Here is a 111,465-nt window from a genome sequence, read left to right on the forward strand (position 1 = left end):
GCGGTTCGCCATATCGATCAACCGCTCCCAGACCCGCTCTATCAGCGCCATCAGCTTTTCGTGCTCGGGCGGCAATTGCAGTTCGATCTTTCCGTCGGGCGACGCCTTGCCGTCTGGCGCAGCCTGTGCGCTCTTCTTCGAATCTTCCTTGGCCAGCGGCGCGTCGGTCTTCCCGGTGACCGTGTCGCGCTGCGCCAGTTGGTCGCGCAGCTTCTTGTTGTCGGCCTGAAGGCGGCCGATCTCGGTATCGAGCGCGGCACGCTCGTCCGGCACCAGCCGGCAGGTCCAGCCGCTCTTGTTGGTGCAAATCGACACCACACCGTTGCGGGTATCGAGCCGCAGGAATCCGTCTGTCACGGGCGACAGCGTGAACCGTCCGTTCTCGGTCTCGGGCGCGGCTTGGGCGCGCGCCTCGGGAGCAAGCATCACCGTCACCGCCAATGCCATTACGGCAAACCTGACATCTGGACGCATGGGCTCCCTCATCGCGACACACCCGCCGTCTGTCGTTTCGTCTCAGACGTCTGAAGTGTAGGCCTTGCGGCCAGATTTCAACGCATCGGCCAGCAATTCGATCCGGTCCTGGCCCCAGAAAACCTCGCCATCGAGCACCCAGCAGGGCGATCCAAACACGCCCGCCGCAATCGCATCCTGACGGTTCTGCTCATAGGCCGCACTGATCTCGTCGGAGGCCGCCTGCGCGACAAGCTTCTCGCCCGGCAACCCCGATTCATCGGCCAGCTTCGTCACGGTCGCGGGGTCCGCAAGATTGAGTTCCTGCTCCCAGAGGCCCGCGAAGGCGCGGCGCATAAACGGCTCGGGGTTTAGGCCGGCAACCGTGGCAGCCACAGCGACACCATCGGCCAGCCGCGGATCGCCCGGAAAAAACTGCGGCTTGAGGTTGAACTTGAGGCCGCGCTTGTCGCGCCAGCGCTGCAATTCCATCATGCGATAGCGCTGGCGCGCCGGATGACGCTTCGCCAGCGGCAAGCCTCCCGTTTCGGAAAACACGTTGATCAGCAGAACCGGCTTGTAGTCGACCTTCAACTGGTGCGCGGCCGCGAGGTCCTGAAACAGCGCATGCCCGATGTAAGCCCATGGCGACTGGATGGAAAAATAGTAGTCAATCTGGCGCGCCATCGGCCCTCCCGGCTGCATGATTTCGGCAAGCTCCGGTCATATCACAACAAGTAAAACCATGCCGACAAACACACGATTGCGCATTTCATTTATCGCAGTGCGGCGAGTGCGCGCAGCGATCTGATTTTTTCTCCGATTTCATAAGTTATTTCAAAGCGATACATGTCAATCAGGCAATCTTGACTTGACCGTATGCCGTCAGTATGGTCCGCGCGGTTTCCGTGGGTGGCGGGGCGTTTTTCTCTGAAATCGCGCGACGGGGCATGGGGTGTCGACAGCAATGGCGAACGGCACGCACAGCAACGGTCGCGGCGAAGGGGAACGAAACAAACCGCCTGCCGACGAAGCTGCGCTCTCCGCAAGGCTCGACCGTCTGAAACATCGGCTTTCCGAAGTCCGGAATAACCGCAAAAACCAGACAGATCAGTCAGGAAGTGGGGCAGCCTCCGCCAACGCGTCCGCGATGGCACGGGGTTTTCGCCTCTCCTCCGAATTGATTGCAGGCGTCCTTGTCGGAGCGGTCATCGGCTGGGGCATCGATCGTCTTTTTTCGACGTCCCCCTGGGGTCTGATCGTGTTTTTTCTGCTTGGCTTCACCGCCGGCGTGATCAACGTGATGCGGGCAGCCGGCGTCGCAAACAGCGATGCGTCGGATCGCTCCTGACAGGATCCACCGGGATCGCTCTTGGAATTTCAAGCCAGCTTGCTGGCGGGTATGACTGTCCGGCACGCCGGCAAAGATGAAAGACGAACGTGGATGGCCGATCCAATCCATCAATTTGAGATCCACAAGATCTTCACCCTGGGCCACATCGGTGGTCAGGAGATCGCTTTCACCAATTCGTCCGCCTACATGTTCGGCGCGGTCGCAGTCGTTTCGCTACTGATGATCGGCGGCAGCGCCGCGCGCGCCCTCGTTCCGGGCCGCTTCCAGTCCGTTGCCGAACTATCCTACGAATTCGTCGGCAACACTCTGAGAGAGAGTGTCGGCGACGAAGGCATGAAGTTCTTCCCGTTCGTGTTCTCGCTGTTCATGTTCATCCTGACTGCGAACATGATCGGCATCATTCCTTACACCTTCACCGTCACCAGCCATCTCATCGTGACCGTGGCGCTGGCGCTGATGGTGTTCCTGACCGTGCTGCTCTACGGGCTGTACAAGAACGGCTTGAAGTTCTTCAAGCTGTTCGTCCCGTCAGGCATTCCGCTTTATATCCTGCCGCTCATCATGGTGATCGAGGTGATCTCGTTCCTGTCGCGGCCGGTGTCCCACTCCGTGCGTCTGTTCGCGAACATGCTGGCAGGTCACATCACCCTCAAGGTGTTTGCGGGATTCGTAACGTCGCTGAGCGCGCTCGGCGCTGTGGGCATCTTCGGTTCGATATTGCCGCTGGCGATGACGACCGCGCTCACCGGCCTCGAAATTCTCGTGGCTTTCCTGCAGGCCTACGTCTTCACCATCCTGACCTGCATCTACCTCAACGACGCACTTCATCCCGGACACTGAATTCAGACACTGGCCGGATTTCACTTATCCACTGACACCAACATCCCAAGAAGGAGTTTCACTATGGATCCAGTTGCAGCAAAGTACATCGGCGCCGGCATCGCTTGTCTCGGCATGGGCGGCGCAGGCATCGGCGTCGGCATGATCTTCAGCCAGTTCCTGAACGGCGCGCTCCGCAACCCGTCGGCTTCGCAGGGCCAGTTCGCTAACCTGATCTTCGGCTTCGCCGTGACGGAAGCGCTCGGCATCTTCTCGCTGCTGATCGCGCTGCTGCTGCTGTTCGCCGTCTAAGTCAGACCGGATGATGCGTTTGCCGCGGACTCGCTCGAGCCGCGGCTGACGCCAACAGGAGACGCTCATGGCGACGGGTCAGGGCACTGCAAAGGGCACGACCGCCCACACCGAAGCAGACGGTCATGGCAAGGCGGGCTTTCCGCCTTTCCAGAAGGAGACGTTTGCCTCGCAGCTGGTGTCGTTCGCGATCGCCTTTGCGCTGCTTTACTTCATCGTGTCGAAGTTCGCGCTTCCGCGCGTCGGCGGCATCATCGCAAACCGCGAAGGCGTGATCGAAAACGATCTCGCCGAGGCGCAGAAGCTGAAAGACGAGTCCGATCAGGCTCTGAAGGCTTATGAAACCGAACTCGCCGACGCGCGGGCGCGGGCTCAGGCCATCGGATCCGAGACTCGCGACAAGCTGAACGCGCAAGCCGAAAGCGACCGCAAGGCGCTTGAAGCAGCCCTCGCGGCCAAGCTGGCCGATGCCGAAAAGACCATTGCCTCAACGCGCGCAACCGCGATGGGCAACGTCCGCTCGATCGCATCGGATGCGGCGACAGCCATTGTTCAGCGTCTCACCGGCGTTGCGCCCGACAGCAAGACTGTCGACAGCGCCGTCGATGCGTCCTTGAAGGGATAACGACGATGTTCCAAGCAGAATTCTGGGTCGCCGTCGCCTTCGTCATCCTGATGGGTGTGTTCGGCTATTTCGGCGTTCACCGCACTATCCTGCAGGCGCTCGATCGTCGCCGCGACCGTATCCAGAAAGAACTCGACGACGCCCGCCGCCTCAAGGAAGAGGCCGTGAAGCTGGTCGCCGAGTATCGTGCCCGCCGCGCCAGCGCCGAGCGTGAAGCGCAGGACATCGTCGCCAGCGCCAAGGCCGATGCCGAGCGCATCGCGGCCGAAGCCAAGGCGAAGATGGAAGATTTCGTCGCCCGCCGCACCAAGACTGCGGAAAACAAGATCGCCCAGGCCGAAAGCCAGGCCATCGCGGATGTCCGCGCAGCCGCTGCCGAAGCCGCCGTGTCCGCCGCATCCTCGATCATGACGCAGTCGGTCAAGGGTCAGGTCGCCGGCGACCTGATCGCCAAGGGCATCCAGGACGTTCGCAGCAAGCTGAACTGACGCTTCACATTCTCTGACAAAAAAGCCGGCCTCGTTGATGCGAGGCCGGTTTTTTTGATCGAAACCCGCGCGCGCTATTTCTTGCGTTTGCGCGCCGCAGGCTCTGGCTTCAGCGCAGCCGGATCAAAGCCGACATAGAAAATATACTTGTCGTTCGCAGCTTCCGTCGGCGCAGGATAGGTGACGTCCTCGGCGACAATGCTGAACTCGGTGTTGTCGCCCTCGAGCGCAACCGCGGTGCGGAACGCCTTGGTGACGATCACCTTCTCCGGTGCGCCCTCCTGCACGACGGCGACGCGCATCGGCACATCGACGGTCGGCGGCGCGCCCGCAGGACCGGTGATAATCCGGCCGATCACGCCGATCCGCGCGGTGACCTGCCCGCCCTGCAAATTACAGTCGCGCGCGGTGCGTGTGATCGTGCCCTGGTAGCGCAGATCGCTGCCCGAGGCTGGCTTGCCGGGCAGCCCGACCGAGAGCGTCGACGCTCCGAAGCGGATCGCGACGCTTGGACAGGTCAGTTCGCTGTTCTGGGTCGAATGCGTGGATGGGGTGGATGACGTGCTGGCTTCCTGCGTGTTGGACCCGAACAACTGGTTGAACCTGCTGCCGATCGACGAGCCGGTGGACGAACTGCCGGACGAGCCGCCGAACATGCTGCCGCCGCCGCAACCCGACAGCGCGGCCCCTGCCGCCACAGCCAGCGCAGCCACTGCCGCGCGCTTCAAACGCCTGCCATCAGCCATCATTGCTTCCAGTCGGCCCCAAGGATTGTAGGAAAAAGGAAAGGATCAGGCGGACTTATAGCAGGCCAAAGACGGCGAACCAAAGGCGCAACACCACGCTCAGGCAGGGCTGGTTAACCGCGGAAGTCCTCATCCAGCAGGCCATACAGGTAATGGTCCTGCCAGACGCCGTTGATGCACAGATAGCGCCGCGCCAGGCCCTCGCGGGCGAAGCCGCACTTCTCCAGCACCCGGATCGAGGACTGGTTGGTGGGGATGCAGGCGGCCTCGATGCGGTGCAGATTAAGCTCGCCGAACAGGGTCGGCAGCAACACCCGCAAAGCCGCGGTCATGTAACCCTTGCCGGCATACGGCTGGCCCACCCAGTAGCCAAGCGTGCCCGCCTGCACGATCCCGCGCCGCACATTGGCGAGGGTCACGCCGCCCACCAGCACGCCGTCGTGCTCGCGAAACACCAGGAACGGATAGGCCCTGTCCTCGGCAATATCTTCGGTATAGCGGCGCAGGCGGCGGCGGAATCCCGAACGCGTCAGGTCGTCGGACGGCCAGATCGGTTCCCACGGCGTCAGGAACAGCCGGCTCATTTCGCGCAATTCGCTCCACTGCACGTAATCCGGCATCTGCGGGGCGCGCAGCAGCAGCCCGTGTCCGCGCGGGGCGAGCGCCGGAGCCGTTGTCGTGGGCAAGCGAAACAGGGCCATCCCGAAACCCCTCCCGTAACCGGATGCACACACGCATCCACATACCTTTTCTAGCACAGTTTTCCGGCCCGTCCGCCCCGGTCGCGATCCTATGACGGCCTCGAAAACACATAGGCAAGGCCGGTCAGCATCAACCCCGAGACGGCGAGGGTGAGCGGCAGGCCGGGATTGGCGGCAAACCAGAACAGGGTGCAGCCCACGATCATTCCGGCAAGCGCCGCCATCTTCGCCTTGCGCGGAATGGCGCCGCGCGAACGCCACGCGCGCAAGGTTGGCCCGAAACGCTCGTGCTCCAGAAGCCAGGCCTCGAACCGGGGCGAGGACCGCGCGAAACATGCGGCTGCCACGATCAGGAAAGGCGTTGTCGGCAGCACCGGCAAAAAAGCGCCGATCACGCCAAGCGCAACGAAGACGAATCCAAGACCGAGGAAGAGAACGCGCACAAGACGAGTGAAGCGCGGAGCCCTTACAGGATCGCTGCTCACCTCGTCACATGCGGGATCTTGCGTCAGTGCAGCAGCGCCTTGGCCTTCGGCCGCGCCAGGCCCTCGGCCAGACTGACCGCAGTGTCGAGGCCGCGGCCCCCACCCAGCGCCACCACTGCCGGACGGCTGCGGCTCAGCAATCCGCGCGCGGCATCGCGGGTGGTTTCGACGGTGACCGCATCGATGCGCGCCACCAGTTCATCCACCGTCAGCGGCCGTCCATAGGCCAGCATATGCCGCGCCATCTGTTCGGCGCGGGCGCTGCAGCTTTCCATCCCCATCAAAAGGCCGGCCTTCATCTGCGCCTTGGAGCGCGCGATTTCCTTTTCGGTCAAGGTCTCGACCGCGTTGTTCATCTCATCAACGATGACTTCCACCATCTCGGGCGCATCGGCGGGATCGGTGCCGGTATAGAGCCCGAAAAATCCGGTGTCGGAATAGGCTGCGTGGAAAGTGTAGATCGAATAGCAAAGCCCGCGCTTCTCGCGAACTTCCTGGAACAGCCGCGACGACATGCCGCCGCCGAGAATATTGGTGAACACCTGCAAGCTGAACAGCGACAGATCCGACTGCGGCAGCCCTTCAAGCGCCAGCGTCAGATGCGCCTGCTCGAGATCGCGGTGAATGACGCGCGAGCCGCCCTTGCCGAACATCGCAGGCGACGGCTTCGGCGCCGGCGTAGCCTCGAAACTCGCGAAGCGCTGTTCGACTTCGGCGACGACGCTCTTGTGATCGACTGCTCCGGCGGCAGCGACCACCATGTCGGGACCGTGATAGTGCGTCGACAGATAGTTTTGCAGATTGTCGCGGCTGAAGCCGGCAAGGGTCTGCGGCGTGCCGAGCAGTGAGCGGCCCATGGGCTGATCCGGATAGCTCAACTCGCTGAGGTGCTCGAAGACCAAGTCGTCCGGCGTGTCCTGCGCGGCGCCGATTTCCTGTTCGATCACGCTCTTCTCGCGCTCCAGTTCCTCGGCATCGAACGACGGATTGGCAAGAATGTCCGACAGCACGTCGAGCGCCAGCGGCACATCGGCTTTCAGCACCCGCGCATAATACGCGGTCGTCTCGTTGCTGGTCGCGGCATTGAGATCGCCGCCGACCGCTTCGATTTCCTCGGCGATCTGCTGCGACGTCCGCCGCGTCGTGCCCTTGAAAGCCATATGCTCGAGCAGATGCGACATGCCGTGTTCGTCGGGCTTTTCGTCGCGGCCGCCGACACCGGTCCACACGCCGAGCGCCGCGGTTTCGAGATGCGCCATGGTGTCGGTGACCACGGTCAAACCCGAAGACAGCTTTGTGATGTTGACGCTCATCCAGCGACTCCCTGCTTGGCCGCGCGGCTCACCGAAAGAATGAACCGTTCGACCTCGGTCTGATCGTTCTTCATGACCTTGATGTGTTCGGACTTTGTCATCAGGCCGTCGAGCCATGCCGGAAGCGGCGGCCGCACTCCGCACGCCGCCTCGACAGCGTCGGGGAACTTGGCGGCATGCGCAGTGGAGAGCACGATGTTCGGCACGGTCGAGACCGGCTTGTCCTGATCGGCGACCGCAAGCGCCACGGCGGTGTGCGGATCGACCAGTTCGCCCGCTTCCTTCCAGGCAGCGCGAATCGCGGCGCTGGTTTCCGTTTCGTCGGCGCGGCCAGCATCGAAGTCTTCCCGGACCTGCTTCAACACCGCATCGCTCAGCACAAAGCGTCCCGACTGTGCCAGCGACCCCATCAATGCGCGGATCACCGCGCTGTCGCGGCCGGTGGCCTCGAACAGCAGCCGCTCGAAGTTGGATGAGATCTGAATGTCCATCGAAGGTGATGTGGTGGCGTGGACCTGCTTCACCTCGTAGATGCCGGTCTTGAGCGTGCGCGCCAGAATGTCGTTGACGTTGGCGGCAATGCGCAGACGGCGGACCGGAAGACCCATCCGCTTGGCGACATAGCCCGCGAAGATGTCGCCGAAATTTCCGGTCGGCACGGTGAAATCGACTTCGCGCGCAGGCGCGCCCAGCGCAACCGCCGACGTGAAGTAATAAACCACCTGCGCGACGATGCGCGCCCAGTTGATCGAATTCACGCCCGACAGCGAGACGGAATCGCGGAACTTGTGATGATTGAACAGGCCCTTCACGATGCCCTGACAGTCGTCGAAGGTGCCTTCGATCGCCAGCGCATGGACGTTCGCCGCGCCGCTTGTAGTCATCATGCGCCGCTGCACGTCGGAAATGCGCCCGTTCGGAAACAGCACAATGAGATCGGCATTGTCGCGGCCGGCAAAGGCATCGACCGCGGCGCCGCCGGTGTCGCCGGATGTCGCAACCACGATGGTCGTGCGCTGGCCGCGCTTCGCCAGCACGTGATCCATCAGCCGCGACAGCAACTGCATCGCCACGTCCTTGAAGGCGAGCGTCGGACCGTGAAACAGCTCAAGCACAAAGCGATCCGGCGCGATCTGATTGAGCGGCACCACCGCCGGGTGACGGAAGGTCGCGTAAGCTTCGATCGCCATGCGGCCGAGATCGGCTTCGGAGATTTCACCCGCAACGAAGGGGCGGATCACCTCGACCGCGACTTCCCAGTACGGGCGGCCGAAAAATCCGGCGATGGTCTCGGGGCTGAGCTGCGGCCAGACCTCCGGCACATAGAGGCCGCCGTCACGGGCAAGCCCGGTCAGCATCACATCGCAAAAGCCCAGCCGGGGAGCTTCGCCCCGTGTCGAAATATAGCTCGTCAAGCGACCCTCCAAAGGCTCAAGCCTGAAGCAAGCCTTTGATAAAGTTGGATTATTAACTTCGCCTCGGGCGAAATCGAAACGCACCATATCGGCTGCGATCCGGCTTCACAAGGAAAGCCACCTGCGATGATTTAGCTCCGGCGCTGGCCCACGACCCAGAATCCGAAGGCCGCGGCAACCACCAGCGCCAGGCCAAACCATGTGATGGCGTATTGCAGATGATCGTCCTTGAGATGGACGTGCAGCGGACCCGGTTTCGGGACGCCCGACGCCGGCGCTGGGGATTCCAGATCGATATAGAACGGCGCGACCTCGCCCCAGCCGAACGCTTTTGCCATGGTGCGATGGTCGCGCACGAACCACAGCCGCTTGGCCACATCATCCGCCGGTGTCAGCGTGCCGGCTGTTTCCGGAAAACGCAGATAGCCGGTCAATGTCACCGGCGCTCCGGTGACGAGCGGTTTCACCGCGCGATCCTGCTGTGCGCGGTCCTGCATCGTGTTCTGCACAAAGCCCGTATTGATGACGACGCTGCGGCCATCCGCCAGACGCGCGGGCACAAAGGCCCAGGTGCCCGGCCCGTTGATATCGTCACGTACGGCGGAGCCGGAACTGTAGACCATGACGTCCGGCTTGGACTCGAAGCTCGCGCTGAAACTGACGCGGCGGAATTCGTCACGCGCCGGTGTCAGCGCCGGCCACTCCACGACCGCCGGCAGCGCACCCGGCACACCGGCGAGCCGCTCGGTCAACGCCGAAATCAGCGCGCGCTTCTCGTCCTTGCGGCGAAGCTGCCAGACGCCTAGGCTCGCGAGCACCGACACCATGATGAGCGCGATCAAGGCGAGACCAAAAATGCCTCGCCGACGAGGCGCGGCTGTCTGTGTCTGGTTCATTTCAGCTCGCGTCCGATCAACTGACCTTCCGCGGCCTTGTGATGATACTGCAAGGCGATCAGCAACGCCTTCATCGACCGTAACGGCAGCAGGGTCGTCGCGAGAATCAGCGGCGCCCACAGCGCGGCATGCACCCAGAACGGCGGCTGATACTTCATCTCCACAACCAGCGCGGCACCGACCACAATGAAGCCCGCGATCATGATGATGAACACAGCCGGGCCGTCACCCGCATCGATGAAGGCGTAGTCGAGACCGCAGACATCGCAGGACGGGCGCAGCGTGAGAAACCCTGCATAGAGCCTGCCCTCGCCGCAGCGCGGACATTTGCAGGCGAGACCGCGGAGCGCGGCCTGTGACACACTGGCAGAAGCAGGACTATCGGTCATGGCGTGCTTTCATTCGCCTTCGCTACGCCCGCAACCGCTCGTCCGCAAGACATAACCGATCACGAAAAAGGGCGGCCCGAAGGCCGCCCCGAATGATGAACCGGTTGCGCAATCAGTGCGCGCCATGCGCCATGGTCGATGCACCGTGTCCCCAGACGTAGATGCAGATGAACAGGAACAGCCAGACCACGTCGACGAAGTGCCAGTACCAGGCCGCAAACTCGAAACCGAGATGCTGCTTCGGCGTGAAATGACCCGCGTACGCGCGGAACAAACACACCAGCAGGAAGATGGTGCCGACCAGCACGTGGAAGCCATGGAAACCCGTGGCCATGAAGAAGGTCGCGCCATAGACGTTGCCGGCGAAGCTGAACGCAGCGTGGCTGTATTCAAACGCCTGCACGCAGGTGAACAGCGCGCCGAGCAGCACGGTCAGAATCAGACCCCACTTCAGGCCCTTGCGGTCGCCTTCGAGCAGCGCGTGATGCGCCCAAGTGACGGTCGTGCCCGAGGTCAGCAGGATCAGGGTGTTGAGCAGCGGCAGATGCCACGGATCGAAGGTCTCGATGCCCTTCGGCGGCCAGACGCCCGGCACCTTGCAATCCGCCGGAGACACACCGGCGCCGCATCCGAAGAGGGCGTCGCGGACATAATGCACCGAGTCAGCCGGGAACAATGCGGCGTTGAAGTAGGCCCAGAACCACGCCACGAAGAACATGACTTCGGAGGCGATGAACAGGATCATGCCGTAGCGGTGATGCAACTGCACGACGCGGGTATGGTCGCCCTTGTTCTGGGCTTCACGGATCACGTCACCCCACCAGCTCGCCATGGTGTAGAGCACGCCGATGGTGCCGACACCGAACACGATCGGCGCGCCTGCGAACATCTTGTGCATCCATGCGACGGCGCCGACAGCCATGATGAAGGCCGAGATCGAGCCGACGACCGGCCACGGGCTCGGATCGACGAGATGATAGTCGTGGTGTTTGGCTTGGCCCGTTGCCATGTGGTCTCTCCGTGATGCCGGTCTTATCCGGCGCGTGTCGCGTTATAGCCGAAAACTCAAAGATTGCCCTTGCGCTTGTCCGTCTCCGTTGCCGCGAGCGGCTTCGGTGCCGGATCTTTCACAGGGTAGAACGTATAGGACAGCGTGATGGTGTTGAGATCGTCGTATTCGCGATCGGCGGCGAGCGCCGGATCGACATAGAACACAACCGCCATCTCGCGCTTCTCGCCGGGACCGAACGTCTGCTCGGTGAAGCAGAAGCAATTGATCTTCTGGAAGAACGCACCGACGGTCAGAGGCGCGACATTGTACGCGGCGACGCCTATGGTCGCGCGCGCGGCCTGATTCGTGACGGTGTAGTAGACGGTGACGACTTCACCGATCTTTACGGTGATTTCGTTCTGCTCCGGCTGGAATTTCCACGGCAGACCGCCGCTGACATTGGAGTCGAAGCGAACCGCGATGCGGCGCTCCAGCGATTTTTCCGGCGCAGAAGTCGCAACCTGCGTAGTGCCGTTGAAGCCGGTGGCGCGGCAGAACCAGTCGTAGAACGGTACCGCCGCGTAGGACGCGCCGACCATGAATGCAACGACGAAGCCGCAGATCGATGCGACCATGACGTCGCGGCTGATGCGAGGCTTCTTGCTGGTGGGTTGCTGCGTCATTTCGCCCGCATCCCCGTCAGATCGGCCGATGAAGGACGGCAGGGCCCTTCACCAGGGTGACCGCAAAAAACAGGATCACCAGAATGCCCAGCGCAACCGCAATGGCGATCGACCGCTCGCGCTGGCGCTTCTTCTGCTCCGGCGTGAGGACGATTCCCTGCTGCGGCTTCTTGTTGCTGTCCATGACGATGCCCGCGCTCATGACCAGATCATCCGCGCGGCTGCGGACACCAGAACTTCAGCCAGCAACACGGCGAACAATCCGAAGAGATACAGGATCGAAAACTTGAACAGCCCGCGCGTGGCGCGGAGCCCGGCGCTGCCGGTGCGATGACGGTACACGCTCACGGCATACCAGAGCATACCCGCGCCGAGCACCAGCGACGTCACGCCGTAAACCGCGCTGAAATAACCCAGCGGCCAGGGCGACGCTGCGACCGCAACCAGCAGGATGGTGTACAGCAGGATTTGCAGCCGCGTGGCATCGGGACCGGCGACATTCGGCAGCATCGGGATGTTGGCGCGCTGATAGTCGTCGGTGCGGAACAGCGCCAGCGCCCAGAAGTGCGGCGGCGTCCACAGGAAGATAATCAGGAACAGCAGGATCGGCTCAGGCGACAGCGAACCCGTCGCGGCGGCCCAGGCCACCACCGGCGGCAGCGCGCCAGCGGCGCCGCCGATCACGATGTTCTGTGCGGTCCAGCGCTTCAGCCACATCGTGTAGATGACGACGTAGAAGAAAATCGTGAAAGCCAGCAGCGCTCCGGCCAGCCAGTTCACCAGAATGCCGAGCGTCATCACCGAGAAGAAGGCCAGCGTCAGGCCGAACGCCAGCGCCTCACCCGGCAGGATGCGCCCGCGCGGAATTGGACGGTTGGCAGTGCGCGACATCAGGGCGTCGATGTCGTGTTCGTACCACATGTTCAGCGCACCCGCCGCACCACCGCCGACGGCGATGCAAAGGATCGACGTGATCGCCAGCACAGGATGGAAATGACCGGGCGCGATGACGAGGCCGACCAGCGCAGTGAACACCACCAGTGACATCACGCGCGGCTTCAGCAGCGCGATGTAATCAGCGACGCCTGCCTCGGAGATACGAGGCGACAGACCGATCGCGTGATGGTCGACAATCGACAAGATCTAACTCACTTCCTGATCGTTTCATCCGCCGTGACCACGCGGCCGCGGCGGATGTCTCTTTGCCGCGTTATTACTGAACGCGCGGCAGAACCTCGAACTGGTGGAACGGCGGCGGCGACGACAGCGTCCATTCCAGCGTCGTTGCACCTGCACCCCACGGATTGTCGGCAGCCTGCTCCTTGCGGACGAAGGCCTGGATCACGCCGTAGATGAAGATCAGCACGCCGAAGGCCGAGATGTACGAGCCGATCGACGACACCAGATTCCAGCCCGCGAACGCGTCTGGATAGTCAATGTAGCGGCGCGGCATGCCGGACAGTCCAAGGAAGTGCTGCGGGAAGAAGATCAGGTTCACGCCGATGAAGGTGACCCAGAAGTGCAGCTTGGCGATGGTCTCCGAGTACATGTAACCGAACATCTTCGGGAACCAGTAGTACCAGCCCGCGAAGATCGCGAACACGGCGCCCAGCGACAGAACGTAGTGGAAGTGCGCGACGACGTAGTACGTGTCCTGAAGGACGCGATCGACGCCGGCGTTAGCCAGCACCACGCCGGTCACGCCGCCCAGCGTGAACAGGAAGATGAAGCCCATCGCCCACAGCATCGGAGCGCGGAATTCGATCGAGCCGCCCCACATGGTGGCGATCCACGAGAAGATCTTCACGCCGGTCGGCACCGCGATGACCATGGTGGCCGCGACGAAATAGGCCTGCGTCGCCGACGACATGCCCACCGTGTACATGTGATGCGCCCAGACGACGAAGCCGATGCCGCCGATGGCGACCATCGCGTAGGCCATGCCGAGATAGCCGAACACAGGCTTGCGCGAGAAGGTCGAGACAATCTGCGAGATCATGCCGAAGCCCGGCAGAATCAGGATGTACACTTCGGGGTGGCCGAAGAACCAGAACAGATGCTGGAACAGCACCGGATCGCCGCCGCCCTCAGCCGAGAAGAAGGTGGTGCCGAAGTTGCGGTCGGTCAGCAGCATGGTGATGGCGCCGGCGAGAACCGGCAGCGACAGCAGCAGCAGGAACACGGTGACCAGGATCGACCACACGAACAGCGGCATCTTGTGCAGGGTCATGCCCGGCGCGCGCATGTTGAAGATCGTGGTGATGAAGTTGATGGCGCCGAGGATCGACGAGGCGCCTGCGATGTGGAGCGAGAGAATCGCGAAGTCCACCGCCGGGCCCGGATGACCCGAGGTCGAGAGCGGAGCGTACATCGTCCAGCCCGCACCGACGCCGTTGGCGCCCGGCTCGCCCTCGACGAAGGTCGAGATCAGGAGCAGCGCGAACGAGGCCGGCAGCAGCCAGAACGAGACGTTGTTCATGCGCGGGAAGGCCATGTCCGGCGCGCCGATCATCAGCGGCACGAACCAGTTGCCGAACCCGCCGATCATCGCCGGCATCACCATGAAGAAGATCATGATCAGGCCGTGCGAGGTGACGAACACGTTGTAGGTGTGGGCTTCGTGGAAAAGCTGGACGCCGGGATACATCAGTTCGATGCGGATCGCGACCGACATCGCGCCGCCGATGACGCCCGCCACGATCGCGAAGATAAGGTACATCGTGCCGATGTCCTTATGGTTCGTCGAATAGACGTAACGCCGCCACCCGGTCGGGTGATCGTGCGCATGGTCGTCATGAGCGTGATCATGTGTTGCAGCGGAGGTGGCCATTTTCAAATCCTTTAAGCCTTGCAGTCCCGTCAGCCTTGCGGTGTGAGCGCCGTGCGCCCGGCCCGCCCTTGTCCGTCAATGCGCTTACTGCGCAGCAGCCCCGATCGACGCGTACGAATTCGCGGGGTTGGCTGCGTACTTCTTCTTCGCCGCTTCGACCCAGGTGGTGAATTCCTGATCGTTCACGACCTTGATCGCGATCGGCATATAGGCGTGGTCCTTGCCGCAGAGTTCGGAGCACTGACCGTAATACATGCCTTCCTTGGTCGCCTTGAACCAGGTCTCGTTGAGACGGCCGGGGACTGCGTCGATCTTGATGCCGAACGCCGGGATGGCAAAGGAATGGATCACGTCGGCGCCCGTGGTCTGGACACGGATCACCTTGTTCACCGGCACGACAACCTCGTTGTCCACGGCCAGCAGACGCGGCGCCTTGTCGGCGACCATCAGCGAATCGAATTCGAACTTGCCGTTATCCGGGTAGGCGTAGGTCCAGTACCACTGCTTGCCGGTGGCCTTGATCGTCAGATCGGCCTTCGGAATGTCGAGCTGCTGGAACAGCAGGCGGAACGACGGCACGGCGATACCGACCAGAATCAGGACCGGCACAATGGTCCAGACCACTTCGATCAGCGTGTTGTGCGTGGTCTTGGAAGGAACGGGGTTGGCCCTGGCGTTGAACTTCACCGCCACGATGCCCAGCAGGATCGCGACGAAAATCGTGATCGCGGTGATAATCCAGAGCAGGAAATTGTGGAACCAGGTGATGTTGTCCATCACCGGCGAGGCGGATGGCTGGAGCGTATATTCCCACGGCGACGGCTGACCCAGTGTCCCGCCTGCTGCGAAAGCTGCCCCGGCCGCGGCAAGCACGGTGGCAGCCACCGCAAAACCCAGTACTCGGCGGCCATTTTGGCCCTTCGACATCTTCATGCCGCTCTCGCTCCTGCTCTCGTCACCCCAGCGATCCCACCGGGCGGCGAGATCTGCCTTAAGCCTGTTTATCAGCCGCGGTCATGATTTCGGCCGAAGGCCAAAGGTTAGAACGCGTCGAATTTCCCGCTTCTCAAACCATAATTCCATGACTACCGCAATGCACGTAATAAGGTGCGCGCACAGCCTGAATCCCATTGGCAAATGGGCCAAAACCGGCGGTCCGGCGGCTGGAGAATGCTTGACACTTGGATTGTCCGTTGTACCCACGGGCAGATATGCGGCGAAAGCCCGATTCGCGGCTGCGAGGTGGTGCATCCCGGCGATAGGCCTTGCCCTCAACAGGCTTGCCCTCAAGACGCCGTCATTGCGCTGTCAATCCAGCTATCAGGCGGGCCAAGCTGCGGGAAACCGCCGGAATCGTCGGGAATTGCCGAGATCATTGCCAAGGAATCGAGCCTGATGGGCGTGCGAAACCAACCTTTCTCAATCCGCAGCCGTGCGATGGCGCCGATCTGGCTTGCGATCGTCGCAGGGATGTCCGTTTTGGCCGCCCCAGCCGCCGCTCAGGCGCAGGGAGCCGTGAAATCGGTCCACGGCGACTGGCAAATCCGCTGCGACACCCCCGCCGGTGCGCAGGCCGAACAATGTGCCCTGATTCAAAGCGTTGTGGCCGAGGACCGCTCCAACGCGGGCCTCACGGTCATTATTCTCAAGACCGCCGACCAGAAGAGCAAGCTGATGCGGGTGGTCGCGCCGCTGGGCGTGCTGCTGCCGTCCGGCCTCGGCCTCAAGCTCGACGACAAGGACGTGGGACGGGCCGGCTTCGTGCGCTGCCTGCCCAACGGCTGCGTCGCCGAGGTCGTGATGGAAGATACGCTGCTCAACCAGCTCAAGACCGCCAAGACCGCGACCTTCATTATTTTCGAGACGCCGGAAGAAGGCATAGGCTTCCCGCTCAGCCTGAAGGGCCTCGGCGAGGGCTATGACAAGCTGCCATAGGCAGCCGCCCATAGTCCGGGCCCCTCGCCCTCCGGCATGATCGTCCCTATCTTGAAGGCCTGATCCTCGCTGCAATCCCGCGATCCCGGAGTTCCTTCATGAGCCATCCGTCCGACGCCGTACCCGTGACCACGTCCCTGATCGATCGCGCGGGGCTCGATCGCGATGCCGTCCGCAAGGAAATCGTGCGCGGCCTCGCGGGCGCCGATGACGGCGAGTTATTTCTTGAGTACCGCCAGTCCGAAGGGCTCGGTTTCGACAACGGCCGTCTGAAGCAGGCGACCTATGATACGGCCCAGGGTTTTGGCCTGCGCGCGGTCAAGGACGATGCTGTCGGCTACGCCCATTCCTCAGATGTCTCGCTGCCGGCGCTGATCCGCGCCGCCGACACCGTGAATGCCGTGCGAGGCGGATATTCGGGAACATTCGCCGCCGCGCCCGGCCATACCAACACGCGTCTTTATGGCGATGAAAATCCGCTCGACGGCCAGAGCTTCGAGACCAAGGTCAAGCTGCTCGCCGAGATTGACGCCTATGTCCGCGACAAGGACCCGCGCGTGCGGCAGGTTTCCGTGTCGCTCGGCGCGACCTGGCAGGTGGTTGAAATCGTGCGTCCCGATGGCGAGAGCTATCGCGACATCCGGCCGCTGGTGCGCGTGAACATTTCAGTGGTCGCAGGCAATGGCGATCGGCAGGAAAGCGGCAGCGCCGGGTATGGCGGCCGCGAAGGCTATGCGCGCTTCATCGAAACCAAGGCATGGCGCGCGGCCGCCGACGGCGCAATCCGCCAGGCGCTGGTCAATCTGGAATCAGTCCCCGCGCCTGCGGGCGAAATGGACGTGGTGCTCGGTCCCGGCTGGCCCGGCGTGATGCTGCATGAGGCTGTCGGCCACGGGCTCGAAGGCGATTTCAACCGCAAGCAGACCTCCGCATTCTCCGGATTGATGGGCCAGCAGGTCGCGGCCAAGGGCGTCACCGTGGTTGATGACGGCACCATTTCGTCGAAGCGCGGCTCGCTCTCCATTGACGATGAAGGCACGCCGACCAACCGCACCGTGCTGATCGAAGACGGCATTCTTGTCGGCTACATGCAGGACCGGCAGAACGCGCGGCTGATGAACATGAAGCCGACCGGCAACGGACGCCGTGAAAGTTACGCGCACGTGCCGATGCCGCGCATGACAAACACCTACATGCTCGCCGGCGGCCGCGATCCGGCGGAAATTCTCGCATCGGTGAAGAACGGAATCTTCGCCGCGAATTTCGGCGGCGGTCAGGTCGACATCGTCTCGGGCAAATACGTGTTCCAGTGCACCGAGGCTTACAAGATCGAGAACGGCAAGCTCGGCGCGCCGCTGAAGGGCGCCATGCTGATCGGCAATGGTCCAACGGATCTGCATCGCATCTCGATGGTCGGCAACGATCTCAAGCTCGATGACGGCATCGGCACCTGCGGCAAGCAGGGCCAGGGCGTGCCGGTCGGCGTCGGACAGCCGACGCTGCGTATGGACCGCATCACGGTCGGCGGCACAGGCTAGCGTGCGACCTCGAAAACCCTCGGCATACGGAGACGATCATGTCCGACCAGCAAGACACCACCGCGGCCGCGCAAAAGCCGTCCCGTTCGTGGATGCGCTCGCTGGCCGAGATCGTTGCAGCATTTCTGGTCGTGATGGCCGCCAAGGGCGCGCTGGCCGAGCCGTTCTATGTGCCGTCGGGCTCGATGGAGCCGACGCTGCTGATCGGCGACGCACTGCTCGCGTCGAAGTATCCCTACGGTTACAGCGCGGCATCGCTGCCGGTGAACGTGGCGCTGCCCGCGACGGGACGGGTGTTCGGCGCCCTGCCCGATCGCGGCGACGTTGTCGTGTTTCGCTGGCCCGGCGATACATCGCAGGTCTGGGTCAAGCGCGTGGTCGGATTGCCCGGCGATCGCGTGCAGATGCGCGACGGCCGGCTGTGGATCAACGGCGAGCCGGTCGCGATGCGGCCGGACGGCCGCGGTCAGGCTGAAGATGAAAACGGCCGGGTCACACCTGCCGCACGTTTTGCTGAAACATTGCCGGGCGGGCGCGAGCACACCCTGTTCAAGCTGAAAGAGCACGGCTTCCTCGACAACACCCGCGAGGTCACGGTGCCGCCGGACCACCTGTTTGTCATGGGTGACAACCGCGACAATTCTTCCGACAGCCGCGTGACTGTCGCCGATGGCGGCGTCGGATTGCTGCCGGTCGAAAATCTGGTCGGGCGCGTTGATGCCATTGTCGGCTCGTGGGACCTCGGCATGAAAAGCCAGCCGGTCTGGACCTGGCTATCCGGCTTTCGGCTCGCACGATCGTTCACGTCGGTGCATTGAACCGGCCCGTAGCGATGACGTTCGATGATGTCCGGGCCCTCGCTTTGACGTGGCCCGAGGTCACCGACGGAATATGATACGGCCTGCCTGCCCTTAAGGTGCGCGGCAAGCTCCTGTTGCGGCGATGGCGGACATTGGCGTCGAAAAAGGCGCTCAAGGCATTCGAGGGTTTGCCCGAACGCTGACCTTGTCAGCGCAGCTCGTAGGTCTTGCCGTCCATCGAGATTCGTTCGGCGCGCATTTCATTCATCTCGATTTTCGACGGATATCCGTAAGCCGACACCTTCTTCCCGACCGCGACAAGATCCGCCTTCACGCCGCGCTCGATCATTTGCGAGACAGGCGCCAGCGTCACCGTCCAGATCTTGTCAGCGCCCTTTACAGAAATCGTCGCCTGCGGATCCTCAAACGTGCTGACCAGGATCGGCCCCTCCACGGTGACCGGATGGCCGGCGTCATAACTCTCCCACCCGCGCTGCGCGAGCGCGGCTGCGCTCGTGAGCACGACGATCGAAAGAATGGCGGGTGCGGCGCGGACAGGCATCATCGGGACGCTCCTGGCGTGGTTCGGTCCCAGCCTTAACGCCCAAATCGGAGTATTGTTTGGCTGTGGAACCGGCTATCGCACCACACCGGAAATGAACCCCGGCTTGCGGCGCGGCGGTTTGACGTGGTCTTTCAGGAAACAGCGCGCTGATTTCCCGATATAGCCGGGCCGCGCATAGGTCCATGCGCGGCATTTCTGATCCTCATCGCACACCGTCTTGCAGGTCTCGCCTTTCGGATCGACGTCCACGTCGACACTGCGATAATCACCGCCGAGACGGTCGGTCTCGACCTCAAGCGCGCTGTTGCGCGGCTCCACAACGCCTGCGCCCCGCACGCCGGAGACACAACAATTGCTCGGCACCCGTGTCGGCACGGCATTCTTGAGCCAGCAGATCGCGCTTTCGTCACTCACCGTCGGATAGTTGAAGCTCCATGCGCGGCAGCGGCGATCACGCTCGCATTGAAGAGCGCACAGGGCTGGATCGCCCGACGGGATCGGTGTCCGCAAATAATCATTGCCGGGACGGTCGAAGCTTGCCTGCGCACGCGCTGGCTGAACATTGACAAGACACGACAGCGCCAGCGCGGCTACCAATGCAACGCAAAAGCTGATGCATGATCTGAAATTGCAGATTGGAAGCATGCCATCGCTTTCAGCGGAGAACAGGCGTGATGACTTTGGTGACGCCTATTCAATCGCCGCGCGGATGTATGGCAGATGAACGGCAGATAAATGCCGGAACAACATTCGCGTGATGACGGTAACTTGCTGAGTTAAAACGCGTATTCGCTATAGACCGGATCGACGGAATGCCGCCAGGCGCCGTTGAACTTCTCAAGCAGTTCCTCGGCCGGCGTATGCCCCGTATCCATGATGTGATCCAGCGGCTCCAGATACCGCGTCTCGTCGCGGCCGAGATGGTCGATCTTGCCGCGCCGCGCCAGACCCTTGTGAGCCAAGGCCATGCAATCCTTGGCGACCTCGAACAGATAGCGGTTGCCGATTTTCGCCTTGAAGCCGAGCCGCGGTACGTCGTCGCGCAGCGCCTGCCGCTCATGCGCATTCCAGCGCTTGGCGATGTCCCACGCCGCTTCGAGACTGTCGTTGTCGTAGAGCAGCCCGACCCAGAATGCCGGCAGTGACGGCAGTTGCTGCCATGGCACGCCGTCGGAGCCGCGCATTTCGAGATAACGCTTCAGGCGCACCTCGGGGAAAATCGTCGAGAGATGATTGGCCCAGTCCGACAGGGTCGGCTTCTCGCCCGGCATCATCTTGTTCTTGCCGTCGAAGAAATCGCGGAACGACGAACCGGACACGTCGATGTAGTCGTCGCCGCGCTTGACGAAGTACATCGGCACGTCGAGCGCATAATCGACCCAGCGCTCGAAACCCATACCGTCCTCGAACGCCCATGGAATCATGCCGGCGCGGGCGTTATCGGTGTCGCGCCAGATTTCGGAACGGAACGACAGAAAGCCGTTCGGCTTGCCCTCGGTGAACGGCGAGTTCGCGAACAGCGCGGTGGCGACGGGCTGCAACGCCACCGACACGCGCAGCTTCTTGACCATGTCAGCTTCGGAACAGAAATCGAGATTGGTCTGCACCGTGCAGGTCCGGTACATCATGTCGAGGCCGTACTGACCGACTTTCGGCATGTAGTTGGTCATGATCCGGTAGCGCCCCTTCGGCATCACCGGCATTTCCTTGCGCGACCATGACGGCGTCATGCCCAGCCCAAGAAATCCGATTCCGAGCGGAGTCGCGACTTCGCGGACCTGCGCCAGATGCGCCATCAGTTCGGAAGACGTCTGGTGCACGTTTTCGACCGGAGCACCGGAGAGTTCAAACTGTCCGCCGGGCTCCAGCGAGATCGCCCCGCCACCGGTGACGTCATGCAGCCCGATGATTTTCCCGTTCTCCGTGATCGGCTCCCAGCCGAGCAGGAGTTGCATTCCCTCCAGCAGAGCGCCAATGCCGCGCGTGCCTTCATAAGGCACGGGCCTGTGGCCCTCCAGCGTGAACGGCGTCTTCTCGTGTTCGGTGCCAATGCGGAATTCGGACTTCGGCTTTACGCCGGCTTCCAGCCAAGCGACCAGTTCATCCCGCGAATCCAGCGGTGTCATATCGATCTGATCACGCGCCATGGGACATCCAGGTAAGGGGCTTCGGTTTGACAGTCAGTGCACGATGCAGGCGGATGCCACGGACGCGGGCATCCGTAACCGCGAGAGGTAAAGAAAGGATCATCGCGCCGACGTGTTTTCTTTGGCTGATTCTTTGACGGCTTCTCTGGTGACAGTGACAGCCTGCGGCGCACCCGCACAACATCCGAGGCGATCGAGCAACCCGCTCAGCTTGACGGCATCGGCGTCGGAGAGTTTCGAGCCGATATGCCGCTCGATCGCGGCGGAATATGAATTCCACATCTTCTTCTGCAATTCGCGTCCGGCATCCGTGATCTCGACGAACAGGCCGCGCTTGTCCATCTTGCATTCGCGCCGCGCGGCAAGACCTTCCTCGACCAGACGATCGATCAGCCGCGACGTCGAATACTGCGGCAGCAGCATCTGCTTCTCAAGTTCGACCGGACGCAGTTCACCGCTTGGCGCGCGCGACAGCTCGAGCAGCGCGTCGTACCAGGCGAGCGGCGGAAAGCCGGCCTTCTTGAGATCCTGCTCGACCGCGCCGAGCACCTTGCCCTGAACCCGCATCAGACGGATCCAGACCTCTGTCGCTTCGGTGGATGGTTTGCGCTTCATGGTGTCGTCCGTGCCTTGGGGCTTTTCCGATCCTACCCCAATAAATGCAGTTGCATCAATCTTGACATACCTGCATTTAGGAGACGGTCATAGGCCTTGCCAATGCCCCAATGTTCAAATTTTAAAAAGGGATACCTCCCATGAAACTGTATTATTCGCCCGGCGCCTGCTCGCTGTCCCCTCATATCGCCCTGAAAGAGGCCGGTCTCCCGTTCGACCTGGTCAGGGTCGACTTGAAGGCGAAGAAACTCGAGGACGGTAGCGACTACACCCAGGTCAATCCCAAGGGCCAGGTCCCGGCGCTCGGGCTGGAAAGCGGCGATCTGCTGACGGAGGGCGCCGTGATCGTCCAGATGATCGCCGACAAGGCGCCGCACAAGAACCTCGCGCCCGCCCACGGCTCAAGCGAGCGTTACAAGCTGCAGGAATGGCTGAATTTCATCGCCAGCGAACTGCACAAGAACTTCAGCCCGCTGTTCCAGCCGGCCCTGTCCGACGACACCAAGGCGTTCTTCAAGGACCGCCTGATGGGCAAGTTCAAGTACATCGATCAGGCGCTGACGGGCCGGGATTACGTGATGGGCCAGCACTTCACCGTGCCGGACGCCTATCTCTTCACGATGCTCGCCTGGGCGGATCGCGTGGGCCTGGATATTTCGGGCCTGCCGAATCTGGTTGGCTACAAGGCGCGTGTTGCAGCGCGGCCGAAAGTGCAGGAAGCCCTCACCGCCGAGGGGCTGCTGAAAGCGTCGTAAGAGCGCTCGCAACTTTGAGAATGAAAAAGGCGGGATCGATGATCCCGCCTTTTGTTTTGCCATGCGCCCTCAGCGGCAAAGATGCTCTCCCTCTCCCCGCTTGCGGGGAGAGGGTTGGGGTGAGGGGCAAATCTTTCTGGAATTCGTGAGGAGCCCCTCACCCGCCCGCATATGCGGGCGACCTCTTCCCGTAAAGGGGGAGAGGTGAAGTCCATTACGCCGCGGCCTTCTTCGGTGCGAAGCGGCCGTAGAACGTATCGCCCTTGGCCGCCATGTCTTCCAGAAGCTTCGGCGGTGTGAAGCGCGAGCCGTACTTCTTCTCGAGCTTGTGGCACAGTTCGACGAAGTTCTTGGTGCCCATGAAGTCGATGTAGGACAGCGTGCCGCCGGTGAACGGCGCGAAGCCGAATCCGAGAATCGAGCCGACATCGGCCTCGCGCGGATCGGTGATGACGTGATCCTCGACGGTCCGCGCGGCCTCCACCGCCTGCACCACGAGGAAACGCTGCTTCAACTCCTCGACATCCAGCGTATCCGGATCGAGATGCTTGGATTGCAGCGAGGTCAATTCCGGCCACAGCTTCTTCTGACCCTTGCCCTTCTCGGGATAGTCATAGAAGCCCTTGCCGTTCTTGCGGCCGAAGCGTCCGCGCTTCTCCACCATCTCGACCAGAAGCGCCTTCTGCTCCGGATCGACGGCCTGCGGACCCATGTCGGCCTCGGTGGCCTTGAGGATCTTCAGCGACAGATCGATGGCAACCTCGTCGTTGAGCGAGAGCGGGCCGACCGGCATGCCGGCCATCTTGCCGACGTTCTCGATCATCGCAGGCGGCACGCCTTCCTTGAACATCTCGTAGCCTTCGGAGATGTAGCGCAGCACGCAACGGTTGGCGAAGAAGCCGCGCGAGTCATTGACCACGATCGGCGTCTTGTTGATCTGCCTCACGTAGTCCAGCGCGGTGGCCAGCGCCAGATCGCCTGTATTCTTGCCCACGATGATCTCCACCAGCATCATCTTCTCGACCGGCGAGAAGAAGTGGATGCCGATGAACTTCGACTGATCCTTCCATTCCTCGGCGAGCGAGTTGATCGGCAGTGTCGAGGTGTTGGACGCGAAGATCGCGCCGTCGCGCAGCAGCGGCTGGGCCTTGGCGTAGGTCTCGGCCTTGACCTTGCGGTCCTCGAACACGGCCTCGATCACGAGATCGCAGTCCTTGATCGCGTTATAGTCCGGCGTAGCGGTGATGCGGGCGAGGATGGCATCGGCCTTGTCCTGCTTCATGCGGCCCTTGGCGATCTGGCCGTCGAGCATGGTCTTGGCGTGACCCTTGCCCTTGTCGGCGCTTTCCTGATCGCGGTCGATCAGCACCACGTCGATGCCGGCCTGCGCCGACACGAAGCCGACGCTGGCGCCCATGAAGCCTGCGCCGATCACGGCGAGCTTCTTGACCTTGGTCGGCGGAACGTTGGCGGGACGGCGCGCGCCCTTGTTCAGTTCCTGCATCGAGACGAACAGCGAGCGGATCATCGCCGCCGCTTCCTTCGAACGCAGGATCTTGGAGAAGTAACGCGACTCGACGCGCAGCGCCGCATCCATCGGCAACTGCAAGCCTTCATAGACGCACTGCATGATCGCGCGCGCGGCAGGATAGTTGTCGTAGGTCTCGCGTCGCAGGATCGCATTTGCCGGCGGGAAGAACTGCATGCCGGCCTTGGAATAGACTGCACCGCCGGGCAGCTTGAAGCCCTTCTCGTCCCACGGCGCGACGGCCTTGCCGCCGGCCTTGATCCAGTCTTTCGCGGTCTTGATCAGATCCGCCGCAGGCACCACCGCGCCGACGATGCCGAGTGCCGTGGCCTTCTTCAGATCGATGGCGTCGCCCTTGAGCAACATCTGCACCGCTTCCATCGGCTGGATCATGCGCGGGAGCCGCTGCGTGCCGCCGCCGCCCGGAAACAGACCGACCTTGATCTCCGGCAGGCCGAGACGGGTCTTCGGATTGTCCGACGCAACGCGATAGTGACAGGCCAGCGCCAGTTCGAATGCGCCGCCGAAGGCGAGGCCGTTGATCGCTGCAACCCACGGCTTGCCCGAGGTCTCGATCTTGCGCAGGTTCTGCGAAAGCCTGGAGACTTCGTCGAACACGTACTTGTTGGCGGCTTCTTCACCCTTGGTCTTGAGCATCTCCGCGTGATTGCGGTTCATGCCTTCCAGCATGGTCAGGTCGGCGCCGCCGGAGAACGCTTCCTTGCCGGAGGTGATGACGACACCCTTGATCGCTGCGTCCTTGGTGGTCGCATCGACGATCGCGGCGAGCTCGGTGCCGGTGGTTTCGTCCAGCACGTTCATCGACTTGCCGGGAATATCCCACGTCACCAGCGCAATGCCGTCGGCGTCGGTCTCAACCTTGAAATTCTTGTAGGTCATGTGATTGATCCTCAAACGCGCTCGATGATGGTCGCGGTGCCCATGCCGCCGCCGATACACAGCGTGACAAGAGCGGTGGATTTGTTGGTGCGCTCAAGCTCGTCGAGCACGGTGCCGAGGATCATCGCGCCGGTCGCGCCGAGCGGATGGCCCATGGCGATCGCGCCGCCGTTGACATTGATCTTCTCATTGTCGATGTCGAAGGCCTGGATGTAGCGCAGCACCACCGAGGCGAACGCCTCGTTGAGTTCGAACAGATCGATGTCCGACAGCTTCATGCCGGAACGCTCCAGCACCTTCTTGGTGACATCGACCGGACCGGTCAGCATCATCGCAGGTTCGGAGCCGATATTGGCGAACGCACGAATCTTGGCGCGCGGCTTCAGGCCGCGCTTCTTGCCGGCTTCGGCGCTGCCGAGCAGCACAGCGGCGGCGCCATCAACAATGCCCGACGAATTGCCGGCGTGGTGCACGTAGTTCACGCCCTCGATTTCCGGATGCGACTGCACGGCGACGGCATCGAAGCCGCCCATGGTGCCCATTACGGCGAACGACGGCTGCAACTGTGCGAGCGACTGCATCGTCGTCCCCGGACGCATATGCTCGTCCTTGTCGAGAATGGTGATGCCGTTGATGTCCTTCACCGGAACCACGGAGTTCTTGAAGCGTCCTTCGCTCCACGCCTTCGCTGCGCGATCCTGGCTTTGCACGGCGTAGGCATCGACGTCATCGCGGGAGAAGCCGTACTTGGTGGCGATCAGATCCGCCGCCACGCCCTGCGGCATGAAGTAGCTCGGCACCGCCATGGAGGGATCCACCGGCCACGCCGTGCCCGACGACAGAATGCCGACGCGGCTCATGGATTCCGCGCCGCCGCCGATGGTGAGTTCGTGCTGCCCCGACATGACCTGTGCGGCAGCGAAGTTGACGGCGTCAAGACCGGAGGCACAGAAGCGGCTGATCTGGATCCCCGGAACCGCCTCGCCGAGACCGGCGCCCAGCGCTGCGAAGCGCGCGATGTCGCCGCCGGCCTCGCCGACCGGGTCGACCACACCGAGGATCACGTCATCGACCGTATCTTCCTGGAGATTGTTTCGTTCCTTGAGGGCCTTCAGCGGCGCGGTCGCCAGCGCCAGCGCTGTGACTTCGTGCAGCGAGCCGTCGGATTTGCCTTTGCCGCGCGGCGTGCGGACATGATCGTAGATAAATGCCTCAGGCATGACGCCCTCCCTGGAATCCCGGTGATTGATGAATTTGCATAGGACCTCGCGCCGGAGCCCGGCGCGAGGAAACTTGAAAGCTCAGAACGCCTCGGCAGACAATTCCATCATGGAGTCCGCGCCGCTCTTGATGCGCGAGAGACGCAGCGCGGTTTCAGGGAGCATCCGCTCCATGAAGAACCTGCCTGTCACCAGCTTGGACTTCAGGTAGGGCTGCTCGCCGGATTCCGCCAGCTTGTCCTGCGCGACTTTCGCCATGCGCGCCCACATGTAGCCGATCGCAACCAGACCGAAGAGATGCATGTAGTCGGTGGACGCCGCACCGGCATTGTCCGGCTTGGCCATCGCATTCTGCATCAGCCACATGGTCGCCTGCTGAAGATCCTTCACCGCCGCGCTGAGCGGCGCGATGTAGGGCTTCATCGCTTCATTGGCGGCGTTCTCCTTGGAGAAGGCCGCGACTTCGTTGAAGAACGTGGTGATCGCACGTCCGCCGGCGCGGCCGAGCTTGCGGCCGACCAGATCCAGCGCCTGGATGCCATTGGCGCCTTCGTACAGCATCGTGATGCGCGCATCGCGCACGAACTGTTCGACGCCGGTCTCGACGATGAAGCCGTGACCGCCGAACATCTGCTGGGCGGCAACCGCGTTGGCAAAGCCCTGATCGGTCAGCACGCCTTTGATGACCGGCGTCAGAAGGCCCATGTGGTCGTCGGCGGCCTCGCGCTCCTTCGGATCGTCGGAGCGATGCGCCACGTCGCCTTTCAGCGATGTCCACACCACAAGAGCGCGGGCGCCCTCGTTGAACGCGCGGATCGACATCAGCGTGCGCCGCACGTCGGGGTGAACGATGATCGGATCGGCAGGCTTGTCGGGAGCTTTCACGCCGCTGATGGAGCGGCCCTGCAGGCGGTCTTTCGCGTAGGCGGCTGCGTTCTGGTACGCGACTTCGGACTGCGACAGGCCCTGAACGCCGACGCCGAGGCGCGCCTCGTTCATCATCACGAACATCGCCTCCATGCCCTTGTTCTCAAGGCCAACCAGCGTTCCCACCGCGTTGTCGAAATTCAGCACGCAGGTCGAATTGCCGTGAATGCCCATCTTGTGTTCGATCGAGCCGCACGACACACCGTTCGGCTCGCCGCTGAGTGAGCCGTCGGCGTTGAGCTTCATTTTCGGAACGACGAACAGCGAGACGCCCTTGATGCCGGCCGGCGCGCCTTCGATACGCGCGAGGACGAGGTGAACGATGTTCTCCGTGAGATCCTGCTCACCACCGGAGATGAAAATCTTGGTGCCGGTGATCTTGTAGGTGCCGTCGGCCTGCTTGACCGCCTTGGTGCGCATCAGACCGAGGTCGGTGCCGCATTGCGGCTCGGTGAGGTTCATGGTGCCGGTCCATTTGCCGGTGACCATGTTCGGCACAAAGGTTTTCTTCTGCTCCGGCGTGCCGTGCACGAGAAGCGCCGCCATCGCGCCCTGGGTCAGGCCGCCGTACATGCCGAAGGCCATGTTGGCCGACGACATGAATTCGCTGACGGTTTCCGACAGCGACGCCGGCAGGCCCTGCCCGCCGTATTCCTGCGGAGCCGCCAGACCGATCCAGCCGCCATCGGCGAATTGCTTGAACGCTTCCTTGAATCCCTTGGGCGTCGTGACACGGCCATCGTCGTGGCGCGTGCAGCCTTCGAGGTCGCCGCTATGGTTCAGCGGATGAAGCACCTGCTCGGCGAACTTGGCGGCCTCGTCAAAAATCGCGGCGCGGACATCCGCCGTCGCGTCGCTGAAGCCTGGAAGGTTGTTGTATTTGTCGATCTGAAAGACGTCGTTGAGAAGGAAGGTCACGTCTTCGACGGGGGCTTTATAGATCGTCATGGAATGTCTCTCGGCTCACAATTGGACGTGGATGCGCGAATTGTTGGCGATGCGTCGCTTGAGCAAATGGACTGCCGTCGATGACCTCACCATGACATGGAAATGCGCGATACGCGCCGTCATCAGCAGGCGCGAGAGTATCGGGCACCATTCATACCGACGCCAGTTCCAGTGTCACATTTCTCCGTACACATCTGTACGGAGCCTAGCGTGGTGCGCCGTTTTGTGTCAATACACTTGTGCATGGTTGAAACTGCCGAATCTTCACTCTCGAAAGACCGCCTCACCCGCGAGCAATGGATTGCCCACGGGCTGCGGACTCTTGCCCGCCAAGGCGCCGCCGCCCTGAAGACCGGCATGCTGGCCGAGGGACTGCAGGTTTCAAGGGGCAGCTTCTACTGGCATTTCGAGAGCATTGCCGATTTTCGCACCCAGCTTCTGGCGACCTGGCAAGAACGCGCGACGGATGGCGTGGTCCGCGAGATCGATTCATCGATCACGGGACCTGCGCGGCTGACTTATTTGATGAAATTGGCCTTCAAGGAAGACAGAAGCCTCGATCGCGCCTTCCGCTCATGGGCTGCCACGGATGCCGATGCCGCCAAGGTTGTCTCAACTGTCGATGCCAAGCGTGTCGCCTATATCGCCAAACTTCTTCGCGAATCCGGCGTTGACGCCAAGGCGTCGATGCCCCGCGCGGAGTTCATTTACTGGGCCTATATCGGGCAGTCGTCGGTCATGAATTCCGCTCATGGAACGATCACCGAAGCGGATCTCGGCGATCTCAGCGGCCTGTTCACCCGGCCGTCCTCGAACTGACGCCTCCGGCCCACAAAGTCATAAGGCCGAATTAATAATCCGGCCGCAGCCGTTTCATTAACCCGGTATTTACCGTAACGCGAAAAAGTCGGGGCTGGAAACAGACGTCTCGCGTCGAAATTTGATTGTCTCTTCAATGGGACGCGGGGGTCTGAAGCGCACTGGCAGGAGCCAGCGCCAAGACCGGACCAAGGCATGACAGCGCGCGTATCGTGGAGTGTTGACGGAATCGAGCCATCGGTCCGCGAAAGGGCCGAAGCTTCCGCGCGCCGTGCCGGTATGTCCTTGGGCGATTGGCTGAATTCGGCAATTGGCACGCCCGCAGCCGCACCCCGCGAAGCCCAGGACGTCGCCGAAATTCACAAGCGGCTGGACTCCATCAGCCGCCAGGTCGAGCACATGTCGCGTGCTCCGGGTGCCCCGAAAAACGATCCTGCCGTGGCCCGGCAATTGAACGACGCCATTTCGCGGCTGGACGCGCGGCTGTCGCAGATCTCGGCCGGCACTCCGTCCTCTCATCCGCCCTATCAGGCTGCTCCGGCCGCCCGCACTGCCCCTGTCATGCCGCCCGCGATGTCGCCCAGTTTGTCTCCGATGGATTTCTCCATCGCGGAAATCGTTGCGCGGCAGGGCGAACTCGACGGTGCGCCTCGTGCCATGCCGCAATCGTCCACGCGGATGCCGCCGCCGTCGTTCGTGAACCATGCACCACCGATCCAGCCGCAGGCCGACTTCTCCGGCCTCGAACGGCAGTTGTCCCAGATCACCAGCCAGATCGAAATGCTGCGCCGGCCCGATGGCATCGAGCAGTCGATTGCCTCGTTCCGCAGCGAGCTGAGTGAGATCCGGCAGGCGATCACCGAGGCGATGCCGCGCCGCGCGATCGAATCCCTCGAAGGCGAAATCCGCTCGCTCGGACGGCGCATCGATGAGACGCGGTCCAGCGGCATCGACAGCACGGCGCTGTCCGGCATCGAACGCGCACTGTCCGACATCTACAGCGAACTGCGCGCACTCAAGCCCGCCGAACAGCTCGCCGGCTTTGACGACGCAATCCGCAATCTTGGCGACAAGATCGACACCATCGTGCGGTCCAGCCACGATCCGGCAACGGTTCGGCAGCTTGAAGACGCCATCGCCGCGCTCAAGGTAATCGTCTCGAATGTCGCATCGAATGACGCGCTGAACGAACTCGCCGGTCATGTCCAGACACTGTCGGTCAAGGTCGATCAGCTCGCACGAGCCGGCGGCAGCAACGACATTCTGTCGGCGCTCGAACAGCGTATCGCCGTGCTGACCACGGCGCTTGAGCAGCGCGACCGTCCGCCCGCGGGCGACACCGTCTATTTTGACAATGCCGTCCGCACGATTTCGGACCGGCTCGACAACCTTCAGGTCGGCAACGACAGCGCCGCTTCGCTCAGCCATGTCGAGCAGCGCGTCCATCATCTGCTCGAACGGCTTGAAGCCTCCGAGACCCGCGGCGGCAATCTCGCACGGGTCGAGGAAGGCCTGTCCGACATTCTCCGTCATCTTGAAAATCAGCGCACTAGCAGCGCAGCCGCAGATCCAGGCCTGCGCATGGCGCCTCCGATGGACAGCGAGCTTGTCGATGCCATCAAGCGCGAACTGACCGACATCCGTTTCAGCCAGTCGGAAACCAACCGGAATACGCAGGACTCGCTCGAAGCGGTTCACAATACGCTCGGCCACGTCGTCGATCGGCTGGCTCAGATCGAGGGCGACCTGCGCAATGCCCGAACGGCTTCCGCACCGCGCGAGATGCCGCGCGAACAGGCGATGCCCGAACCCCGCGCGCGCGAGGCTTATGCGCCGGAGCCGCCGCGTCCGACAACATCCTTCGCGCCGGTGCCGCGTCCCGAAATGCCAAATCCGGCTGCGGCGCAGGCTCCCATCGCACGTCCGCAAGTGGCGCAATCTGCCGCGCAGGCACTCGACATCGCGCCGCCTTCCCGCGTGGAAGCGCCTTCCGCCGCACCCGCATCGGTGCGCCCGCCGCCAAGCCCGCGCAGCCCGATCGATCCCAGCCTGCCGCCGGATCATCCGCTTGAGCCCGGAACCCGCGTGCAAGCATCGCGCGGCGGATCCAGTCCGTCGGAGCGCATTGCCGCGTCGGAAATCGTTCTGAACGAGATTTCCGCGAGCAAGCAAGAACCCGTCAGCTCGACCAATTTCATTCAGGCCGCACGCCGCGCCGCGCAGGCCGCCGCTGCTGCACCCCCCGCGGCAACGGGGCAGAAACCAAACCGCGTGACCGCGCTCAACGATGCTGCCCGCAACGCCGCCAAGGCTGCGGCGATCGGAGATTCCGGCATCTCCTCGAAGATCCGCGCGCTCCTGGTGGGCGCGAGCGTGGTCGTGATCGTGCTCGGCACCGTCAAGATGGGTATGAACCTGCTGAGCGGACACGACAGTTCGAACTCGTCGCTCCCCGCCGAATCCAGCGTGACGCCGCCGGCACCACCGCCTGCGCCGGAAGACGGACCGCGCTCCGATGCTTCGCCTGCGATCACGCCGTCGATGACGTCGCCGACGCTGCTCACGCGCCAGTCGCCGATGAGCGGCCCACAGATCATTTCCGTCCCCCAGATGCCGGCGATCCCCGCTGCGGCACCGGCTGAACCTGTCGCCATGCCTGCTGCCGCTCCTGCTGCGCCCGATGTCACCGGCTCGATCGCCACGCCGCGTGAACGGGTTTCCGTGACAGTCCCGCCCGCGCCGAAGACCAATCCAAAGATCAAGCTGACCCCGGTCGCGGACAAGTTGCCCGAGACGATCGGCAGCGCCGCGCTGCGTAACGCGGCCAACAGGGGCGAGCCGGGTGCAGCCTTTGAAATCGGCGTGCGCTACGCCGAAGGCCGCGGTGTTGCATCGGACTATGCCACGGCCGCGAAATGGTATGAGCGCGCCTCGGAGGGCGGCATCGTCCCGGCGACATTCCGTCTTGGCACGCTGTACGAGAAGGGTCTCGGTCTCAAGAAAGACGTCGAGACCGCGCGCAACCTCTACCTGCAGGCCGCCGAGAAGGGCAGCGCCAAGGCCATGCACAATCTCGCGGTGCTCGACGCTGACGGCGGCGGTGCGGGACCGAACTACAAGAGCGCGTCGCAATGGTTCCGCAAGGCGGCCGAACGCGGCGTCGCGGACAGCCAGTTCAATCTCGGAATTCTCTACGCCCGCGGCATCGGCGTGGAACAGAATCTCGCTGAATCCTTCAAGTGGTTCAGCCTGGCCGCGGCCCAAGGCGACGCGGATTCCGGCCGCAAGCGGGATGACATCGCCAAGCGCCTCGATGCCCAGTCGCTTGCCGCAGCGAAGCTCGCGACACAGACTTTCGTGCCCGAAGCACAGCCAGACGAGGCCACCGGCGTTGGCGCGCCTGCCGGCGGATGGGACGTTGCCGCGCCTGCAACCCCAGCGGCGAAGCCGGCCGCCAAGACGGCCGCTAAGAGCGCGAGCCGCGTCCCGTAAATCCCCGAAGCCGCGGCGCCGGGGCCCCGCGCTCGCGTTAACATTAACGCGGCGCAATCCCGAAACCACACTGCGCATTTTTCGGACCGCTTGCCGGATTCTTTAGCGCGCCCGCAAACGATTTCGGCTAAGCAGGGGCGCGGCGCACAACCCGCGTCGCGGCATATCCACTGCTGCGAGGGCCCGGCCCCGCGCCAAAATTCAAGCGAACGCGCGTGCAACTTTTCCTCCCCATCGCCGACATTCCGATCAATGTGTTTCTCATCCTGGCGATGGGTGCGGCGGTGGGATTCGTGTCCGGCATGTTCGGCATTGGCGGCGGGTTTCTGATGACCCCGCTGTTGATCTTTGTTGGAATCTCGCCCGCAGTCGCCGTTGCCTCGGTATCCAGCCACATGGCGGCGTCGTCTTTCTCCGGCGCATTATCCTACTGGCGCAAGCGCGCGATCGACCCGGCGCTGTCAATGGTTTTGCTCTGCGGCGGCGTCACTGGCACCGCGCTGGGCGTCTGGATTTTCGCGCTGCTGCGATCGGTCGGTCAGCTCGACCTCATCATCGCGCTGTCTTACGTGGTGCTGCTGACCGCCGTCGGCACCCTGATGTTCCTCGAAGGCCTGCGCGCCATCTTGCGTGCAAGGCGCGGCAACACGGCCATCACCCGGCGGGCCCGCGCCCAGGGATGGATACTCGGCCTGCCGCTGAAGATGCGCTTCAAGCGCTCCAAGATCTATCTCTCCGTGATCCCGGTGGTTGCCATCGGGCTGCTTGTCGGTTTTCTCGGCGCCATCATGGGCATCGGCGGCAGCTTCCTGCTGATTCCGATCATGATCTATGTCCTGCGGGTGCCCACCGCGACCGTGATCGGCACCTCGATGGCGCTGACACTGGTGACGATGGTGGTCGCAACCATCCTGCATGCCGTAACCAATCATCTGGTCGATGCGGTGCTGGCACTGGTGCTGATGGTGGGCGGCGTGATCGGCGCACAGTTCGGCGCGCGGGCCGGCCAGCGAATCCGCGGTGAACATCTGCGCCTCTTGCTTGGGCTTCTGATCCTGTCGGTCGGGGTCCGCTTTGCGGTTGAACTGGTGATCCGGCCGAATGAACTCTACTCCATTCGCGATCTGGGGATTGGCGGATGAGACATCGCGCACTCCCCTTCTTCGCAGCGCTATTGCTCGCCCTCGCCACGAGCATGACTGCGGGCGCAGAGAACCTGATTGTCTCGGTCTCCAACCACCGCATCACGGTGACGCCGAATTATTCCGGCGAAGAACTCGTGCTGTTCGGATCAATCGAACGCGACAGCAAATCCAAACCGCCCGGCACAGCCTACGACATCGTCGTGACGGTGAGCGGACCGCGCGCCGACATGGTCACGCGGCGCAAGGAACGCAAGCTCGGCATCTGGATCAATGTCGATTCACGCGAGTTCATTCAGGTCCCGGCCTATCTCGGGATCTTCGCCAACCGCCCGATCGACAACATCGCCGCGCCGGATGTGCAGCGCAGGCAGCAGATCGGCATGGCCAGTTTCCCGCTGCCGCAGCGCATGGGGCCGGATGTCGCCAACACGGTCGCGAGCGACCCGTTCCGAACCGCCTTCGTCCGGCTGCGTACCGACCACGGGCTTTACCGCGAACAGACCAATGCGGTGACATTCCTTACGCCGACGCTGTTTCGGACCGGAATTCCGCTGCCCGCGGAGGTGCCGACCGGAACCTACACGGTCGACATCAAGCTGTTCGCCGACGGCGCGGTTCTCGCCAAAACGGAAACCGCGTTTGAAATCGTCAAGGTCGGCTTCGAACAGTTCGTCGCCAATTCAGCCCGCTATCATGGGCTGCTCTATGGTCTCGCGACCGCGATGATGGCGATCATGACCGGATGGCTGGCGTCTGTGGTCTTCCGCAGGGACTAGAAGAAGAAACCTGCGATCATCGCGACTACGCAGACCGCCATTGCCGCCGTCGACAGCCACCCCAGCCAGAACAGCGGACCGGTGATCGCAAACTTGCTCATCACATCGCGGCGGCGCGCCATGACCATCAACAGAACCATGACGGGCACCGCGAGCACGCCGTTGATCACAGCGCTCCAGTACAATGCCGAGATCGGATTGATCGGCGTGAAATTAAGACCGATGCCGATACCGGCCGACAATGCCAGCACCGAATAAAACGCCCTCGCTTCACGCGGCTTGCGGGCAAGACCGACCGGCCATCTGCGGCCCTCGCCGATCGCGTAAGCTGCGGACCCCGCGAGCACCGGAACGGCCAGCAACCCGGTACCGATAATGCCGAGCGCGAAAATGAACTCGGCAAAAGCGCCGGCAATAGGTTTGAGTGCTTCCGCCGCCTGCGCGGATGTTTCGATGTCGGTTTTACCCGCCGCATTCAGTGTCGCCGCTGCCGTGATGATGATCGAGACCGCAATCAGATTCGAGAACGCCATTCCCACAATGGTGTCAGCGCGGATGCGATGAAACTCCTTCTCGGCGCCGTAATGTTTCTCTGCCAGCGGCTGCTTCTTCGCATCGATACGCTGATCCTCCGCTTCCTGAGAGGCTTGCCAGAAAAACAGATAGGGAGAGATGGTCGTGCCGAGGATGGCGACCAGCGTGGTCAGGAAGGCCGAAGTCCATTGCACATGCGGAATGGCGATTCCGCGCAAGGCATCGCCCCACGAGACTTTCGTCACCGCAAGCGCAGCGACGTAAGCGAACAGGCTGAGAGTCAGCCATTTCAACACGGAGCTGTAACGTTTGTAGTCGAGAAAAATCTGGGCAACCGTCGAGGCAACACCGAACACCAGCACGTAGAGAAAGCCCGGACCACCGATCAATAGCTTGAGCGCATCGCCCATGGCTGCCAGATCCGCCGCGATATTGATCGTGTTGGCGATGAAGAGCAGCGCCACGATGATGTTGAGCACCCAACCCGGATAATGCCGGCAGACATTGCCGGCGATGCCAAGGCCTGTGACGCGACCAACACGGGCAGAGATTTCCTGAATCGCCACCATCAGCGGGAATGTCAGCAGCATGGTCCAGCCGATGCCGTAACCGAGCTGCGCGCCCGCCTGGCTATAAGTCCCGATGCCGGACGGATCGTCATCCGAGGCACCGGTGACGAGCCCGGGGCCAAGGGTTTTCAGAAAGCCGCGCAGGCTGAACGGCTCAGGCTTGCTATCGTGCTGAGCCACCCTTCCCGGATGATCTGTCTTCCGATGATCGATCTTGTGGTTTGCCATGCCCATATCCAGCCGCGGCAGATAACGGCCGCCATGCGGCCGGGTTCCACGAGGTCTGTCGTGTCGGCGGCCCGAAGTCCAGGGGTTAGATCAAATCATGCCGTGGCTGATGGGACCACTGATCGGTTAACGAGGTAGATGCCAAGTGCGACCGGAACGATGCCGAGCAGGTCCCATGCCGCGACGTGTTCAGGGATCGAGCCAAGCAACACGAGACAGGCAAAAGCACCCAGCAGCAGCAGCCAGCAGCCAGCAGCCAGCAGCCAGCAGCTTAGATCTTAGTAACAGCGCGACGCCGCGATGCTGTGCACCTTCCGGTCACCCAGCACATGTGCGGTGAAAGCCAGCGTCTGAAAGATCGCCGCAAAGGCGACATCGCGAATGCTCAGGCCTCCGGTATAGGCGCCGAATGCCGGCATCACCGCACGTTCGCCGTCGCTGGCAAAACAGCGCCGTTCGACCGAGCGTCCACGCGTCGATACCCGCGCCTTGGGATGAAGATGGCCTGCGATCTCGCCAACCGCGCCGGTCGGCTCATGACGAAACATGATCGGGCCGATCGCGACTTCATCCGCGACCGTCCCGCCGAGATCGCGCGGCAAGGCCGGATCGTGATTTCCCGAAATCCAGATCCAGTCGCGCCGCACCTGCAAGGCGGACAGAGCATCGCGGTCGTCCAGTAACAGCCGCTCATGCGCGTCGCGGTCGTGGAAGCTGTCGCCGAGCGCGATCACCGTGCGCGGATCATGCCGCGCGATCACGGCGCCGAGCCGCGCCAGCGTCGCCGCCGTATCGAACGGCGGCAGCAGCACGCCGCGCTGCGCGAAGCTGGACCCTTTTTCCAGATGCAGATCGGAGACAACCAGAAGGCGCTCGTCTTCCCAGAACAGCGCGCCGGCGAGGTCAGCTAAAAAGGTAATGCCGGCGACGGTGACGGCCTGGATTCGATCTGTCGCCTGCGCCCCTTGCATCTCTTGTCAATCCTGATCGGGCGGCATCGCCTCTTTCACGAGTTCCTCGGCGGCCTCCGCCAGCAACTCGTCCGATGCTTCGCCATAAACCGCTTCGCGGCCGATTTCCAGCATCACCGGCACCGCCAGCGGCGAAACCCGATCGAGTTCCTTGTGCGTGATTCGGCCCTTAATGCGGATCAGCATATCGCTCAGGCGGCGAATATCCAAAAGGCCGGTTGCGGCATCAGACCGCGCGGCGCGCAGCAGCACGTGGTCGGGCTGGTGCTTGCGCAGGACGTCGTAGACCAGGTCGGTCGAGAACAGCACCTGCCGCCGCGATTTCTCCTCGCCGGTGAAGCGGCGCGCGATCAATCCTGAAATCACCGCGCAGGTGCGGAACGTGCGCTTCATCAGCGCGGATTCTGCGAGCCACGCCTCGAGATCGTCGCCGAGCATGTCGGCATCGAACAACGCGTCGAGTTTGAGACGGCCATTGCGGACCATCGCCGACATATCGCCGAGCGACCACACGGCGAGCGCATATTCGTTGGCGACAAAGCCAAGCGGCTTAGCACGCGCGCGTTCCAGCCGCCGCGTCAGCAGCATCCCGAGCGTCTGATGTGCAAGCCGCCCTTCGAATGGATAGCAGACAAGATAGTGCTTGTCGGCGCGCGGAAAGGTTTCGACGATCAGTTCGCGAGATCCCGGCACACGGGAAAATGCGGCCTGCAATGACAGCCATTCGCGCACCTGATCGGGCAGGCCCTTCCATGCGCGCTGATCGGCCAGCAGCAAACGCACGCGTTCGGCGAGATAGGTCGAGAGCGGAAACTTTCCGCCCATGTAGGACGGCACCTTGGGATTGGCGTCGTTGCTGCGCGAGACATAAACCTCGTCTTCCATCAGCGCTTCGTAACGCACGACCTCGCCCCCGAAGACGAAGGTGTCGCCCGGCACGAGTCCCTCGATGAAATATTCCTCGATCTGGCCCAGCATCCGCCCGCCGCGCGCGATGGCTCCGGTCGAGCCGCCCCCCTTGTTGCTGCCACGCACCAGCTTCACCTTCAGCATCGGCTCTTCGACAATGGTGCCGACATTGAGACGGTAGCTCTGGCGCACACGCGGATTGGTGACCCGCCACCTGCCGGCCTTGTCCTGCTTGATACGAGCAAAGCGCTCGTAGCTTTTCAGCGCGTAGCCGCCGGTGGCGACGAAATCGATCACATCGTCGAAATCCTTGCGCGGCAGATCCATATACGGCGCGGCACTCCGTACCTCGGCGTAAAGTTCATCGGCGAGAAACGGCTCGCCGCAGGCGCAGCCAAGCACATGCTGCGCCAGCACGTCGAGCGAACCGGTGCGCTGCGGCGGCGTGTCCTGCGCATTCTCCGCGACCGCATCGATGGCGGCGCGGCACTCCAGCACCTCGAACCGGTTCGCCGGGACCATGACGGCGCGCGACGGCTCATCGAGACGATGATTGGCGCGGCCGATCCGCTGCATCAGCCGCGACGCGCCTTTCGGCGCGCCGACATTGATGACGAGATCGATGTCGCCCCAGTCGATGCCGAGATCGAGCGACGAGGTACAGACCACGCCGCGCAGCTTGCCCGCCGCCATCGCGTCCTCGACCTTGCGGCGCTGTGCCACATCGAGCGAACCGTGATGGAGCGCAATCGCCAGACCGTCGTCGTTGATGCGCCAGAGATCCTGAAACAGCATTTCCGCCTGTGCGCGGGTGTTGACGAACATCAACGAGGTCTTGTTAGACTTGACCAGATCGTAAATCTCGCCGAGCGCATGACGCGCCATGTGGCCGGCCCACGGCAGCCGCTCCTTGGTATCGAGCATCTCGACGATCGGCGCAGCGCCAGCATCCGCGATGACAAGATCGGCCATGGTCTGCACGCCGCCGGTCTGCGGCACCAGATAGCGCCGCAGATCGTCAGGCTCCGCGACCGTCGCCGACAGGCCCACGGCCGTCGCCTGCGGCGCAAGCCGCCACAGCCGCGCGAGACCGAGCGACAGCAGATCGCCGCGCTTTGATGTCACCAGCGCGTGGAGTTCGTCGAGCACGATCCGCTTCAGCGATGAGAACAGATACGGCGCATCGTCGGACGACAGCAGCAGCGCGAGCTGCTCGGGCGTGGTCAGCAGAATATCCGGCGGATATTTACGCTGTCGCTGCCGCCGCGACACCGGCGTGTCGCCGGTGCGGGTTTCCACACGGACCGGCAGTTTCATATCGGCGATGGGACGTTCTAGATTGCGGGCGATGTCCACCGCCAGCGCTTTGAGCGGAGAAATATAGAGTGTGTGCAGACCACCGCTGCGCACCACGCTGCGGCCGGTCGATATCGTCTTCGCGGATTTCGGCTGAGGCGTGCCCAGTTCCACCAGCGTCGGCAGAAATCCTGCCAGCGTCTTGCCCGCACCCGTCGGTGCGATGAGCAGAGCTGACCGGTTGTCCCGCGCCTTTGCCAGGAGATCGAGCTGATGCACGCGCGGCGACCAGCCCCGCGCCGCGAACCAGCGCTGGAAAATCTCGGGCAGCAAATCAGGCGATGCCGGGGTTTTGGTTTTCACGCCCTAGAAGTAAGACGTCGCGCGGTCACGGTCGAGGGCAGCGGCGGAAATTCCACCCTGCCCTCGCACGTCTTAGGTTATTGGCTGACCGGCTTTGTATCCAGATCCCAGTCCTTGCCGTTGAAAGTTCCGATGAACAGCGTCTTGATCGGCGAATAATCATCCGGAGACGTTGAGTAGGTGATGCCGGGCAGGAAGATCGGTGCCTTGTAACCCGCCAGCGATGTGGCCTGCTTCAGAACATTGGCATGGGTGAGTTCGTCACCGCACTTTTCGAGAATGCGCGCCATGGTCACTGCTTGCGAATAACCCTGAAACGCGATCGTGTTGTCCTGATCGACGTTCGGCAGATATTTTGTCCGCAGTTCCTGAAATCCTTTCACATCGGGATCATCCGCCCATTTCGGGCTGCCGACTTCCTTGGTGTAACTCGCGGCAACGATGCCAATGGCATTATCCGCGCCGGCCGCATTCAAAATCGACCGGCCACTCGATGTGCTGACCAGAAGATGAAGCGGCTTCCAGCCAAGCTCGGCGACCTTGCGGATCGACTGCGACGTCGCCTTGCCGGTGGAGATATTATAGAAAACATCCGCTCCGGATTTCGACAGATTGATCATCTGTGAATCGATCGTCGGATCGGTGAGATCATAGGATGCCTCCGCGACGACCTTCACCTTGTCGCCGGCTTCCGCCAAAATCTCCTTGAACGAATTCATATAGTCGCGGCCGAACTCGTCGTTCTGGTAGAGGATGGCGACCTTGGCGTCCGGCTTCTTCTGCAAGAGGTAGCGCGCAAGGATTCGGCCCTCGGTCGGATAGAGCGGCAGGCCCGGCGTGGTCCATTTGAAATTCTTCGGATCGTTCCAGCGTCCGGCTCCGGTGTTGAGCAGGAGCTGTGGGATGTTCTTGCCGTTGAGATATTTCTGCACAGCCGTCTGTGGGCCGGTGCCAAGCGAGCCGAACAGCGCAAGGACTTCTTCCTGCTCGACCAGACGCCGCGTCGCCTCCACGGTCTTCGGCGCGCTGTACGAGTCATCCAGCGTCAGGAACGTGATCTTGCGCCCGTTGATGCCGCCCTTTTCGTTCAGCATCTGGAAATACGCCGCCTGGGTGCGGCCGATCACGCCATAGAGCGAGCCCGGTCCCGAATGCGGCACGGTCTGGCCGAGTTTGATTTCGGTGTCGCTCGCGCCCGGATCGTATTTCTTCTGGGCCTGCGCGCTGGACGCTCCCATCAGGACGGCAGCGGCGAGCGCCGCGCCGGCCGCGAACGATTTCATCGTCGTTTTCATTTTCGTGTTGTCTCCCTGAATTGACCCAGTAGCATTCTGCGATGCCTTTGATTTTTTTCCGGCGATTCATCCCGGGTCGGACGCAGATCCCGGCATCCTGCCGTGCTCAGGAGCCCTGTCTTGCGTTTTGACGTCACCCCGATCGTTTTGCACGCCGGCCGGGTCATTTTGCTTGCCCGCGCCGTAACCGCCTCTAGCTCCAGCAAAATTTCGTGAAGCCGCGCTGCGACAATTTGGCTCATGTGTGGCCGGGAAGGTACAGCGGAACGCCTCGCCGCCCGCTAAACAGCACCGGGCTTTGAATTGGAATAGCATGCAGAAGTTTTTGATCGCGGCCGCGCTTGTCGCAATGACGGTAAGCGCCCAAGCTGCGGACCTTCCTGCCAAACTTGTCTTCAGGAAAGCGCCTGTCGCATCGACGACCTATGACTGGACCGGTTTGTATGCCGGCGTGAATGCCGGCGTTGCTGTTGGCGGCGAAGGCCGCTCCGGCCTCAATGTGCTCGGCTTCGGCGGCTCGTTCGAAACCTTCAACCTCGCCTCGCTGGGCGTCGTTGGCGGCGGCCAGGCCGGATACAACTATCAGTTCGGCAACTGGGTGATCGGCGCGGAAGTCGACATTCAGGGCATCGGGACGGAAAATCACGCCAACTGCATCCTGACCTGCAGCGTGCCAAGCGCCGCCGCACTCAGGCAGGACATGACCTGGTTCGGCACCGTGCGCGGCCGCGTCGGCTATGCCTCCGGCCCGATCCTCAATTACTTCACCGGCGGGTTCGCTTATGGCGGCGTCAAGGTCAGCGACACTGAACGCCTCATCGGCATCAACGCGGGCACTTTCGCAGTTGAGCAGACGAGGGCCGGGTTTGCTCTGGGCAGCGGCATCGAGGCGGCGGTCGGCGGCAACTGGACCGCGAAGATCGAATATCTCTATGTCGATCTCGGATCGATCAACCAGGCCTTCGTGCTTGGTGGAACGCCCCATGTGATTGGCACCGAGGTGCGCGAGAGCATTTTCCGTGCGGGCGTGAATTACCGCATTGGCGGCAACGGCAGCCTGTTTGCGCAGACGCCTGCCGCGAACTGGACCGGCTTCTACGCCGGTGGCAACGGCGGTTCAGGCATCGCGCGCGATGCCACGACCCATACCGTCCTGTCCGGCGTCACAGCCAGCAACAATTTCGACCTTGCACCGCGCGGCTACAATGGCGGCCTGCAGGCCGGCTACAACTGGCAGCGCGGCAATGTCGTGTACGGTTTTGAGAGCGACATCCAGTATTCGACCCAGGAGACCGATCGAAGCTGCCTGTTCACCTGCACGGCAGCCACGTCAGCCGTCTATCGTCAAAAGCTTGACTGGTTCGGCACCGTTCGCGCGCGCATCGGCTACGGCGTCGGCCCGACGCTGTTCTACGCCACCGGCGGTCTCGCCTATGGCGAGGTCAAGACCCGCGTGACCGAAAACATCACCACGCTTGGAATCAACGGCACCGCAAGTTTCAAGGATGTGCGCGCCGGCTGGGCGCTGGGCGCCGGCGTCGAAACGCCGCTCGAACTGTTCGACTGGTTCAAGCCCGGTCAGTGGACCGTGAAGACCGAGTATCTCTACATCGATCTCGGCAGCGCATCGAACAGCTATAATCTCAACGGCGTTCAGCACAACCTGACGACAGAAGAGACCAATCACATCTTCCGCACCGGCGTGAATTACCACTTCGATGCGCCGGTGACCGCGAAGTACTGATCGCAGCGGTCAGGCCTTGCTTGCGGTGACGACCAGTCCCGGTACGGGCTCGTTCGCTTCGATGCGGGTGGATACCGCGGTGATCTCGCAGAGCGTCAATCCGGCATCGGCAATTGCCTTGCGCAGATAGGCCTCGCCGTGGGCGTAGCGCAGCCCGGGACCGAGAATTACACCTTTGCCAACGTGCGTCTCCACCGTGAACGCCAGCAAACCCTGCGGCGTCAGAACACGCGCCGTCTCGACCAGCAACGCATCCAGTTCCGGTACGTAAACGAAGGCGTCCGCCGCGATGACCAGGTTTGCGCTCGCGTCACTCTCGGCCTGCAAGCCTTGCAGCATGTCCATGACATCCAGACGTGCATAGAGGCCCGTGTCACGCGCGCGCTCGATCATGCCGGACGACAGATCGACGCCGATAAATTCATCGGCGAGTGAGCCGAACTCGCGCGCGACAAGGCCGGTCCCGCAGCCAAGATCAATCGCGCGCTTGAAATGCGCCGGCAGCTTTGCCGCATGACGCGCCGCCAGCACCGCCTTCAGCAACACCGCCGGCCCGCGGTAATCCAGATCGTTCACCAGCGTCTTGTCGAACCGCGGCGCATACTGATCGAACAGCGCACGCACATAACCCGGCGGCATGGCGGAGAGATCTTCGACGCCAAGACGCATCAGCCGCAGCTTCGCGCCGTGGCGATCATCCGGGTCGGCATCCCGGGCACGGAGATAGGCGTTCACCGCGTCGTCGCGCTGGCCCATCTGCTCGCGCAGATCGCCGAGCGCGAACCACGCCGAAGCAAAGCCGGGTTCGAGTTCCGCTGCCTGCATCATCAGATCGGCTGCGGCGGCAAGATCGCCGCGCAATTGCAGGTCGCGTCCGAAATCATAGCGCCGGTCGGCGATCAGGTTTCCTGACGAGAGGAACAAGGACGCAGGCATGGACTTGATCTGAACCCCAAAACAGAAGCCGCTCACCACTTACCAGACTCCAATGCAGCTTCCGAGCGACTATATAACCTAGTGGAGTGGATTTGACATTCGCTCCCTGCTCCCGCGAGTCCGCAAGCGAATGTCAAATCCAAAACTCCACTAGAAACCTATATTTGCTAGTGGTCCCTTGATTCTAACATTCGCAAGGGTGCCTGCCGAGACGCGATGCGAATGTTAGAATCGGACCACTACACATGCGCCCGCAAGACATCCTGATGCCCGTCGCCGCCGGCCTTTGCTGCAAGCCCGGCGGCTTTCATATCGACCCGGTACGGCCGGTGGAGCGGGCGCTGATTACCCATGGCCACTCCGATCATGCCCGCCCTGGCCATGGTGCAGTGCTGGCGACGCAGGAAACCCTCGACATCATGAGGCTCCGTTACGGCGACAATTTCGCCGGTAGCACGCAGGCGATTTCCTACAATGAGACCATCAAACTGGGCGGGGTCAGCGTCACATTCCATCCCGCCGGGCATGTGCTGGGCTCGGCGCAGATCGCCGTCAGCAGCGGCAAGACCAAAATCGTCGCCTCGGGCGACTACAAGGACACACCCGATCCGACCTGCGCACCGTTCGAGGTGGTGCCGTGCGACGTCTTCATCACCGAGTCCACCTTCGGACTGCCGGTTTTCCGCCACGCCAACGTCGAAGGCGAGATTGCCAAACTGTTGGCCTCGGTGGCGCTGTTTCCGGAGCGCGCCCATCTGGTCGGCGCGTATTCACTCGGCAAGGCACAGCGCGTCATCGCGATGATCCGCGCGGCAGGCTACACCGCACCGATCTACATGCACGGGGCGATGGAGAAAATCACGCGCTACTATGAGGGCCGCGGCATCGATCTCGGCGAGTTGCGGCTGGCGAAAGGCGTGAAGAAGGCTGACCTTGCCGGGACCATTACACTCGCGCCGCCCTCCGCCATTACCGACATCTGGACGCGGCGGTTTCCCGATCCGGTCGCGGCGTTTGCATCGGGCTGGATGCGGGTGCGCGCCCGCGCGCGGCAAAAGGGCATCGAACTGCCGCTGGTGATTTCCGATCACGCCGACTGGGACGGACTATGTGCGACCATCGACGCGACCGGCGCAGGCGAAGTCTGGGTGACGCATGGCCAGGAAGACGCACTGGTTCACTGGTGTCAGTCGAAGGGCCTCAAAGCGCGGCCGCTCGATCTGGTCGGCTACGGTGACGAGGACGAAGGCGCTGCGCCGGAAGAGGCGACGTCATGAACCGGTTTGCGCATCTGCTCGACCGCCTTGCCTATGAGCCCGGCCGCAACAACAAGCTGCGGCTGATCACAAACTACTTTCGCGAGGTGCCGGACCCAGATCGCGGCTGGGCGCTGGCGGCGCTGACCGGCGCGCTGTCGTTTCGTCACGCCAAGGCAGGATTGATCCGCGACCTGATTGCCGCGCGCACCGATCCGACACTGTTTGCGCTGTCGTATGACTATGTCGGCGACCTGTCTGAGACAGTTGCGCTGATGTGGCCCGCCGACAAGCGCGCTACCAACTCTCCGCCGCCTCCGACGCTGACGGAAGTCGTCACCACCTTTAACACCCTCGGCAAGACCGAAATCCCTGCACAGCTTGTCCGCTGGCTCGACGAATTGGATGAGACCGGCCGCTGGGCGCTGCTGAAACTCGTCACCGGCGGCCTGCGCATCGGCGTCTCCGCACGGTTGGCAAAAACCGCCGCCGCGGCGCTGGGCGACAAGGACGCCCACGATGTCGAACTGATCTGGCCAGGACTTGTGCCGCCCTATCTCGATCTGTTCGCGTGGCTGGAAGGCCGCGCCGACAAGCCGGTCAACCGCGATCCCGCGCCGTTCCGTCCGGTGATGCTGGCACATGCCATCGAGGATTCGGATTTCGCCAATCTCGCACCGGACGACTTCACCGCTGAATGGAAGTGGGACGGCATCCGCGTGCAGGCCGTGAGCGGGAAGGACGAGCGCGGCAACATCCTCACGCGCCTCTATTCACGCACCGGCGAAGACATCACCAAGAGCTTTCCCGATCTGGTGCCATCTCTGAGATTTCCCGGCGCGCTCGACGGAGAACTGCTGGTGCTGCGCGACGGACGCGTACAGACCTTCAATGTCTTGCAGCAGCGCCTGAACCGGAAATCCGTGACGCCGAAGCTGACGAAGGACTATCCGATTCATCTGCGCGCCTACGATCTGCTGAGTGACGGCGACAACGACCTGCGCATGCTGACCTTCACTGAGCGGCGCTCGAAACTCGAAGCCTTTGTGGCGCAACTCAATGATCCGCGTATCGATCTCTCGCCTCAAGTGTCCTTCAGCACGTGGGACCATCTCGCCGCCGCGCGGGCCGATCCGGCCAGCGCCGGAGCCGGGGAGGATTCGGAGGCCGTCGAAGGTGTGATGCTCAAACGCCGCGACGCGCCGTATCTGCCGGGCCGGCCGAAAGGCCAGTGGTGGAAATGGAAACGCGATCCGCACATCATCGACGCCGTGCTGATGTACGCGCAGCGCGGCCACGGCAAACGCTCGTCGTATTATTCCGATTACACCTTCGGCGTCTGGACCAGCATCGATGGCGCCGATCAGCTCGTGCCGGTCGGCAAGGCCTATTTTGGCTTCACCGACGAGGAGTTGATTCAAATCGACCGCTTCGTCCGCCGCCACACCACCGAGAAGTTCGGCCCGGTGCGCCATGTGGTGCACGAGCCCGATCAGGGACTGGTGTTCGAGGTGGCTTTCGAGGGACTGGCGCGCTCGGCGCGGCACAAGTCCGGCGTCGCCATGCGCTTCCCCCGGATCAGCCGGCTGCGGTGGGACAAGCCGCCGCGCGATGCCGACCGGCTGGAGACACTTGAACGGATGTTAATCTCCGAGAGCGAGATTTCCTCTCCGGCGACCGCCAGCGGCCATTGACGCAACCGAGACAGTTCCCCATGTGGCGTGCTATTGTGCGATGGCGCACCCACCGAGGAGACGACAATGCCGGACGACGTGAGAGAAATCCCAGCCAGGAACGACGACAATCTGTCGCGTTTTCTCGGCGGCTCGCCATTGGCGGTGCTGCTGCGGCTGGTGTTGCTGTCGCTGCTGGTCGGCGTCGTGCTCGCCGCGATCGGCTTCGATCCGTGGAACATCATCTACAGCATCCGCCGGCTGATCGACTGGATCTGGAATCTGGGCTTCGATTTCATAAACGGCGTGTGGCGTTACTTCCTGCTCGGCGCGGTGATCGTGATCCCGGTCTGGCTGATCTCGCGGCTGTTCAGCACCCAGCGGCCGCGCTGATTGAGAGACGCGGCCAAAGTCACAACCGCACAGGTTTTCAGCATCGCCGGTCCGGCGATGCTGGCCAACCTCACGACGCCGCTGCTCGGTGTCGTCGCGACGGCCTGTATCGGCAGACTGGGTGACCCCGCCCGCTCGGCGGCGTCGCCATCGCATCGGTGGTTTTCGATTGCCTGTTCTGGCTGTTCGGTTTCCTGCGCATGGGCACCGTCGCATTCACCGCGCAGGCGCTCGGCGCGCGGGATCATGTTGAAATCCGCGCAACCCTGTTTCGCGCGATTATCGTCGCGGCGGCAATCGGCCTGCTGCTGATTGCCGTGAGCAAACCTCTCGGGACTGTCATCCTGTCATTGATGGGAGGCAGCGAGCCTGTGACGGCGGCCGCACGCGAATACTTCGCGATCCGCCTGTGGTCCGCGCCGATGGCGCTCGGCAACTATGTTCTGCTCGGCTGGTTCGTCGGCCAGGCGCGCGCGAAAACCGCGCTTGCCCTGCAAATCCTGATCAATGTCGCCAACATCGCAATGACAGCGTGGCTCGTCCTGGTGCTGAACAAGGGCATCGCGGGTGCGGCGATAGCGGCGGTGCTGGCGGAAACCACCGGATTTATTGTCGGCGCGGCCTTGGCCTGGCGTCTGCTCGGCGGTGTATTCGATATCAGCACCGAGCGGCTGTTCGACCGCGAGCGGCTCCTGCACATGTTCGCGGTCAACCGGGACATTCTGATTCGCACCGCGGCCCTGATCGCCGCGTTTCTTTTCTTTACGTCGCAAGGCGCACGCGCCGGCGACACCGTGCTCGCCGCCAATGCGGTACTCAACAATTTCCTTTTGATCAGCGCCTTCTTTCTCGACGGCATCGCCAATGCCGCCGAACAGATTTGCGGACGAACCTACGGCAAGCGCGATCGCGAGGGCTTCCTGACCGCAACCCGACTCATCATGCTGTGGGGATCGGTGTTCGCGCTCGCCGTGAGCACCGCTTACTTCTTTTTCGGATCGGGTCTGATCGCGGTGATGACGCCGAATCTCGATATTCAACGCGTGGCGAACGACTATCTCGTCTTTGTCATTCTTGCGCCGCTCGTCGGCTTTTTCGCATTCGCCTATGACGGCATTTTCATCGGCGCGACCTGGGCGCGCGACATGCGCAATCTCATGCTGCTGTCGCTGGTGATCTTCCTCGCGGCGTGGGCGCTGCTGCGGCCGTTCGGCAATGCGGGCCTGTGGAGCGCGCTCCTGATTCATTATGTCGCGCGCGGCGGCTTGCAGGCGCTGCGTTATCCCGCGCAGTTCAGGGCTTCATTCGGCAACGGAAAGCTTAGTCCGGCCACGGCTCCGCGGTAATCGTCGCAGCATCCGCGCCGACGATTTCGGAGAGACTGTCGCGGCTGGTCCGCCGCAGCGTGGATACGAGGTCGGCCTTGATGTCTTCGACCAGTCCGAGGCCCTTGTAGATCAGCGACGAATAGAGCTGGATCAGAGTGGCGCCGGCGCGGATCTTCATCAGCGCAGCCCCGCCAGAATCGATTCCGCCGACGCCGATCAGCGGGAACGCGCCTTCGGCGCGCACGTATGTTTCCGCGACCATGCGCGTTGATAACCTCAAGAGCGGCCGCCCGGACAATCCGCCCTGCTCCTTCGCGCGGGCCTGTTCGCGCAATGAGGCGGGCCGCGCCAGCGTGGTGTTCGCGACGATCATGCCGTCGACCCGGCGCGAGCGGGCAATGTGCACAACATCGTCGAGTTCCTGCAACGTCAGATCCGGCGCGATCTTCAGAAGCAGCGGCGAATCGCCGGCATTCTTGCGCACGCGCTCGCGCGCATCGACCACCCGCGCCAGAAGATCGTCCAGCGCCGCCGCCTGCTGCAGATTGCGCAGGCCAGGCGTGTTGGGCGACGACACGTTGACCGTGAAGTAACTCGCCACCGGCGCGAACAGTTCAATCAGCCGGACGTAGTCCGCCGTGCGATCCATCGAGTCCTTGTTGGCGCCGACATTGACACCGACGATGCCGCCGAGACGCGAGCGCGCGGCAAGCCGCCGAAGCACGGCTTCCGCCCCGTCATTGTTGAAACCCATCCTATTGATGACACCGGAGTCCTGTTCGAGGCGAAACAGCCGCGGGCGCGGATTTCCGTCCTGCGGTTTCGGTGTCACCGATCCGATCTCGACGAAGCCGAAACCCAGCCGCAGCAACGCGTCCGGTGCTTCGGCATTTTTGTCGAAGCCCGCGGCCATGCCGACAGGATTGGGGAAGTTCAGGCCGAAGGCACGCACCGCAAGCTTGGGATCGCTGGGGCGCGGCTTGGCCGGCGGCAACAGCCGCAGCCCGCCGATCGCAAGCCGATGGGCGTCCTCCGGATCGAGCCGGCGCAGCAGCGGCAACGTGAGAGCATCGAAAGCGCGGATCACGACGCAAGCTCCGGAATATCGTGCGAACCGTCGGAGCGCGCACGCAGGTCGAGGATTTCTGTCACGGCGCCGGTGTCGAGTTCGCCGTAGAGATGCGGAAACAACTCGCCGCCGCGCGAGCGTTCCCATTTCAACGCCGGGCCCAGCGCCTCGGCATCGACCGCAATCAGAAACAGCCCCGTCTGCCCTGCGAAATGCTTGGCGACGGTCCCCGCCACCTGGGACGCCGTGGAAAAATGGATAAAGCCGTCGAGCTTGTCGTCGGCACTGCCGCGAAAGGCGCCCTGCCGCTCGGCCTCGCGCCAGGCCGACGCGGGGCAAATCTTGTAGATCGTGGACACGGCGGGCGGACTCTCGTGAGTTATTGAATTCATTTGAGATTTTTCGGAGCTCTGCCGAGCGCCCCGCAGACCGTATCGGCGCGCTCCGGCCACTTCAAGGGCAGCGTTCATCTGATCGCTATGCATTGCAGAGACGCCCGTTTCGAGGTAATAATTCCTAGTTCCTGATAAAATTCACTGCCCGGTCCGGTCGGCTGGGCCAGACATCCGGCCATCCCATGTTGACCCACGATCAAATCTGGAATGCGCTCGATCGCCTCGCCGAACGCGCGGGTTTATCGGCATCCGCATTGGCCAAACGTGCGGGCCTCGATCCCACCACCTTCAACAAATCGAAGCGGATCACGCCGGACGGACGCGAACGCTGGCCATCGACCGAATCCGTCGCGAAAGCGCTGGCCGCGACCGGCACCACCGTCGACACGTTCGTGCAGTTCATCGAGGACACCGCACGCTCGGTGCAGGCGGTGCCGCTGCTCGGCTTCGCCGAAGCCGGCACTGGCGGTTATTTCGACGACGGCGGCTTTCCGGTCGGCAAGGGCTGGGACGAAGTCGGGCTTCCGTCGGTCAACGACGAGCATGCCTACGCGCTGGAAATTTCCGGCGACTCGATGAAGCCCGCCTATCGCGACGGCGATGTCATCATCGTCTCGCCGGGCTCACCGATCAGGCGCGGCGATCGTGTCGTGGTGAAGACCAAGGACGGCGAAGTCATGGTCAAGGAACTGAAACGCCGGACCGCGAAAGTCATCGAACTGCAATCGCTCAATCCGGCGCACAAGGACCGCGTCATCGACGCCAAGAACGTCGAATGGATCGCGCGCATCGTCTGGGCGAGCCAGTAAGCCTCCGCCTCAAGCCACCAGCGGCGCAACAATCGCGCCGAGCACTTTTGCCGCGTCGCGCGGATTGAGCCGCACCTGCAATCCGCGCTGCCCGCCATTGATGTAGACAAGATCCTGCGCCATCGCCTGCTCCTCGATGGCGGCGCGCGGCGGCCTCGATTGTCCGAACGGACTGATGCCGCCGACCTTGTAGCCCGACAGGCGTTCCGCATCGGCCGGTTTCATCATCTGCGCGGATTTTCCGCCGAACCCAGCGGCGAGCTTTTTCATCGACACTTCGCGATCGGACGGAATGATGACGCAGACCGGCTTGCCGTCAACCAGCGCCATCAGCGACTTTAGCACCCGCGATGGATCTTCGCCGAGCGCCTCGGCGGCCTGCAATCCGATCCGGTCTGCGTCGCCATCGTAATCATAGGTGTGAACGGTGAAGGCGACGCCGGCCTGTTCAAGCATCTTGGTCGCGCGCGTCACTTTCGACATGCGTGGCTCCAAGGCGGCGGTTAGGCCGCCGCTCGCTTCAGCGCAGCATCGATCATCGCGATCGCGTTCGCCACGCCATAGACCGCGACGAACGACCCGAAGCGCGGGCCCTTCTCCTGGCCGAGCAGCACCTGATAGAGCATGTTGAACCAGTCGAGCGACACGCCCGGGCGGCCGTCCTTGCCGGCCTTCTTGTGATCCAGGAACGGTTCGCGGCGGCCGATTTCATAGACCACGTTCTGAATGTCTTCCGCGGATGCCTCAGGCGGCAGTTGCGCCAGCGCGTTGCGCAGATCGGTCAAAGCTGCGCGCTCGCTCTCGGTCGGCTCGCGGAAGGTCTTCGTCGGCGCCACGAAGTCGCGATAATAGTTGATCGCGTAGCCGACCATGTCGTCGAGCTTCGGATGCGTCTTCGGTGTCACGCCCGGGCGATAGCGGCCGATGAAGCCCCACAGCGTTTCGGCGTTCTCCGCGTTCGATGACGACACCAGCGTCAGCAGCAACTGGAAGGTCACCGGCATATCGGCCAGCGGCGGATTGCCCGCGTGGATGTGCCAGACCGGATTGCTCAGGCGCTGCTTGCCGTCCTGACGCGGATAGCCGTCAATGAACTGCTGATAATCATCGACATTGCGCGGGATCACATCGAAATACAGCCGCTTCGCCGCCTTCGGCTCACGATACATGAACAGCGACAGCGATTCCGGCGAGGCGTAGCGCAGCCACTCGTCGATGGTCAGGCCATTGCCCTTCGACTTGGAAATCTTCTGGCCCTTGTCGTCGAGAAACAGTTCGTAGTTGAAGCCTTCCGGCGGCGTGCCGCCGAGCGCCGAGCAGATCTTGCCCGACAGCTTCACCGAATCGATCAGGTCCTTACCCGCCATTTCATAATCGACGCCGAGCGCAACCCAGCGCATCGCCCAATCCGGCTTCCATTGCAGCTTGCAATGCCCGCCGGTAACCGGAACGGTGACGCGCTCCCTGGTGTCCGGATCGTCATACGAAATCGTACCGGCCTTCGCATCGTGTTCAACGATCGGCACCTGCAGCACGACCCCGGTGCGCGGCGAAATCGGCAGGAACGGCGAGTACGTGGCGGCGCGCTCCTCGCGCAGCGACGGCAGCATGATCGCCATCACCTTGTCGATGTTCTCCAGCATCTTCAGCAGCGTCGCGTCGAAGCGGCCCGACTTGTAGTACTGCGTGGATGAGGCGAATTCGTAGTCGAACCCGAAGGTGTCGAGGAACGCGCGCAGCCGCGCGTTGTTGTGTTCGCCAAAACTCGGATGGGTACCGAACGGATCGCGCACCTGCGTCAGCGGCTTGCCGAGATCCTGCTCCAGCATCTCCTTGTTCGGCACGTTGTCCGGCACCTTGCGCAGGCCGTCCATGTCGTCGGAGAACGCCAGCAGCCGCGTCTTGATCTTGTCCTCGGTCAGCACGCGAAACGCATGGCGCACCATGGTGGTGCGCGCCACCTCGCCGAAGGTGCCGATATGCGGCAGCCCGGAGGGACCGTAGCCGGTCTCGAACAGCACCTCGTCCTTGGGTTTTTTCTTCAGCCGCGCGACAATCTGCTTCGCCTGTTCGAACGGCCAGGCGTTGGATTGTTCGGCAAGCGCCCGCAGGTCGCTCGCGGATGAAGGCATTTCAGTCGACATCAAGAATCTCCGCGCAAAAATCAAACCGGCTGCCGGCGCGCGAGCCACCAGCCGGTCATCACCAGACACATGCCAATCGCAGCGCAGACGATCAGCAATCCGGCTGTATTAGCCGCAACACCTGCATAACCCAAGGTCTTGGCGTCGATAAAGGGGTACGGATAGAAGCCGGACATCTTTCCGCGCACCAGGACGAAGCCAAGATAGAACAGCGGATAGATCAGCCACAGCAGCGGATCGTACCAGCGCAGCCCCGCCTTGCGCACACAGGTCAGCCAGAACAGCAGGTAGGCGATCGGCATGGCGTAATGCAGCATCGCGTCTGCAATCCACTGCGCGCCCACCGGCGACCAGAGCTGCCGCAGCAGCACGGCATAAACCAATCCAACCATGGCGATGTAAACCGCCACCGCGGAGCGCACGAACGGATGCACCAGCCATTCCTCCGGGCCGCTCTTGATCGCAAATGCGGTCAGCACCAGGGCCGCCAGAATGTTCGACTGGATCGTGAAGTAGGAGAAAAAGCGGATGGTGGCCTCAAGCGGCGAAAGCGCCATCACGCCGGCGGTTCGCATCAAAAGCCAATACTGCAGCAGAAGCGTCGCCCATCCCAGCAGCGCAAGAAGCGCCGCGGCGGTTCGCTTGAGTTTCGCCGTTCGCGTCAAAGTCATTGCCGCATCCGAGAAGTTAGAACGGACTGACCGAGAAATAGCGCAGCCATAAATCGGTGTAGCGGCCCTTTTCCCAGAGCCGGAACATCGCCCAGTTCAGCGCCTGCCGCAGCACGTCGTTGCCGCGCTTGACCCCGATTCCGACGCCCTCGCCGAAATACCGGCTCTCCGTGAAGGGGCCCCCGCTGAACGCGCAGCAGTCGCCGGAATCGGTTCCGTTGATCCAGAACGCCAGCGAAATCGCGTCGCCGAAAATGAAATCGACCTCCCCCCGGCGCAGCGCAAGGCGAAGCGCGTCGTCATTCGGAAAGCTGACGATCTGCGCGTCGGTGAACAGCGTCTTCAGATAGGCCTCATGGGACGAGCCCGCGATCGCTCCGACCTTCTTGCCCTCGAGATATTCCGGCCGGACCTCCGCCATCACAGCGTCCTTGCGCGACACGAAGCGCGCGGGCGAGCGGTAGTAGGGATCGCTGAAATCGAGCTTGGCGCGAAGCTGCGGCGTCACAGCCAGTGACGCGATGATCGCATCGCCGCGGTTACCGTTGATCGCGTCCACCAGCGTCTCGAACCGGCGCATCTGGATGGTGCATGCCACCTTGATTTCATCGCAGATCAGCCGGGCCAGATCGACATTGAATCCGGCCGGGTTGCCGTCCGGTCCCGTGAAGTTGAAGGGCGGATAGTCCGTCTCTGTCAGGAACCGGATGACAGTCAGACGCGACAGGTCGGGCCGATCCGGCCGGCGCCGCGGATCCCAGAATCCTGGCACAGCCTGAGGCGCTGCGGGCTGCGCAATGACCGCAGGCGAAGGCGACTGGGAGGTTGCTGGAGCGCCTTGCGCGAGTGCTGGCGGCACGAACCACGTCAGAGCAGCCCAGACGGCCAACCCGGCGGCTGCATGGACAGCGCCGCGCAATTGGACATTGAAGGAAGATACCATCTGTGGTTGCATTGACCCGGGGTTCCGCGTGTCGGGTCTTATAGACCATTCACAGGCGGATTCGAGTGCGTTTGTGGCGTGGGGTAGCGGTCTGATGGCCGTGGCTGGGCGGGCAAGCGAGGTTGACGGGGCCAGGCCGCAACGTTTCGCGAGCCTGACGGCGTCCGCCCGGAATCTCACGTCATACATCGCCGGACTGCTGGGGCCTCCACCCTCACAGAACGACAACCGGCCGGGGATACGCGAGCCCGGTCCAGCGGTGGAGCTCGATTGCCTGCGCCACCTGTTCGCCCCTTCCCTGATCGCCGCGGCCGAGCGGCGCAGCAACGAGATCGGGGTTGGCGCTGAACGGGTTCTGATCCAGTGGGGTGTCATCAGCGAAGACGCATATCTCGACCAGCTTGCCATCCATACCGGACTGCAAATCGAAACCCTCGACGACCTCAGCCTTGCTGACTGTCTCCTGCCCCATGACGGCCTTCACCTCTGCGCACGGCACGGCATCCTTCCCATCCGGCAGCGGGGGGAACTGGCGTATGTGTCCGCACCACACGGATACACCGCACGGCGCATCATCCGGCTGATCACGGAGTATCCATCTCTTCTCCCGCGCGTTCGGCTCGCGTCGACCGCACGGTTCAACGCATTTCTCGAAAATCAATCCGGCAATATCCTGGCCCGCACCGCAGCGGAAAACCTCGTCACGCGTTTTCCCCCGCTTTCAGCCGCACCGGTTCCAGCTTCGAGCAGCCGCCTGTTTCGTTTCGGCCGCCATCTTCTGCGGCTTGCGGCTCCCGTTGCGCTGCTGACGCTGGCACCCATGCTGGTGATCGACACCTTCGGCCTGATCCTCGCCATATGGTTTTTGCTGTTTACGAGTCTGCGGCTTGCGGGGTGTCTTTCGCCGCCCAAACGGCGGCGTCAGCGCCCCCGGCTGCCTGACAGTCAGTTGCCCATCTACACCGTGATCGCAGCGCTGTATCGGGAGGCCTCATCCGTCGCGCCGCTGATGCAGTACATCGGTGCGCTGGACTATCCTCCCGAAAAACTCGACATCAAGCTCGTCATCGAGACCGACGATCTCGGAACCCGCGCGGCGATCGCCAGGCTCGGACCTATGCCGCATGTGCAGGTCATCATCGCACCCGACGTGGGACCCCGCACAAAACCCAAGGCCCTCAACTGCGCGCTGAACTTCGCGCGCGGCACCTTCATCACGGTCTTCGATGCCGAGGACCGCCCCGAACCGGGCCAGCTTCGCGATGCGCTCGATGTCTTCCGGACCTATGGACCAGAGGTTGCCTGCGCACAGGCAAGTCTTTGCATCGACAACACCGCAGACGGCTGGATACCGCGGATGTTCACCGCCGAATACGCCGGGCAATTCGATGTCTTCCTGCAGGGCTTTTCCAATTTCGAAATGCCGCTGCCGCTCGGCGGCTCGTCCAATCATTTCCGCACCAGCGTGCTGCGCGAGGTCGGCGGCTGGGACCCCTATAACGTGACCGAAGATGCAGATCTCGGCTTCCGGCTCGCGCGTTTCAGGTATCGTTGCGTGATGTTTCCGTCGACGACTTATGAAGAGGCGCCAGCACGGTTCACGGCATGGCTACGGCAGCGCTCGCGATGGATGAAGGGCTGGATGCGCCCATGTCAACAACGCAGATTTATATTTGCATTCAGCAACTTCACCCCAACCAAGCCACATTGGCAGCCTGCTGTCGCAACGTAGTCGCAACAAATACCTAGAGCAATTTCGCCATGCCAAACCGACGACTTTCTAAAGACGAGCTCGCAACAGCAAATTCGATCCTAATCGAAACAAGAACCAAAATTGACTTAGCCAGCAAAGGCGATCGAGAACTCCGCTTCGCGCTGAACCGAAAATTAGCTAAGGAATTAACGTACGACGAGCGAAGCAAACCCGCCGCGCGCAAGAAACTTAAGGCAAAAAAGCGAGTTGCCCAAAGTGGAACATGTGCTGTGTGCAGAAATCAACTGCCCTTGACGCCGACCGTGCTTGATCGATTTCGCGCTGCCGACGGATACACATTTGAGAACACCCGATTGATTTGCCAGAGCTGCGACGCTCAAATTCAGATCGAGCGGGGATACTCTTAGATTTGAGCGGATTTCAATCGAGTAGAGGTAAAGGGACGGGCGCATTCCGTCGCCTTTGGATAACTAATGTTGCTTTTGGATCGAAGGGGCCGACCGTCCCAGAATACGATCATAGAACTCGATGCAGTAAGCATCTGTCATGCCTGCGATGTAGTCGCAAATTGCGCGCATTTTCCAACCGGTATCACCCGGGTTGAGATCGATTAAGGCCCGCCAATCTTCTGGCATAAGCAGGTAACCATCGTCCTCTCGCAGCTCCTTAAATATCTGCGCAATGATCGACCTGCCGCGGTTCTCGGCTGACTTCAGGCGCGAAGACATGATGACCGCATCGAATGCGACACTCTTCAAGATTTCTACGGCGATGAAAGCGTCAATATCCAGTCTTACTTTCGAAAGAGCCGGACATTTTTCATCGAGCTCTAAAACATTCACGGCGCGAACAAACCTGCCCACTAACTGCGAGGTAAATTCGGCGCGGAAGTAACCGTTTTTGCAAAGGTTGTCCGAAGCCGTCGAAATTACAGAGACAACAGCAGCATTGAATTCATCAAGAAAGATCTCTTCATCATCGCTTGTTGGATTATCGATGTTTAGAATGTCGGAGAAAATTGCGCGAAGCGTTGCGTTATACTCAATGATAGTAAATTCACGTTCTTGCGCCGGCAAATCAGAATAGGCAGCGTCAATTCGCGATTTGATCTGCGCGACCAAATCATTTTTTTGTGTGTCCGGCATCGCGATAATTGAAAGTGGACTCAAAAAACCGCCTTTGAAGGCGTCCTCAAGATCATAGGTCGAGTACGCGATATCGTCTGCGATATCCATTATCGAACATTCGATCGTCTTTATCGGCGCCTGAGCAAAGTCGCCTGCAACGTTCTGTCGAATTCGATCGACGAGATCGTGCTCAAGGAAGCAATATCCTTTGAAGGGCTTTTTATCGCTATTTGCCCTTCGGCGCGCATCGGCGTTGCGTGGGATTTCTTTGTCGTACTTTAGAATTGACGCCAAGGCTCGGTACGAGAGATTTAATCCGCGACGGCGATCGAGGCCGCCCACAAAGGGGTGCGGGCTGGCATCGCTTTGCGGATAATCGTCAGTTTGTTTTTTCTCCAGCCGAGCCAAAATTCGAAGGGTCTGCGCGTTCCCTTCGAAACCACCGTATTCCAGCATTTGAAGATCAAGTTCCGCCTCGCCGTTATGACCAAATGGCGGGTGGCCGAGGTCGTGTGCCAAACCGGCAAACTCAACCAGATCGGTATCGATGTTGTTTTGAGCAAAATATTCGTGATTATGATTGATCCGGATCGCAATGGATTTTGCGATCTGAGCAACCTCAAGCGAATGGGACATTCGATTTCGGAAGAAATCGTTCTCTTGACACGGAAAGAGCTGCGCCTTCCCCTGAAGTCTTCGAAACGCTGGCGAGTGAATCAAACGCGCATAGTCTCGGCGGAAGTCACTGCGGTACGGCTCTGTCGGCAGCGATGTGCTTGGCGTCCCGACTTCACGCTGGAAGTCTCTTTCAGCGTAAAGCGGCAGTGAATCCGCCTCAGCCTTACTTTGGCTTGACGCGGACGACGACCGTCTTGCCTTGGACGCCATGGATCTTCAGTTCACCTTTGCCTGTACGCGGCTCGCCGGTACGAATGCGAAGCATCGATGCGTGCGACTTCGCCGCCTCATCTCTTGCACCCTTGGTTGCTGCGGAGTCAACGCGGTCAAGGAGTTTGGTCATAGGTTATCTCCGATAATCCCACTGGAATCGCATGTACGGGTCGATCTAGGCCCCCTAGATTAACGACAGACAGGCTGCAGCGGGGATGGTGGTGGTACTAAAGCAGTGATTTGGGTAACGAATCAATAACGGCGATTCGAACAAGCGGGTTTGCTTGACATGCCTCGGAGAACTTTTCCCGTACGGCGTAAAGCCATCGCCAGAAACCATACAGGGCTCGCAGAAGAGGAAAACGTCTATCGGACCCAAACAGAGAGCAGCAGAGTATGGGGGCATGGGCGCCTGCCTAAAACGCACCTGTACGGCAAAAATAAAGTTGGGATGAGGCGCGATGATGACTTGCGTAGGTGCTCAGGTGAAGCACGGGCCGAATAGACCCGAATTAAATCTCTTTCAAAATCAGGTATATATGATCGGATGGGCAGCCTGCCTATCGGACTGCCGCTTAGGCACGCACGAGTGCCTAACAAGCGCGCGCACGGTATTGCTCTCCAAGGATCAGATCAAAGGTACAGCAGTCCGCGCACATGAAGAAGAAGCCGCCTTGCCTCGCTAAGGACAATAAGCGGACGGTAAGCAGAAAGGACGCTCGTGCCACCCTCTGTATCGACAAATCGGGGTTGAAGGACGGTCCGCGCGAGACCCCTCTAAATTTATGCAATTTCCGAGGATAGGCCTCAGCGATACCGCGGATCGGAGCGCGCATCCGATCTGCGTTGTCTATCCGACCTAGAGGGTTTTTGCAGATATTCAGCGTCGGCCGCGAGAACGCTGCTGCACCGCGCTGGGGCTGTCGAAACGCGCTCGCCTGCCCCAGCGCGCTTGCTCTTCCGAAATGACTACGATTGGATCATCAGATTGTGAATCTTCAAATTGGATAACAGATGGCCGCGATTTCAATCGACCGCGCACCCCGGCAAACCTTGACCTTTAACACGCCGAGCGACGTGCTTTCATTTCTTAACAGTGAATCCAGTTTCTGGGCATTCACGCAAAGTGAAGCAGCCAGACACCCGTATGGACCAGTGAACGAGACCAACAACCGATACAGCGCAAATTGGCAAACACCCATCAGAGAAGCGCTTCACAAGTGGCAACCGGACGATCACTCCTCGCAAACATTTCACGAAATCCGCGAGCGATTGCAGCAACGATTTGGAGAGCAAAAACGCCTCTCATCTCGGGATGCTGACGCAATCGCCGTCGCAGCTCTCGGGTCACAAAACCCACGAATGGCCGCCGTTGCACTAGCCACGATCGACGCGCCACAACTGATGTACACCGATGCAAATTTCATGTCGGTTCCAGAAAATCGGATTGGTGTGGCAAGAGGATTTGCAATCCTCGCCGGGTTTCCTGCGGGCCTGCCAGAAACGCTGCTTGCCTCTGTCGAAGCGAGCGTTACTGCAGCACAAGACGAGGTCGCTCGCAGCCGCGACGCAAGGGACCTGTCCGAACAAGAGTCACACGATCAGCGGGAGCGTATTCAGAGCGCCGCTAGTGACCAGCAACTCGCGCACGCCGAAGCTTTTGACACCGCAGAGAAAACTCGACAGTCCGAATTCGAATTACTTCGAAATGACCTTGCGGCTGTTCGGACTGCCTATGAAAATCGGATGCAACTGGAGGGGCCCGTTCGATATTGGGAGAGAAAATATAAATCACACCGAAATGCAAAGTGGGCGACTGCGGCAATTCTCATCGCCTACGCTCTCGGATCGCTCTATTGGCTGAATCTAACGTTTCAACAGGCAGCAGCTTATCTGCCTAAATTGAACAGTACCGATCCGTGGCCGCTACCGATCATCGTTCGTGAAGGTCTATTTGCCCTGGTCGTAACAACAGTCGTTTTTTGGATAGGTCGCGTCGTTTTGCGTGTCTACTTTAGCAATCAGCACTTAGCTTCGGACGCGGCCGAACGAATGACAATGGTTATGACGTTTCTTGCGCTCACCCGGAAAAAGCTTCTGACTGATGCGGACAGAAGCGCGATACTTGTGCCCTTATTCCGATCGGCATCAGATGGAATTGTGAAGGATGACGGAGCCCCAGACAATGCTCTCGCCTTACTAATGACCTCACTATCGAAGTCCAAAAACTAAAGCTGTTCCCAATGGCTATCATAATTCGACTAGCGATCTCGTTACGGATCGCTTGGCCTTTCGTGCAGTTTTCGGGAAGAGGGACTACCGTTATAGGCGTTGGGACAGCCGAATGAACAGACCTTTAATGTCCGTCACCCTCTGATGGATGATACCAAGGCGCCAACGCCACCTCACGCTGCTTCGTCAGCTTGATCAGATAAACGGACGGCTTATAGCGTTTCGTTGCACAGCGACGGCAACGGAAGGCCGCTTCAAGGGTCCAGATCGGTGTATCGCGGGCACGCCTAACGTCCTTCAACGGAATGCTCACTAGCGTTTCGCATCGCTTGCATTTGACCTCTAACCAGCCATACCCACCATTTAGGCATTGGGCGATCGTTGGAGATGGCTGCGCGGGGCCGCCGTAGCCCTCCATCTGCTCGGACCACAGAAGGCACTCCGCTGCGTCGCGCGCACGGATGGCCTTCGCAGCTTCCTCGCGTGCGTGTTGAACGCGAATCTTCGCCCCGCTAACGCGTGGGCCGAAGATGCGACTGCGCGAAGGACCACCCATGGCCCCATTATCTCTCGGCTTTAACACAGCGAGCAATGCCACTAGGGTTTGAGGCTAGGAACAACTGATCAGCCCTACCGGATGCGTCAATGTGCAATCTCTACTCGATGACTACGAATCAGAAGGCGATCCGCGATCTGTTCAAGGTCGATAGGGATTTCACCGGCAACCTGCCCGCTTTCCCTGCGATCTTTCCGGACAACGAAGCTCCCGTAGTCCGCAATGGCATTGGCGGCCGCGAGCTAATCCGAATGCGTTGGGGTATGCCGAGCCCTCCGCAGTTCGGCGGTGCCCCAATCACGAATATCCGCAACACCGGGTCGCCCCACTGGAGAAGATGGCTGAAGACCGAAAGCCGCTGCCTGGTGCCGTTCACGAGCTTTACGGAGTACGACGATAAGGCAAATCCGAAATCTCTGAAGGACGCCAACGGCAATCCGCATCGTATGGCTGGCAAAAAGGATGTAGTTTGTTTCGCACTTGATAACGACCGGCCGTTAGCTGCGTTCGCCGGAATTTATACGACGTGGAGCGGGACGCGTGGGACGAAGAAGGAACCGATAGAAGGCAATCACACCATCTACGGATTTCTAACCACCGAACCCAACGCGGTCGTCGCACCAATCCATGCTAAGGCGATGCCCGTCATTCTGACAACGGAGGAAGAGCGCGGCATCTGGATGCGGGCGCCATGGGACGAAGCCAAGGCGTTGCAACGGCCGCTGCCCGACGATGAATTGAAGATCGTCAAACGCGGGCCAGACAAAGAGGATGCGTTCGATCCAAACCAACCGCCGCCCGAGGATGAATACGGCGGGGGCGACTTTGCTTCGCTGGAGGCCGAGCCGTCTACAGACGATGACCAACCGCTCTAAATTGAAAGAGGCCGCCAATAGAGGCGGCCTTCCATCCAAGTTGCTTGTTAACGCCAACCGCGATGGCGACCGCGTGACCAGCCGTAATGATGTCCACGACCGCCTCGGCCCATGTGTCCACGTCCGCGACCATGACCGCCCTTGACGAGCGTGGTGTCACCTGCCGTTTGAGTAACTGCAGCTGGTGATCCAAATGGGATTGCAGAGGCTGGCAGCGCAGGCAGGACGGCGAGCGCGCATACTGCAGCGCCCATCAGAATTAGACGTTTCATCTTGAAAGCTCTCCTTGGCACGCGAGATAGCGGCGCGGGGTCAATCCTCTACCGGGGCATAGGTTCCTTGATCCCTTGCCAACCAAATTCGGGCGCACCCGGAATCTGAGCAGCCGGATGAAAAAAAGGCCGCCAACTCAGGCGGTCTGGGCGCTTCCTATGCCACGGGGACTTAGGTGGTCGGCCACCTAACTGCCGCAGCTTTCTGTTATAAGCGGCCATGCTCTATTTCATTGTCAAATGCGCCTTGTCCGGCATCATCATCGCGGTGGTGTCTGAAGTCGCGAAGCGCAGTCCGGCCTTTGGGGCATTGATCGTCTCGCTGCCGCTGGTGTCGCTACTGGGCATCCTTTGGCTTTGGCGAGATACAGGTGACGTTGCGCGGATCGCCGGTCACGCGGAATCCACGTTCTGGTACGTGCTACCGTCGTTGCCGATGTTCCTGGTTCTGCCAGCGATGCTGCGTTCGGGATTTAGCTTCTGGCCGAGCTTTGGCGGCGTGCTGTGCCTTGACGGTGGTGTTGTACTTCATCACCGCTTGGGCGCTGGCGAAGCTCGGCGGCATCAACCTCTAAGTTCAAAATAGGCCACTGCCAAAATCAAACTAGGCCACTAGGGGCTAAAACAGGCCAGTACCAACATTTAATCGGAACGAAAAGCGAACTCGGTCAAGCAGGAACTTGGCCTAGGCGCAGGACTTGAGTCACAATTCAGTTCTGTTGCGTAACCGGAGTATTGCTGATGGCCCCCCGCGCCAACTGGAAGGGTTTCCTCCGTCTTTCGTTAGTGACTTGCCCTGTTGCTCTCTATCCCGCTACTTCCGACGCGGAGAAGGTCAGCTTCAATCAGATCAACAAGAACACCGGGCATCGCATCAAATACAAAAAGGTGGATGCGGAAACCGGCGATGAGGTCGAGAACGACGACATCATCAAGGGCTATCCGGTTGATAAAGACACCTACATTGAAGTGAGCAAAGACGAACTCGAAAGCATCGCGCTTGAGTCGACCCGCACAATTGAAATTGATGAGTTCGTTCCAAAATCTGAAATCGATACGCGCTATCTCATCCGGCCGTACTACTTGGTGCCCGACGGCAAGGTTGGACACGACGCGTACGCGGTTATCCGCGAAACGATCCGCGACATGGGCAAGGTCGCATTAGGCCGCGTCGTCTTGACGAGTCGCGAGCACATCATTGCACTTGAGCCGATGGGCAACGGGCTCATGGGCAATCTGTTGCGCTATCCTTACGAAGTCCGCGACGAGAAGGAATACTTCGACGGCATTCAAGACGTGAAGGTTACCAAGGAAATGCTCGACTTGGCCCGGCACATCGTGAATCAAAAGTCCGGCGAGTTCGAACCAGAGAAATTTGAGGATCACTACGAGTCCGCGTTGATCGAACTCATCAACAAGAAGCGCGCCGGTAAGACGATTAGCGCGCCGACCCAATCTCGCACATCGGGCAACGTCATCGATCTCATGGACGCGTTGCGTAAGAGCCTCAAGGGCGAACCCAAGGCACCGCCCGCCGCCAAGCCAAAGAAGGGCAAGAAGCGCGTCGCCGGTCAGAAGGAAATGCTGCTCCCCATCAGCGGTAAGGGGACGGCCGCAGCCGCCGAACGCAAGAAGGCCGATAAGCCTGCGCGTTCAACCGCGCGGACGCGTAAGACGGGATAGGATCGCGCCAGCGATGAAAACGCCGCGCGACTTAGCCGATCGGATGCGCAAACAGCGCAACGACGGCTTTTTGCGTGAGACCTTCACACTGTCTCGCGCCGACGCGCGCGCAAAAGCGGCTGAGTTCTTCAGTCGCTTTCCGAAAGAAGCCTACATGACGTCCGTAGATAATTGGCGCGAGCTTCCCGGCGATCGGATCGAATTCACTATGAGGCGGCTTCCTAGCGCAGATTAGTACGTGGGGGAACGCATCCATTCTCTGCTAGATTTTTGTGTGTCGTCGGGCTTCTATGGTCAAACTACGATAATTCGCTTCAATCGCCCCGAAAGCCGTCCACATGTTGCGAAACGTATCGGTCGCGTTGCTGATCCTTGTCGTTTCGCCAGCCTTATCGGCCGAAGTGACGGGCCCCGCTAAGGTGGTTGACGGAGATACGGTGCAGGTGGGCACCCACCGAATTCGGCTCCAGGGCATGGATGCCCCGGAAACCGATCAGATCTGCCTTGGTCAGAGCGGTGAACGTTGGGCCTGCGGAGTTGCGGCGCGAGATCAGCTCGCAAAACACGCCGGTAATGGTCCATGGACGTGTCGTGGCACAGCCAAAGATCGCTTCGGCCGTCTAATAGCAACTTGCGAGGTAAACGGCGAAAACGTCCAGAAATGGATGGTTCGAAACGGATGGGCGCTTTCATTCGTCCGCTACTCTCACATCTACGACGCCGACGAAGCGGAAGCCCGAGCTGCGAAGGCAGGTCTGTGGGCGGGAGCATTAATCGCTCCTTGGGATTGGCGTAATCGAAACAAGAAGACGGTCATTTTGGGCTCAACTGAAATCCCCGCCGAGGCGCAGACTAAACTTCTAGCGGCAGTTTCAGCCGCGGGCGCGCCCGCACCCGGCTGCGACATAAAAGGAAACGTAAACCGAAGCGGCGCCTGCATTTATCATCAGCCCGGCGGGCGATGGTATGCGAAGATCAATATGGAGTTGAACGGCAAGCGTTGGTTTTGTTCTATTCAGGAAGCCGAAGCTGCGGGCTGCCGCGCTACCAAGCGATGACAATTTTTTGCAGCGTAGGAGGGGCTGAAGTTAAGCGCGTCGCATTTCGGTTATCCGCCGCGCCTTGGCCAAACGACGATGCTGACAGCAGAATATTTCAGGCCATTTGACGCGACCTACGATGAAGTAACCCATCTTATGCTTGAGGAAGCGGTGCGTCTTCCGCCGCCGGAAAGTGATTGGCTGTTGTGTCTAATCGTGGAGTTCTACCGTGAGCGTATGAAATGGAACAGTGACTCCCGATTTGCTTCTTATCAGCGGGCATGGAGCAAACTGGACAGCAAGTTTATGAGATTGGCTGCTGCGGCTTACCTTCACATCTCTTATGATTTGCCGCGCGTACTTGCAGATCAACAGCCAAGCATAGCGCCTTGGATCAACTTGTCTAGGGCACAGGCATTCTACTTATTCTTTAAACTAGATCCAATTTTTCCTACGGTGTTTTCGCGCATTGCGAAGGATCGCAAAATCGTTGGATACGTTGCGTATTTCGTTCGACCGATTTCTTCCCGGCTACTACGCTCCGTCTCGCATTGGGTACCGCTGCTACGTCGGGCCGCGTGGACACATGGTCAGGAGCTTGCAGCACGCAGCGATAGAAGATTTGTCGAAACAAAAATGCTGGAAGCCGTTACGCTCGCATTAGAGGACACGAGCAACCTGCCGTGGTCGGCGGGGCTGCTAACTCCGCCTGATGGTGCATTCGCTCCCGCCTTAGGCATGCCAGTGATATCGATGTCAGACATCGATAGATTTTGGATCGGCGTAGCTTCGCTTGCTACAATCCTAACAATAGTAGGGTCAGGCGCTACGCGATTTGCCAAAAAGGGATACGAGACGGGGCGGTTTATTGACGAACTTGGCCGCAGAACATTTGACTATGTCTCCGCCGCAGTCACTGACCCAGAAGGCTTTGACAATTACCGGCAGCGTCAATTGTCCGGTAACACCGCGGCTGAACGTGGACGTGCTTAAGGACTGCTCGTGTCAACTGTTCGATCTATCCGCGGTGCAGGGTCTTATAGACGTGGCCTGCGAACTCTTTGGAAAATGCCGATACAAAATCTCGGAAACCAATTACCTCTTGAAGAGATATCGTACCCTTCATTGGCTTGCCGTGCGCAATTCGATTGCGCAACTCGTTGAGCTCCTTCAGCGCTGCCTTAATGCTGGAAGCGTCTCGCTTCTGAACCATCAATCCTTCGAAAATATCAAATGCTCCTAAGCGAAGGAATAAGTGCTGGATGTTTCGATCACTTGGATTTCCCCAGCGATTGATCGTATTGCGATAAGATTTTTCAGCGGACGCAACCGATAGGGATTTGAATAATCCTTTCGATGCCAGCATGAACACTTCTTCAATATAGGTTTGGAGAAGCGCAGAGAGCATAAATATACAACTCTTGTTAATTGCTGCGCCAACACGCTCTCCGCCGGGCAGCTTGGGCGGTGCGCCCCGCCCACCTCCGTGTTGCAATTTGCGAACCTGAATCAGCTCATCGACGGATTCGAGATTCAGCGTTGGAAATCGAGGACGTATTGGCATTAGAGGCCGCCCATCAACAAACTAACAAAGTCAGTTCTCAATTTTCAGATATAATCCAAGGAGCGCAATACTATTTGCGCCCGCGGGCTATTGCTCTCTGATCTTGTACGATTGCGCGTAACCGATCCAATGATATTGGTGGGGTTTGTTTATGAACCATCCGGTGGCAATTCGCACATAGCACATTGACGTCATCGACCGTAGTTTTACGGCGACCTAACGACGTCGCTAGAAGATCCTTGTGATGGACCTCGATAAAATCTCGACCGAGCACGCCAAAGTCGTTTTCAAAATTGAAGCCGCAGCACTGGCAATTCACACCGAGCTTGGCTTTCGCGTCTGATACAAGCTTTGGGTTCCTTGCACTGACGATTACCTCTCGCTTGTACCGCTCGCCCTCTTCATATGCCTTTCTCTCTTCCTCCGGTCGCCCGGGAAGGGATTGCGCCTCTCTCAATAGCGAGAAACGCTCCAAAAAACGCGAGTACTGATCGGAATTTTCAGGGTAGAACCAGAATCGCTGTCCAATGAACCCTTTGTCAGTTCGGCTCGATTTAGCCGGAACTTCAAAGTCGCGCTGTTTAACTGGTATGGAATGAACATTGGAGAATCTTGTCTTGAAATTGTAGTTCCACCCCTTCCGTATGGAACGATTGCTAGGCTCCTGTGCCTCACGGAAAACCGTTGCGTTGTCGTACCATCCCACCACAGTCGGTCGGCGGGTTTGCGGGGCTGCCGCGAACCAGATTACCGTCACGCCGTCGATGCTATCCGATCCCGCCTTCGCGCCGAGGTTCTGAAGATTGATGCGATCTCCCTTCCCTTCAACAAAGCCGTAAGCGAAGCCCTTTTCGTTGGCAAAGTTTAAGCGCTCGTTAGCATAGCCATGTTTCTCCGGCTTAGTCATGGTGGCCGCGAATATTTCTTCGTTACGCTTTGCGTAAGTGGGCGCCCATACGACACGGCATAAAATTGTCGGCACTCTTCTCTCCAAATTGCTCGTTTATAATTGTTTCGCCGCAATACTAGCTCTTGGGTGTGAGGCATTGAGCGCGCGCGTTCGTAGCTCGCTTTCCCATTGCCCGGGCTTGAAACAAACTATCTGAAATACGCCGTCATCGTCCCAACGAACTTTAAGTACGGTACGGCTACCGCAACTGACCGTCAGCGTTGAAATCTCAGAGAAGGGCTGAGGGTCTTTAGGATGCGCGGCGAGATAACAGACCCCGATCTCGCTATGTCGCCATTCCATGACGCGCTTGCGCTCGCGGCCGATCTCAATGCTGCCTTGAGATGGACCCATCTGAGCTAGCCTCGTACCCAACTCAAGTAGGCGTTCTATGCGCGCCCGTTTCACCTCTCGCTCGGATTGCATCATGATCGGCCCAAACGGCGGCGGACGAGGCCGCCGCACCGGTTTATTAACCGGTTTTCATCGCGCGAGCGCAATGGCATGATCGATTGAGCGCTTCACCTGACGATCGGTGAACTTCGCGCCTATAAGGACGCGGATCACATCGCGTTCGTTTTTTAGATCGACGCCCATCGTGCGGAGAACAGCTGCCATACGCGGCGCAGGTGACGAGATGATTGATGCGGAAGATTGGTACGCTTTGACTGTGAAATCGCGTTGTTCAGTCTTAAGCATGAATGCGTTCTCTCTCTTTAGAGCCGGAAGTACACTTCCGGCCGAACCATTTCTCTGATATCACGGTAATCATGAAAAAGCAAACCGTGATATCAAAGAAAAAGCGCGGACCCGCGCCAACGGGAAAGGGAGAGCCGCAATTGGTGCGGATGCAGCCCGATCAGATCAACGCGGTTGACCGATGGCGCGCATCGCAAGAGGACGATCTATCCCGGCCGGAAGCGATCCGTCGCCTCGTTGACGTGGGGCTAAAGGCGAAAACGCCGAAATGAACGACAAGCTTCCGAGGATCCAGTCCGTTACCGTCGTTGGACCCACTACGTTACGAATCCATTGGCGAGTTCGTGGCGTTGCCGATGACGTCAATCTGTCCGAATGGATCGCGAGCGGTGGCGATACCCTGGCACCACTAAACGACGCGGAGGTCTTCGCGAAAGCGGCGGTTTCGAATTTCGGCGCCGCGGTATCGTGGGATGACGGCAGCGGGGACTTGTCGATAGATGCAGTTCAAATGAAGCGGTTAATTAGTCCGAAGACCACAAGAGCTGACTCATGGACCGCCGCCGCGTAGAACCACCAGAAGGAATGGACCCGGCCGTTGCCCGGTTCATCGAAGCCCTTGCGCGTTCTGTCGTGAGGCGCGAGATCGAAGCCGAAAGGCTTGCGCTCGACGACGGCCCGAGCCGTAGTATCGTTGACGGAATGTCCGACCGCCAACGCATAGAATCACCCGCCGACCGCGATCCTGTTCTTGCGCGGTTTATCGAGGCTCTTGCACGGGCCGCGGCAAGGCGCGATCTGAGCGAAAGTAAGCAACGAGAAAAGCTCTCCTCTATGAGAGCCGGTGTCGAAGCCGCGGGAGCCGGTGCGAGTAATCGACAACAATTACGCTCGCGTCATTTTTTGGCGACCTCAACGGAAGGCTGATAAAATTTCGCTAGCTTTGGCTCATTGCGCAAACATTCTGGCTGGTATTGCATCTCGATGCCGCAATTCAAAATTGGGGAGTTTTCGAAACGCTTCAGAACGCTTTCATGGCAATCGGCGAGCGAAATATCCGGCCGGGCTTTTTCGTCCCAAGATCGTCTGAATTGCTTTGGTACCCACCGCGGGTAGATATCCCGAACGCTTTCCACTTCACAATGCTGCATTCCCAACGGATCAGGGAAAACGTTCAATTTGGTCCAATCAATGATTAACGGATGCGGAATGCCTTCGGCCTCCTGTGCCATCCATTTGAGGGCGATATCGGACAGTCTGGATTCGGTCTCGGGGTAACTTCCACCTATGTCCGAGTGATTTCCGGCGAACCAAGTTTGAACTAACCAATCTGCCGGAGCATTCTTCATGTCTTCGTTCTTGCCCCAGCCCACCCGAGCGAACGTTGCGCGTCGTTCGTCGATCGCTTGCGCATGGCGCGCGTATCGAACACGAGGGTCAAGGAATCGATCGTAGAATGCAAACCGCCAAGCCGCCCAGTGATAGTTGCGATTCCCCTTGTCAGGGAAATCGCAAATAACTTTCACACGCGTCCGGTAGAGAAAAACGAGCAGCGTGCCTAAACTTATTGACGCGATAACGAAAACAGAGCGCCAATACTCAAGGGGCGACAGCGAGCTTACGATCCAGCCTGCGCCCATGATGAGGCCAATGACAACCAGCGCGGCGAAAGTGAGCAACGCAAATCTCTTGACCCCGGTCACACCCAGCGCTGCAACAGTGTCGAAAACGCCAATGAAATAGGGAACAATGTTCCCACGGGCGTTCGCAATTGGATCATCTTGCGTTTGATATTTCACTCGGAAGCGGCGGGCTTGTTCCTCGCGCTCATCTTCATATTTTGCGCGCGGATGCCCGGCGCCGTGTTCGTATACCGTGTGCACGGCCTCATCGACTATTGCACGGAGTGCCTTTCCGGCTCGCGGTATTGGGTTTCCTTGAGCATCCCTTGTCGGGACCCCGCACAGGTTCATCACGCCTGCGAGGCTTCTTACCGTGTAAGCGCCGCGGCTGAAGCCAAAGAGGAAAATATGATCGCCAGGTTCGTAGAACTTCAAGATCGCCTCGTAACCGTCAGCAACATTGTTTGTTAGGCCGGTGCCAAGAGCGGATCCCAGTATCTTCCGAATTGCGGTGAAGGGGCGCAGCCACGCAGGGCCGCTGATTTCAGCAGACCCAAGACCGGTTTCGTAGAAAGCTATTTGCTTCGCCGGATCAATATTGCTGTCCGGACCGGTCCGAGTAGCTCTGTAGAGCTTGTAGACGTTACTTAGTCTTTGATCGGGCCTCAGACCGCCAGCTTGCCCTGTCCCATCTGAAAAGATCAAAATATTCTTTGCCATAGGCTTTCTCCAAATGAGAAAGCCTATCTGAGTCGCGGCGCGAACGGCTACCAACGCCCCCCGGCGCCCGTCCAAGGGGCGCCAGCATCAGGCGATGATCGGCCGGTTGATCCCGGCCCGTTCGCGTTCAACGTGCCCGACAGCTTCGCCGCCGACTTCGCTCCTTCAACGGCGCGCAGCAATTCCGTCCCAGCTTCCACGCGGACGGTAATGGTCGCTTCGCCCTTCACGTCGGCGCTGCCGGTCAGTTCGGCCTTTACGTTGCCGTCGCCCAGCACCGGGATCCCAAGCCGCTCGCGATCGTCATTGAACGATCGGCGGAAGGCATCATTCATCGACCCGCCGCGCTGCTTCCGCATACGGTTGCCGCTTGTCATGCCTTCGGATTGGCGTGTTTGATCGTACATCGCCCAAAGGCCGAAGGCACCGCCAGCAGCGCCCGCGATCCACGGGAGCGCAGCAGAGGCCGCGCCCCATCCGCTGACGCCCGCTGCTGTCGTCGCCGCCGTCGCAGCCGTGACCGCCTTTCCGCCGTTCAGCGTAGCTGCCGCGCCGGTCAGGGCTGCGGCCGCTGCGTCAAGCGCGGCCGCCGAAGCCGTCAGCCCGCCGCCCGTGGTCAGTAACTGGAATAGCTTGTAATAGCCGTAGCCCTTCGCTGCGTAACCCGCCGCACCCAGCCCGATCGCCCCCGCGGCCAACACCCCGCCGTGGCGTTCGGCCATCCACTGGGTAGCCGAGCCTGCCCAATCCATACCGTCGGTCAGCAGGCCGCCCTTGCCGTCCTTGTCGAACGCCCGGCCTACAGCCGTTTCGAGGTTCTTCACCGCGCCTTCAAACCGGCTTACCGCGCCATCGAAGCCCGCCATCCGTTCGTCGGAAATGTTTTTCGCGTAGCCGTCGGCGCTGCCGAGATCCTTGACCATCTTCTTGAAGGTTTCGGGATCGCCCAGCGCGGTCGCGATGCGGCCGCCCTGCTTGGCGCCGAAGACCGCGTTGGCAAGCTGAAGGTTGCCGGGGATCTTCGTCATCAGATCGGCGATGTACGCGTTCACATCGATGCCCTGCATCGAAGAACTGCGATATCGGTTCGCCATTCCGGCGATGCTGCGCTTGCTCTTGGCGTCATCGCTGCCGAGCGTGTCGCCCAGCACGGACATAACGGCCGGGGTAAACTTGGCCGGATCGGAAATCAGATCCTTGTTGCCGAAAATTTTGCCAAGCCCGGCTTGCGCTTCCTTGTTCAGCTTGACGCCGTACTGCGCCGCGACGTTCTCGACAAACGGCGACAGCGCGAGGCTGTCGGGGTTCTTCTGATAGTTCTTGAAGTTCAACCCATTCGCCAACATGGCTTCCTTCGCGCCGCGCGTCGGCGACTGCGCGGCCGCCATCAGCGCGCGGAAGGCGACGCCGCTTTCGTCGCCGCCCATGTTGGCCTTCTTCGAAATGCCTGCGAACGCCAGCAGCGTTTCCTCGCTGACGCCGGACATGCGCGCAGGCGTGGCGCCGTATTTGTACGCCTGCGTAATGTCTTCCGGCGTCATGCCGGAAATCTTCGCCGCCTTCACCTGAACGTCAGCGGTGCGCGTGGCCGATGCCAGAGCGGCGTCAAGGGTGCTGATATCCTTCTTGAAGCCGAACAGCGCGCCTTCCATCTGCTTGACGGCATCGGGAAGCTTCAGATCCAACGCCATGCCGAGGTTCGCGGCTGGCGTCATCATGCCCATAATCTGCCCTTTGTTCAGGCCGCGGGCTGCAAGCTCGCGCTGCGCCTCCAAAACCTGAATGTCGTTGAACTTCGTCGTCGCGCCCATGTGGATTGCTTGGTTCACAAGCGGCGCTTGCTCTGCGTCCGTCAGGCCCATAACGGCCTTGCCGAAACGGCGCTCCTTATCAAATTCGCGGTAGGTGTGCAGCGTCGCTTTCGCGCCGGACTTTACGCCATGCGCCGCCATGGCGCCGCCCGCGGCCAAGGCCGATCCCATCGCCAGCCGCCGGGCCGAAGACCGTTCCGACCGTTCCTGCGCCCGCCCCTGCGCCAGCAGCGCTTGATTGGTTCGCTCGACAGCGGATCGAAGCCGCGCCTGATGCGTCGCCGCGGACCCGACGTTGATCCCCATGCTTTCGATCGCGCGCTTGTTGCCGATCAATACGTTCTTCTGGCTTTCGTAGGCGCGGCTCGCGGCCGCGACGTTCTGCTGCGCGCGCTTGAACGCGCGCTCCATTTCGCGCGAAGGCTCTTTCGTATTCGCCATTTCGCGGGCGAGATTGCGGACTTCCGCCTGCGCCTCGCGGAAGTTCTTGCGCGCCGTCGCGAAGCCGCCGCGAGACAGATCGAACTTTTCGATCGTCTTCATTTGCGACTGAACGGCCTGCAACGCCTTGTTCATTTTCTCGACTTGCTCGCCAGCCTTCGCGGCCTTGCCGATGCTGTCGATCTTCTTTGCGATCTTGTCGAAGACGCCGCTTGTGCGGTCTTCGGCGCTAATCACCGCACGCGCTTCGATTATACGAGCCATCGCTACCTCTCCTTTCGAAAGTCCAAGTCAGGTGGCCGCCGCGATCGGTGCTGCATGCGGAAGGAAAACAAGCTCTGTTTCGATTGGACGTTCAGTAGTCGCGTCGTTGCGGGCGCTGAGTTTCGCTAAGCAGTCGCGAGCGCTACGAAGGCGATCGCCATCCCAAGCGAACCCAGGACGATCCGGGAAGGGTAGCCGGACCGCCTTGAAAAGCGATTGAGGTATTTCAGCGCGCTCGGCCGGATTGAACGAAACCGAGCGATACAACTGCTGACGACAAACGTGCCAGCCCGCGCCTGTCCGCAGGACGCCGCGCCCCTCGCCCTGATCCTCGACGCTGTCTTGGTCGCCTAGGAGATGCCCGTTGTCGTTCTTCACCCAAAGCAAAATATTCTCAGTCCCAAGATCTTTTCGCGGCATCGCTACCTTGCCGCGGGCCAACTGCTCAGCGCTAACAAGCGGAACAAGATCGTCCGGCAAGCAGCCGTTGATTTTCGCATCCTCGACGGCCGCCACTGAAACATCGCGGATCAGCGCAAGCAAAACGTCGTTTGCTTTTGTCAGATCCGCTCGAATGCGCTTAGCAAGAATGGCATTTGCTTTTTGTTGAGCATCGTAACGTTTGCGGATGTTGCTGTCGGATTCAGCTTCCGTGGCCGCCGCAAACTCAGCTTCAAGGTTGGCGATGAGCTTTGACAATCGTTCCAGTTCGGTCTCGTTTGCATCCCGCTCTGCTTTCCAGCCAGCGTAATCACTCAACGACGAAGCAATGGCGGCGCCTTCGCGCGCCGCTAGCGGCAGCTTCGCTTCCTCAGCGCTTGCAAGCGTCGCTCGCGCCTCGTTCAAGCGAGATTCGATTTCGGTCTTCTTTTGCATTACGCACTCCGTGGTTTGGTGACAACGAGGCCGATTTCTGAGTTCACGGCTCGAAGTTGCTGCGCTTCCGTTTCGAAGCCTTTGAGAAGGCCCGCGGCTTCTTCGGGATCCACAGACGTGCTGACGGCGAGAGCAAGTGCCACTTTTTGGCGGCCTTGCGCTTCGGGTAATGCCAGTATCTGCTTGATGCGACCTTGGGCGGCCTTCAGACCCCCATCAGAAATCGCCGTGGATTCACCTTCCGCTCGCCCCTTTGCATGGGCCGCGGCCGTTAGTCGATCAAGATCGGCTTGGCTGTAAACGAGTGCAGGCTTCGGTGGAGCCAGCTCCTTCTTTGGAATTTCCTCCAGAGCGCTCTCGAAACTGCCGACAGCATCGGCAAGGCCGATCGCAACCGCGTCAGCCCCGATGAAGGTTCGCGCTTCCGTCGCGCGAATACTTTCGACGGTCATTGACTTCCGGCCCTTTGCCACGCTGGCAACAAACAAATCGTAGAACCGATCAATTTCGGCTTTCAGTTCGGCCTTCACTTCGGAAGTCAGCTTTTCATACGGGTTGCCGTCCACCTTCCGCGCGCCCGCGAAAATCAGCGTGGGAACGATGCCAGCTCTTTGCAATCGGCCTGAATGATCGGTGTGCAACATGACAACCCCGATGCTGCCACTGATGCCCGAGGACGTCGTGATGATCTTCGTCGCGGCCGAAGCGATTGCATAACCGGCGGAGGCGGCCATGCCGTTTACGACAGCGTATACGGCCTTGCTCGCCGCCGCCGCCTTCACAACATCAGCGACTTCGAAGGCGCCGACTGCCTCGCCGCCCGGCGTGTCCATGTCCAGTATAATCGACCTTACGTCGCCGTCACGGGCGGCAGCGCTGATCTGATGCTTCAGACCTTCGTAGGAAGTCATCCCCGAATAGGATCCGATCCAGCCGCCGCGGTTAACAAGCGACCCTAAAACCGGAATGACCGCTACGCCCTCTGGCGTAGTTCGATAGGGCTTACGGGTGCGCTGATCCTTCGGATCGGCGACGTGCTCTCCGACAAACTGTGACGCCTCGCGGGAAGGCTTACGGAGACCCGGGCTTACAGACTGGTCCCCTGCAAGCTCCGTGGCATCTATGCCGATCCGGCCGTCAAGGACGCCAGCAATCAGCGCGAGCTTATCGGGCAGGATCATGAGGGGGCGGTTCAAGACCCGATCGGCAATATGGAGAAGTTGGGACATGTTAGCCTCACATCTGATTGAGGCTATGAAATCGAACCCCCACGGGTCCGGCAAACGCCCAAACGCGCAAACGTCTCACCCGAAGTAAGTTTAACGCTCAAATGTCTCATCGATGGGATCCGCTTTCGGATCACGGGCGAGAAAATCCAAGAAAGGCGCTTTCGAGATGTGCCAACGCTCACGTATCAAAATTGCAAAGCCGCCCGGTTTATCTACCGGATTGTCGTTGCACCACCGGTTGACCGTGGATTTTGAGCATTTCGCTAGTTTCGCCGCCTCTCCGGGCTTGATCAGATCGGAAAGGCCACGATCGGGCCGCGCCTCAGTTAGCGGCTGCGCGCGTTCGCGCGCCAGCCGGTGAAATATTTCTTGCAGAGCGGCAAAATGCTGTTCCGCAACCGCAAACAGCGCGATCGGATCATCAGTGTCCACGGGCATCTGCGCGCCTATCAAGTTTCGGAATCCGATCCGCTGCCGCCGTTTCTGTCGGACACGCTGCGTAATAGTTGTACCGGTCACGCCTTCGGCTCACGCGAACCTCTCCACGAGCCATCAGAACGGCCAGCGCGCGCCGCGTGGCGGATCGCTGGGACCGGTTCGACCACCATCGAATCCCCAATCGAGAGTTGAACGGCGAGCGCCCCCAGTAAGCAAAATTCGCTAGTTCGATGGAGGTCATGGGGCCGTATAGGCGCAGGCCGCGCTTGATCGAGGCTCTTAAACCCAGTCGCGGTGCAACCTCGATTGTGCACCTTCGAAGTCGAAATCGAGCAAAGGCAGGCATTTCTTGCGTCCAAAACCAAACTAAAGTGGAAATCTCAGAATCCCAAATATCCTCAACGGCCGGGCCGACCTATCGCCGCACTGGATCGCTTCTTTCGTACGGTCCCTAAAAGTTCTGGCACCGGGTGCCCGGCGCGGCGCTAAGCCCGCTCCCGTTTCGGCATCCGTTGATCGTAGATGTGTTTCCATTCTTTGCTCCAACCCCAACAACCCCAATTGGGCCTGTTGGGCATCATGTTGGGCATTGGCCAAGCCCAATCCCCCAACCCCAACTAGGCCCCCCTTTAGGGGGGGCCGTTGGGTCTGTTGGGGGTGGCCCCTGACCCCAACGCAATTTTCTTATCGTCGAACGCAATCAGGTCCGCATCGCGCAAGCGAACGAGGATCTTTCGGAACTGTTCAGCCGTGCTATCGGCGGACTTTCCCTCGATCAAGCCCTGCTCCCTTGCCGCAGTAAGACATGAGCGTCGATCCGCGATGCTGTCAGTCGCTTTTTCAGCTATCAAAGACAGAACGCGTTCGTCGCGCGACGGGCCGCTGTCGGGCATCGGCTGATCCGTCTCGCCATCGTCCTGTACCGCGGCAATAACGCTCTCGGCGTCCGCGTTCGGCGCGTCTCGATACTCAACGGGCACAAGCCTGAAATATAGCGCTTGCTCTTCCGACACAGCGTTGGCCTTGTTGACGATCAGGCGCTTACCTCGTTCTTTTCCTCGTCCTTCAACGCGGAGCTCTAAGTCCACGCCACCGATTAAAGCCGTCGAACCACGCATATCGCTTCCGCTCTTTCCCGCATGATGGACGAAGAGGATGGCTGCACTCGGCACGTGCTCGGCCAGACGTGTTAAACCTTCGACCACCGTTCCCATATCGCGCGCGCTGTTCTCGTCTAGGCCCGGCATGCAGCGCGCAAGCGTGTCGATCACAATCAATACGGGGCACGACCTTTCGTTTTCGCACACTTGCAGAATGCGTTCAGCTAGCTCTTCCACCTCCGCATGATTGGCTAGATTTGGTCTGGCCTTTGCGAGGTAGAGCGGCGCTTTGCGCCGCTGTATAGCGAGTAATCTTCGAGACGCTTCGGCGTATCGTTCTGCTGCAACGTAAATAGCAGGTCCCGCCATGACCTTGCGCCCCAGAAATGGGCGCCCTTCAGCAACGCAGGTAAGAAGCAGATGAGATACCGCTGATTTGCCGTCGCCCGCTGGCGCGACGAGCGCCACGATCTCGCCCACGGCGATCAAGCCTTCAACAACCTCTTCCCGCGGCGGCCGCTCAGGTAAGTTGTCTAGCCGATGAAGCGCTATCGGAGGGCTGCGCCTCGGGGGCTTGAGTGGTATCGGGTCAGCCATGTTCAGGCGGCCCCGCCCGCAGAGCCTTTCAACTCGCGAGCCGGGGGCAGATTTTTTAGGAACGCCCTATAGTCCTCATCAAGAACAATTGTCCGCCGACCAAGCTTTTTGGCAACTAGCTTGCCGTCAGCGATCGCTTTAAAGATCGCGGTCCTATTGAGCGTTCCTTCATCAATCAATTGATCGATTGTATGAGCGGTTCTAGGCATAATGACCTCCTGCTTGCAGAACGTCGATGCGTTCCGTTCCGTGCACGAGGTCGAATTAGGCTCAAGGTACGCTATTGTCGTCCGGCGATCCGGCAAAATTACCAGAAATGAACTTCCGGAATGCCGGAAAACGCGAGGATCATAACCGCTTAGACGGAGTGATATTTTTTATCGAGACGCTTGTAGAATTCAGATTTCACTGGGAACTCTTCGAAGCGCTTAGCAACTTCCTCGTAGAGCTTTGCTCGATTGTAGTTCGGCCGCCGCCTTAACAGCTGATACTCGTCGTCAGTCGCCTTCCAGATTTTGCCCCAATCGTGTTTCCGACGCCCATCGCAAGAAGCTAACTTCATCCTGCCTTTCGCCGCAAACACGCCCTCCTCGCGTTCCGGCAGAAGATTTATTTCTATGTTAGTTGGTACCACGCAGTACGAATAAACCCATTCGCTAGTATCGTATCTCGCATCGTCTAACCTGCCATCGACGCCTACCCCGTCGCGGAATGCTTCACCAGTGATTTGAAGATGCTGCCGGTCTTGCGGATCAATAATTTCAAACGGCGCCATCCTTGATCCGAGACGCCCTTCTATTTGAGCATATCCAAGTATCAAGGCGCGCTCAAAGCGAGCATCCATTTCAGTTATCAATTCTTCAACAAACGGAGCCACGGCGCTTTCGATGATGGGCCGCAAAGACCTAGGTAGACCAGAACTCGCCAATGTGTTCCGCAAAAAGGTTTGTGGGTTTCCGGCAGTCCATATCGCGAGGCTGTTATCTCCTTCAAAATTGTCCAGCCAAAATGTTCCAGAAATCGCCTCGATCGAGAGTGACACTGGTCCAAAGGCAACGACAATCTCGAAGTCGTTGCGCTGCTCAATCGAGCCGGATATCTGCTTTCGCAGCAGAACGCTTCGTGCCAAACTCTCAAATGAAGCGCTCCATTCTTTCGAGCCGACTAAGAACTCCGGTGCGAAATAGAACGGCGCTCTATGATAGGGCAGCCGGATCGTCTTATCGACTTTTGCCATATCGGACCTCCTACGTCCGGTGTGGTTTGGCCCGCCCGGCGCTGGAACGCCGGGCGGGCGCTTTCAACTAGGCTCTCACTATGTCGGAAAACTGAAGAACATTGCTAGCGGCAGACCCTTCGATAATGGCTCTAAGCCGCTGGTCCCATGCCTCCAACGCCAACCTTTTGCGTTCGGCAAAATCGGTTCGGACGTAATGCCGCGTAAGGATTCGTACGTTTTTATCGCCAACTTCGTGGCCGAGTATCGCGGCTACGAGGTCATACGAAATCCCTAGATCGACCAAGCCAGTGGCAACCGTTCGGCGGATGTCGTGCGAAACAAAATGCGGCAACGGTATTCGTCGCCGTCGAGTTACAATCGCCGACCCGATGTCGTTGGAGCGGAGCGCTGCGCCGGTTTCATTGATAAATAGCGGCCCCCTTCGGGTCCGGTCCAACCGATCTTCGATAATCTCACGCGCAATGCCGACGATGGGTGTTCTTCGCGCTTTTTTGTTCTTCGATCGGCTCGCTGGCAGCGTCCAGATCCATTCCTTCACATCAATCTCTTCGACACAGAGGCCCGATGCTTCGCCAATCCTCGATCCCCAGCAGAATTGCAGGCGAAGACTGTCCTGCATATCGAGGGTAAGATCCGATGACGCGATCCAATCCCAAAGTATCCTGATCTCGTCAGGCGAAAGAACCCGCTCGCGCGGCTTCCCCGCACTAAAGGGCTTCAGTCCCCGCGTCGGATCGTCATTCAAAAGGTCCTGTCCGACCGCCCATCGAAACATAGCGCCGACGGATTGACGCTGCTTTTCGGCCTCTCGCTCAACGCCGCGGTCAGAAGTAGCGTTTAAGAGGCGGCCAATATCGCGCCGACGAAGCTCATCGATCGGTCGATTGCTTATCGGGGCCAGCGCTCGCTTCAGCCGGGTCTCAATTTCCCGCTTGGTGCGAAGCCCCTTCGCGCGCCGCTTTAGGTATTCATCAATTAGTTCGGACACCGTCATTCGGGCCGCGGCCTCTTCCTTGGCCTTGGCTTCCTCGCCGATCAGGTCTTTGCCTCGTTGCGCGGCGTCCCCAATGGCGCCGCCCCGCCGCCGGGCTTCGTCAAGGCTAACGGCCGGGAAGGCGCCAAGCGCCTTCCGCTTGACCGTAGAAGTGCCCCGCACTCGGCATACGAAGTCCCACGTTTTCAGACCAGAGGGCGCCACGCGGATGGCGAGGCCGGGGCACCTAAGATCGGGGACACGATATGCGTCAGTCGCCGGTTTAAGTGCGTCCACCGAACGGTGCGTCAGAACAATTTTCCCAAGCGACTTGCCTGATCCACTCGCCATGTTTTGCTTTAGCCTTTCAAGTTATCGCAACACCATCGCAACAAATTGTCCGGCTCGAACGAAACTCAATCGAACCAAGCGCGACAGGCACAGGACTATAGTGCGCTGAAAACACTAGGCAAATTTGTACGAAACGGAACGATGCGAGATTTAACCGAACGGTACTAAAAAGGATGGATGCAAACCTGGAGCGTTCACATGCGCTCGCCGCGCAAGCTCTGGCGCGATGCCGGCGCTGGCGGCTTCTTCACCCTCAACATTATCGTGGGTGGAAACGTCCTGACTGCGCTTGCGCATCCGTTCCTGCTTGGCGAACTTCTGGTGCGGGGTGTGATGAGCGCGTTTGACGACAGCGTTGCGTCATTCTTTGCCAAACCATTCATCGAACTTTATCTGGCGACGATTGCGGCAGGCTATCTGACCACCATCGTGATCGGAGTGATCGGCCTTGCCAAGCGGAACTTGCTGCGCGAAGCATGGGTGCTCGCTCTCACTCCGGTCTACTGGATTTTCCTGTCCCTCGCAGCCTGGCGCGCGCTCTATCAGCTGCTGACCGAACCCTACCACTGGGAGAAGACCGAGCACGGTCTCGCCCAAACGTCCCGTATGTCTGTAGGGAGGTCTCAACCGGACGGGATGCGCGACCAGAGCGACTAAGGCGGATCAGAGATAGCGCTTGAGATCCGCCGCGGCTTCCTCGGGCTTGCGCTTCAGATCGAACGGACGCACGAAGTTTCCATTTTTGTCCATCAGATAGATCAGCGCTGTGTGATCCATCGTGTAGTCGCCGTCCTTCAGGGGAATCTTCTTGGCGTAAACCCGATAGGCAGAAATCATCCTGGCAATTTCATCCGGGCTGCCGGTCAGTCCCTTGAGATGCGGATCGAAACTCGCAATGTAATCCTTCATCACCGATGATGTGTCGCGTTCGGGGTCGACGGATACAAAATACGCGTTCAGCTTGCCGGCATCGGGGCCCATGGCGCGCAGAACCTCGGACATCTCGAACAGTGCTGTCGGGCAAACATCCGGGCAGTGCGTGAAGCCGAAAAAGACGATGCTTGGGCGGCCGACGAGATTTTTCTCGGTGACCGTTTGTCCTGTCTGATCGGTCAGGCGAAACGGCCCCCCGATCGCAGCCGGCGCAGTGGCGCCGCGCAAGCCACCCAGCAGCCACAACGTGACCAGCAGACCGATCGCAAGGCTGCCGGCAAACGCCGCGATAATCACCAGCGGCCGGGTCGTCCTGTCCATCGCAATAAATTCCTCAATCAGCAGCAGGCCGCATCAGGCTGGCCGCTTTGTTCCGGGTTGGGCATGGGATAGAGCGCACAGCCATAGCGAGCAAGTGTCGCGCAGGCATGCCCGATCACATGACCGGGAGCAACCGTCTGCCTGATCTGGGGTTTTGGCTTTAGCGGACGTGTGCGGAGGCTTGGGCGTCCATATAGCACGGACGATACATGCTCGTCAGTTCGCGGCCACGAAGAAAAATCATCCGTGGCTTCAGGCCGCCGCGCCGTGAAATCCAGCTCCGGATCGACGTCGGGTACATATCGTACAGCATCCGGGTCGCTTCACGGTTCGTCACCGGCCGGCCGCTGGCTCCGAAGTCCCAGGCCGCATGAAATCCGAGGCTGGCGCGCGAGGTCACGCAAATCTTGTCGTGGGACACAGCGCCGAGCACGATGGTGCAGGCCGACGCGCACAGGCCATCGATCACAACGGTCTCACCGGAGCCTTTGAGGCTTTGATACTTGTCGACATAGGTCCCGATCCGGCCGCCACGGTCTTCAGCAATCCGAACCACAGCGTGACTTGCGCCCACTCCGCCAAGGAGAAGCACCGCCGTCAGAAACCCCGTCACAATCTTCATTGCCGGCCCCGTCGCCCCCTGCCTGTATCGATCGGGGCAACATCAGCGTGTTGCGAGTCTGGAATTTTGTCCAGATCGCACAGCGGTGCGGGGACGGATTCTATTGCAGTGTTGCTGGCTTGCTGCACCTGCACTGGCCGATCCCGAATTGGAACATGGCGTGCGTGGTCCAGTGAACGACCTGAGGCGCGCGCTGCCATTTTTGGCCGCAATTTCCGTTGACCCGGCTTTGCGCGTCGCGCTTCAATCCGGAACCTGGGGAGAAATCAAAAATGGCGAATGATGCGGACGTAATTGTCGTCGGCGCAGGACTGGCGGGCCTCGTGGCCGCGAACGAACTGGCCGATGCCGGCAAGCGCGTGATCGTGGTCGATCAGGAAGGCGAGCAGAATCTCGGCGGGCAGGCGTTCTGGTCGCTCGGCGGGTTATTTCTTGTCGATACACCCGAACAGCGGCGGCTTGGCATCAAGGATTCCCATGACCTCGCTCTGCAGGACTGGATGGGGACTGCGGGATTCGATCGCGATGAGGATCACTGGCCGCGAAAATGGGCGGAAGCCTATGTCGCCTTCGCAGCCGGCGAGAAGCGCGGCTGGCTTCAGGCGATGGGCCACCGCATTTTTCCCGTGGTCGGCTGGGCCGAACGCGGCGGCTATGACGCCATGGGCCACGGTAACTCGGTGCCGCGCTTTCATGTGAGCTGGGGCACCGGTCCTGGTGTGGTGGAACCGTTCGAGCGGCGCGCGCGAGAGCACGCCAAAACCGGCCGCATCATTTTCAAGTTCCGTCATCGCGTCGATGCTCTCGACATGACCGGCGGCGCAGCCACCGGCGTCAGCGGCAGGACACTCGAGCCGTCGCCGGAACCACGCGGCGTCAGTTCGTCGCGTACCGAGACCGGCGATTTCTCGTTCCGCGCGCAGGCCGTCATCGTCGCCTCCGGCGGCATCGGCGGCAATCATGATCTTGTGCGCGAGAACTGGCCGAAACGTCTCGGCACGCCGCCGAAGCATATGGTGAGCGGTGTTCCGGCTCACGTCGACGGCCGCATGATCGGCATTACCGAAGCCGCCGGCGCGCGCCTCATCAACCGCGACCGCATGTGGCACTACGTTGAAGGCGTCCACAACTGGAACCCGATCTGGCCAGGTCATGGCATTCGCATTCTGCCTGGACCGTCGTCGATGTGGTTCGATGCAACCGGCAAGCGTCTGCCCTCGCCGCTGTATCCCGGGTACGATACGCTCGGCCAACTCGAATACATTATGAAGACAGGCCACGAGTATTCGTGGTTCATTCTGACGCAAGCCATCATCAAGAAAGAGTTCGCGCTGTCAGGCTCGGAGCAAAATCCGGATCTCACCGGCAAGAGCTGGCGCATGACCCTTCGCCGCGCCTTCAACAAGGGCGCACCCGACCCCGTCGAAGCCTTCAAGGCGAAGGGCGCCGACTTCATCGTCCGTGACAATCTCGATGACCTTGTTGCGGCCATGAACAAGCTTGGAACCGCAAACCTGCTCGACATAACGTCGATCCGTCAGCAGATCGAAGCGCGCGACCGCGAGATCGACAATGCTTACGTCAAGGACACCCAGGTCATGGGCATCCATAATGCGCGGCGCTATCTCGGCGACAAATTGATCCGGACCGCCAAACCGCACAAGATTCTCGATCCGGCTTTCGGGCCGCTGATCGCGGTGAAACTCAACATCCTGACGCGCAAGACGCTCGGCGGCTTCGAGACCGATCTCGACTCACGCGTGTTCGGCCATGACGGCCAGATCATCCAGGGACTGTACGCCGTGGGCGAAGCCGCGGGCTTCGGCGGCGGCGGCGTACACGGCTATCGCGCGCTTGAAGGCACATTTCTCGGCGGCTGCCTTTTCTCGGGACGCAATGCCGGGCGCGCGGCAGCCAGGGCAATCGTGTAGTCAGCCCGGCAACAGGCCGGACATCGCGCCAGCCTGACGCCTCCCTGAAACCACGAGCGTTTCAGGGGGCTGTTGAGCAATCGCTTTCGCAGCGCGTGTCAGAAGCCGATCCAGTAAGCGTCGACTTCGCGGACACGGTTTCCCCAGTCGAATTCCTTGTCGGTTCCGAAGGACGGCGCTTTCGCCAGTTCCTCTTCGGTCATCAAGGTCAGAAGTTCGTAGCCTTCGATTGCGGGGTTGTACTTCATGCTTGCCCACGGAAGCGGGCGATAGTCTTCGCCGACTCCGAGAAAACCGCCGAAGCAGAGGACCGCGTAGGCGACGTTGCCGCTGGTCTTGTCGATCATCAATCGTTTGATGCTTCCTATTTTTCTGCCGTCGGCATTGAAGACGCGCGTTCCTTCGACCCTGTCGCTGGCAACAAGACGATGTGATTTCAGATTGATTGTGTCCGCATGCATGAGAGCCTCCAGCCGTGGAAGCCTGTCTCGCAGATTGGTCCGCCATGATTGCGCGGCTTATGCCGCGAACACGACCTCACCGCTCTTCCGAGCAAGGCCTGTAAACCGGGCTCGCGGGCAAGACAGTTGCGGGCTAACCCGGCGCTTGCATCAACCCAGATAACGTAACTCTGTCGCCGCCGCCCCGCCAGCCCGTCCGGCTGGAAAATCAGCACTGACCCACAGCCCGGATCTGCTCCGGGGTAAGGCCCGGTGAGCCCTTGCCCGCTTCCTCGGCGTTTCTGATCAGTGCGACAATTCGCGCAGACAGCGGCGCTTTCAGACCATGGCGCTCGGCAAGCGCCACGATCAGGCCCTGCAGGTGATCTATCTCTGTGCGGCGCCCGCGCTGCAGGTCTTCCCACATCGACGAGCGCGCCTTTGGGTCGATCTTCACCATCGATGCCGCGATCCGCGTAAACAGCGCATTGGGCAGTTTCAGAATGAACGGCGTGAAAGACGCCGGCAGCGGCGTTGTCGACAGCGGAGCGATGCCTTCGGCCTTAATCACCGCCAATGCCTCACGTATCTGGTCGGCGAACAGCGTCCGCCAGGAGCGCTGCGCAAGCTGATCGCGAAGCGGAAGACCAGACAGCGCATTGAGTGCGTTGTTCAGATTGATCAGCAGCTTGCCCCATTGCACGCCCTCGATGTCCTCCACACTGCGGAAAACAAGTTCCGGCCGTGACAGCAGTTTTGCGATATCCGGATCGTCCTTCTCCAGCAGGATGTCTCCGGAGGTGGCGCGATGAAAATGACCATCGCCAAGGGACAGAACATTGAACGGCACCATCCCCGCCAGCACATCGTGATCCGGCAGTGCATCGCGCAGCACCGACACATTGCCGGTGCCGTTCTGAAGGCTGACGATCACCGCATTCTTCGCGGCCTGCTGCGCGATCAGATCCGCGATCTCCGGGGTGTCGTCGCTCTTGACCGTGACAAGGATGATATCCGCCCCCGCAAAAATCGCCGCGGGATCGTCGGACAGTTTGATCTCGGCCGGCGTCAGGCGATGCTCGATACCTTCAAAGCTCGTGACCTTCAGCCCGTGCCGGTTGATATCCTCGATCAGGCGCGGGCGCGCCAAAAGCGAGACCGGGTGCCCGCCGGCGCGCAGCATCCCCCCGACGAAGCAGCCGATGCTGCCGGCGCCCGCGACACTGATGGATTTCGATGACGTCATGGCCGCCCCGCCGGATGGATCATGGGGCAGAGCGTCGCCTAAACCTTGCGAAATGGCAACGCGGGACCGTCGAGCTTACGCAGACCCGGCTCGCGCCGCTCCAGCCACCAGCCGTACTGCTTGGGCCAGGACGCAAAGGTGCCGTCTCCGATCTCGCCCCTGGTTTCGCTCAAAGCCAGTTCGGCATGCAGCGGCCAGTTCGGATCGAACAGCGCCTCGCGGCCAACTGCAATGAGATCGGTCTTGTCTTCCGCGAGGATGTCTTCGGCCTGATGCGGATGCAGGATGAGGCCGACGGCCATGGTGGTGGCCTTGGTCTCGCGGCGAATCTGCTCGGCGAACGGCACCTGAAAGCCATAGCCGCGCGGAATTCGCGCCGCGGTCGCCGATCCCATCAATCCGCCGGACGAGCAATCGATCACATCCGCGCCCCGCGCCTTGGCTTCGTTCACGAACGCAACCGAGTCGGAGATATCGATACCGCCATCGATCCCGTCGACTGACGAAATGCGCACGAACAGCGGCCGGTCCGAGGGCCAAACCGCGCGCACGGTCTCGATAATTTCCAGCGGATATTTCATGCGTCCCGCGCGGTCGCCGCCATAGGCATCCTTGCGCCGATTGGACAGCGGCGACAGGAATTCGTGCAGCAGGTAGCCGTGGGCGCAGTGAATTTCGAGCACATCGAAATTCGCCTCGACCGCCCGCAGCGTCGCGAGACGCCAGTCCTCACGCAACGACTTCAGGTCCGGTTCGGTCAGTTCGTGCGGCATCAGCCAGCCATCATCCATCGGGATAGCGCTCGGCGCCACGATGGTCCATGGCGTATCGCCGCGCGCGTGATCCTCAGGCGTCAGCGCCGCGTTGCCATACCAGGGCCGCTGCATGCTGCCCTTTCGGCCGGCGTGAGCGAGTTGAATCGCAGGCACCGAACCATTGGCGCGAAGAAACGCGGCGATCCGCTTGAGCGGCGCAATCTGTCCGTCGTGCCAGAGGCCAAGGTCGCCATGGGTAATGCGGCCTTCCGCGTTGACCGCGGTTGCCTCCGTCATCACGATCCCGGCGCCGCCCTGCGCGAACTTGCCGAGATGAACCAGATGCCAGTCGTCAGCCATGCCGTCGGTTGCCGAGTATTGGCACATCGGCGAAATCACGATCCTGTTTTTCGCAGTGACGTTGCGGAGAGAAATCGGCGTGAACAAGCGGGGCTGTGGCATCAGACCTCTGTGGATTGTTTGCTTTATCCGGGAAAAGGCTGGAGCGGGCGAAGGGAATCGAACCCTCGTATGCAGCTTGGGAAGCTGCCGTTCTACCATTGAACTACGCCCGCGCGGTTCCAACCTTAGCCACACCCGGCGGCAGGCCGCAAGATGGCTGGCATCGCAGGATCCGGGTGGCGAACGGGACCGAAAAGCGCAAGATTCTCCAAGTTTCGGGATGCGGCTGTGAAACACTGGAACGCGACATGACGGCTGGTTTTGCATTGTTCGACACGGCGATCGGGCGCTGCGGCGTCGCCTGGGGCGACCGTGGTCTTTTGGGCGTGCAACTCCCCGAAGCTGACGATGCCAGAACCCGTGCACGCCTGCTTCAGAAAGCACCTGGCGCACAGGAAATGGCGCCACCGGCAGATGTGCAGCGCGCCTGCGATGCCATGGTGGAGCTACTCAGCGGCGAAGCGACGGACCTGTCCTTCATCGCCCTCGATACGGATCGCCTGCCCGCCTTCAACCGGAGCGTCTACGACATCGCGCAAACCATCGCCCCCGGCGAAACGCTGACCTATGGCGATATCGCCACGCGCCTCGGCGACAAGCTGCTGTCGCGCGCGGTGGGCAAGGCACTCGGCGAAAATCCCCTGCCCATCGTGATCCCCTGCCACCGCGTGCTGGCGGCGGGCGGCAAGACCGGCGGGTTTTCCGCCAATGGAGGCGTCACTACCAAGTTCCGCATGCTTGCTATCGAACGCGCCCGGATTTCGACCCGCGACGCCGAGGATGCGCCGATGCTGTTCGACCCCGGCCTGTCGATTGCCCCGCAACGACGCCGGGGCTAACGTCCCGCTATGAAGATCACCCTGTTTGAGAGTGCGGCGCTGTCCGTGTTCGATTACCGGTGCAACATGGGCCCGGGCGATAAGCCGTTCCTCGAACAGCACGCGCGCCATTCGCTCTCCTATGTCCGCAAGGGCAGCTTCGGCTATGACACCCGTGGCCGTTCCCACGAACTGGTTGCCGGGGCAGTGATGCTGGGTCATGCCGGCGACGAATATACCTGCTCGCATCCTCATCACGTTTGCGGCGATGAATGCCTGTCGTTCCAGCTCTCGCCTGCACTCGCCGATGACATGGGCGTCCGGACAGATGCCTTGCAGATCGGCTGCGTGCCGCCGACACCAGAACTCATGGTCTATGGAGAACTGGCCCAGGCGACCAGACGCGGCGACAACGACATCGGGATCGATGAGGCAGCGATTCTGTTTGTGAACCGTTTTGTCGAAGCAACGTCGGGAAAGGCCCAGAAGGCATCGCCAGCCACCGCGCGCGACCGCCGCCGCGCTGTCGAGAGCGCACTGTGGATCGATGCCCACGCCGACCGGGCCGTGGATCTGGAGACGGCTGCAAAGGCTGCCGGCGTCAGTTCCTTTCATTTCCTGCGGATGTTCTCGAATGTGCTCGGGGTGACGCCGCATCAGTATCTGGTACGCGCGCGGCTGCGCCATGCAGCAAGGCTGCTGGCCGACGATGCGCGATCGATCACATCGATCGCCTTCGATGTCGGATTCGGCGACCTCTCGAACTTTGTGCGCACCTTCCATCGGGCCGCTGGCGTTTCGCCGCGGCGGTTCCGCGATGCGGCGCGCGGCGACCGCAAGATTTTCCAAGAACGGCTCAAGGCCGCTGCCGTAGGGTGATCTCCCTCACAGGGAGATCATCATGTACGACCATATCGGACTGAAAGTCAGAGACCTCGACGCCAGCATCAAATTCTACACCGCCGCGCTCGCACCGCTCGGCCATGTTCTCTGCTCGCGCGACAACAGCGGTGCCGGATTTGGACCGAAGGACGCGCCGGCACTCTGGCTGCATCTGTCGAGAGACCCCGAAGGGTCTGGCGCACATATCGCATTCCGTGCCGCGAGCCACGACGCCATCAAGGCGTTTCACTCCGCGGGACTGAAGGCCGGCGGCCGCGACAATGGCGGCGCAGGTCCGCGCGCGGACTACAGCCCCACCTACTACGCCGCATTTCTGATCGACCCCGACGGCAACAATGTCGAGGCCGTGTGCACGTGATCCCCGACCGGCACGGAGGAAAACATGGCATCGATCCAGAAAGAGTTTGCGATTGCATCATCCGCGCATGATGTCTGGGACGCAGTGCGCGACTTCGGAGCAGTCCATACCCGGCTCGCGCCCGGCTTTGTCACCGACGCCGTCATGGATGGCGACTCCCGGCTCGTGACATTTTCAAACGGCACGAGCGCACGCGAGATTCTTGTCGATTGCGACGACGCGAAACGGCGTCTTGTCTACGCCATCGTCAGCGAAAGGATCAGGCAACACAGCGCCTCGGTGCAAATTTACGAAGATGGCGACAGGCGCAGCAAATTTGTCTGGACCGTGGACGTGCTGCCGAACGAAATCGCGCCATACATCAGCGGACAAATGGATCTGTCGATCGCAGCGATGAAGAAACGGCTCGAAGACGGCTAGTTATCCGGCCGGATGTGTCGCCAACGACGATGCCGACGCTCTTCATGATGATCATGCTGCATTCGCCGAGTGCAGCACGATCGAATTCGCATCGACAACTTTAGATGCGACCGGATTTTCGGAAAATGCCGCACAAATTTGAATCTTTCTCGCGCCTTTAACCTTACCGAATTATACGAGTGGATGATTCAACAATTCCACATTTGCGACCACTCCATGACGCTAAGACTTCCGTCTCTGGGGACACGGGAGGTGACGCATGAGGGGTTTCAAGCCCGCGGAATTGGACACGGTCGCGACATTCGGCCAGCGCAAGGTCACACCGCGCGTTTGCATCGTCGACGCGAAGAGACACATCCGCACGTTTCTTGCGGAGGCTCTCGAAGAGCTGGGCTTCGTTGCCTCCGAGTGCGCGAATGCCGACGAGTTGCCCTTGCTGCTGGACCTGCACGCGCCCGATCTCATTCTGCTCGGAATACCAAATGATGGCGTTCAGGCCGGGCACATCCTGAAAATCATCGTCGACAGGAAATTCGACGGCCAGGTGCTGCTGATCGGCCCAAAGGAGTCGATCGTCGTGAGCGCGCTGCGCCAACTCGGGGAAGAGCTTCAGATTGCGATGCTGCCGCCGCTTGCCACACCGTTCAGCGCGGATGGGCTGCGGGCCAGTGTGGTCACGCTGCTTCCGCAACAAGCCCCGCCGAGTCCGCCTGTCGATGTTGCGGAAGCGCTGAAGGCCGGCTGGCTGGAATTGTGGTACCAGCAGAAAATCGACGTGCATACGCTCGCGCCCCGCGGCGCGGAGGCGCTGATCCGCATGCGTCACCCATCATGGGGCGTGGTGCCTCCGGCATCCTTTATCCCTGACGCTCGAGACCCGCAGTTCAAGGGGCTGTCGGAATTTGTCGTCAGCCGCGCGCTGGAGGACTGGCATTATTTCGTGGATCAGCACGGCCCCGTCGACATCTCCATCAATCTGCCGATCAGCTTTCTCGAAGACCCGGCGTTGGTCAGCTATCTCTGCCGCCAGATTCCGGACCATCCCGCGTTCGGAGGCTTGATCGTGGAGGTCAAAGGCTTCGAGATCATCCGGAATCTCGATCTGGCGATCGATGTCGCCAAGCGCCTGCGGTTTCACAACATCGCAATCTCGATCGATGATCTCGGGACCGACTGGCCGCTGCTCACGGAGCTGAAGAGTTTTCCGTTCGTCGAAATCAAGGTCGATCGGGAATTCGTTACCGGCTCGGCGGATAACCGCCTCAAGCAGACCGTCTGCCGCCGTATTCTCGAACTTGCGGACCGGCACGGCGCGCGCACCGTCGCCAAGGGGGTGGAGACCCGGTCCGATCTGGTCGCGATCCACGAGATGGGATTCGACCTGGCCCAGGGCTATCTGTTCGGCAAACCCGCCAACGCGAAGAAGTTCGCCCGCGCCTCGCTCGCACGTCCGACCGTGCTCGCGTGACGGCTCTCATTCAGCCTCGATGGCTACACCTCTCGCTCCCCAGTTCGTGAAACGAACTGCGGCGGCGGCGAGGATACCCAGCAGGATCATGGACACAGCCGCCAGCCAGAAGAAATTCGTGCTGACTGCACCATGTGACGTCAGCCACCAGCCGCCCGCCATGACGAATACAAGCCGCGCGGTCTGTGCGAGCACCGGCCCGATCACGCGCGCGGCGCCCTGTGAAGAGAAATAAAGCGAAATCGCAAGGCCCACGAAAGCGAGAAACGGCCCGACGATCGACAGATATTCATGGCTCGCAGCCCGCACGGCGGCATTGTCAGTAAAAATGTTCACCCAAATGTCCGGGTTGAGAGCGAAAAACCCGCCAAAGAAGCCGACGGCCACAAACGACACACCGCCGGCCGTCCAGGCAATCCGCCGCGCCCGGGCGATGCGGCCGGCTCCGATCGCCATGCCGATCATTGGCACCGAGGCGATCCCCACAGCGAACGCCAGCGACGTCAGCATGAATTCCAGCCGTGCGCCGATGCCGTAACCCGCGAGAACCTCGGTCCCGAAATTCGCCAGCAGGTGCGTGAAGATCGTCACCGTCAGCACGATCTGCAGGGGCGAGAAACAGGAAATCGCTCCGACCTGCAGGATGTCGTAGAACATCGTGCGCTGAAACCGGAAGCCGCTGAAATTCAGTTTCACGCGGCTACGGCCTGACAGCAGATACCACGCCATGATGCCGACACCGATCGAAAACGCTATCAGCGTGCCGGCCGCAACGCCGCGCATGCCGAACTGCGGCACCGGCCCCAGGCCAAGACCAAGCACGCCGCCGAACAGAACCTGAAAGAACGCCGAGTTGAGAATGATCGCCGACGGCAGCTTCATGTTGCCGGTTCCGCGCAGCAGCGCCGCCAGCGTATTCATGATCCATGGCAGCACGGCGCCGCCGAAGAAAATCTGCGAGTAACCGATGGCCTCGCTCAGAACACGGCCCCTGCCGCCGAGCGCGGAAAACAGATACGGCCCGAAGATCAGCATCCCGATCATGAAGGTCAGGCCGAAACAAATGCCGATCATTAGCGCGTGCACGGCAAGCGCGGATGCCCGCTCGGCATTGTTGGCGCCCAGCGCGCGTGCAATGGCGGATGCAACGCCGCCGCCCATCGCGCCGCCGGACATGGTCATCATCAGAATGACAAACGGGAACACCAGCGCCATCGCCGCCAGGGGTTCGACGCCCAAGCGGCCGATATAGGATGTCTCAGCGATCGCGACGCAGGTTCCGGCGGTCAGCGCGACCACATTGGGAGCAGCCAGTTTCAACAGCGTCGAGAGGATTGGCCCATCGAGCAGCGGGTTTTTAACGGGACCTTTGACAGCAGGCAGCGGCGGTTTTTCGTCCGTCTGCACGACAGGAATTTCAGCGGCCCCAAGTTCGGACATATCGTCTCCCGAGCGGAAATCTTTTTGTTTTGAGAGAGCGCCGCCCTGTCAAAAAATCCATAGCATCAAATTTGCAGGGCACAACGCGCGCTTCACGCATGGCGCCTACACACCCTGAAAACCAGCGAACTAAGCCGCACTGATGATCTGCGCGGCATCGGCCATCGCCAATGGCCGATCACCGAGCAGCCGGTCGGCGATCGCCTCATCGCGTCCGTTCGAGAGAACGGCAAACGGGTCCTGCGCCGTCAGGCGGTGGTCGACAACGAGACGCGACAGCAACAGCCGGCGGGCGTCGCCGCGCATGGCGTGAATCCGGCTGCCCTCCCAGGCGAACGTGACCGCGCTGGCGACATGATAAAGCGTGCTGGTGGCGCGGCGCGCTTCGGCTTCGTTCTCCGAACGCCCGGCCACGTCGCGGGCAAAGCCGATCGCCTTGTCCGTCAGGTGATGAAGCCGGTCGCGCCAGACTTTCGGAATGCCGGGCGCATCGTCGATCCGCGCATGCAGATCGGCGCCCAGCGCAGCTTCTGCTCCGTGACGGCCGACCGCACGCTTGAGCGTATCGAGCGCAACGATATTGCCGGTGCCTTCCCAGATCGAGCCGAGATGCGCGTCGCGCAATAGCCGCGGCGTCGCGAACTCTTCGATGTAACCGATGCCGCCGCGCATCTCCATTGCCTCGCCGCAAACCTTTCGGGCATCGCGCGTGGCGCGATACTTCAGCGTCGGCGTCAGCACGCGCAGCAATGCCGCGGCGTCCTGACTGCCGGCTTCGGCGCGATCCAATCCATCGGCCGTGACGAAGCTCATCGACACCGCCTGCTCGGTTGCGAGCATGATCTTCATCAACTGCCGGCGCGCCAGCGGCATATCGATAATGCGGCGGCCAAACACCACGCGGTTGTTGGCAACCGTATTCGCATCATGGTGCGCGCGCCGCATCAATGCCGCCGACTTGACGCCGTTGGACAGCCGCGACCAGTTGACCATCTCGGCCATCTGCACGAAGCCGCGATCGAGCCGGCCGACAGCGTAAGCAATCGCACCTTCAAGCTTGATCTCACCCGACGCCATCGAGCGGGTGCCGAGTTTGTCCTTGAGGCGGACGATGCGGTAGTGGTTGGGCGAACCATCGTCGAGTTCACGCGGCATGAGATACAGGCCGACGCCCTGGGTGCCGCCGACCGCGCCTTCCGGCCGCGCCAGCAGCATCACCATCTTTGCATCGGCGTTCGAGCAGAACCATTTTTCGCCGTAGAGCCGCCAGTGACCGTCGTCCTGCACCGCTCTGGTGGTCAGCTTGCCGACGTCCGAACCGCCCTCCTTCTCGGTCATGAACTGGCCGCCCTGGGTCAGCTTTGACATGTCGGTTTGCGTGAGGCCGTCGAGATACTTTGCTTTCAGCGCGCCGTCGCCGAACCGCGACAACAGACGCGCCGCGCCGTCGGTGACATTGATCGGACAGCCAAGCCCGAACTCGGCCTGATTGAACAGAAACGTGAAGGCGTGCTTGGCGACGGCCGGATAGGTGTCGGCCCAGCCGAGAATGCCCTTGCGATGCGACATCGCGTGGATGCCGAATTCGCCATAGGCGGCGCGCTCGAGCTCGCGATAGGCCGGATGATACTCGATCCATTGCCGGTCGTTGCCGAAGCGATCGCGCTGATGCAGCACCGGACCATGCTTGTCGGCGAGGCGCGCGCATTCATCGAGATGACCACCAGCGAGCGAGCCAAGCCGGTCTAGATGGGGCTCGATGTGTTGAAACAACGCGGCGGGAAGATGAATGCGCAGCAGATCGGCGAGGATCGGATCGGCGCGATAGAAATTCATGCCCGACGTGTCGGGCGCGATCAGACCGAACCCGGATGTCGAAGCTGATGTCTCAGCGGGCGGAGTTTTTGCGGCTGCAACCATGGCGTTTTCACCCCTGCCGGGATCGCTCCCGTTGTTTTCAGGAATGATCCGGTATTTGGATGCCCGCGGCAAGCTGGCCGGAAGCCAATGGCGGCATGGGTGAAATGTGCCGCGAGGGGACGTAATTCGCAGAGCGGAACCCGGCCGCTAGGTCCGGAAATGCTTCGAGAGCTTCAGGCCCTGACCCTGATAATTCGATGCGATGCGCTGGCCATACAGCGCATCGGGGCGCGACAGCATCTTTTCATACACAAGACGCCCGACGATCTGGCCGTGCTCGAGAATGAACGGCACTTCGCGCGAGCGCACTTCCAGCACCGCGCGCGAGCCCTGCCCGCCTGCGCCTGCATAACCGAAGCCGGGATCGAAGAAGCCTGCATAGTGGACGCGGAATTCGCCGACCAGCGGATCGAACGGCACCATCTCGGCGGCGAAATCCGGCGGCACCTGCACCGCTTCCTTCGAGGCGAGAATATAGAACTCGCCGGGATCTAAGATCAGGCTGCGATCCGGCCGCGCGCGGATCGGCTCCCAGAACTCACCCACGGTGTATCCGGCACGGCGATCGACATCGACCACGCCGGTATGGCGTTTGGCGCGATAGCCGACAAAACCATCCGAGCCTTCACCGGACAGATCAACGCTTAAGGCCACACCGCCGGCGAGATCGGCTTCGTCGCTGTCGACCAGACGCTCGGCTTCATGCAGCGCCTCCAGTTCATCGCCATCGAGCAGAGGATGGCCCGTGCGGAAACGAATCTGCGACAGCCGCGATCCTTCGCGCAGCAAGACCGGGAAGGTTTTGGGACTGATCTCCGCATAGAGCGGGCCATGATAGCCTGGCGCGATCATGTCGAAGCGGCGTGTGCCGTCGGCGATCACGCGGGTGAAAACGTCGAGCCGGCCCGTGGAGCTTTTCGGATTCGCGGCGGCCTGAATGTTGGGCGGAAGCGCGAGGCTTTCCAAGAGCGGCACGATGTAGACGCAGTTGGTTTCCAGCACCGCGCCATCGGACAGATCGATCTCGTGCAGCTTCAACTCTTCGATACGGTCCGCCACCCGAATATCAGGACCGGGCAGAAAGCTCGCGCGAACCCGGTAGGCGACATTGCCCAGGCGCAGGTCGAGACTGGCGGGCTGGATCTGGCTTTCAACGAAGGGATATTCCGGCAGGATCAGGCCTGCATCGGCCATCGCCGCGATCATGCGGTCAGGCAGAATTCCTGTCGCGTCGGGGGCAAGTGTGAAGGCCACGGGGTAATCCTCGGCTATCGGCTGATCCAGCAAAACAAGCATTTTATCGGTTATCCGATGGGGTGCTTGACGGAAAGAGCATGCGGGATTAAGCCTAGGACTTATCCCGTGGTCATTTGAGCCGGCCGGCTTGCAGCCACGTTAAATAACTCGCTAAACAGGCCGGGGACAGTGTGATCCCGGCTTGTGGAAAGATTTTCCAGGCCGGTTTTTTTGTGTCCATCGCGAGGTGGCCACGATGGAGTGCACATGTCCGAGACCAAAACACCCGCGGCCAATGCTTCCCCAAGCAAGCCGCCATCCCCGACCCGCAATTATCGCCCGGAAACCCGCCTCGTGCATTCAGGCACGCTGCGCTCGCAGTACGGCGAAACCTCCGAAGCGTTGTTCCTGACGCAGGGTTTCATCTACGACACTGCCGAACAGTGCGAAGCGCGCTTCACCGGCGCGGACCCCGGCTTCCTGTATTCGCGGTTTTCGAATCCGACCGTATCGATGTTCGAGCAGCGCATGATCGAACTCGAAGGCGCCGAGGCCGCGCGCGCCACCGCGACCGGCATGGCGGCGGTCACCACCGCGATCCTCGCTCCGTTGAAATCAGGCGATCATGTGGTCGCAGCGAAAGCGCTGTTCGGCTCGTGCCGCTATGTCGTGGAAGATCTGCTGCCGCGCTACGGCATCGAATCCACGCTGGTGGATGGTCACGATCTTGACCAGTGGCAGAAGGCGATGCGCCCGAACACCAAATCGTGCTTCCTCGAAAGCCCGACCAACCCGACCCTCGATGTGGTCGACATCGGCGCTGTCGCCGAGATCGCGCATCGCGGCGGCGCGCGGCTGATCGTGGACAACGTGTTCGCCACACCGATCTGGCAAAGCCCGCTGACGCTCGGCGCCGACGTCGTGGTCTATTCTGCGACCAAGCACATCGACGGCCAGGGCCGCTGTCTCGGCGGCATCATCCTGTCGTCCGAGGCTTTCATTCAGGAGCACATCCACACGTTCCTGCGCCAGACCGGACCTGCGATGTCACCATTCAACGCATGGGTGCTGCTGAAAGGCCTTGAAACGCTGAGCATTCGCGTGAAGGCGCAAACCGAAAGCGCAGCGGCGATCGCCGATGCGTTGGCCAAACATCCGAAAATCTCGCGGCTGATCTATCCGGGCCGGGCCGATCATCCGCAGGCCGCCATCGTGAAGAAACAGATGCGTGCGGGTTCGACCCTGATCGGTTTCGAGGTCAAGGGCGGCAAGGCGGCTGCGTTCCGCATGCTGAACGCGCTGAAGCTGGCCCGGATTTCCAATAACCTCGGCGATTCCAAAAGCATCGTCACCCATCCGGCGACCACGACGCATCAGCGGCTGACGCCGGAGGCGCGCGCTGAACTTGGCATCAGTGAAGGCTTCATCCGCTTCTCGGCGGGACTGGAGCATAAGGACGACCTGATCGAGGATCTGAACGCGGCGCTGGAGAAAGCCTAAGACAGAAGCGCGCTGGATATTCCATGAGTACATTTTCGTTCCAGCAGGTCGATGTTTTCACCGGCAAGCGGCTCAAGGGTAATCCGCTTGCCGTGGTCATTGGCGCCGACGGACTTTCCGACGACGCCATGGCTTCGCTCGCGAACTGGACGAATCTGAGCGAAACCACCTTTCTCCTGAAGCCTACGACGGCAGAGGCCGATTATCGCCTGCGGATTTTTACGCCCTCAGGCGAGCTGCCGTTCGCAGGCCATCCAACGCTCGGCAGTTGTCACGTCTGGTTGAGCCTCGGGAATACTGCCGGGCAGGCGCATGTCGTTCAGGAATGCGGTGCGGGCCTCATCAAAATCAGGCGCGACGGGAACAGGCTGGCATTTGCCGCCCCTCCGCTGCGCCGGACCGGCGATGTCGAAAGCGACATTCTCGATCAGATCGCGCGCGGCCTGCAAATTCGCCGGGACGCCATCAAGGCGGCGCAGTGGATCGACAACGGCCCCGGCTGGGTGGCGGTGATGCTGACATCGCGCACGGAAATCCTGTCGCTGAAACCGGACTATCCGGCGCTTGGGAACCTGAAGCTCGGCGTGGTCGCGCCATGGGACCCTTTGCGCGACGGCAAGGACGCCTTCTTCGAGGTTCGCGCATTCATATCCAACCGCGCGACCGAAGACCCCGTCACGGGCAGCCTGAATGCCGGTCTCGCGCAATGGCTGATGTCCGCAGGACTTGCGCCCGCTGCATACGTCGCAAGCCAAGGCACCGTGCTTGGACGAGAGGGCCGCGTTTACGCCGCGCGTGATGGTCACGACATCTGGATCGGCGGCGAGACGCGGACGTGCATCGAAGGCAGGCTGACGATCTAAGCCTACATCGGCCGGAAGGTCATCACGTTGGCCGGAATGTTGACGCCGGCCTTCACCTGTCCGACCGACTTGATGATGGTGTCGCCGAGCAACTGGGCGAAGCACGCGTAGCCCCAGTCGTTCATGTGCAGGCCGTCGCCGATCACGAACTTGTCGAACGGCATTTTTTCGTCCTCGTGCCATTGCCGCATGACATCGAAGCGCGGAAACACCGAGATGTTCTTGAGCTTGGCGACATCGCCGAGCAGTTTGACCATCCGGCTCGCGTTCTCGGTTTTCTCGGCAACCGCCGGAACGTATTGCGGATCGATCAGTACGACATCGATCCCCCTGGCCTGAAGGCGCGCGATGCCGTCCTCCACCAGCGCAGCCGTCGCCGCGATGTCGCTGGCGTTGCCCTTGACCACGGCGTTGGTGCCGAGCTGCCAGATCACGAGATCAGGGTCTGCATCGAGAACGGCGACATCGAACCGCTTCATCATTTCGGGCGCATCCTGCCCGCCCATACCGCGATTGATGACACTGATGTCGGCGGTCGGAAACTTGCGGCGCAACTGATCCGCAAGACGGCTGGGATAATTGTAGGCCGCTGACGTGCCGAAACCGACCGTGGTCGATGAGCCGAAAGCGACGATGGTCACCGGCTCACCCGCAGCGATCCGCCGCGCAACGCGCGGCAGCGAACCCGGAACGTCCTTCAATCCCTTGGCGGGCAGACACGGCACGCGTGTGAGAATATCGCCGGCACCCTTGGCCACAGTCTTCGCCGCTTCGATAGCTTTTGTTCCGAGACCCTTCTGCTGGGGCGCGTCGGGCACCTGGGCTCGTACAGGGGAGACGGCGGGTAATCCCCACGTCATAGCGCCCGCCATGGCGGCAATCGCCAAACGACCATAAAAATTCATCAACGTTGAATCCTGAGCTCAGCCGGATTGATGCGCGACGCTTCCACGACCATCGCGGCCAGCGACCGGCCGATACAGTCATGCACACGCTTCGCCATTCCATATCCGTGGGCCGAACCGAAAAGATCAAAATCGCCGGCATCGCTCCAGTGACGCATGATCGAAAACCGGTCGAATATCGGCACTTCATGCTGCTGTGCGACGACCCGTATCGTATCGATATAGGGACCAACCGACAGCATCGTCTCCATACGTGGGTTGTATTGGAGATTCATCAAGAGCACATCGGGGCCTGCTTTCTGCAGTGCCTCAACCCCGCTATCCAACGCGGCGCGGAAATCGTCAGGATCAACCGCGCGTATCGCATCGACCGTGCCGGTCTGCCAGATCACCAGATCCGGCTTTTGATCCGCCGGCAGCTTGTCGATCATCTGGCCAAAACCCTGCGCGGCTTCCGCGGCTGTTTTCTTGGGCCGCAGGTCGGTCCTGACATTGACGGTGACGCCAGCCAATGCTTCGCGCAAGGCGGACTCCAAACGTGACGGATAAGACATGTTCGCACCGTCAGAGCCAGGTAGCGCTGAAGAGCCGCTGCCAACCACAAGGACATCCAGACGCTTCTTGGTCTTGATCGCGTTTGCGACCTTCGGAAGTGGGCTTTCCGTCGTCAGGAGATATGCGGGCACAGTACAGCCGGGACCGTCCTCGGCGCGCGCCGGAGCAGCCATCAGGACAGACGCGAACAGACCTGCAACCAGTAACGCTCTCATGACCCGCCTCCGGCGAGGTCGGCATCGGCATCAGCGCTTTTTGCGCGTTTGTCGCCCTTGCCTATTTCGCTCTTGTACCACGAAAATAGCCATGCGGCCGCTGACATGATGACAATCCCGGCGACGCTGACGAAGAAATGCATCCATGCTCCGCCGGACACTTCGGCCAGAACAAAATGACCCGCGAATGCGAGGAAGACGCCGAGACAGAATATCTCCAGAGAATGCTGACCACACCGGATCACCGGGCGAAGCCACGGCGATCTCAGACCCGGCCAATCCTTCGGAAGCACGCGGACCGTAATCGCCGCCAGCGCCAGAAAATGCACAAAGCGGAGAACATCGAGATCGGTCTTGTTGATCGGATACATCCAGCTTTCCAGCCAGCGCGGCATGAAAATGTTGAGCTGCGGAACGTGCCAGGTCAGCGTGACGCAGAACGCAAACACAAGATAGCCAATGCAGAGCCAGAGCGTAATGCGCGAGGACAGAATGCGCGCCATGCGCTTTGCGCCACCGAGCGCGCACCAGGCCCCGAATACGAACAGCAACTGCCAGGCGAACGGATTGAAAGCCCAGAAGCCGTTTGGATAAGCGGGAAGATACCAGTCGAATTGCCAGGTCAGGGCATAGAGCAGGACCGAGAGTGACAGCGCCAGATCCGCCTTGCGCTGCATCAGCCATATGATTCCCGGCAGGAAAATCATGAGCACGATGTAAAGCGGCAGCACGTCCATATTGACGGGCCGGAATTTCAGCAACAACGCCTGAACGATCGTGACGTCGGGCTGCTTGAGGAAATCCAGAATGCCCATTTCTTCCGCGTAGAGCGGGTTCTCGAACCGCGTCGCGATGTAAGAGATCTCTGCGAGATAGATTGTAAACAGGAAAACGTGCGCCACGTAGATTTGCCAGACGCGCTTGAAGATGCGCGCACTCGCCACCACGAAGCCGCGATCAAGCATCGCGCGGCTGTATACGAACGCCGCCGTGTAGCCCGAGATAAAAATGAAGATCTCGGTGGCGTCACTGAAGCCGTAGTTGCGGATGGTGAACCAGGTCAGAATGTTCGGCGGAAGATGGTCGATGAAGATCAGCCACAGCGCCATACCTCGAAAGAGATCGAGGCGCAGCTCGCGTTCGCCGGCGGCAACCGGAAGCGCAACGGCCTTTGCAGCAGGCGCTTTCGCAACAGCCTGATCGGTCATCTCGGTGGTCACGAGCGTCATCCGGTCAAGTCCGTTTCATCCGGTTCCATTCGAAGTGGCAGGCGCTTGTCATGATCCTACGGAAGATCAAACCGGCCCGCAAATTGCAAGCATTCCATTGGACCGGCGCCCGGAAGAATGCTGGATGGCAACGTTGTTGAAACAAAGATCGGTACGATGTCGTATCCTGGACAGGCCGCCGCAAGCATCAATTATTGGTGCCTACGCAAGGGATGAGAGGTCTGCTATTCTGCAACCCATTGTGGACGGACACCATGTATCGCGCCGTGACCCGCCAGATTGAAGTCATCGTCGAGCCGAGCTTCCTACCCGAACGCTCGTCGGCTGAAGACGGCCGTTTTTTCTGGGCTTACACGATCGCCATCGTCAATTCGGGGAGCGAAACCGTCCAGCTCAAGAGGCGTCACTGGATCATTACCGATGGCGCCGGCCGCAGCCAGGAAGTCAACGGCGAGGGTGTGGTCGGAGAACAGCCGGTACTCGAGCCGGGTGAACGGTTCGAGTACACCAGCGGGGTGCCGCTTCAGACACCCTCCGGATTCATGACCGGCAGCTATCAGATGGTAACCGAAAACGGCGAGCCGTTCGATATCGACATCCCGGCGTTCTCGCTCGACAGTCCGAGCTACAAGCGGACGCTGAACTAGAGCATCCATAAGCCAAAGGCGGGCAGCCGCGAGACCGGCCCAGCCTCTAGTCAGCCGCCCCCTGATTGGACACCGGCTCGACGCCTGCTTCATCCGGCGTAAACTCATATACCGAACTGCAGAACTCGCAGGTCACGACCACCTTGCCGTTTTCGACCATGTCGGCGCGATCCTGCGGGGTGAAACTTTTCAGCATTCCGGCCACGGCATCGCGCGAGCATGAGCACTGCGCGCGCACTGCCTGCGTCGGAAACACCCGGACTCCGCGCTCGTGAAACAGCCGGAACAGCAAACGCTCGCCCGAAAGATCGGGATCGATCAGTTCGACATCCTCGATGGTACCGAACAGCGACCGGCTCTCGGCCCACGCATCGTCTTCCGGCAGGTCATGCTTGACCGCGCCCTCGGGGGCATCGCCGGGGTGCAGGTCGGGCTGACGCGCGCGCTCGGGCGCCTTGGGCAGGAACTGCATCAGCATGCCGCCGCCGCGCCACCGGTGTTTCGGACCATCACCACTGCGGAATTCCTCACCGACCGCGAGCCGCACCCGCGTCGGAATCTGCTCCGAACGGAGGAAATATTCATGCGCGGCGTCTTCCAGATTGCCGCCTTCCAGCGCAACGAGGCCCTGATAGCGGCTCATCTCGGCACCCTGATCGATGGTCATGGCAAGATGCCCCTGGCCGAGCAGCGCCGCGGAGTCCTGGCCGGACTTCAGCCTGCTTGCATCGAAGCGCGCATAGGCACGCAGCCGGTTCGGCGCCTGAAAATCAACGACGATCATCGACACAGGACCATCGGTCTTGGTCTGCAAAATAAAGCGGCCATCGAACTTGAGCGTCGAAGCGAGCAGTGTTGTGAGCACGATGGCTTCGCCAAGCAGCTTGCCGACCGGAGCCGGATAGTCGTGCTTGGTCAAAATCTCATCGAGCGTCGGGCCCATCTTCGCCAACCGGCCGCGCACGTCCAGCGCGCTGACTTCAAAGGGCAGCACAGCATCATCCACCGGCGTTGCGGAGGGAGCACGGATTTGGCTTTCGAGAGTCATGTCGGACGCATTCTTTTCAAGGAAACGAATTGCCGCAGCGAAAAGCACAAACCATGACGGTCTGACTTCCGGCCCCAGGGCAATGATGGATCAAGCGAGGTGTCCGCACAATATAGGGTGCCTTGTTCCGCAAAAAAGGGAGTGGATCGGGAACACAAGCCAGCGGAGAAACCGCCGGAACGCCGCGAACAAGGGCTATTTCGCGCGGAGCACGACCCTTCGACAATCCGTTTTGTGATCAGGCCTAGCCGATCGCGTGCAGGCACCAGGCCAGAATGCCCTTTTGCGCGTGCAGACGATTTTCCGCCTCGTCGAACACCACCGACTGCGGGCCGTCGATCACTTCATCGGTGACTTCCTCGCCGCGATGTGCCGGCAGGCAGTGCATGAAGATGGCGCCGGGGTTGGCCAGCGACATCAGCTTCTCATTGACCTGATAGGGCCTCAGCACGTTATGGCGATGCTCGCCTTCCTTGTCGCCCATCGAGACCCAGGTGTCGGTCACCACGCAATCGGCGCCGCGCACCATTTCCTCGGGTTTGGTGCCGAGCACGACCGGCGCGTCTGCCGCCTTGATCCAGTCTTTCAGCAGCTTGTTGGGCGCCAGCTCCGGCGGCGTCGCAACACGAAGGTTGAATCCAAACCGCTCCGCGGCATGCGCCCACGACGCCAGCACGTTGTTGTCGTCGCCGGTCCAGGCCACCGTGCGTCCCTTGATCGGGCCGAGATGCTCCTCGAAGGTCATCACGTCGGCCATCACCTGACAGGGATGCGACCGCCGGGTCAGACCGTTGATCACAGGTACGGTTGCGTGCGCCGCGAGTTCGGCCAGCGCCTCGTGGTTGAGAATGCGGATCATGATCGCATCGACGAAGCGTGACAGCACGCGCGCGGTATCGGCGATGGTTTCACCGCGGCCCAACTGCATCTCAGCGCCGGTCAGCATGATGGCTTCGCCACCGAGCTGGCGCATGCCGACATCGAACGAAACGCGGGTGCGCGTCGACGGCTTGTCGAAGATCATCGCAAGCGTCTTGCCGTCCAGCGGCCTGTCGGAAATGTCCCCGGCCTTGCGCTTCTTCTTCATCGCCATGCTGGCGTCGAGGATCGTCCGCAAGTCCCTGGTCGGCACGTCGAACAGGTCGAGGAAATGTCGGGGAGACTTGCTCATCACACCGCCTCGCGCCGCGCGGGCGTTCGGGTCAGCTTGGCGCAAGCACGCTCGACACGTGACACCGCATCCTCGATCTCAGCCTCGGTGACGATCAGCGGCGGCAGCAATCGCACGACGTTCTCGCCGGCGCCGACGGTGAGCAGCTTTTCGCTGCGAAGCGCTGCGACGAGATCACCGGCAGGCACAACCGCTTTCAGGCCGATCAGCAGGCCATCGCCGCGGACTTCATCGACCACGTCGGGATAGCGGTCGATGATCGACGCCAGTTTCTGCTTCAGCAACAGCGACGAACGCTGCACATTCTCAAAAAACTTCGGCGCCAGCATCACATCGAGCACGGCGTTGGCTGCGGCCACTGCAAGCAGGTTGCCGCCGAACGTCGAGCCGTGGGTGCCCGGGGTCATGCCCGCAGCGGCAGCCGCCGTGGCCAGACACGCACCGATCGGAAAGCCGCCGCCAAGCGCCTTTGCCAGCGCCATGATATCGGGCTCAACGCCGGTCTTCTCGTAAGCGAAGAGGCTGCCCGTACGACCCATGCCGGTCTGTACTTCGTCGAATACCAGAACGAGCTTGTTGTCGTCGCAAAGCTGCCGCAACGCGCGGAAGAAAGAAGGGTCGGCCGCGCGCACGCCGCCTTCGCCCTGCCATGGCTCGATGATGACACCCGCCGTCTCGGGACCGATTGCCTTCTTCACGGCCTCAAGATCGCCGAGCGGCACCTGATCGAAACCTTCGACCCGCGGCCCGAAACCTTCGAGATATTTCTGCTGCCCGCCGGCCGCGAGCGTCGCAAGCGTGCGGCCGTGAAACGCGCCTTCAAACGTGATCAGCCGATACCGCTCCGGATGGCCGTTCACCGCCTGAAACTTGCGCGCCATCTTGATGCACGCTTCCATCGCCTCCGCGCCGGAATTGCAGAAGAACGCCACGTCGGCAAAGCTCGCGTCGCAAAGCCGCGTCGCCAGCCGCTCACCTTCCGGAATCGTGAAAAGGTTCGAGACGTGCCACAGCTTCGCGGCCTGTTCCTGCACGGCAGCGACCAGGTGCGGATGTGCATGACCGAGCGCATTCACCGCCACACCACTGGTGAAGTCGAGATAGCGGTCGCCATTGGTCGCGATCAGCCATGGCCCCTCGCCGCGCTCGAAAGCGACGTCGGCGCGGGCAAAAACCGGCAACATGTGAGAGTCGAGATGCGGTTTGACACTTTGGCTCATGGCGACCTGATCGATGGTGAGGGGTCAGCAGCGGCGCGACCGCATCAGCGCTCGTCGCTCAGTTGCCTGCCCCGGAAACGAAACGTGCCGCCCGAAAAAGGCGGCACGTGGCGGTTATTCTATTGGTGGACCCTGTTGTGTCAATCCACGCGGGCCCTTCTGCGGGCCGCAAGGGCAGCCCGTTTGTTGCTGCAACTGAAGCATATTCCGGCGTTTTTGCACCTGTTCCAGCGTTGAAACTGCCTGCGCGGTCAAGAAAGCCGCGATTTGCAGCATCGCATAAACATCGAATTTATTTGATTTTTGGCTGGAACATGTGGACGCGGCATGCCCGACTCTTGCGCGTGAGTCACGCCATATTGTAGCATCCCTGACGTTGGGTACGACATCTCGTGCGGCGGTTCTGATCCTCGATTGTCTTCGGTACGGCGTAAACGCCCGGTCGCTTTTATGCAACCGGCGAGGGCTAAGGGATTCTGCCGACAGGGATTTTGGACGGTTTGCAATCGCGACGCCGCGTCGAAAATGGCCGGCGCGATATCAAAAGGAAGAGTGCGATGACGGTAATAAGCTGGACCGACGATCGCGTTGAACAGTTGAAAAAGCTTTGGGAAGCCGGGCTTTCGGCAAGCCAGATCGCTGCCGAGCTCGGAAACATCACCCGCAATGCCGTGATCGGCAAGGTGCACCGGCTGGGTCTCTCCGGCCGGGCCAAGAGCCCGTCTTCCGCGGCGCCCCGGCAGCGCAAGGTGCGTCCGGCGCAGCATATGATGCGGATCAGCCGTCCGGTGTCGCGCGGTAACACCGCGCTGGCCCACGCCTTTGAGGTCGAAGCCGAGCCGGATCCGATCGCCTATGACAACGTGGTGCCGATGAGCCAGCGCCTCAGCCTGCTGGAGCTCAACGAGAACACTTGCCACTGGCCTGTCGGCGATCCGGGCAGCCCGGATTTCTTCTTCTGCGGCGGCAAGTCGCTGACCAGCCTGCCATACTGCGCGCATCACTCACGCGTTGCCTATCAGCCGGCCTCCGATCGCCGCCGCACCTCGCGGCCGAGCACGAAGTAGGCGGAAATCCTTTCATAAATAGCGAAAAAGCCTCATCGATCCGATGAGGCTTTTTTTGTTGCGAAGTGGCGGCGAACCTTGCCGCAAAAGGCGGCTTTGTGATCGTGCGGCGAAAATGCGCCGGACTGAAATCGCCCTTACTCTTTCGCTGCAATCTTGTCGCCTGCAGGAGTCTTCGTCGTCGGAAAGCATGCGGTGAAGGTCGCGCCGTGACCGGGAACGCTCTCGATCAGGAGCCGCCCGCGATGACGGTTGAGGATGTGCTTGACCAGCGACAGGCCCAGTCCGGTGCCGCCCTGCGCCCGGCTGTCGCCGACATCGACGCGATAGAACCGCTCGGTCAGGCGCGGCAAATGCTCCGGCGCGATGCCGGGGCCAAAGTCGCGCACCGCTAGGCGAATTTCACCGATGTCATGGGGCGCAGGTTCGGTCAGCGACACCACGACGCGTCCGCCGGATGCGCCGTATTTGAGACCGTTCTCGATCAGGTTTTCCAGCAGGCGCAGCAATTCCTCGTTGTCGCCGGCGACGACAACCGGCTCGTGAGGAAGTTCGACATCGATGGCAACCTGACGCTCGCTCGCCAGCGGCTCCAGCCCATCGACCACCTGACGCACCAGCGGCACCACATCGACCAGCTTTTCGGGCCGCACATGCGCGCTGAGCTCGACCCGCGACAGAGACAAGAGATCGTCGATCAGCCGCGCCATGCGCGTCGCCTGCGCGTGCATGATGCCGAGGAACCGTTCGCGCGCCTTGGCATCCTCGCGCGCCGGCCCCTGCAACGTATCGATGAATCCCGACAGCGCTGCGAGCGGGGTGCGCAATTCGTGGCTCGCATTGGCGACGAAGTCGGCGCGCATTTCCTCGACCCGGCGCAGCGGCGTCTGATCCTGGAATGTCATCAGAATGCAATATTCGCTGCCGCCGAATGCCGTCGGCAACAGCAGCGGCGTCACGATCAATTCCATCCAGCGGTCGATCGGAACGCGATCCACATAGCTGGCGCGCTGCGGCTGACGGGTGGCGATGGCTTCGCGCAGCGCCGCGATGATCTCGGGAGAGCGCAGCGCGAACAGCGCCAGTTCGTTCTTGCGCAAAGCAGGCGCCAGTTGCGCGGCGGCGGTGTTGAAATGCAGCACGCGCCCGGCGCGGTCGAGCAGCACGGCTGCATCGGGCATCCCGCCGACCAGCGCCTGCACCACCGGCGTTTCCGCGGGCCGCGCGCCGATCAAGTCTTCGTTCGCCGGAACGGATTGATGCAGATGCCATGGCACAAGCGCTGCGCCCCCGATCACCACAAACACCAGTCCGGCCTGCGGCAGCGTCAGGCCGCCGAACATCACCGAAGCCGCGAGGCCAAGCGCCGTCGCGATCAGAATGATCGCCGACCGCCGCAGCCGATCCGACCACGGAGCAAAACCGGAATTTGGAGACGTCATCGTCATGCGCCGTACCTGTTTCGCTCTCGTACGAGCTGACGCCAGCCCGCCCTAAGAGACCGGTGACCGCGATCCCTGAGGCGGCCCCTTGGCCGACGGAGACTTCGCCGCGTCGTCGAGCCGTTTCAGGGCCGCTGAGACTCGCTTCGCCCGAAGACCGACAATAAGCTCTCGAAGCGAGAGCAAGATGACAGAAATAATGAACGGGACGAGATAATAAAGCACCCGGAACAGCAGCATGCCGGCCAGAAGCTCTTCCCGGTCGAACTGAAACAGGCCCACCAGCATCGCGGCGTCGAATACGCCGAGGCCGCCCGGCGAATGGCTGGCGAAACCGAGCAGCGTCGCCGAGACGAAGATCACCGCGACCACGATGAACCCGACATGAGGTTCATCCGGCACCAGAATGTACATCGCCAGCGCACAGAACCCGAGATCGACGATCCCGATCACGATCTGCAGCAGCGTCAACGGCCCGCCGGGAAGAAATACGCTCCAGCTTCCGCGGCCGACTTCGCGCGGCTTCATCCAGACCCAGATGACATACGCACACAGGGCAAGCAGGATACCGATGGCCGCGACGCGGTTGAGCCAGACCGGCAGCTTGTCGATGGAGGCGGCTGCTTCCGGATGATAGGCGACGCCAAGTCCGAGCACGGCGGCGTTGCCGAGCCAGAACGTCAGCCCGGCGAGAAAGCAAACCTTGGCGACATCGACCGCCGACAGACCCCACGCCGAATAGACCCGATATCGCACCACGCCGCCGGTAAAGACGCTGGCCCCGACATTGTGGCCGATCGAGTAGCTGGTGAATCCGGCAAAGGCGGCAACCCGGTAAGGCACCTCATCGCGCCCGATGGCGCGCAGCGCGAACAGGTCGTAGAACGTCAGCGTGAAGTAACCGGCCGCGACGCAGAGGCCGGCGAGGACGATGGTGCGGATTTCGGTGCCGCGCAGTGCTTCGTAGAGGTCATCGACATCGAGCCCCTCGAGCATGTGATAGAGGATGTAGCAAGCGGTCGCGATGATCGCGATGCTGATCGCAACACCAATCTTGTGCAGGATTTGCTTCTCGCGCATGTACGCGATGGCCCCGCGCAGTGTCTCCAGCATCCAGACCTCAAAATTCGATCAAGCGCACTATCCCTCGTGCTGTCCTAGCAGACCGGCGCGGCGACCGCGAGAGCCGGTATCGCCAATTTGAGCCCATTTGCGAGCCATAAGTCACGTTAAGAATACTGAGACACTACCGCCATCCATTGCACCGCAACGGTGTCGCCACCATGTCAGCGCGATGACGCCGATTTGATCTGCTCGCGCTGAAAAAACAGCAGGTCCAGTTCGGGACCCGGCTGTCCAAGCCCTGTCAAAAGCGCATGAGTCTGGCCGCGATGATGGGTCTGGTGGTTGAACCAGTGCGCCAGCGCGGGCGCCAGTTCCTGCACGAAATGCTCGGGGCTCGAGACGCGCCGATAGGAAATCGTTCCCGCAACACGCGTGTCATCCAGCCCGTCAACATAGGCGACGATCCGGGCATCTTCCGCCACCCGGGCCGCACGAAGCGCACCGAACGTGTCGAACAGGATCGCGTCGAGCCGGTCCGGCGCGTCGCCTTCGCCGGTGAACCGCTTCATCCAGATGCGATCCGTTGCCAGCAGATGATTCAGCGTGCCGTGGACCGACTTGAAGAAGGCGCCGCGATCGGCCCGGTAGTCGGCGTCGCCGAGACGACCGGCGGCCTCATAGAGCCGCGCATTGGCCCACGCATTGTAATGGCCGAACATCCGGAATTGCCGTGTCAGGCCGCCTGCCATCTTGCTTCAGCCTGCGGCGGTGTGCCGCGCGACCACAAGACTGCGGAGCCACGAGCCGACCGCGCAACCGAGAACATAAGCGGCGAACATGACGAGACCGAGGTCGAGCCAGTAGCCGGCCCGGCCCGGCGCCAGATGAAACACCGACGCCAGGATGAGCGCCGCGATCAGCACCGCGACCTTGCGCAGCGTCATCGTGGACCAGCCGCGCCCGCGATGGACCACCGCGATCCATCCCATTGCAAGGCCGACCACGGCTGACGCCAGCACCCAACCCCAGTTGAACATCGCAAGATAAATCATGCTCATTTAACCACGAAATCGATGCGCCGGTTCTTGGCCTTGCCGTCGTCGGTATCATTAGCGGCAACCGGCTGCGAACTGCCGTAGCCCACGGCCTTCAACCGGTCCGGCGGCAGTCCAGCCTTGATCAGATACTCCGACACCGCCTGCGCGCGCTTTTCGGACAGCGCCATATTGGAGGTGTTGTCGCCGTCGCTGTCGGTGTGGCCGGCCACTTCGATGTTGGCGGTCGGACAGCGCAGGGCGGTTTCGATGAGCTTGTCGAGCAGCCCCATGGAATCCTTGTCGATGGTGGCGCGGCCGGACTCGAACCTGATCTTCGCCTTGCCCAGCAGTTCGAAAAACAGTTGCTGGCAAACCGTCGGATCAACAGCGCTGGCCACCGGCTTGACCGAGACATCCGCCTTTACGCTCCAGCCCTGTGGCAACTCACCGCCGATGCCACCGCGAATCTGATCCGCTGCAACAGCATAGAGCGCATCGCCCGACAGCTTCACCTCACGATCCGAGATCGTCAGCGAGCCGGTCGAAACCCGCGACAGCGCGCCAAGCGCGGCCACCGCCGCGTTCTGGAATCCCTGCGGCGCACCGGCGCTCGCCTTCAGATTATCAACCAGCTTTTCGGCGAAGAACTTGCGGCCGACCGCCGCGACAATGGCGGCATGAACGTTGTTGTCAGGCACATACCCTTCGAGCGTGACGGTATTTGCGACCGGGTCCTTGTTGGCGCGGAAGATATAAGGCGGCGCCTTGATGGCGTTCTCCTTCACCGAATAGCCTTCGGGCAGATTTTTCAGCGCCGCCAGGATCGCCTCGCGGTTGCCGATTTCGCGCGCCATGCCGGTCAGGCTGACGGCGGTGTCGCTGAGGGTGATCTTGCCGTCCTTGAGCTTGCCGATCTGTTCGACCAGCAGCAGTGCCGCGGCGTCGAACCGCGGCGGGGCGCCCCGCGCCAGATCCATCCGGTCCGATACCTCGGTACCGGCGGCCGCGGCGCGCGCGGCGTCCGCCAGCCGCGCCTTGCTCGCGGGCAACGGCGCATTCCCACCGAGCGTGATCCTGACCACGTCGCGCTCGATCGACCATTCGAACGGCTTGGCTTCGCGGATCAGGCGGGTGTCGTCGTCGAGCAGCCGCACCCCGGCGACGGCCTCGACCTGCGAGGCCGCGCTGCGACGCCCCTCTTCCGAGAACGCGTCCGCCGACAGCGAGACATCGCGGCCGGACACGGAAATGCGGATCTTGTCGAGGATGGTGTCCTTGAGCGCGGCGGTCGCCCGCGACGCGATATCGGTCTCAAGAGGCGAGGTATTCGTCCAGATCGCGCCGATCCAAAGGAACCCCAAGGGAATCAACCCCGGCCACCATTTTCTTGCCCAACTGGATATTCGGTTCATCCCGGACCTTCATCTGACGGAATGGAGACAAAACAAACCCTTGGCAGGGTGTCAAACAGGAAATGACCGCTGAACCGGGCTGGATGCAGAAGGCCCGTTCCGGGCCTGCCCAAGGCTGTTTTGAGCAACCGCATAACCGTTTGTTCAACGGTTTCTGCCAAATCTTGGGGCCGGATTCCTGAAATCATCGGCCCGAGCCCGCCGCCATGAAGCAGCTTCGCCACAACGTCATTCGCGCCGGCCTCGACGCGCTGTATTTCACCGGGGCGCACCATGTGCTGCGGCCGATCCTGGCGGGCGTCGGCACCATCTTCATGCTGCATCATGTTCGCCCGGCGCGCGACAACATGTTCCAGCCCAACCGGCATCTGGAAATCACGCCCGACTTCCTGCGCGAGGTTCTGGCCCATGTCCGCGCGCTCGATGTCGATATCGTGTCGATGGATGAAGCGCATCGCCGGATGGTTGAGCGTGATTTTGCGCGCCGCTTCGCCTGCTTCACTTTCGACGACGGCTATCGCAACAACCGCGACCATGCGCTCCCTGTGATGCGCGACCACAACGCGCCGTTCACGGTCTATGTCGCCAGCGATTTCGCCGAAGGCACCGGCAGATTGTGGTGGGAAGCGCTGGAGCGCGTCGTCGCCAAAGCCGAGACGATCGAGATCGTTCGCGGCGGTGGGGTGCTGCGGCTCGATGCGCATGACGCCGCCGCCAAGCAGGACGCCTTCAACCAGACCCACGACTGGCTGCGCTCGCTCGGAAGCGACGCCGAGGTGCAGCGCGAAGTCAGCGCGCTGTGCGCGCGGCACGGCGTGGACGATTCAGCCATCGCGCGCGAGCTGTGCATGTCGTGGGATGAACTAAAGTCATTTTCCGCCGATCCCCTGGTCGGCATCGGCGCGCACACCGTCGGTCATTGCAATCTCGCCCGCGAAACCGAAGCCGGCGCATTGCGCGAGATGCGAGAGAGCCGCGCGCGAATCGAGGACCATCTGCAAAAGCCCGCGCGGCATTTTGCCTATCCTTATGGAGACAAGGCCGCGGCAGCCGCGCGCGAGTTCGCGATGGCGAAGGAGCTTGGCTTCGCAACCGCCGTGACCACGCGTCCCGGCATGATCTTCGCCGAGAACGCCGACCACCTCATGGCCCTGCCGCGCATTTCGCTGAACGGCAACTACCAGACCACACGCTTCCTGTCGGTGCTGACGTCAGGCGCCGCGACCGCGATGTGGAACGGCTTCCGCCGCGTGGACGCCGCGTAGAACGCGTTTCAAACAGAATATCGCATTTCCGCCATTCCTTGACTCGCTCCATGCTGCTGGCGCTATATCGCCGCCAAAGCAACAGGAGGCATCATGTTCAAGGATATGTTTTCGCTCAATGGCCGCGTCGCACTCGTCACCGGCGGCTCGC

Annotated in this window: 107 protein-coding genes, 1 tRNA gene, 2 pseudogenes and 1 riboswitch (2 of these 111 running past the window's edge); of the genes and pseudogenes, 42 read left to right on the forward strand and 68 right to left on the reverse strand. The window is 61.1% G+C overall.

Translation table 11 applies throughout. From position 1 onward, the window contains the following. A protein-coding gene (locus HMPREF9695_RS20840; protein ID WP_006022880.1) for a hypothetical protein crosses the window boundary here: on the reverse strand, positions 1-474 show its 5' portion. Its footprint begins 30 nt before the window's first position; only the first 474 of its 504 coding nucleotides appear in the window; it begins with the start codon at positions 472-474; the stop codon falls past the left edge of the window. Positions 475-516: 42 nt separating this feature from the next. Next, complete coding sequence (locus HMPREF9695_RS20845) at positions 517-1,140, reverse strand: 2-hydroxychromene-2-carboxylate isomerase (protein WP_006022881.1); 624 nt, start codon at positions 1,138-1,140, stop codon at positions 517-519. A 280-nt stretch (positions 1,141-1,420) separates the two neighbouring features. On the opposite strand from HMPREF9695_RS20845, the gene HMPREF9695_RS20850 reads away from it, so the two are divergent. The 5 genes from HMPREF9695_RS20850 (at position 1,421) to HMPREF9695_RS20870 (ending at position 4,051) form a co-directional block, all read left to right on the forward strand. Next, positions 1,421-1,804 carry an AtpZ/AtpI family protein gene (locus HMPREF9695_RS20850; RefSeq protein ID WP_006022882.1) on the forward strand — a complete coding sequence of 128 codons (384 nt, stop codon included), beginning with the start codon at positions 1,421-1,423 and terminating at the stop codon, positions 1,802-1,804. Positions 1,805-1,897: 93 nt separating this feature from the next. After that, positions 1,898-2,647 carry a F0F1 ATP synthase subunit A gene (locus HMPREF9695_RS20855; protein ID WP_006022883.1) on the forward strand — a complete coding sequence of 250 codons (750 nt, stop codon included), beginning with the start codon at positions 1,898-1,900 and terminating at the stop codon, positions 2,645-2,647. Positions 2,648-2,710: 63 nt separating this feature from the next. Beyond that, the gene (locus HMPREF9695_RS20860) at positions 2,711-2,938 is read left to right on the forward strand and encodes a F0F1 ATP synthase subunit C (protein WP_006022884.1); all 228 of its coding nucleotides are present in this window, start codon (positions 2,711-2,713) and stop codon (positions 2,936-2,938) included. A 67-nt stretch (positions 2,939-3,005) separates the two neighbouring features. Then, positions 3,006-3,563, forward strand: coding sequence for a F0F1 ATP synthase subunit B family protein (locus HMPREF9695_RS20865; protein ID WP_006022885.1), 558 nt, complete (start codon positions 3,006-3,008; stop codon positions 3,561-3,563). 5 nt (positions 3,564-3,568) lie between these two features. Next, positions 3,569-4,051, forward strand: a complete 483-nt coding sequence (locus HMPREF9695_RS20870) for a F0F1 ATP synthase subunit B family protein (RefSeq protein ID WP_006022886.1) — start codon at positions 3,569-3,571, stop codon at positions 4,049-4,051. Positions 4,052-4,125: 74 nt separating this feature from the next. On the opposite strand, the gene HMPREF9695_RS20875 is transcribed toward HMPREF9695_RS20870, so the two are convergent. The 13 genes from HMPREF9695_RS20875 to coxB form a co-directional block, all read right to left on the reverse strand. Then, positions 4,126-4,797: a hypothetical protein gene (locus HMPREF9695_RS20875; protein ID WP_006022887.1), complete on the reverse strand. Its 672-nt coding sequence runs from the start codon at positions 4,795-4,797 to the stop codon at positions 4,126-4,128. A gap of 113 nt (positions 4,798-4,910) precedes the next feature. Next, the gene (locus tag HMPREF9695_RS20880) at positions 4,911-5,498 is read right to left on the reverse strand and encodes a GNAT family N-acetyltransferase (protein ID WP_006022888.1); all 588 of its coding nucleotides are present in this window, start codon (positions 5,496-5,498) and stop codon (positions 4,911-4,913) included. An 89-nt stretch (positions 5,499-5,587) separates the two neighbouring features. Beyond that, on the reverse strand, positions 5,588-5,983 hold the full coding sequence (locus HMPREF9695_RS20885) for a YbaN family protein (RefSeq protein WP_006022889.1): 396 nt from the start codon (positions 5,981-5,983) through the stop codon (positions 5,588-5,590). 23 nt (positions 5,984-6,006) lie between these two features. Continuing rightward, the gene (locus HMPREF9695_RS20890) at positions 6,007-7,296 is read right to left on the reverse strand and encodes a M16 family metallopeptidase (protein WP_006022890.1); all 1,290 of its coding nucleotides are present in this window, start codon (positions 7,294-7,296) and stop codon (positions 6,007-6,009) included. Continuing rightward, on the reverse strand, positions 7,293-8,711 hold the full coding sequence (thrC, locus tag HMPREF9695_RS20895; protein WP_006022891.1) for a threonine synthase: 1,419 nt from the start codon (positions 8,709-8,711) through the stop codon (positions 7,293-7,295). The genes HMPREF9695_RS20890 and thrC overlap by 4 nt, the downstream gene beginning before the upstream one ends. 131 nt (positions 8,712-8,842) lie before the next feature. After that, positions 8,843-9,607 carry an SURF1 family protein gene (locus HMPREF9695_RS20900; protein WP_006022892.1) on the reverse strand — a complete coding sequence of 255 codons (765 nt, stop codon included), beginning with the start codon at positions 9,605-9,607 and terminating at the stop codon, positions 8,843-8,845. Further along, positions 9,604-9,996, reverse strand: coding sequence for a DUF983 domain-containing protein (locus tag HMPREF9695_RS20905; RefSeq protein ID WP_006022893.1), 393 nt, complete (start codon positions 9,994-9,996; stop codon positions 9,604-9,606). Before HMPREF9695_RS20905 ends, HMPREF9695_RS20900 begins: the two co-directional genes overlap by 4 nt. 112 nt (positions 9,997-10,108) lie before the next feature. Beyond that, positions 10,109-11,005 (reverse strand): cytochrome c oxidase subunit 3, encoded by an 897-nt coding sequence (locus tag HMPREF9695_RS20910; RefSeq protein ID WP_006022894.1) that lies wholly within the window; start codon positions 11,003-11,005, stop codon positions 10,109-10,111. 56 nt (positions 11,006-11,061) lie between these two features. After that, positions 11,062-11,670 (reverse strand): cytochrome c oxidase assembly protein, encoded by a 609-nt coding sequence (locus tag HMPREF9695_RS20915; protein WP_006022895.1) that lies wholly within the window; start codon positions 11,668-11,670, stop codon positions 11,062-11,064. A gap of 16 nt (positions 11,671-11,686) precedes the next feature. Continuing rightward, complete coding sequence (locus tag HMPREF9695_RS20920; protein WP_006022896.1) at positions 11,687-11,872, reverse strand: hypothetical protein; 186 nt, start codon at positions 11,870-11,872, stop codon at positions 11,687-11,689. After that, positions 11,869-12,810, reverse strand: a complete 942-nt coding sequence (locus HMPREF9695_RS20925; protein ID WP_006022897.1) for a heme o synthase — start codon at positions 12,808-12,810, stop codon at positions 11,869-11,871. The genes HMPREF9695_RS20920 and HMPREF9695_RS20925 overlap by 4 nt, the downstream gene beginning before the upstream one ends. Before the next feature lie 73 nt (positions 12,811-12,883). Next, entirely contained in the window at positions 12,884-14,500 is a 1,617-nt protein-coding gene (gene ctaD, locus HMPREF9695_RS20930; protein WP_006022898.1) for a cytochrome c oxidase subunit I, read from the reverse strand. 84 nt (positions 14,501-14,584) lie between these two features. After that, entirely contained in the window at positions 14,585-15,433 is an 849-nt protein-coding gene (coxB, locus tag HMPREF9695_RS20935; RefSeq protein WP_006022899.1) for a cytochrome c oxidase subunit II, read from the reverse strand. Between the two features lie 504 nt (positions 15,434-15,937). On the opposite strand from coxB, the gene HMPREF9695_RS20940 reads away from it, so the two are divergent. From HMPREF9695_RS20940 to lepB, 3 genes are all read left to right on the forward strand, one after another. Beyond that, complete coding sequence (locus HMPREF9695_RS20940) at positions 15,938-16,435, forward strand: invasion associated locus B family protein (RefSeq protein WP_051055054.1); 498 nt, start codon at positions 15,938-15,940, stop codon at positions 16,433-16,435. A gap of 98 nt (positions 16,436-16,533) precedes the next feature. Continuing rightward, positions 16,534-17,973 carry a metalloprotease TldD gene (tldD, locus tag HMPREF9695_RS20945; RefSeq protein WP_006022901.1) on the forward strand — a complete coding sequence of 480 codons (1,440 nt, stop codon included), beginning with the start codon at positions 16,534-16,536 and terminating at the stop codon, positions 17,971-17,973. A 38-nt stretch (positions 17,974-18,011) separates the two neighbouring features. Further along, complete coding sequence (lepB, locus tag HMPREF9695_RS20950; RefSeq protein ID WP_006022902.1) at positions 18,012-18,791, forward strand: signal peptidase I; 780 nt, start codon at positions 18,012-18,014, stop codon at positions 18,789-18,791. Positions 18,792-18,981: 190 nt separating this feature from the next. On the opposite strand, the gene HMPREF9695_RS20955 is transcribed toward lepB, so the two are convergent. The 4 genes from HMPREF9695_RS20955 to HMPREF9695_RS20970 form a co-directional block, all read right to left on the reverse strand. Then, positions 18,982-19,338 (reverse strand): hypothetical protein, encoded by a 357-nt coding sequence (locus HMPREF9695_RS20955; protein ID WP_006022903.1) that lies wholly within the window; start codon positions 19,336-19,338, stop codon positions 18,982-18,984. Positions 19,339-19,410: 72 nt separating this feature from the next. Further along, the gene (locus HMPREF9695_RS20960) at positions 19,411-19,983 is read right to left on the reverse strand and encodes a PAN domain-containing protein (RefSeq protein ID WP_006022904.1); all 573 of its coding nucleotides are present in this window, start codon (positions 19,981-19,983) and stop codon (positions 19,411-19,413) included. A 131-nt stretch (positions 19,984-20,114) separates the two neighbouring features. Continuing rightward, positions 20,115-21,485: a glutamate--cysteine ligase gene (locus HMPREF9695_RS20965; RefSeq protein ID WP_006022905.1), complete on the reverse strand. Its 1,371-nt coding sequence runs from the start codon at positions 21,483-21,485 to the stop codon at positions 20,115-20,117. Positions 21,486-21,584: 99 nt separating this feature from the next. Continuing rightward, complete coding sequence (locus HMPREF9695_RS20970; protein WP_006022907.1) at positions 21,585-22,100, reverse strand: MarR family winged helix-turn-helix transcriptional regulator; 516 nt, start codon at positions 22,098-22,100, stop codon at positions 21,585-21,587. A 140-nt stretch (positions 22,101-22,240) separates the two neighbouring features. On the opposite strand from HMPREF9695_RS20970, the gene gstA reads away from it, so the two are divergent. Next, complete coding sequence (gene gstA / locus HMPREF9695_RS20975; RefSeq protein WP_006022908.1) at positions 22,241-22,855, forward strand: glutathione transferase GstA; 615 nt, start codon at positions 22,241-22,243, stop codon at positions 22,853-22,855. Between the two features lie 214 nt (positions 22,856-23,069). On the opposite strand, the gene HMPREF9695_RS20980 is transcribed toward gstA, so the two are convergent. The 3 genes from HMPREF9695_RS20980 to HMPREF9695_RS20990 all read right to left on the reverse strand — a co-directional run bounded on the left by HMPREF9695_RS20980 (position 23,070) and on the right by HMPREF9695_RS20990 (position 28,378). After that, positions 23,070-25,283: a 3-hydroxyacyl-CoA dehydrogenase NAD-binding domain-containing protein gene (locus HMPREF9695_RS20980; protein ID WP_006022909.1), complete on the reverse strand. Its 2,214-nt coding sequence runs from the start codon at positions 25,281-25,283 to the stop codon at positions 23,070-23,072. 11 nt (positions 25,284-25,294) lie between these two features. Then, positions 25,295-26,503 carry an acetyl-CoA C-acetyltransferase gene (locus HMPREF9695_RS20985; protein WP_006022910.1) on the reverse strand — a complete coding sequence of 403 codons (1,209 nt, stop codon included), beginning with the start codon at positions 26,501-26,503 and terminating at the stop codon, positions 25,295-25,297. 81 nt (positions 26,504-26,584) lie between these two features. Next, positions 26,585-28,378, reverse strand: a complete 1,794-nt coding sequence (locus HMPREF9695_RS20990; RefSeq protein WP_006022911.1) for an acyl-CoA dehydrogenase C-terminal domain-containing protein — start codon at positions 28,376-28,378, stop codon at positions 26,585-26,587. Positions 28,379-28,480: 102 nt separating this feature from the next. Here HMPREF9695_RS20990 and HMPREF9695_RS20995 point away from each other — a divergent pair, with 102 nt between their 5' ends. The 4 genes from HMPREF9695_RS20995 to HMPREF9695_RS21010 all read left to right on the forward strand — a co-directional run bounded on the left by HMPREF9695_RS20995 (position 28,481) and on the right by HMPREF9695_RS21010 (position 34,610). Further along, entirely contained in the window at positions 28,481-29,197 is a 717-nt protein-coding gene (locus HMPREF9695_RS20995; RefSeq protein WP_245258800.1) for a TetR/AcrR family transcriptional regulator, read from the forward strand. Between the two features lie 195 nt (positions 29,198-29,392). Next, positions 29,393-32,689: a tetratricopeptide repeat protein gene (locus HMPREF9695_RS21000; protein WP_006022913.1), complete on the forward strand. Its 3,297-nt coding sequence runs from the start codon at positions 29,393-29,395 to the stop codon at positions 32,687-32,689. A 215-nt stretch (positions 32,690-32,904) separates the two neighbouring features. Further along, positions 32,905-33,831 (forward strand): sulfite exporter TauE/SafE family protein, encoded by a 927-nt coding sequence (locus HMPREF9695_RS21005; protein WP_006022914.1) that lies wholly within the window; start codon positions 32,905-32,907, stop codon positions 33,829-33,831. Beyond that, positions 33,828-34,610 carry a TIGR02186 family protein gene (locus tag HMPREF9695_RS21010; RefSeq protein WP_006022915.1) on the forward strand — a complete coding sequence of 261 codons (783 nt, stop codon included), beginning with the start codon at positions 33,828-33,830 and terminating at the stop codon, positions 34,608-34,610. The genes HMPREF9695_RS21005 and HMPREF9695_RS21010 overlap by 4 nt, the downstream gene beginning before the upstream one ends. Here the strand turns inward: HMPREF9695_RS21010 and HMPREF9695_RS21015 are convergent. From HMPREF9695_RS21015 to HMPREF9695_RS21030, 4 genes are all read right to left on the reverse strand, one after another. Next, the gene (locus HMPREF9695_RS21015) at positions 34,607-35,941 is read right to left on the reverse strand and encodes an NRAMP family divalent metal transporter (protein WP_006022916.1); all 1,335 of its coding nucleotides are present in this window, start codon (positions 35,939-35,941) and stop codon (positions 34,607-34,609) included. The two genes, HMPREF9695_RS21010 and HMPREF9695_RS21015, sit on opposite strands and share 4 nt — an antisense overlap. Before the next feature lie 278 nt (positions 35,942-36,219). After that, on the reverse strand, positions 36,220-36,912 hold the full coding sequence (pdeM, locus tag HMPREF9695_RS21020; RefSeq protein WP_006022917.1) for a ligase-associated DNA damage response endonuclease PdeM: 693 nt from the start codon (positions 36,910-36,912) through the stop codon (positions 36,220-36,222). A gap of 6 nt (positions 36,913-36,918) precedes the next feature. After that, positions 36,919-39,480, reverse strand: a complete 2,562-nt coding sequence (locus HMPREF9695_RS21025) for a ligase-associated DNA damage response DEXH box helicase (protein WP_006022918.1) — start codon at positions 39,478-39,480, stop codon at positions 36,919-36,921. A 77-nt stretch (positions 39,481-39,557) separates the two neighbouring features. After that, positions 39,558-40,775, reverse strand: coding sequence for an ABC transporter substrate-binding protein (locus HMPREF9695_RS21030; RefSeq protein ID WP_006022919.1), 1,218 nt, complete (start codon positions 40,773-40,775; stop codon positions 39,558-39,560). A 313-nt stretch (positions 40,776-41,088) separates the two neighbouring features. On the opposite strand from HMPREF9695_RS21030, the gene HMPREF9695_RS21035 reads away from it, so the two are divergent. After that, the gene (locus HMPREF9695_RS21035) at positions 41,089-42,519 is read left to right on the forward strand and encodes an outer membrane protein (RefSeq protein WP_006022920.1); all 1,431 of its coding nucleotides are present in this window, start codon (positions 41,089-41,091) and stop codon (positions 42,517-42,519) included. A gap of 9 nt (positions 42,520-42,528) precedes the next feature. Here HMPREF9695_RS21035 and HMPREF9695_RS21040 read toward each other — a convergent pair whose 3' ends face one another. Then, positions 42,529-43,455 carry a class I SAM-dependent DNA methyltransferase gene (locus HMPREF9695_RS21040; RefSeq protein ID WP_041713002.1) on the reverse strand — a complete coding sequence of 309 codons (927 nt, stop codon included), beginning with the start codon at positions 43,453-43,455 and terminating at the stop codon, positions 42,529-42,531. Between the two features lie 245 nt (positions 43,456-43,700). On the opposite strand from HMPREF9695_RS21040, the gene HMPREF9695_RS21045 reads away from it, so the two are divergent. The 4 genes and pseudogenes from HMPREF9695_RS21045 (at position 43,701) to HMPREF9695_RS21060 (ending at position 48,123) form a co-directional block, all read left to right on the forward strand. Beyond that, a complete protein-coding gene (locus HMPREF9695_RS21045; protein WP_006022922.1) occupies positions 43,701-44,732 on the forward strand; it encodes a ligase-associated DNA damage response exonuclease in 1,032 nt (343 codons plus the stop codon). Then, entirely contained in the window at positions 44,729-46,405 is a 1,677-nt protein-coding gene (locus tag HMPREF9695_RS21050; RefSeq protein WP_006022923.1) for a cisplatin damage response ATP-dependent DNA ligase, read from the forward strand. The genes HMPREF9695_RS21045 and HMPREF9695_RS21050 overlap by 4 nt, the downstream gene beginning before the upstream one ends. A 66-nt stretch (positions 46,406-46,471) precedes the next feature. Further along, a complete protein-coding gene (locus HMPREF9695_RS21055) occupies positions 46,472-46,777 on the forward strand; it encodes a DUF6460 domain-containing protein (RefSeq protein WP_006022924.1) in 306 nt (101 codons plus the stop codon). A 57-nt stretch (positions 46,778-46,834) separates the two neighbouring features. After that, a pseudogene (locus HMPREF9695_RS21060) lies at positions 46,835-48,123 on the forward strand (MATE family efflux transporter). Here HMPREF9695_RS21060 and HMPREF9695_RS21065 read toward each other — a convergent pair. Both HMPREF9695_RS21065 and HMPREF9695_RS21070 read right to left on the reverse strand, forming a co-directional pair. Beyond that, positions 48,098-49,192 (reverse strand): quinone-dependent dihydroorotate dehydrogenase, encoded by a 1,095-nt coding sequence (locus HMPREF9695_RS21065; protein WP_006022926.1) that lies wholly within the window; start codon positions 49,190-49,192, stop codon positions 48,098-48,100. The pseudogene HMPREF9695_RS21060 and the gene HMPREF9695_RS21065 overlap by 26 nt on opposite strands. Then, positions 49,189-49,533, reverse strand: a complete 345-nt coding sequence (locus HMPREF9695_RS21070; protein ID WP_006022927.1) for a DUF952 domain-containing protein — start codon at positions 49,531-49,533, stop codon at positions 49,189-49,191. Before HMPREF9695_RS21070 ends, HMPREF9695_RS21065 begins: the two co-directional genes overlap by 4 nt. Before the next feature lie 218 nt (positions 49,534-49,751). On the opposite strand from HMPREF9695_RS21070, the gene HMPREF9695_RS21075 reads away from it, so the two are divergent. Beyond that, a complete protein-coding gene (locus HMPREF9695_RS21075; protein WP_006022928.1) occupies positions 49,752-50,378 on the forward strand; it encodes a S24 family peptidase in 627 nt (208 codons plus the stop codon). Positions 50,379-50,387: 9 nt separating this feature from the next. Here HMPREF9695_RS21075 and ybaK read toward each other — a convergent pair whose 3' ends face one another. The 4 genes from ybaK to HMPREF9695_RS21095 are packed head-to-tail and all read right to left on the reverse strand — an operon-like array spanning position 50,388 to position 54,148. Further along, positions 50,388-50,861: a Cys-tRNA(Pro) deacylase gene (gene ybaK, locus HMPREF9695_RS21080; RefSeq protein WP_006022929.1), complete on the reverse strand. Its 474-nt coding sequence runs from the start codon at positions 50,859-50,861 to the stop codon at positions 50,388-50,390. 20 nt (positions 50,862-50,881) lie between these two features. Beyond that, entirely contained in the window at positions 50,882-52,522 is a 1,641-nt protein-coding gene (locus HMPREF9695_RS21085) for a lysine--tRNA ligase (protein WP_006022930.1), read from the reverse strand. A gap of 20 nt (positions 52,523-52,542) precedes the next feature. Then, on the reverse strand, positions 52,543-53,193 hold the full coding sequence (locus HMPREF9695_RS21090) for a Pr6Pr family membrane protein (RefSeq protein WP_006022931.1): 651 nt from the start codon (positions 53,191-53,193) through the stop codon (positions 52,543-52,545). Positions 53,194-53,209: 16 nt separating this feature from the next. Then, positions 53,210-54,148 carry a transporter substrate-binding domain-containing protein gene (locus HMPREF9695_RS21095; RefSeq protein WP_006022932.1) on the reverse strand — a complete coding sequence of 313 codons (939 nt, stop codon included), beginning with the start codon at positions 54,146-54,148 and terminating at the stop codon, positions 53,210-53,212. 16 nt (positions 54,149-54,164) lie between these two features. On the opposite strand from HMPREF9695_RS21095, the gene HMPREF9695_RS21100 reads away from it, so the two are divergent. Then, entirely contained in the window at positions 54,165-55,868 is a 1,704-nt protein-coding gene (locus tag HMPREF9695_RS21100; protein WP_245258801.1) for a glycosyltransferase family 2 protein, read from the forward strand. Between the two features lie 452 nt (positions 55,869-56,320). On the opposite strand, the gene dgt is transcribed toward HMPREF9695_RS21100, so the two are convergent. Together dgt and HMPREF9695_RS21110 are read right to left on the reverse strand one after the other, a co-directional pair. Next, positions 56,321-57,865, reverse strand: coding sequence for a dGTP triphosphohydrolase (gene dgt, locus HMPREF9695_RS21105; protein ID WP_083875214.1), 1,545 nt, complete (start codon positions 57,863-57,865; stop codon positions 56,321-56,323). Beyond that, on the reverse strand, positions 57,819-57,998 hold the full coding sequence (locus tag HMPREF9695_RS21110) for a hypothetical protein (protein ID WP_006022935.1): 180 nt from the start codon (positions 57,996-57,998) through the stop codon (positions 57,819-57,821). Before HMPREF9695_RS21110 ends, dgt begins: the two co-directional genes overlap by 47 nt. A gap of 884 nt (positions 57,999-58,882) precedes the next feature. Between HMPREF9695_RS21110 and HMPREF9695_RS21115 the strand changes: the two genes are divergently transcribed. From HMPREF9695_RS21115 to HMPREF9695_RS21155, 7 genes are all read left to right on the forward strand, one after another. After that, positions 58,883-60,100, forward strand: a complete 1,218-nt coding sequence (locus HMPREF9695_RS21115) for a DUF6161 domain-containing protein (RefSeq protein ID WP_006022937.1) — start codon at positions 58,883-58,885, stop codon at positions 60,098-60,100. A gap of 645 nt (positions 60,101-60,745) precedes the next feature. Then, the gene (locus HMPREF9695_RS21125; RefSeq protein WP_006022939.1) at positions 60,746-61,531 is read left to right on the forward strand and encodes an SOS response-associated peptidase; all 786 of its coding nucleotides are present in this window, start codon (positions 60,746-60,748) and stop codon (positions 61,529-61,531) included. A gap of 492 nt (positions 61,532-62,023) precedes the next feature. Further along, positions 62,024-62,389 (forward strand): DUF3147 family protein, encoded by a 366-nt coding sequence (locus HMPREF9695_RS21135; protein WP_006022941.1) that lies wholly within the window; start codon positions 62,024-62,026, stop codon positions 62,387-62,389. A gap of 155 nt (positions 62,390-62,544) precedes the next feature. Next, a complete protein-coding gene (gene ku / locus HMPREF9695_RS21140; RefSeq protein ID WP_006022942.1) occupies positions 62,545-63,486 on the forward strand; it encodes a non-homologous end joining protein Ku in 942 nt (313 codons plus the stop codon). Positions 63,487-63,499: 13 nt separating this feature from the next. Continuing rightward, positions 63,500-63,721 carry a hypothetical protein gene (locus HMPREF9695_RS21145; protein ID WP_006022943.1) on the forward strand — a complete coding sequence of 74 codons (222 nt, stop codon included), beginning with the start codon at positions 63,500-63,502 and terminating at the stop codon, positions 63,719-63,721. A gap of 103 nt (positions 63,722-63,824) precedes the next feature. Next, the gene (locus HMPREF9695_RS21150) at positions 63,825-64,544 is read left to right on the forward strand and encodes a thermonuclease family protein (RefSeq protein ID WP_006022944.1); all 720 of its coding nucleotides are present in this window, start codon (positions 63,825-63,827) and stop codon (positions 64,542-64,544) included. Between the two features lie 78 nt (positions 64,545-64,622). Further along, the gene (locus HMPREF9695_RS21155; RefSeq protein WP_041713010.1) at positions 64,623-65,519 is read left to right on the forward strand and encodes a hypothetical protein; all 897 of its coding nucleotides are present in this window, start codon (positions 64,623-64,625) and stop codon (positions 65,517-65,519) included. A gap of 25 nt (positions 65,520-65,544) precedes the next feature. Here HMPREF9695_RS21155 and HMPREF9695_RS21160 read toward each other — a convergent pair whose 3' ends face one another. From HMPREF9695_RS21160 to HMPREF9695_RS21170, 4 genes are all read right to left on the reverse strand, one after another. Beyond that, on the reverse strand, positions 65,545-66,090 hold the full coding sequence (locus tag HMPREF9695_RS21160; RefSeq protein ID WP_006022946.1) for a HEPN domain-containing protein: 546 nt from the start codon (positions 66,088-66,090) through the stop codon (positions 65,545-65,547). A 70-nt stretch (positions 66,091-66,160) separates the two neighbouring features. Next, positions 66,161-67,072, reverse strand: coding sequence for an HNH endonuclease (locus HMPREF9695_RS21165; RefSeq protein ID WP_006022947.1), 912 nt, complete (start codon positions 67,070-67,072; stop codon positions 66,161-66,163). A gap of 21 nt (positions 67,073-67,093) precedes the next feature. Beyond that, the gene (locus HMPREF9695_RS26735; protein ID WP_006022948.1) at positions 67,094-67,393 is read right to left on the reverse strand and encodes a hypothetical protein; all 300 of its coding nucleotides are present in this window, start codon (positions 67,391-67,393) and stop codon (positions 67,094-67,096) included. A 129-nt stretch (positions 67,394-67,522) separates the two neighbouring features. Continuing rightward, positions 67,523-67,738: a hypothetical protein gene (locus HMPREF9695_RS21170; RefSeq protein ID WP_006022949.1), complete on the reverse strand. Its 216-nt coding sequence runs from the start codon at positions 67,736-67,738 to the stop codon at positions 67,523-67,525. Positions 67,739-67,740: 2 nt separating this feature from the next. On the opposite strand from HMPREF9695_RS21170, the gene HMPREF9695_RS21175 reads away from it, so the two are divergent. Beyond that, the gene (locus tag HMPREF9695_RS21175) at positions 67,741-68,010 is read left to right on the forward strand and encodes a hypothetical protein (RefSeq protein WP_245258802.1); all 270 of its coding nucleotides are present in this window, start codon (positions 67,741-67,743) and stop codon (positions 68,008-68,010) included. Between the two features lie 280 nt (positions 68,011-68,290). Next, positions 68,291-68,665, forward strand: a complete 375-nt coding sequence (locus tag HMPREF9695_RS26480) for a hypothetical protein (protein ID WP_157224006.1) — start codon at positions 68,291-68,293, stop codon at positions 68,663-68,665. Here the strand turns inward: HMPREF9695_RS26480 and HMPREF9695_RS21185 are convergent. The 9 genes from HMPREF9695_RS21185 to HMPREF9695_RS21225 all read right to left on the reverse strand — a co-directional run bounded on the left by HMPREF9695_RS21185 (position 68,635) and on the right by HMPREF9695_RS21225 (position 79,400). Then, complete coding sequence (locus HMPREF9695_RS21185) at positions 68,635-70,080, reverse strand: T6SS phospholipase effector Tle1-like catalytic domain-containing protein (protein ID WP_006022951.1); 1,446 nt, start codon at positions 70,078-70,080, stop codon at positions 68,635-68,637. The two genes, HMPREF9695_RS26480 and HMPREF9695_RS21185, sit on opposite strands and share 31 nt — an antisense overlap. Before the next feature lie 47 nt (positions 70,081-70,127). Further along, positions 70,128-72,596, reverse strand: coding sequence for a phage tail tape measure protein (locus HMPREF9695_RS21190; protein WP_006022952.1), 2,469 nt, complete (start codon positions 72,594-72,596; stop codon positions 70,128-70,130). 27 nt (positions 72,597-72,623) lie between these two features. Next, positions 72,624-73,472, reverse strand: coding sequence for a hypothetical protein (locus HMPREF9695_RS21195; protein ID WP_006022953.1), 849 nt, complete (start codon positions 73,470-73,472; stop codon positions 72,624-72,626). Beyond that, complete coding sequence (locus tag HMPREF9695_RS21200) at positions 73,472-74,701, reverse strand: S49 family peptidase (protein WP_006022954.1); 1,230 nt, start codon at positions 74,699-74,701, stop codon at positions 73,472-73,474. The genes HMPREF9695_RS21195 and HMPREF9695_RS21200 overlap by 1 nt, the downstream gene beginning before the upstream one ends. 90 nt (positions 74,702-74,791) lie before the next feature. Next, positions 74,792-75,133, reverse strand: a complete 342-nt coding sequence (locus tag HMPREF9695_RS21205; RefSeq protein WP_157224007.1) for a hypothetical protein — start codon at positions 75,131-75,133, stop codon at positions 74,792-74,794. A gap of 635 nt (positions 75,134-75,768) precedes the next feature. Further along, the gene (locus HMPREF9695_RS21210) at positions 75,769-76,836 is read right to left on the reverse strand and encodes an AAA family ATPase (protein WP_041713016.1); all 1,068 of its coding nucleotides are present in this window, start codon (positions 76,834-76,836) and stop codon (positions 75,769-75,771) included. Between the two features lie 2 nt (positions 76,837-76,838). After that, positions 76,839-77,045 (reverse strand): hypothetical protein, encoded by a 207-nt coding sequence (locus HMPREF9695_RS21215; RefSeq protein ID WP_006022957.1) that lies wholly within the window; start codon positions 77,043-77,045, stop codon positions 76,839-76,841. A 149-nt stretch (positions 77,046-77,194) separates the two neighbouring features. Continuing rightward, positions 77,195-78,073 carry a hypothetical protein gene (locus HMPREF9695_RS21220; protein ID WP_006022958.1) on the reverse strand — a complete coding sequence of 293 codons (879 nt, stop codon included), beginning with the start codon at positions 78,071-78,073 and terminating at the stop codon, positions 77,195-77,197. Between the two features lie 67 nt (positions 78,074-78,140). Then, positions 78,141-79,400, reverse strand: coding sequence for a tyrosine-type recombinase/integrase (locus tag HMPREF9695_RS21225; protein ID WP_006022959.1), 1,260 nt, complete (start codon positions 79,398-79,400; stop codon positions 78,141-78,143). A 168-nt stretch (positions 79,401-79,568) separates the two neighbouring features. On the opposite strand from HMPREF9695_RS21225, the pseudogene HMPREF9695_RS21230 reads away from it, so the two are divergent. After that, positions 79,569-80,057: pseudogene (locus HMPREF9695_RS21230) on the forward strand (glycosyltransferase family 2 protein); the annotation flags it as partial. A 6-nt stretch (positions 80,058-80,063) separates the two neighbouring features. Here the strand turns inward: HMPREF9695_RS21230 and HMPREF9695_RS21235 are convergent. Continuing rightward, positions 80,064-80,654, reverse strand: a complete 591-nt coding sequence (locus tag HMPREF9695_RS21235) for an SCO family protein (protein ID WP_006022961.1) — start codon at positions 80,652-80,654, stop codon at positions 80,064-80,066. Between the two features lie 160 nt (positions 80,655-80,814). Next, positions 80,815-81,276 (reverse strand): Clp protease/crotonase-like domain-containing protein, encoded by a 462-nt coding sequence (locus HMPREF9695_RS21240; RefSeq protein WP_006022962.1) that lies wholly within the window; start codon positions 81,274-81,276, stop codon positions 80,815-80,817. A gap of 272 nt (positions 81,277-81,548) precedes the next feature. On the opposite strand from HMPREF9695_RS21240, the gene HMPREF9695_RS21245 reads away from it, so the two are divergent. Continuing rightward, complete coding sequence (locus tag HMPREF9695_RS21245) at positions 81,549-83,207, forward strand: FAD-binding dehydrogenase (protein WP_006022963.1); 1,659 nt, start codon at positions 81,549-81,551, stop codon at positions 83,205-83,207. A 98-nt stretch (positions 83,208-83,305) separates the two neighbouring features. Here HMPREF9695_RS21245 and HMPREF9695_RS21250 read toward each other — a convergent pair whose 3' ends face one another. The 4 genes from HMPREF9695_RS21250 to HMPREF9695_RS21265 all read right to left on the reverse strand — a co-directional run bounded on the left by HMPREF9695_RS21250 (position 83,306) and on the right by HMPREF9695_RS21265 (position 86,223). Continuing rightward, positions 83,306-83,668 (reverse strand): PRC-barrel domain-containing protein, encoded by a 363-nt coding sequence (locus HMPREF9695_RS21250; RefSeq protein WP_006022964.1) that lies wholly within the window; start codon positions 83,666-83,668, stop codon positions 83,306-83,308. A 208-nt stretch (positions 83,669-83,876) separates the two neighbouring features. Further along, positions 83,877-84,893 carry a 2-dehydropantoate 2-reductase gene (locus tag HMPREF9695_RS21255; RefSeq protein ID WP_006022965.1) on the reverse strand — a complete coding sequence of 339 codons (1,017 nt, stop codon included), beginning with the start codon at positions 84,891-84,893 and terminating at the stop codon, positions 83,877-83,879. A gap of 38 nt (positions 84,894-84,931) precedes the next feature. Continuing rightward, positions 84,932-86,110 carry an NADH:flavin oxidoreductase/NADH oxidase gene (locus HMPREF9695_RS21260; RefSeq protein ID WP_006022966.1) on the reverse strand — a complete coding sequence of 393 codons (1,179 nt, stop codon included), beginning with the start codon at positions 86,108-86,110 and terminating at the stop codon, positions 84,932-84,934. A gap of 39 nt (positions 86,111-86,149) precedes the next feature. After that, positions 86,150-86,223, reverse strand: a tRNA-Gly gene (locus HMPREF9695_RS21265). Positions 86,224-86,358: 135 nt separating this feature from the next. On the opposite strand from HMPREF9695_RS21265, the gene HMPREF9695_RS21270 reads away from it, so the two are divergent. From HMPREF9695_RS21270 to HMPREF9695_RS21290, 5 genes are all read left to right on the forward strand, one after another. Then, entirely contained in the window at positions 86,359-86,949 is a 591-nt protein-coding gene (locus tag HMPREF9695_RS21270) for a methylated-DNA--[protein]-cysteine S-methyltransferase (RefSeq protein WP_006022967.1), read from the forward strand. 9 nt (positions 86,950-86,958) lie between these two features. Beyond that, positions 86,959-87,807, forward strand: coding sequence for a helix-turn-helix domain-containing protein (locus HMPREF9695_RS21275; RefSeq protein ID WP_006022968.1), 849 nt, complete (start codon positions 86,959-86,961; stop codon positions 87,805-87,807). Positions 87,808-87,829: 22 nt separating this feature from the next. Beyond that, positions 87,830-88,189 carry a VOC family protein gene (locus HMPREF9695_RS21280; protein ID WP_006022969.1) on the forward strand — a complete coding sequence of 120 codons (360 nt, stop codon included), beginning with the start codon at positions 87,830-87,832 and terminating at the stop codon, positions 88,187-88,189. Between the two features lie 24 nt (positions 88,190-88,213). After that, positions 88,214-88,609, forward strand: a complete 396-nt coding sequence (locus tag HMPREF9695_RS21285) for an SRPBCC family protein (RefSeq protein WP_006022970.1) — start codon at positions 88,214-88,216, stop codon at positions 88,607-88,609. A gap of 259 nt (positions 88,610-88,868) precedes the next feature. After that, entirely contained in the window at positions 88,869-90,077 is a 1,209-nt protein-coding gene (locus HMPREF9695_RS21290) for an EAL domain-containing response regulator (protein WP_006022971.1), read from the forward strand. A 6-nt stretch (positions 90,078-90,083) separates the two neighbouring features. On the opposite strand, the gene HMPREF9695_RS21295 is transcribed toward HMPREF9695_RS21290, so the two are convergent. The 3 genes from HMPREF9695_RS21295 to HMPREF9695_RS21305 form a co-directional block, all read right to left on the reverse strand. Beyond that, positions 90,084-91,517, reverse strand: a complete 1,434-nt coding sequence (locus tag HMPREF9695_RS21295) for an MATE family efflux transporter (RefSeq protein ID WP_006022972.1) — start codon at positions 91,515-91,517, stop codon at positions 90,084-90,086. Between the two features lie 129 nt (positions 91,518-91,646). After that, positions 91,647-93,437, reverse strand: a complete 1,791-nt coding sequence (locus HMPREF9695_RS21300) for an acyl-CoA dehydrogenase family protein (protein ID WP_006022973.1) — start codon at positions 93,435-93,437, stop codon at positions 91,647-91,649. Between the two features lie 147 nt (positions 93,438-93,584). After that, positions 93,585-94,733: a 2'-deoxycytidine 5'-triphosphate deaminase gene (locus tag HMPREF9695_RS21305; RefSeq protein ID WP_006022974.1), complete on the reverse strand. Its 1,149-nt coding sequence runs from the start codon at positions 94,731-94,733 to the stop codon at positions 93,585-93,587. Between the two features lie 56 nt (positions 94,734-94,789). Then, positions 94,790-94,869: riboswitch (SAM riboswitch) on the forward strand. Between the two features lie 71 nt (positions 94,870-94,940). Here HMPREF9695_RS21305 and HMPREF9695_RS21310 point away from each other — a divergent pair. Continuing rightward, positions 94,941-96,173, forward strand: a complete 1,233-nt coding sequence (locus HMPREF9695_RS21310) for an O-succinylhomoserine sulfhydrylase (RefSeq protein ID WP_006022975.1) — start codon at positions 94,941-94,943, stop codon at positions 96,171-96,173. Positions 96,174-96,196: 23 nt separating this feature from the next. Beyond that, positions 96,197-97,036 carry a PhzF family phenazine biosynthesis protein gene (locus HMPREF9695_RS21315; protein ID WP_006022976.1) on the forward strand — a complete coding sequence of 280 codons (840 nt, stop codon included), beginning with the start codon at positions 96,197-96,199 and terminating at the stop codon, positions 97,034-97,036. Between the two features lie 2 nt (positions 97,037-97,038). Here the strand turns inward: HMPREF9695_RS21315 and HMPREF9695_RS21320 are convergent, their stop codons facing one another. The 3 genes from HMPREF9695_RS21320 to HMPREF9695_RS21330 are packed head-to-tail and all read right to left on the reverse strand — an operon-like array spanning position 97,039 to position 99,940. Next, positions 97,039-97,896: an SGNH/GDSL hydrolase family protein gene (locus HMPREF9695_RS21320; RefSeq protein WP_051055056.1), complete on the reverse strand. Its 858-nt coding sequence runs from the start codon at positions 97,894-97,896 to the stop codon at positions 97,039-97,041. A 44-nt stretch (positions 97,897-97,940) separates the two neighbouring features. Then, a complete protein-coding gene (locus tag HMPREF9695_RS21325; protein WP_006022978.1) occupies positions 97,941-98,711 on the reverse strand; it encodes an SGNH/GDSL hydrolase family protein in 771 nt (256 codons plus the stop codon). After that, entirely contained in the window at positions 98,708-99,940 is a 1,233-nt protein-coding gene (locus HMPREF9695_RS21330) for an OpgC domain-containing protein (protein ID WP_006022979.1), read from the reverse strand. Before HMPREF9695_RS21330 ends, HMPREF9695_RS21325 begins: the two co-directional genes overlap by 4 nt. A 254-nt stretch (positions 99,941-100,194) precedes the next feature. Between HMPREF9695_RS21330 and apaG the strand changes: the two genes are divergently transcribed. Beyond that, positions 100,195-100,587, forward strand: a complete 393-nt coding sequence (apaG, locus tag HMPREF9695_RS21335; protein WP_006022980.1) for a Co2+/Mg2+ efflux protein ApaG — start codon at positions 100,195-100,197, stop codon at positions 100,585-100,587. Positions 100,588-100,633: 46 nt separating this feature from the next. Here the strand turns inward: apaG and HMPREF9695_RS21340 are convergent, their stop codons facing one another. The 3 genes from HMPREF9695_RS21340 to HMPREF9695_RS21350 form a co-directional block, all read right to left on the reverse strand. Continuing rightward, positions 100,634-101,635, reverse strand: coding sequence for an Hsp33 family molecular chaperone (locus HMPREF9695_RS21340; protein WP_006022981.1), 1,002 nt, complete (start codon positions 101,633-101,635; stop codon positions 100,634-100,636). 244 nt (positions 101,636-101,879) lie between these two features. After that, a complete protein-coding gene (gene argF / locus HMPREF9695_RS21345) occupies positions 101,880-102,806 on the reverse strand; it encodes an ornithine carbamoyltransferase (protein ID WP_006022982.1) in 927 nt (308 codons plus the stop codon). Next, positions 102,806-104,026: an aspartate aminotransferase family protein gene (locus HMPREF9695_RS21350; RefSeq protein WP_006022983.1), complete on the reverse strand. Its 1,221-nt coding sequence runs from the start codon at positions 104,024-104,026 to the stop codon at positions 102,806-102,808. The genes argF and HMPREF9695_RS21350 overlap by 1 nt, the downstream gene beginning before the upstream one ends. A 557-nt stretch (positions 104,027-104,583) precedes the next feature. Here HMPREF9695_RS21350 and HMPREF9695_RS21355 point away from each other — a divergent pair. Further along, entirely contained in the window at positions 104,584-105,093 is a 510-nt protein-coding gene (locus HMPREF9695_RS21355) for a GcrA family cell cycle regulator (RefSeq protein ID WP_006022984.1), read from the forward strand. Positions 105,094-105,230: 137 nt separating this feature from the next. Here the strand turns inward: HMPREF9695_RS21355 and HMPREF9695_RS21360 are convergent, their stop codons facing one another. The 5 genes from HMPREF9695_RS21360 to HMPREF9695_RS21380 form a co-directional block, all read right to left on the reverse strand. Continuing rightward, positions 105,231-106,541 (reverse strand): ATP-binding protein, encoded by a 1,311-nt coding sequence (locus HMPREF9695_RS21360; RefSeq protein ID WP_006022985.1) that lies wholly within the window; start codon positions 106,539-106,541, stop codon positions 105,231-105,233. Between the two features lie 45 nt (positions 106,542-106,586). Continuing rightward, positions 106,587-107,648: a lysylphosphatidylglycerol synthase domain-containing protein gene (locus HMPREF9695_RS21365; RefSeq protein WP_006022986.1), complete on the reverse strand. Its 1,062-nt coding sequence runs from the start codon at positions 107,646-107,648 to the stop codon at positions 106,587-106,589. Positions 107,649-107,821: 173 nt separating this feature from the next. After that, positions 107,822-108,349: a DinB family protein gene (locus tag HMPREF9695_RS21370; RefSeq protein WP_006022987.1), complete on the reverse strand. Its 528-nt coding sequence runs from the start codon at positions 108,347-108,349 to the stop codon at positions 107,822-107,824. A 6-nt stretch (positions 108,350-108,355) separates the two neighbouring features. Further along, positions 108,356-108,652 carry a hypothetical protein gene (locus HMPREF9695_RS21375; RefSeq protein ID WP_041713022.1) on the reverse strand — a complete coding sequence of 99 codons (297 nt, stop codon included), beginning with the start codon at positions 108,650-108,652 and terminating at the stop codon, positions 108,356-108,358. A 2-nt stretch (positions 108,653-108,654) separates the two neighbouring features. Continuing rightward, on the reverse strand, positions 108,655-110,049 hold the full coding sequence (locus HMPREF9695_RS21380) for an OmpA family protein (protein ID WP_006022989.1): 1,395 nt from the start codon (positions 110,047-110,049) through the stop codon (positions 108,655-108,657). Positions 110,050-110,255: 206 nt separating this feature from the next. Between HMPREF9695_RS21380 and HMPREF9695_RS21385 the strand changes: the two genes are divergently transcribed. Together HMPREF9695_RS21385 and HMPREF9695_RS21390 are read left to right on the forward strand one after the other, a co-directional pair. Beyond that, a complete protein-coding gene (locus HMPREF9695_RS21385; RefSeq protein ID WP_006022990.1) occupies positions 110,256-111,314 on the forward strand; it encodes a polysaccharide deacetylase family protein in 1,059 nt (352 codons plus the stop codon). Positions 111,315-111,407: 93 nt separating this feature from the next. Next, on the forward strand, positions 111,408-111,465 hold the 5' portion of the coding sequence (locus tag HMPREF9695_RS21390) for an SDR family NAD(P)-dependent oxidoreductase (protein ID WP_006022991.1). 746 nt of this gene lie beyond the right edge of the window; the window shows 58 of its 804 coding nt (coding positions 1-58); it begins with the start codon at positions 111,408-111,410; its stop codon lies beyond the right edge, outside the window.

The organism is Afipia broomeae ATCC 49717 (genome assembly GCF_000314675.2).
In the GTDB taxonomy this organism is placed as follows: domain Bacteria; phylum Pseudomonadota; class Alphaproteobacteria; order Rhizobiales; family Xanthobacteraceae; genus Afipia; species Afipia broomeae.

What these genes read in the sequence shown, in the direction of transcription:
- HMPREF9695_RS20845 (WP_006022881.1), bottom strand. Translation starts at nt 1,140, where the DNA reads ATGGCGCGCCAGATTGACTACTATTTTTCCATCCAGTCGCCATGGGCT.
- HMPREF9695_RS20850 (WP_006022882.1), top strand. Translation starts at nt 1,421, where the DNA reads ATGGCGAACGGCACGCACAGCAACGGTCGCGGCGAAGGGGAACGAAAC.
- HMPREF9695_RS20855 (WP_006022883.1), top strand. Translation starts at nt 1,898, where the DNA reads ATGGCCGATCCAATCCATCAATTTGAGATCCACAAGATCTTCACCCTG.
- HMPREF9695_RS20860 (WP_006022884.1), top strand. Translation starts at nt 2,711, where the DNA reads ATGGATCCAGTTGCAGCAAAGTACATCGGCGCCGGCATCGCTTGTCTC.
- HMPREF9695_RS20865 (WP_006022885.1), top strand. Translation starts at nt 3,006, where the DNA reads ATGGCGACGGGTCAGGGCACTGCAAAGGGCACGACCGCCCACACCGAA.
- HMPREF9695_RS20870 (WP_006022886.1), top strand. Translation starts at nt 3,569, where the DNA reads ATGTTCCAAGCAGAATTCTGGGTCGCCGTCGCCTTCGTCATCCTGATG.
- HMPREF9695_RS20875 (WP_006022887.1), bottom strand. Translation starts at nt 4,797, where the DNA reads ATGGCTGATGGCAGGCGTTTGAAGCGCGCGGCAGTGGCTGCGCTGGCT.
- HMPREF9695_RS20880 (WP_006022888.1), bottom strand. Translation starts at nt 5,498, where the DNA reads ATGGCCCTGTTTCGCTTGCCCACGACAACGGCTCCGGCGCTCGCCCCG.
- HMPREF9695_RS20890 (WP_006022890.1), bottom strand. Translation starts at nt 7,296, where the DNA reads ATGAGCGTCAACATCACAAAGCTGTCTTCGGGTTTGACCGTGGTCACC.
- HMPREF9695_RS20900 (WP_006022892.1), bottom strand. Translation starts at nt 9,607, where the DNA reads ATGAACCAGACACAGACAGCCGCGCCTCGTCGGCGAGGCATTTTTGGT.
- HMPREF9695_RS20905 (WP_006022893.1), bottom strand. Translation starts at nt 9,996, where the DNA reads ATGACCGATAGTCCTGCTTCTGCCAGTGTGTCACAGGCCGCGCTCCGC.
- HMPREF9695_RS20910 (WP_006022894.1), bottom strand. Translation starts at nt 11,005, where the DNA reads ATGGCAACGGGCCAAGCCAAACACCACGACTATCATCTCGTCGATCCG.
- HMPREF9695_RS20915 (WP_006022895.1), bottom strand. Translation starts at nt 11,670, where the DNA reads ATGACGCAGCAACCCACCAGCAAGAAGCCTCGCATCAGCCGCGACGTC.
- HMPREF9695_RS20920 (WP_006022896.1), bottom strand. Translation starts at nt 11,872, where the DNA reads ATGAGCGCGGGCATCGTCATGGACAGCAACAAGAAGCCGCAGCAGGGA.
- ctaD (WP_006022898.1), bottom strand. Translation starts at nt 14,500, where the DNA reads ATGGCCACCTCCGCTGCAACACATGATCACGCTCATGACGACCATGCG.
- coxB (WP_006022899.1), bottom strand. Translation starts at nt 15,433, where the DNA reads ATGAAGATGTCGAAGGGCCAAAATGGCCGCCGAGTACTGGGTTTTGCG.
- HMPREF9695_RS20940 (WP_051055054.1), top strand. Translation starts at nt 15,938, where the DNA reads ATGGCGCCGATCTGGCTTGCGATCGTCGCAGGGATGTCCGTTTTGGCC.
- tldD (WP_006022901.1), top strand. Translation starts at nt 16,534, where the DNA reads ATGAGCCATCCGTCCGACGCCGTACCCGTGACCACGTCCCTGATCGAT.
- lepB (WP_006022902.1), top strand. Translation starts at nt 18,012, where the DNA reads ATGTCCGACCAGCAAGACACCACCGCGGCCGCGCAAAAGCCGTCCCGT.
- HMPREF9695_RS20955 (WP_006022903.1), bottom strand. Translation starts at nt 19,338, where the DNA reads ATGATGCCTGTCCGCGCCGCACCCGCCATTCTTTCGATCGTCGTGCTC.
- HMPREF9695_RS20960 (WP_006022904.1), bottom strand. Translation starts at nt 19,983, where the DNA reads ATGCTTCCAATCTGCAATTTCAGATCATGCATCAGCTTTTGCGTTGCA.
- HMPREF9695_RS20965 (WP_006022905.1), bottom strand. Translation starts at nt 21,485, where the DNA reads ATGGCGCGTGATCAGATCGATATGACACCGCTGGATTCGCGGGATGAA.
- HMPREF9695_RS20970 (WP_006022907.1), bottom strand. Translation starts at nt 22,100, where the DNA reads ATGAAGCGCAAACCATCCACCGAAGCGACAGAGGTCTGGATCCGTCTG.
- gstA (WP_006022908.1), top strand. Translation starts at nt 22,241, where the DNA reads ATGAAACTGTATTATTCGCCCGGCGCCTGCTCGCTGTCCCCTCATATC.
- HMPREF9695_RS20980 (WP_006022909.1), bottom strand. Translation starts at nt 25,283, where the DNA reads ATGACCTACAAGAATTTCAAGGTTGAGACCGACGCCGACGGCATTGCG.
- HMPREF9695_RS20985 (WP_006022910.1), bottom strand. Translation starts at nt 26,503, where the DNA reads ATGCCTGAGGCATTTATCTACGATCATGTCCGCACGCCGCGCGGCAAA.
- HMPREF9695_RS20990 (WP_006022911.1), bottom strand. Translation starts at nt 28,378, where the DNA reads ATGACGATCTATAAAGCCCCCGTCGAAGACGTGACCTTCCTTCTCAAC.
- HMPREF9695_RS20995 (WP_245258800.1), top strand. Translation starts at nt 28,481, where the DNA reads ATGCGCGATACGCGCCGTCATCAGCAGGCGCGAGAGTATCGGGCACCA.
- HMPREF9695_RS21000 (WP_006022913.1), top strand. Translation starts at nt 29,393, where the DNA reads ATGACAGCGCGCGTATCGTGGAGTGTTGACGGAATCGAGCCATCGGTC.
- HMPREF9695_RS21010 (WP_006022915.1), top strand. Translation starts at nt 33,828, where the DNA reads ATGAGACATCGCGCACTCCCCTTCTTCGCAGCGCTATTGCTCGCCCTC.
- HMPREF9695_RS21015 (WP_006022916.1), bottom strand. Translation starts at nt 35,941, where the DNA reads ATGGCAAACCACAAGATCGATCATCGGAAGACAGATCATCCGGGAAGG.
- pdeM (WP_006022917.1), bottom strand. Translation starts at nt 36,912, where the DNA reads ATGCAAGGGGCGCAGGCGACAGATCGAATCCAGGCCGTCACCGTCGCC.
- HMPREF9695_RS21030 (WP_006022919.1), bottom strand. Translation starts at nt 40,775, where the DNA reads ATGAAAACGACGATGAAATCGTTCGCGGCCGGCGCGGCGCTCGCCGCT.
- HMPREF9695_RS21035 (WP_006022920.1), top strand. Translation starts at nt 41,089, where the DNA reads ATGCAGAAGTTTTTGATCGCGGCCGCGCTTGTCGCAATGACGGTAAGC.
- HMPREF9695_RS21040 (WP_041713002.1), bottom strand. Translation starts at nt 43,455, where the DNA reads ATGCCTGCGTCCTTGTTCCTCTCGTCAGGAAACCTGATCGCCGACCGG.
- HMPREF9695_RS21045 (WP_006022922.1), top strand. Translation starts at nt 43,701, where the DNA reads ATGCGCCCGCAAGACATCCTGATGCCCGTCGCCGCCGGCCTTTGCTGC.
- HMPREF9695_RS21050 (WP_006022923.1), top strand. Translation starts at nt 44,729, where the DNA reads ATGAACCGGTTTGCGCATCTGCTCGACCGCCTTGCCTATGAGCCCGGC.
- HMPREF9695_RS21055 (WP_006022924.1), top strand. Translation starts at nt 46,472, where the DNA reads ATGCCGGACGACGTGAGAGAAATCCCAGCCAGGAACGACGACAATCTG.
- HMPREF9695_RS21075 (WP_006022928.1), top strand. Translation starts at nt 49,752, where the DNA reads ATGTTGACCCACGATCAAATCTGGAATGCGCTCGATCGCCTCGCCGAA.
- ybaK (WP_006022929.1), bottom strand. Translation starts at nt 50,861, where the DNA reads ATGTCGAAAGTGACGCGCGCGACCAAGATGCTTGAACAGGCCGGCGTC.
- HMPREF9695_RS21085 (WP_006022930.1), bottom strand. Translation starts at nt 52,522, where the DNA reads ATGTCGACTGAAATGCCTTCATCCGCGAGCGACCTGCGGGCGCTTGCC.
- HMPREF9695_RS21090 (WP_006022931.1), bottom strand. Translation starts at nt 53,193, where the DNA reads ATGACTTTGACGCGAACGGCGAAACTCAAGCGAACCGCCGCGGCGCTT.
- HMPREF9695_RS21095 (WP_006022932.1), bottom strand. Translation starts at nt 54,148, where the DNA reads ATGCAACCACAGATGGTATCTTCCTTCAATGTCCAATTGCGCGGCGCT.
- dgt (WP_083875214.1), bottom strand. Translation starts at nt 57,865, where the DNA reads ATGGCGTCCAAGGCAAGACGGTCGTCGTCCGCGTCAAGCCAAAGTAAG.
- HMPREF9695_RS21110 (WP_006022935.1), bottom strand. Translation starts at nt 57,998, where the DNA reads ATGACCAAACTCCTTGACCGCGTTGACTCCGCAGCAACCAAGGGTGCA.
- HMPREF9695_RS21115 (WP_006022937.1), top strand. Translation starts at nt 58,883, where the DNA reads ATGGCCGCGATTTCAATCGACCGCGCACCCCGGCAAACCTTGACCTTT.
- HMPREF9695_RS21125 (WP_006022939.1), top strand. Translation starts at nt 60,746, where the DNA reads ATGTGCAATCTCTACTCGATGACTACGAATCAGAAGGCGATCCGCGAT.
- HMPREF9695_RS21135 (WP_006022941.1), top strand. Translation starts at nt 62,024, where the DNA reads ATGCTCTATTTCATTGTCAAATGCGCCTTGTCCGGCATCATCATCGCG.
- ku (WP_006022942.1), top strand. Translation starts at nt 62,545, where the DNA reads ATGGCCCCCCGCGCCAACTGGAAGGGTTTCCTCCGTCTTTCGTTAGTG.
- HMPREF9695_RS21145 (WP_006022943.1), top strand. Translation starts at nt 63,500, where the DNA reads ATGAAAACGCCGCGCGACTTAGCCGATCGGATGCGCAAACAGCGCAAC.
- HMPREF9695_RS21150 (WP_006022944.1), top strand. Translation starts at nt 63,825, where the DNA reads ATGTTGCGAAACGTATCGGTCGCGTTGCTGATCCTTGTCGTTTCGCCA.
- HMPREF9695_RS21155 (WP_041713010.1), top strand. Translation starts at nt 64,623, where the DNA reads ATGCTGACAGCAGAATATTTCAGGCCATTTGACGCGACCTACGATGAA.
- HMPREF9695_RS21160 (WP_006022946.1), bottom strand. Translation starts at nt 66,090, where the DNA reads ATGCCAATACGTCCTCGATTTCCAACGCTGAATCTCGAATCCGTCGAT.
- HMPREF9695_RS26735 (WP_006022948.1), bottom strand. Translation starts at nt 67,393, where the DNA reads ATGGGTCCATCTCAAGGCAGCATTGAGATCGGCCGCGAGCGCAAGCGC.
- HMPREF9695_RS21170 (WP_006022949.1), bottom strand. Translation starts at nt 67,738, where the DNA reads ATGCTTAAGACTGAACAACGCGATTTCACAGTCAAAGCGTACCAATCT.
- HMPREF9695_RS21175 (WP_245258802.1), top strand. Translation starts at nt 67,741, where the DNA reads ATGCGTTCTCTCTCTTTAGAGCCGGAAGTACACTTCCGGCCGAACCAT.
- HMPREF9695_RS26480 (WP_157224006.1), top strand. Translation starts at nt 68,291, where the DNA reads ATGGACCGCCGCCGCGTAGAACCACCAGAAGGAATGGACCCGGCCGTT.
- HMPREF9695_RS21185 (WP_006022951.1), bottom strand. Translation starts at nt 70,080, where the DNA reads ATGGCAAAGAATATTTTGATCTTTTCAGATGGGACAGGGCAAGCTGGC.
- HMPREF9695_RS21190 (WP_006022952.1), bottom strand. Translation starts at nt 72,596, where the DNA reads ATGGCTCGTATAATCGAAGCGCGTGCGGTGATTAGCGCCGAAGACCGC.
- HMPREF9695_RS21195 (WP_006022953.1), bottom strand. Translation starts at nt 73,472, where the DNA reads ATGCAAAAGAAGACCGAAATCGAATCTCGCTTGAACGAGGCGCGAGCG.
- HMPREF9695_RS21200 (WP_006022954.1), bottom strand. Translation starts at nt 74,701, where the DNA reads ATGTCCCAACTTCTCCATATTGCCGATCGGGTCTTGAACCGCCCCCTC.
- HMPREF9695_RS21210 (WP_041713016.1), bottom strand. Translation starts at nt 76,836, where the DNA reads ATGGCTGACCCGATACCACTCAAGCCCCCGAGGCGCAGCCCTCCGATA.
- HMPREF9695_RS21215 (WP_006022957.1), bottom strand. Translation starts at nt 77,045, where the DNA reads ATGCCTAGAACCGCTCATACAATCGATCAATTGATTGATGAAGGAACG.
- HMPREF9695_RS21220 (WP_006022958.1), bottom strand. Translation starts at nt 78,073, where the DNA reads ATGGCAAAAGTCGATAAGACGATCCGGCTGCCCTATCATAGAGCGCCG.
- HMPREF9695_RS21225 (WP_006022959.1), bottom strand. Translation starts at nt 79,400, where the DNA reads ATGGCGAGTGGATCAGGCAAGTCGCTTGGGAAAATTGTTCTGACGCAC.
- HMPREF9695_RS21235 (WP_006022961.1), bottom strand. Translation starts at nt 80,654, where the DNA reads ATGGACAGGACGACCCGGCCGCTGGTGATTATCGCGGCGTTTGCCGGC.
- HMPREF9695_RS21240 (WP_006022962.1), bottom strand. Translation starts at nt 81,276, where the DNA reads ATGAAGATTGTGACGGGGTTTCTGACGGCGGTGCTTCTCCTTGGCGGA.
- HMPREF9695_RS21245 (WP_006022963.1), top strand. Translation starts at nt 81,549, where the DNA reads ATGGCGAATGATGCGGACGTAATTGTCGTCGGCGCAGGACTGGCGGGC.
- HMPREF9695_RS21250 (WP_006022964.1), bottom strand. Translation starts at nt 83,668, where the DNA reads ATGCATGCGGACACAATCAATCTGAAATCACATCGTCTTGTTGCCAGC.
- HMPREF9695_RS21255 (WP_006022965.1), bottom strand. Translation starts at nt 84,893, where the DNA reads ATGACGTCATCGAAATCCATCAGTGTCGCGGGCGCCGGCAGCATCGGC.
- HMPREF9695_RS21260 (WP_006022966.1), bottom strand. Translation starts at nt 86,110, where the DNA reads ATGCCACAGCCCCGCTTGTTCACGCCGATTTCTCTCCGCAACGTCACT.
- HMPREF9695_RS21270 (WP_006022967.1), top strand. Translation starts at nt 86,359, where the DNA reads ATGACGGCTGGTTTTGCATTGTTCGACACGGCGATCGGGCGCTGCGGC.
- HMPREF9695_RS21275 (WP_006022968.1), top strand. Translation starts at nt 86,959, where the DNA reads ATGAAGATCACCCTGTTTGAGAGTGCGGCGCTGTCCGTGTTCGATTAC.
- HMPREF9695_RS21280 (WP_006022969.1), top strand. Translation starts at nt 87,830, where the DNA reads ATGTACGACCATATCGGACTGAAAGTCAGAGACCTCGACGCCAGCATC.
- HMPREF9695_RS21285 (WP_006022970.1), top strand. Translation starts at nt 88,214, where the DNA reads ATGGCATCGATCCAGAAAGAGTTTGCGATTGCATCATCCGCGCATGAT.
- HMPREF9695_RS21290 (WP_006022971.1), top strand. Translation starts at nt 88,869, where the DNA reads ATGAGGGGTTTCAAGCCCGCGGAATTGGACACGGTCGCGACATTCGGC.
- HMPREF9695_RS21295 (WP_006022972.1), bottom strand. Translation starts at nt 91,517, where the DNA reads ATGTCCGAACTTGGGGCCGCTGAAATTCCTGTCGTGCAGACGGACGAA.
- HMPREF9695_RS21300 (WP_006022973.1), bottom strand. Translation starts at nt 93,437, where the DNA reads ATGGTTGCAGCCGCAAAAACTCCGCCCGCTGAGACATCAGCTTCGACA.
- HMPREF9695_RS21305 (WP_006022974.1), bottom strand. Translation starts at nt 94,733, where the DNA reads ATGCTTGTTTTGCTGGATCAGCCGATAGCCGAGGATTACCCCGTGGCC.
- HMPREF9695_RS21310 (WP_006022975.1), top strand. Translation starts at nt 94,941, where the DNA reads ATGTCCGAGACCAAAACACCCGCGGCCAATGCTTCCCCAAGCAAGCCG.
- HMPREF9695_RS21315 (WP_006022976.1), top strand. Translation starts at nt 96,197, where the DNA reads ATGAGTACATTTTCGTTCCAGCAGGTCGATGTTTTCACCGGCAAGCGG.
- HMPREF9695_RS21320 (WP_051055056.1), bottom strand. Translation starts at nt 97,896, where the DNA reads ATGACGTGGGGATTACCCGCCGTCTCCCCTGTACGAGCCCAGGTGCCC.
- HMPREF9695_RS21325 (WP_006022978.1), bottom strand. Translation starts at nt 98,711, where the DNA reads ATGAGAGCGTTACTGGTTGCAGGTCTGTTCGCGTCTGTCCTGATGGCT.
- HMPREF9695_RS21330 (WP_006022979.1), bottom strand. Translation starts at nt 99,940, where the DNA reads ATGACGCTCGTGACCACCGAGATGACCGATCAGGCTGTTGCGAAAGCG.
- apaG (WP_006022980.1), top strand. Translation starts at nt 100,195, where the DNA reads ATGTATCGCGCCGTGACCCGCCAGATTGAAGTCATCGTCGAGCCGAGC.
- HMPREF9695_RS21340 (WP_006022981.1), bottom strand. Translation starts at nt 101,635, where the DNA reads ATGACTCTCGAAAGCCAAATCCGTGCTCCCTCCGCAACGCCGGTGGAT.
- argF (WP_006022982.1), bottom strand. Translation starts at nt 102,806, where the DNA reads ATGAGCAAGTCTCCCCGACATTTCCTCGACCTGTTCGACGTGCCGACC.
- HMPREF9695_RS21350 (WP_006022983.1), bottom strand. Translation starts at nt 104,026, where the DNA reads ATGAGCCAAAGTGTCAAACCGCATCTCGACTCTCACATGTTGCCGGTT.
- HMPREF9695_RS21355 (WP_006022984.1), top strand. Translation starts at nt 104,584, where the DNA reads ATGACGGTAATAAGCTGGACCGACGATCGCGTTGAACAGTTGAAAAAG.
- HMPREF9695_RS21360 (WP_006022985.1), bottom strand. Translation starts at nt 106,541, where the DNA reads ATGACGATGACGTCTCCAAATTCCGGTTTTGCTCCGTGGTCGGATCGG.
- HMPREF9695_RS21365 (WP_006022986.1), bottom strand. Translation starts at nt 107,648, where the DNA reads ATGCTGGAGACACTGCGCGGGGCCATCGCGTACATGCGCGAGAAGCAA.
- HMPREF9695_RS21370 (WP_006022987.1), bottom strand. Translation starts at nt 108,349, where the DNA reads ATGGCAGGCGGCCTGACACGGCAATTCCGGATGTTCGGCCATTACAAT.
- HMPREF9695_RS21375 (WP_041713022.1), bottom strand. Translation starts at nt 108,652, where the DNA reads ATGATTTATCTTGCGATGTTCAACTGGGGTTGGGTGCTGGCGTCAGCC.
- HMPREF9695_RS21380 (WP_006022989.1), bottom strand. Translation starts at nt 110,049, where the DNA reads ATGAACCGAATATCCAGTTGGGCAAGAAAATGGTGGCCGGGGTTGATT.
- HMPREF9695_RS21385 (WP_006022990.1), top strand. Translation starts at nt 110,256, where the DNA reads ATGAAGCAGCTTCGCCACAACGTCATTCGCGCCGGCCTCGACGCGCTG.